General features: G+C 42.2%; 107 protein-coding genes and 1 pseudogene (1 of these 108 running past the window's edge). 72 read left to right on the top strand and 36 right to left on the bottom strand.

Going from position 1 to position 115,343, the window contains the following annotated elements; genetic code table 11:
* From V7L31_RS27865 to V7L31_RS27850, 4 genes are all read left to right on the top strand, one after another.
* Positions 1–650, top strand: the 3' portion of a protein-coding gene (locus V7L31_RS27865; RefSeq protein WP_334699238.1) for a HetZ-related protein. It extends 571 nt beyond the left edge of the window; the window shows 650 of its 1,221 coding nt (coding positions 572–1,221); the start codon falls outside the window, past its left edge; its stop codon occupies positions 648–650.
* A gap of 30 nt (positions 651–680) precedes the next feature.
* Positions 681–902, top strand: coding sequence for an addiction module protein (locus V7L31_RS27860; protein ID WP_334699237.1), 222 nt, complete (start codon positions 681–683; stop codon positions 900–902).
* Positions 895–1,194 (top strand): type II toxin-antitoxin system RelE/ParE family toxin, encoded by a 300-nt coding sequence (locus V7L31_RS27855; RefSeq protein WP_334699236.1) that lies wholly within the window; start codon positions 895–897, stop codon positions 1,192–1,194. The genes V7L31_RS27860 and V7L31_RS27855 overlap by 8 nt, the downstream gene beginning before the upstream one ends.
* Before the next feature lie 246 nt (positions 1,195–1,440).
* Positions 1,441–1,917, top strand: coding sequence for a PD-(D/E)XK nuclease superfamily protein (locus tag V7L31_RS27850; RefSeq protein ID WP_334699386.1), 477 nt, complete (start codon positions 1,441–1,443; stop codon positions 1,915–1,917).
* Here the strand turns inward: V7L31_RS27850 and V7L31_RS27845 are convergent.
* Positions 1,914–2,828, bottom strand: coding sequence for a DNA adenine methylase (locus V7L31_RS27845; RefSeq protein WP_334699235.1), 915 nt, complete (start codon positions 2,826–2,828; stop codon positions 1,914–1,916). The two genes, V7L31_RS27850 and V7L31_RS27845, sit on opposite strands and share 4 nt — an antisense overlap.
* A 156-nt stretch (positions 2,829–2,984) precedes the next feature.
* Here V7L31_RS27845 and V7L31_RS27840 point away from each other — a divergent pair, with 156 nt between their 5' ends.
* From V7L31_RS27840 to V7L31_RS27830, 3 genes are all read left to right on the top strand, one after another.
* Complete coding sequence (locus V7L31_RS27840; RefSeq protein ID WP_292843617.1) at positions 2,985–3,191, top strand: DUF751 family protein; 207 nt, start codon at positions 2,985–2,987, stop codon at positions 3,189–3,191.
* 122 nt (positions 3,192–3,313) lie between these two features.
* Positions 3,314–3,733: a 30S ribosome-binding factor RbfA gene (gene rbfA, locus V7L31_RS27835; RefSeq protein ID WP_179068594.1), complete on the top strand. Its 420-nt coding sequence runs from the start codon at positions 3,314–3,316 to the stop codon at positions 3,731–3,733.
* A gap of 796 nt (positions 3,734–4,529) precedes the next feature.
* A complete protein-coding gene (locus V7L31_RS27830) occupies positions 4,530–4,766 on the top strand; it encodes a DUF4327 family protein (protein ID WP_094347157.1) in 237 nt (78 codons plus the stop codon).
* Between the two features lie 644 nt (positions 4,767–5,410).
* Here V7L31_RS27830 and V7L31_RS27825 read toward each other — a convergent pair.
* Positions 5,411–5,764 carry a hypothetical protein gene (locus tag V7L31_RS27825; RefSeq protein WP_179068595.1) on the bottom strand — a complete coding sequence of 118 codons (354 nt, stop codon included), beginning with the start codon at positions 5,762–5,764 and terminating at the stop codon, positions 5,411–5,413.
* A gap of 108 nt (positions 5,765–5,872) precedes the next feature.
* On the opposite strand from V7L31_RS27825, the gene V7L31_RS27820 reads away from it, so the two are divergent.
* The 4 genes from V7L31_RS27820 to V7L31_RS27805 all read left to right on the top strand — a co-directional run bounded on the left by V7L31_RS27820 (position 5,873) and on the right by V7L31_RS27805 (position 12,017).
* Entirely contained in the window at positions 5,873–8,155 is a 2,283-nt protein-coding gene (locus V7L31_RS27820; protein WP_334699234.1) for a GAF domain-containing protein, read from the top strand.
* Positions 8,149–8,598, top strand: a complete 450-nt coding sequence (locus V7L31_RS27815; protein ID WP_334699233.1) for a response regulator — start codon at positions 8,149–8,151, stop codon at positions 8,596–8,598. The genes V7L31_RS27820 and V7L31_RS27815 overlap by 7 nt, the downstream gene beginning before the upstream one ends.
* A gap of 5 nt (positions 8,599–8,603) precedes the next feature.
* Positions 8,604–10,904, top strand: coding sequence for a hybrid sensor histidine kinase/response regulator (locus V7L31_RS27810; protein WP_334699385.1), 2,301 nt, complete (start codon positions 8,604–8,606; stop codon positions 10,902–10,904).
* Positions 10,905–11,105: 201 nt separating this feature from the next.
* Positions 11,106–12,017: a hypothetical protein gene (locus tag V7L31_RS27805; RefSeq protein ID WP_334699232.1), complete on the top strand. Its 912-nt coding sequence runs from the start codon at positions 11,106–11,108 to the stop codon at positions 12,015–12,017.
* A gap of 169 nt (positions 12,018–12,186) precedes the next feature.
* On the opposite strand, the gene ychF is transcribed toward V7L31_RS27805, so the two are convergent.
* From ychF to yidD, 3 genes are all read right to left on the bottom strand, one after another.
* The gene (gene ychF, locus V7L31_RS27800; protein ID WP_334699231.1) at positions 12,187–13,278 is read right to left on the bottom strand and encodes a redox-regulated ATPase YchF; all 1,092 of its coding nucleotides are present in this window, start codon (positions 13,276–13,278) and stop codon (positions 12,187–12,189) included.
* Positions 13,279–13,323: 45 nt separating this feature from the next.
* The gene (locus V7L31_RS27795; protein ID WP_334699230.1) at positions 13,324–13,521 is read right to left on the bottom strand and encodes a hypothetical protein; all 198 of its coding nucleotides are present in this window, start codon (positions 13,519–13,521) and stop codon (positions 13,324–13,326) included.
* A 180-nt stretch (positions 13,522–13,701) separates the two neighbouring features.
* On the bottom strand, positions 13,702–13,938 hold the full coding sequence (yidD, locus tag V7L31_RS27790; RefSeq protein WP_334699229.1) for a membrane protein insertion efficiency factor YidD: 237 nt from the start codon (positions 13,936–13,938) through the stop codon (positions 13,702–13,704).
* A gap of 61 nt (positions 13,939–13,999) precedes the next feature.
* Between yidD and V7L31_RS27785 the strand changes: the two genes are divergently transcribed.
* The 4 genes from V7L31_RS27785 to V7L31_RS27770 all read left to right on the top strand — a co-directional run bounded on the left by V7L31_RS27785 (position 14,000) and on the right by V7L31_RS27770 (position 19,339).
* Complete coding sequence (locus tag V7L31_RS27785) at positions 14,000–14,701, top strand: diacylglycerol/polyprenol kinase family protein (protein ID WP_334699228.1); 702 nt, start codon at positions 14,000–14,002, stop codon at positions 14,699–14,701.
* 170 nt (positions 14,702–14,871) lie between these two features.
* Positions 14,872–14,994 carry a hypothetical protein gene (locus V7L31_RS27780; RefSeq protein WP_334699227.1) on the top strand — a complete coding sequence of 41 codons (123 nt, stop codon included), beginning with the start codon at positions 14,872–14,874 and terminating at the stop codon, positions 14,992–14,994.
* A 660-nt stretch (positions 14,995–15,654) separates the two neighbouring features.
* On the top strand, positions 15,655–17,556 hold the full coding sequence (locus V7L31_RS27775; protein WP_334699226.1) for an alkaline phosphatase family protein: 1,902 nt from the start codon (positions 15,655–15,657) through the stop codon (positions 17,554–17,556).
* Positions 17,557–17,716: 160 nt separating this feature from the next.
* The gene (locus V7L31_RS27770; RefSeq protein WP_334699225.1) at positions 17,717–19,339 is read left to right on the top strand and encodes a hypothetical protein; all 1,623 of its coding nucleotides are present in this window, start codon (positions 17,717–17,719) and stop codon (positions 19,337–19,339) included.
* Between the two features lie 153 nt (positions 19,340–19,492).
* Here V7L31_RS27770 and V7L31_RS27765 read toward each other — a convergent pair whose 3' ends face one another.
* Complete coding sequence (locus V7L31_RS27765; RefSeq protein ID WP_334699224.1) at positions 19,493–20,392, bottom strand: alpha/beta fold hydrolase; 900 nt, start codon at positions 20,390–20,392, stop codon at positions 19,493–19,495.
* Between the two features lie 686 nt (positions 20,393–21,078).
* Between V7L31_RS27765 and V7L31_RS27760 the strand changes: the two genes are divergently transcribed.
* The 5 genes from V7L31_RS27760 (at position 21,079) to V7L31_RS27740 (ending at position 24,726) form a co-directional block, all read left to right on the top strand.
* Positions 21,079–21,633: a thioredoxin family protein gene (locus V7L31_RS27760; protein WP_334699223.1), complete on the top strand. Its 555-nt coding sequence runs from the start codon at positions 21,079–21,081 to the stop codon at positions 21,631–21,633.
* A gap of 71 nt (positions 21,634–21,704) precedes the next feature.
* The gene (pyrH, locus tag V7L31_RS27755) at positions 21,705–22,433 is read left to right on the top strand and encodes a UMP kinase (RefSeq protein ID WP_069074277.1); all 729 of its coding nucleotides are present in this window, start codon (positions 21,705–21,707) and stop codon (positions 22,431–22,433) included.
* The gene (frr, locus tag V7L31_RS27750) at positions 22,420–22,968 is read left to right on the top strand and encodes a ribosome recycling factor (protein ID WP_179068605.1); all 549 of its coding nucleotides are present in this window, start codon (positions 22,420–22,422) and stop codon (positions 22,966–22,968) included. Before pyrH ends, frr begins: the two co-directional genes overlap by 14 nt.
* A gap of 134 nt (positions 22,969–23,102) precedes the next feature.
* Positions 23,103–24,224 (top strand): geranylgeranyl reductase family protein, encoded by a 1,122-nt coding sequence (locus tag V7L31_RS27745; protein WP_334699222.1) that lies wholly within the window; start codon positions 23,103–23,105, stop codon positions 24,222–24,224.
* A 76-nt stretch (positions 24,225–24,300) separates the two neighbouring features.
* The gene (locus tag V7L31_RS27740; protein ID WP_334699221.1) at positions 24,301–24,726 is read left to right on the top strand and encodes a hypothetical protein; all 426 of its coding nucleotides are present in this window, start codon (positions 24,301–24,303) and stop codon (positions 24,724–24,726) included.
* A gap of 162 nt (positions 24,727–24,888) precedes the next feature.
* On the opposite strand, the gene V7L31_RS27735 is transcribed toward V7L31_RS27740, so the two are convergent.
* Positions 24,889–25,122 carry an EF-hand domain-containing protein gene (locus V7L31_RS27735; protein WP_094348581.1) on the bottom strand — a complete coding sequence of 78 codons (234 nt, stop codon included), beginning with the start codon at positions 25,120–25,122 and terminating at the stop codon, positions 24,889–24,891.
* A 65-nt stretch (positions 25,123–25,187) separates the two neighbouring features.
* Complete coding sequence (locus V7L31_RS27730; protein ID WP_334699220.1) at positions 25,188–25,349, bottom strand: hypothetical protein; 162 nt, start codon at positions 25,347–25,349, stop codon at positions 25,188–25,190.
* 126 nt (positions 25,350–25,475) lie between these two features.
* Between V7L31_RS27730 and lysS the strand changes: the two genes are divergently transcribed.
* Entirely contained in the window at positions 25,476–26,993 is a 1,518-nt protein-coding gene (gene lysS, locus V7L31_RS27725) for a lysine--tRNA ligase (RefSeq protein ID WP_334699219.1), read from the top strand.
* Positions 26,994–27,060: 67 nt separating this feature from the next.
* Here the strand turns inward: lysS and purF are convergent, their stop codons facing one another.
* Positions 27,061–28,560 (bottom strand): amidophosphoribosyltransferase, encoded by a 1,500-nt coding sequence (purF, locus tag V7L31_RS27720; protein ID WP_334699218.1) that lies wholly within the window; start codon positions 28,558–28,560, stop codon positions 27,061–27,063.
* A gap of 378 nt (positions 28,561–28,938) precedes the next feature.
* Positions 28,939–31,317, bottom strand: coding sequence for a phosphoribosylformylglycinamidine synthase subunit PurL (purL, locus tag V7L31_RS27715; RefSeq protein ID WP_334699217.1), 2,379 nt, complete (start codon positions 31,315–31,317; stop codon positions 28,939–28,941).
* A gap of 171 nt (positions 31,318–31,488) precedes the next feature.
* Here purL and V7L31_RS27710 point away from each other — a divergent pair, with 171 nt between their 5' ends.
* Together V7L31_RS27710 and V7L31_RS27705 are read left to right on the top strand one after the other, a co-directional pair.
* Entirely contained in the window at positions 31,489–31,686 is a 198-nt protein-coding gene (locus V7L31_RS27710; protein WP_334699216.1) for a DNA-binding protein, read from the top strand.
* Complete coding sequence (locus V7L31_RS27705; RefSeq protein ID WP_334699215.1) at positions 31,683–32,081, top strand: type II toxin-antitoxin system death-on-curing family toxin; 399 nt, start codon at positions 31,683–31,685, stop codon at positions 32,079–32,081. Before V7L31_RS27710 ends, V7L31_RS27705 begins: the two co-directional genes overlap by 4 nt.
* A 708-nt stretch (positions 32,082–32,789) precedes the next feature.
* Here the strand turns inward: V7L31_RS27705 and V7L31_RS27700 are convergent.
* Positions 32,790–33,275 (bottom strand): allophycocyanin subunit alpha-B, encoded by a 486-nt coding sequence (locus V7L31_RS27700; RefSeq protein WP_179068617.1) that lies wholly within the window; start codon positions 33,273–33,275, stop codon positions 32,790–32,792.
* Between the two features lie 232 nt (positions 33,276–33,507).
* On the opposite strand from V7L31_RS27700, the gene rlmD reads away from it, so the two are divergent.
* Positions 33,508–34,914: a 23S rRNA (uracil(1939)-C(5))-methyltransferase RlmD gene (gene rlmD, locus V7L31_RS27695; protein WP_334699214.1), complete on the top strand. Its 1,407-nt coding sequence runs from the start codon at positions 33,508–33,510 to the stop codon at positions 34,912–34,914.
* A gap of 391 nt (positions 34,915–35,305) precedes the next feature.
* A complete protein-coding gene (locus V7L31_RS27690) occupies positions 35,306–35,755 on the top strand; it encodes an ATP-binding protein (protein ID WP_179068619.1) in 450 nt (149 codons plus the stop codon).
* A gap of 70 nt (positions 35,756–35,825) precedes the next feature.
* Here V7L31_RS27690 and V7L31_RS27685 read toward each other — a convergent pair whose 3' ends face one another.
* Positions 35,826–36,101: a DUF6439 family protein gene (locus V7L31_RS27685; protein ID WP_041565907.1), complete on the bottom strand. Its 276-nt coding sequence runs from the start codon at positions 36,099–36,101 to the stop codon at positions 35,826–35,828.
* A gap of 44 nt (positions 36,102–36,145) precedes the next feature.
* Between V7L31_RS27685 and V7L31_RS27680 the strand changes: the two genes are divergently transcribed.
* Positions 36,146–36,508 carry a hypothetical protein gene (locus V7L31_RS27680; RefSeq protein ID WP_334699213.1) on the top strand — a complete coding sequence of 121 codons (363 nt, stop codon included), beginning with the start codon at positions 36,146–36,148 and terminating at the stop codon, positions 36,506–36,508.
* A 2-nt stretch (positions 36,509–36,510) separates the two neighbouring features.
* The gene (gene asnS / locus V7L31_RS27675; RefSeq protein WP_334699212.1) at positions 36,511–37,902 is read left to right on the top strand and encodes an asparagine--tRNA ligase; all 1,392 of its coding nucleotides are present in this window, start codon (positions 36,511–36,513) and stop codon (positions 37,900–37,902) included.
* A gap of 141 nt (positions 37,903–38,043) precedes the next feature.
* On the opposite strand, the gene V7L31_RS27670 is transcribed toward asnS, so the two are convergent.
* Positions 38,044–38,829, bottom strand: a complete 786-nt coding sequence (locus tag V7L31_RS27670; protein ID WP_334699211.1) for an Rpn family recombination-promoting nuclease/putative transposase — start codon at positions 38,827–38,829, stop codon at positions 38,044–38,046.
* Between the two features lie 115 nt (positions 38,830–38,944).
* Between V7L31_RS27670 and V7L31_RS27665 the strand changes: the two genes are divergently transcribed.
* The 8 genes from V7L31_RS27665 to V7L31_RS27630 all read left to right on the top strand — a co-directional run bounded on the left by V7L31_RS27665 (position 38,945) and on the right by V7L31_RS27630 (position 49,568).
* Positions 38,945–39,427, top strand: a complete 483-nt coding sequence (locus tag V7L31_RS27665; protein WP_334699210.1) for a chemotaxis protein CheW — start codon at positions 38,945–38,947, stop codon at positions 39,425–39,427.
* Between the two features lie 21 nt (positions 39,428–39,448).
* Entirely contained in the window at positions 39,449–40,720 is a 1,272-nt protein-coding gene (locus tag V7L31_RS27660; protein WP_334699209.1) for a CheR family methyltransferase, read from the top strand.
* A 526-nt stretch (positions 40,721–41,246) separates the two neighbouring features.
* The gene (locus tag V7L31_RS27655) at positions 41,247–43,031 is read left to right on the top strand and encodes a methyl-accepting chemotaxis protein (protein ID WP_334699208.1); all 1,785 of its coding nucleotides are present in this window, start codon (positions 41,247–41,249) and stop codon (positions 43,029–43,031) included.
* A 9-nt stretch (positions 43,032–43,040) separates the two neighbouring features.
* Positions 43,041–43,757 carry a chemotaxis protein CheW gene (locus tag V7L31_RS27650; protein ID WP_334699207.1) on the top strand — a complete coding sequence of 239 codons (717 nt, stop codon included), beginning with the start codon at positions 43,041–43,043 and terminating at the stop codon, positions 43,755–43,757.
* Positions 43,757–46,015 (top strand): hybrid sensor histidine kinase/response regulator, encoded by a 2,259-nt coding sequence (locus V7L31_RS27645; RefSeq protein ID WP_334699206.1) that lies wholly within the window; start codon positions 43,757–43,759, stop codon positions 46,013–46,015. Before V7L31_RS27650 ends, V7L31_RS27645 begins: the two co-directional genes overlap by 1 nt.
* 274 nt (positions 46,016–46,289) lie before the next feature.
* Complete coding sequence (locus V7L31_RS27640) at positions 46,290–47,321, top strand: chemotaxis response regulator protein-glutamate methylesterase (protein ID WP_334699205.1); 1,032 nt, start codon at positions 46,290–46,292, stop codon at positions 47,319–47,321.
* Positions 47,322–47,492: 171 nt separating this feature from the next.
* Entirely contained in the window at positions 47,493–48,887 is a 1,395-nt protein-coding gene (locus V7L31_RS27635) for an ATP-binding protein (RefSeq protein WP_334699204.1), read from the top strand.
* Positions 48,888–49,259: 372 nt separating this feature from the next.
* Complete coding sequence (locus V7L31_RS27630; RefSeq protein WP_334699203.1) at positions 49,260–49,568, top strand: NIL domain-containing protein; 309 nt, start codon at positions 49,260–49,262, stop codon at positions 49,566–49,568.
* A 76-nt stretch (positions 49,569–49,644) separates the two neighbouring features.
* Here V7L31_RS27630 and V7L31_RS27625 read toward each other — a convergent pair whose 3' ends face one another.
* Both V7L31_RS27625 and V7L31_RS27620 read right to left on the bottom strand, forming a co-directional pair.
* Complete coding sequence (locus V7L31_RS27625; RefSeq protein ID WP_012407592.1) at positions 49,645–50,322, bottom strand: response regulator transcription factor; 678 nt, start codon at positions 50,320–50,322, stop codon at positions 49,645–49,647.
* Between the two features lie 611 nt (positions 50,323–50,933).
* Positions 50,934–51,119, bottom strand: a complete 186-nt coding sequence (locus V7L31_RS27620) for a hypothetical protein (protein WP_334699202.1) — start codon at positions 51,117–51,119, stop codon at positions 50,934–50,936.
* Between the two features lie 304 nt (positions 51,120–51,423).
* Between V7L31_RS27620 and groES the strand changes: the two genes are divergently transcribed.
* The 10 genes from groES (at position 51,424) to V7L31_RS27570 (ending at position 61,728) form a co-directional block, all read left to right on the top strand.
* Complete coding sequence (groES, locus tag V7L31_RS27615) at positions 51,424–51,735, top strand: co-chaperone GroES (RefSeq protein WP_012407590.1); 312 nt, start codon at positions 51,424–51,426, stop codon at positions 51,733–51,735.
* A gap of 143 nt (positions 51,736–51,878) precedes the next feature.
* Entirely contained in the window at positions 51,879–53,516 is a 1,638-nt protein-coding gene (gene groL, locus V7L31_RS27610) for a chaperonin GroEL (protein ID WP_334699201.1), read from the top strand.
* Positions 53,517–54,242: 726 nt separating this feature from the next.
* On the top strand, positions 54,243–54,737 hold the full coding sequence (gene sixA / locus V7L31_RS27605; RefSeq protein ID WP_334699200.1) for a phosphohistidine phosphatase SixA: 495 nt from the start codon (positions 54,243–54,245) through the stop codon (positions 54,735–54,737).
* A 108-nt stretch (positions 54,738–54,845) separates the two neighbouring features.
* Positions 54,846–55,982 (top strand): citrate synthase, encoded by a 1,137-nt coding sequence (locus tag V7L31_RS27600; protein ID WP_334699199.1) that lies wholly within the window; start codon positions 54,846–54,848, stop codon positions 55,980–55,982.
* Positions 55,983–56,329: 347 nt separating this feature from the next.
* Positions 56,330–57,448, top strand: a complete 1,119-nt coding sequence (gene nuoH, locus V7L31_RS27595; RefSeq protein ID WP_334699198.1) for an NADH-quinone oxidoreductase subunit NuoH — start codon at positions 56,330–56,332, stop codon at positions 57,446–57,448.
* A gap of 94 nt (positions 57,449–57,542) precedes the next feature.
* Positions 57,543–58,127, top strand: a complete 585-nt coding sequence (gene ndhI / locus V7L31_RS27590) for an NAD(P)H-quinone oxidoreductase subunit I (protein WP_094349399.1) — start codon at positions 57,543–57,545, stop codon at positions 58,125–58,127.
* 125 nt (positions 58,128–58,252) lie between these two features.
* Entirely contained in the window at positions 58,253–58,867 is a 615-nt protein-coding gene (locus tag V7L31_RS27585; protein ID WP_334699197.1) for an NADH-quinone oxidoreductase subunit J, read from the top strand.
* 59 nt (positions 58,868–58,926) lie between these two features.
* A complete protein-coding gene (gene nuoK / locus V7L31_RS27580; protein ID WP_006199065.1) occupies positions 58,927–59,232 on the top strand; it encodes an NADH-quinone oxidoreductase subunit NuoK in 306 nt (101 codons plus the stop codon).
* A gap of 6 nt (positions 59,233–59,238) precedes the next feature.
* On the top strand, positions 59,239–60,159 hold the full coding sequence (locus tag V7L31_RS27575; protein ID WP_334699196.1) for an NAD(+) kinase: 921 nt from the start codon (positions 59,239–59,241) through the stop codon (positions 60,157–60,159).
* A gap of 774 nt (positions 60,160–60,933) precedes the next feature.
* The gene (locus tag V7L31_RS27570; protein WP_334699195.1) at positions 60,934–61,728 is read left to right on the top strand and encodes a GNAT family N-acetyltransferase; all 795 of its coding nucleotides are present in this window, start codon (positions 60,934–60,936) and stop codon (positions 61,726–61,728) included.
* Positions 61,729–61,779: 51 nt separating this feature from the next.
* Here the strand turns inward: V7L31_RS27570 and V7L31_RS27565 are convergent, their stop codons facing one another.
* A complete protein-coding gene (locus V7L31_RS27565; protein WP_334699194.1) occupies positions 61,780–61,917 on the bottom strand; it encodes a hypothetical protein in 138 nt (45 codons plus the stop codon).
* A gap of 2 nt (positions 61,918–61,919) precedes the next feature.
* Between V7L31_RS27565 and V7L31_RS27560 the strand changes: the two genes are divergently transcribed.
* Both V7L31_RS27560 and V7L31_RS27555 read left to right on the top strand, forming a co-directional pair.
* Positions 61,920–63,596 (top strand): glycosyltransferase family 39 protein, encoded by a 1,677-nt coding sequence (locus V7L31_RS27560; RefSeq protein WP_334699193.1) that lies wholly within the window; start codon positions 61,920–61,922, stop codon positions 63,594–63,596.
* An 88-nt stretch (positions 63,597–63,684) separates the two neighbouring features.
* Positions 63,685–65,304, top strand: coding sequence for a glycosyltransferase family 39 protein (locus V7L31_RS27555; RefSeq protein WP_334699192.1), 1,620 nt, complete (start codon positions 63,685–63,687; stop codon positions 65,302–65,304).
* Between the two features lie 52 nt (positions 65,305–65,356).
* Here V7L31_RS27555 and V7L31_RS27550 read toward each other — a convergent pair whose 3' ends face one another.
* Complete coding sequence (locus V7L31_RS27550; RefSeq protein WP_334699191.1) at positions 65,357–67,597, bottom strand: glycosyltransferase family 2 protein; 2,241 nt, start codon at positions 67,595–67,597, stop codon at positions 65,357–65,359.
* A 324-nt stretch (positions 67,598–67,921) separates the two neighbouring features.
* Here V7L31_RS27550 and V7L31_RS27545 point away from each other — a divergent pair, with 324 nt between their 5' ends.
* Positions 67,922–68,641, top strand: a complete 720-nt coding sequence (locus V7L31_RS27545; RefSeq protein ID WP_334699190.1) for a DUF4079 domain-containing protein — start codon at positions 67,922–67,924, stop codon at positions 68,639–68,641.
* A gap of 166 nt (positions 68,642–68,807) precedes the next feature.
* Here the strand turns inward: V7L31_RS27545 and V7L31_RS27540 are convergent, their stop codons facing one another.
* The 4 genes from V7L31_RS27540 to V7L31_RS27525 form a co-directional block, all read right to left on the bottom strand.
* A complete protein-coding gene (locus V7L31_RS27540; protein WP_334699189.1) occupies positions 68,808–69,986 on the bottom strand; it encodes a hybrid sensor histidine kinase/response regulator in 1,179 nt (392 codons plus the stop codon).
* A gap of 105 nt (positions 69,987–70,091) precedes the next feature.
* The gene (locus V7L31_RS27535; protein WP_334699188.1) at positions 70,092–70,538 is read right to left on the bottom strand and encodes a response regulator; all 447 of its coding nucleotides are present in this window, start codon (positions 70,536–70,538) and stop codon (positions 70,092–70,094) included.
* Between the two features lie 53 nt (positions 70,539–70,591).
* The gene (locus V7L31_RS27530) at positions 70,592–72,826 is read right to left on the bottom strand and encodes a sensor histidine kinase (protein WP_334699187.1); all 2,235 of its coding nucleotides are present in this window, start codon (positions 72,824–72,826) and stop codon (positions 70,592–70,594) included.
* Between the two features lie 370 nt (positions 72,827–73,196).
* Entirely contained in the window at positions 73,197–73,394 is a 198-nt protein-coding gene (locus V7L31_RS27525) for a hypothetical protein (RefSeq protein ID WP_292842639.1), read from the bottom strand.
* Positions 73,395–73,665: 271 nt separating this feature from the next.
* Here V7L31_RS27525 and V7L31_RS27520 point away from each other — a divergent pair, with 271 nt between their 5' ends.
* Complete coding sequence (locus V7L31_RS27520) at positions 73,666–74,163, top strand: GNAT family N-acetyltransferase (RefSeq protein WP_334699186.1); 498 nt, start codon at positions 73,666–73,668, stop codon at positions 74,161–74,163.
* A 234-nt stretch (positions 74,164–74,397) separates the two neighbouring features.
* On the opposite strand, the gene V7L31_RS27515 is transcribed toward V7L31_RS27520, so the two are convergent.
* Positions 74,398–75,015, bottom strand: coding sequence for a class I SAM-dependent methyltransferase (locus V7L31_RS27515; RefSeq protein WP_334699185.1), 618 nt, complete (start codon positions 75,013–75,015; stop codon positions 74,398–74,400).
* Between the two features lie 242 nt (positions 75,016–75,257).
* On the opposite strand from V7L31_RS27515, the gene V7L31_RS27510 reads away from it, so the two are divergent.
* The 5 genes from V7L31_RS27510 to V7L31_RS27490 all read left to right on the top strand — a co-directional run bounded on the left by V7L31_RS27510 (position 75,258) and on the right by V7L31_RS27490 (position 79,942).
* Positions 75,258–75,545 (top strand): Mo-dependent nitrogenase C-terminal domain-containing protein, encoded by a 288-nt coding sequence (locus V7L31_RS27510; RefSeq protein ID WP_334699184.1) that lies wholly within the window; start codon positions 75,258–75,260, stop codon positions 75,543–75,545.
* A 287-nt stretch (positions 75,546–75,832) separates the two neighbouring features.
* Positions 75,833–76,507, top strand: a complete 675-nt coding sequence (locus tag V7L31_RS27505) for a response regulator transcription factor (RefSeq protein ID WP_334699183.1) — start codon at positions 75,833–75,835, stop codon at positions 76,505–76,507.
* Between the two features lie 438 nt (positions 76,508–76,945).
* Positions 76,946–79,165: an FUSC family protein gene (locus V7L31_RS27500; protein ID WP_334699182.1), complete on the top strand. Its 2,220-nt coding sequence runs from the start codon at positions 76,946–76,948 to the stop codon at positions 79,163–79,165.
* Between the two features lie 131 nt (positions 79,166–79,296).
* The gene (locus tag V7L31_RS27495) at positions 79,297–79,587 is read left to right on the top strand and encodes a BrnT family toxin (protein ID WP_334699181.1); all 291 of its coding nucleotides are present in this window, start codon (positions 79,297–79,299) and stop codon (positions 79,585–79,587) included.
* Positions 79,553–79,942, top strand: a complete 390-nt coding sequence (locus V7L31_RS27490; protein WP_334699180.1) for a helix-turn-helix domain-containing protein — start codon at positions 79,553–79,555, stop codon at positions 79,940–79,942. Before V7L31_RS27495 ends, V7L31_RS27490 begins: the two co-directional genes overlap by 35 nt.
* A 189-nt stretch (positions 79,943–80,131) precedes the next feature.
* Here the strand turns inward: V7L31_RS27490 and V7L31_RS27485 are convergent, their stop codons facing one another.
* Positions 80,132–80,416 (bottom strand): hypothetical protein, encoded by a 285-nt coding sequence (locus tag V7L31_RS27485; RefSeq protein ID WP_334699179.1) that lies wholly within the window; start codon positions 80,414–80,416, stop codon positions 80,132–80,134.
* Between the two features lie 14 nt (positions 80,417–80,430).
* On the opposite strand from V7L31_RS27485, the gene V7L31_RS27480 reads away from it, so the two are divergent.
* Positions 80,431–80,580, top strand: a complete 150-nt coding sequence (locus tag V7L31_RS27480) for a hypothetical protein (RefSeq protein ID WP_334699178.1) — start codon at positions 80,431–80,433, stop codon at positions 80,578–80,580.
* Between the two features lie 290 nt (positions 80,581–80,870).
* On the top strand, positions 80,871–82,310 hold the full coding sequence (locus V7L31_RS27475) for a hypothetical protein (RefSeq protein WP_334699177.1): 1,440 nt from the start codon (positions 80,871–80,873) through the stop codon (positions 82,308–82,310).
* A gap of 68 nt (positions 82,311–82,378) precedes the next feature.
* Here V7L31_RS27475 and V7L31_RS27470 read toward each other — a convergent pair whose 3' ends face one another.
* The 4 genes from V7L31_RS27470 to V7L31_RS27455 form a co-directional block, all read right to left on the bottom strand.
* Positions 82,379–82,543, bottom strand: a complete 165-nt coding sequence (locus V7L31_RS27470) for a hypothetical protein (RefSeq protein WP_334699176.1) — start codon at positions 82,541–82,543, stop codon at positions 82,379–82,381.
* A 139-nt stretch (positions 82,544–82,682) separates the two neighbouring features.
* The gene (locus V7L31_RS27465) at positions 82,683–82,844 is read right to left on the bottom strand and encodes a hypothetical protein (RefSeq protein WP_334699175.1); all 162 of its coding nucleotides are present in this window, start codon (positions 82,842–82,844) and stop codon (positions 82,683–82,685) included.
* Positions 82,841–83,095, bottom strand: a complete 255-nt coding sequence (locus V7L31_RS27460; RefSeq protein ID WP_334699174.1) for a hypothetical protein — start codon at positions 83,093–83,095, stop codon at positions 82,841–82,843. The genes V7L31_RS27465 and V7L31_RS27460 overlap by 4 nt, the downstream gene beginning before the upstream one ends.
* 90 nt (positions 83,096–83,185) lie before the next feature.
* Positions 83,186–83,410, bottom strand: coding sequence for a DUF433 domain-containing protein (locus tag V7L31_RS27455; RefSeq protein ID WP_334699173.1), 225 nt, complete (start codon positions 83,408–83,410; stop codon positions 83,186–83,188).
* Here V7L31_RS27455 and V7L31_RS27450 point away from each other — a divergent pair.
* The 9 genes and pseudogenes from V7L31_RS27450 (at position 83,409) to rpmB (ending at position 94,587) form a co-directional block, all read left to right on the top strand.
* Positions 83,409–83,657, top strand: a complete 249-nt coding sequence (locus V7L31_RS27450) for a hypothetical protein (RefSeq protein ID WP_334699172.1) — start codon at positions 83,409–83,411, stop codon at positions 83,655–83,657. The two genes, V7L31_RS27455 and V7L31_RS27450, sit on opposite strands and share 2 nt — an antisense overlap.
* 139 nt (positions 83,658–83,796) lie before the next feature.
* Entirely contained in the window at positions 83,797–84,801 is a 1,005-nt protein-coding gene (locus V7L31_RS27445) for an LLM class flavin-dependent oxidoreductase (protein WP_334699171.1), read from the top strand.
* 182 nt (positions 84,802–84,983) lie between these two features.
* Entirely contained in the window at positions 84,984–86,450 is a 1,467-nt protein-coding gene (locus tag V7L31_RS27440) for a DHA2 family efflux MFS transporter permease subunit (protein WP_334699170.1), read from the top strand.
* A gap of 51 nt (positions 86,451–86,501) precedes the next feature.
* Positions 86,502–87,251, top strand: a complete 750-nt coding sequence (locus V7L31_RS27435; protein ID WP_334699169.1) for an SDR family NAD(P)-dependent oxidoreductase — start codon at positions 86,502–86,504, stop codon at positions 87,249–87,251.
* A 334-nt stretch (positions 87,252–87,585) separates the two neighbouring features.
* Entirely contained in the window at positions 87,586–87,789 is a 204-nt protein-coding gene (locus V7L31_RS27430; protein WP_334699168.1) for a hypothetical protein, read from the top strand.
* Positions 87,743–88,123 (top strand): annotated as a pseudogene (locus V7L31_RS27425) (type II toxin-antitoxin system PemK/MazF family toxin). Before V7L31_RS27430 ends, V7L31_RS27425 begins: the two are co-directional and overlap by 47 nt.
* 229 nt (positions 88,124–88,352) lie before the next feature.
* Complete coding sequence (gene metH / locus V7L31_RS27420) at positions 88,353–91,880, top strand: methionine synthase (RefSeq protein ID WP_334699167.1); 3,528 nt, start codon at positions 88,353–88,355, stop codon at positions 91,878–91,880.
* Between the two features lie 315 nt (positions 91,881–92,195).
* Entirely contained in the window at positions 92,196–94,181 is a 1,986-nt protein-coding gene (gene htpG, locus V7L31_RS27415; RefSeq protein ID WP_334699166.1) for a molecular chaperone HtpG, read from the top strand.
* A 169-nt stretch (positions 94,182–94,350) separates the two neighbouring features.
* Positions 94,351–94,587 carry a 50S ribosomal protein L28 gene (rpmB, locus tag V7L31_RS27410; RefSeq protein WP_292718775.1) on the top strand — a complete coding sequence of 79 codons (237 nt, stop codon included), beginning with the start codon at positions 94,351–94,353 and terminating at the stop codon, positions 94,585–94,587.
* Between the two features lie 242 nt (positions 94,588–94,829).
* On the opposite strand, the gene V7L31_RS27405 is transcribed toward rpmB, so the two are convergent.
* Positions 94,830–95,480 carry a DsbA family protein gene (locus tag V7L31_RS27405; RefSeq protein WP_334699165.1) on the bottom strand — a complete coding sequence of 217 codons (651 nt, stop codon included), beginning with the start codon at positions 95,478–95,480 and terminating at the stop codon, positions 94,830–94,832.
* A 550-nt stretch (positions 95,481–96,030) separates the two neighbouring features.
* Between V7L31_RS27405 and V7L31_RS27400 the strand changes: the two genes are divergently transcribed.
* Genes V7L31_RS27400 through V7L31_RS27390 form a run of 3 tightly spaced genes read left to right on the top strand, consistent with a single transcriptional unit; the run spans position 96,031 to position 97,127 of the window.
* Positions 96,031–96,240 carry a DUF2997 domain-containing protein gene (locus V7L31_RS27400; RefSeq protein WP_179067273.1) on the top strand — a complete coding sequence of 70 codons (210 nt, stop codon included), beginning with the start codon at positions 96,031–96,033 and terminating at the stop codon, positions 96,238–96,240.
* 39 nt (positions 96,241–96,279) lie between these two features.
* Positions 96,280–96,666: a DUF1257 domain-containing protein gene (locus V7L31_RS27395; RefSeq protein WP_012406942.1), complete on the top strand. Its 387-nt coding sequence runs from the start codon at positions 96,280–96,282 to the stop codon at positions 96,664–96,666.
* Positions 96,666–97,127 (top strand): ferredoxin, encoded by a 462-nt coding sequence (locus V7L31_RS27390; RefSeq protein ID WP_179067272.1) that lies wholly within the window; start codon positions 96,666–96,668, stop codon positions 97,125–97,127. The genes V7L31_RS27395 and V7L31_RS27390 overlap by 1 nt, the downstream gene beginning before the upstream one ends.
* Before the next feature lie 166 nt (positions 97,128–97,293).
* On the opposite strand, the gene V7L31_RS27385 is transcribed toward V7L31_RS27390, so the two are convergent.
* From V7L31_RS27385 to V7L31_RS27360, 6 genes are all read right to left on the bottom strand, one after another.
* A complete protein-coding gene (locus V7L31_RS27385; protein WP_292854330.1) occupies positions 97,294–97,578 on the bottom strand; it encodes a YiaA/YiaB family inner membrane protein in 285 nt (94 codons plus the stop codon).
* 267 nt (positions 97,579–97,845) lie between these two features.
* On the bottom strand, positions 97,846–99,486 hold the full coding sequence (locus tag V7L31_RS27380; RefSeq protein ID WP_334699164.1) for a DUF4335 domain-containing protein: 1,641 nt from the start codon (positions 99,484–99,486) through the stop codon (positions 97,846–97,848).
* A 230-nt stretch (positions 99,487–99,716) separates the two neighbouring features.
* Positions 99,717–100,322, bottom strand: a complete 606-nt coding sequence (locus tag V7L31_RS27375) for a DUF3038 domain-containing protein (RefSeq protein ID WP_334699163.1) — start codon at positions 100,320–100,322, stop codon at positions 99,717–99,719.
* Positions 100,323–101,418: 1,096 nt separating this feature from the next.
* The gene (locus V7L31_RS27370) at positions 101,419–102,069 is read right to left on the bottom strand and encodes a Uma2 family endonuclease (protein ID WP_334699162.1); all 651 of its coding nucleotides are present in this window, start codon (positions 102,067–102,069) and stop codon (positions 101,419–101,421) included.
* Positions 102,070–102,086: 17 nt separating this feature from the next.
* Positions 102,087–104,525: an endonuclease MutS2 gene (locus V7L31_RS27365; RefSeq protein ID WP_334699161.1), complete on the bottom strand. Its 2,439-nt coding sequence runs from the start codon at positions 104,523–104,525 to the stop codon at positions 102,087–102,089.
* Positions 104,526–104,798: 273 nt separating this feature from the next.
* The gene (locus V7L31_RS27360) at positions 104,799–105,095 is read right to left on the bottom strand and encodes a DUF2288 domain-containing protein (RefSeq protein ID WP_334699160.1); all 297 of its coding nucleotides are present in this window, start codon (positions 105,093–105,095) and stop codon (positions 104,799–104,801) included.
* An 823-nt stretch (positions 105,096–105,918) separates the two neighbouring features.
* On the opposite strand from V7L31_RS27360, the gene V7L31_RS27355 reads away from it, so the two are divergent.
* The 3 genes from V7L31_RS27355 (at position 105,919) to V7L31_RS27345 (ending at position 108,977) form a co-directional block, all read left to right on the top strand.
* The gene (locus tag V7L31_RS27355; RefSeq protein WP_010998076.1) at positions 105,919–106,203 is read left to right on the top strand and encodes an HU family DNA-binding protein; all 285 of its coding nucleotides are present in this window, start codon (positions 105,919–105,921) and stop codon (positions 106,201–106,203) included.
* Positions 106,204–106,229: 26 nt separating this feature from the next.
* Entirely contained in the window at positions 106,230–107,357 is a 1,128-nt protein-coding gene (gene cobD / locus V7L31_RS27350) for a threonine-phosphate decarboxylase CobD (protein WP_334699159.1), read from the top strand.
* 165 nt (positions 107,358–107,522) lie between these two features.
* Positions 107,523–108,977, top strand: a complete 1,455-nt coding sequence (locus V7L31_RS27345; RefSeq protein WP_334699158.1) for a dihydrolipoyl dehydrogenase family protein — start codon at positions 107,523–107,525, stop codon at positions 108,975–108,977.
* A gap of 430 nt (positions 108,978–109,407) precedes the next feature.
* On the opposite strand, the gene V7L31_RS27340 is transcribed toward V7L31_RS27345, so the two are convergent.
* Positions 109,408–110,115: a diacylglycerol/polyprenol kinase family protein gene (locus tag V7L31_RS27340; RefSeq protein WP_334699157.1), complete on the bottom strand. Its 708-nt coding sequence runs from the start codon at positions 110,113–110,115 to the stop codon at positions 109,408–109,410.
* A gap of 28 nt (positions 110,116–110,143) precedes the next feature.
* Positions 110,144–111,916, bottom strand: coding sequence for a DUF3685 domain-containing protein (locus V7L31_RS27335; RefSeq protein WP_334699156.1), 1,773 nt, complete (start codon positions 111,914–111,916; stop codon positions 110,144–110,146).
* A 141-nt stretch (positions 111,917–112,057) separates the two neighbouring features.
* Between V7L31_RS27335 and V7L31_RS27330 the strand changes: the two genes are divergently transcribed.
* A complete protein-coding gene (locus V7L31_RS27330) occupies positions 112,058–115,060 on the top strand; it encodes a pentapeptide repeat-containing protein (protein ID WP_334699155.1) in 3,003 nt (1,000 codons plus the stop codon).
* Positions 115,061–115,343 lie beyond the last annotated feature (283 nt).

Genomic DNA, 115,343 nt, shown 5'->3' with positions numbered 1-115,343 from the left:
ATCAGCAATTGATTATCTTGCGCGCCCAAGGTTTTGCCCGTCGTCAGCCCCAAGAAACGACTGTAGATATTGAACTGGCGGTAGAATCTGCTAAGGGTGAAGAAGCAGAATCTTACCAGCGTAACTCGGCGGTGCAACAGCTGCGATCGCAAATGGTTGCTCAAACTAATTTCGATCCATCTGAAGAATCAGAACGCGATCGCGTCATCACAGAATTGATGAAATACCTGGAGTCTCAAGGTCAATCTGATTGTATGAACTACCTCAGCTTGAAACTTCAAGACCTTTCAGCCCCAGAAATTGACCAAATTCTCGGTTTAACCAGCCGTCAGCGTGATTATCTCCAACAACGCTTTAAATACCACGTCGAAAAGTTTGCCAAGCAACACCACTGGCAATTAGTACATCAATGGTTAGGTGCAGGTTTAGAGCAAAAATTGGGTTTATCTTCCCAACAGTGGGAAATCTTTGTGAATCAACTTACAGAACAGCAACAGCAAATATTACAGTTAAAAACTGCACGGGAAAACGACGTTGCGATCGCCAAAGCCATCAAATGCACCCCCAAACAGCTGCAAAAACGCTGGACTCAACTTTTAGAAATCGCATGGTCTATCCGCAACGGTCATACTGAAGCCCAGACAGGCTAAAATAAAGGTGAATAAAATATAGAGAAGACCATGAACCCAGTATTTCCCGAACTCTCTAGTCTTTCGAGAGCGGAAAAACTCCAACTGGTAGAAGACTTATGGGATGAAATTGCCGCTACACCAGCAGCACTCCCAGTTTTAGATTGGCAGAAACAAGAACTAGCCCGTCGCAAAGCCGAATATCTGCAAAATCCAGCCATTGGCAACTGTTGGGAAGATGTAAAAGCCAGAATCTATCAACGGCATGGCTAGAAACTTAACTATCCTTACAGCCGCAGAACTGGACATTATTGAAGCTTATGACTGGTACGAGGGGCGCGAATTAGGGTTAGGCGCTGAGTTCCTACGCTGTATTGATGCCTGCCTGAATTTAATTCAGCGTCACCCCAGCACATACCAGATTGTTCATGAAACCTATCGCCGCGCTACAATTAGGCGTTTTCCCTACGTCGTCTTTTACGAGTTTAATGAACAGGAGATTATTATCTACGCAGTTTTCCACTGTTCCCAAGACCCAGAAAAATGGCGTAGTCGCTTGCAATAGTTGGTCTTTGAGACTAAAGAGAAATCCATTATTTTAACTATTACCTGAATTAGTAACTCGTTCATAATCGAAATTATTAATACATTTGTATTTGTTTAGTACAAAAATACCAATAAAATCGGATTTTTTACTTGTCAATCCAACCTTGTTTAGTCAAAATCAAAAATTCATATTAAGCAACTGACCTTTTTTTACTACTTCTGTGAAATCCTATAATAAGCAGGACTTTTGGCAGAGGGATTGAAGATGGCTCTGACTCAAGGCGGACGGGCAAACAAGTCTGGGAATATTTTAGAAGCAAATGTAGAAGCAATCTTGCATGGGCATAATTATTTCCAAGTAGGAAACTATGTCCAAAAAGAATTTATATTAAATGCTACTTTATTACCAAAACGTTATGGCAAAGAAGTTTATATTGGAACTGGAATTTATCATACCTATTTGAAGGTTGATTTTTATGTTGTTGGCTCATCTGCAATGCCATCTGGTTTGATTTTCGAGTGCAAATGGCAAGAAAGCCCCGGTTCTGTTGATGAAAAGTTTCCTTACTTGAATATGAACATCGAGAATTATTACCCTGCACCGACTATTGTAATTTTAGGCGGTGAAGGTATGCGAGAGGGCGCAAGCAAATGGCTGAAAGCAAGAGTTAATGATAACCATAATTTATTAGCAGTTTATAGTTTGGATAGATTTATTGCATGGTCAAACAACCATCTCTAATAAGACGTAATTAAAAATTCTGAAATTGTCCCTCGATTTTCTATATTAGAGTTAATTGTTCGTGCTGCTTGTATTGTGTGTATTTTAAAACCAATTTCTCTATAAATGTCTTCGATCTCCTTACAATAAGAGTTGGATACCATAACTCTGACACCTCGGCTTGCTAACGCCGCACAAATATTTCTCAAATCTTTTTGATCATCCTCACTAAAACAGTGGCGACTGTAAGCTGTAAAATAGCTAGTTTTACTAATAGGATAGTACGGTGGATCAAAATAAACAAAATCATCACTGCTGTTTGCATAATCTAGTACTTCCTTAAAATCTGCTGTTTTGACCTCAGCCCTAGAAAGTGCTTGGGATGCTGAACCCAGTAAATCTATTTGACAAATTTTGGGATTTTCATATCTACCTAATGGTACATTGAATGTACCTCGTGAATTTACTCTATAAAGTCCATTGAAACAGGTTCTATTAAGATAAATTAAACGAGCGGCTCTTTCAATATCTCTATTGTAACTTTCATCTCTTACCTTGTAGTAGTACTGATTTTTATCTTTACTATTTTTGCTTTTACCACCATTTTCTTTATAGAAATTAGCATATTCAATATGTTGTTTTTCATGCTCTTGTAGTATTAATATTAAATCGCTTAAGTTCTTTTGAATACATTGATATGTATTAATTAATTCTTCATTAATATCAGTTAGATATGAAGATTCGATTGTTGAGTATCGATTTACTAAATAGAAAAACAAAGCGCCGCTGCCTAAAAATGGTTCATAGTAACGCTTAACGTTCTCAATATTTGGGGGCAAATATTTAATATATTTGTGAATTAATTTACTTTTACCGCCAGCCCATTTGAGGAACGGACGATAACAACTTTTATCATTGAGTTGAGTTAGCATTACTATTAATTTAATAAAATGGAAAACAACATGGTGTTAATGAGAGATTATATTTTATATTAGTATGGTGCGACAAAAGCAACACGTATTAGAATAAAGTCATGAAAAAAAGGTAAAATAGACCACCTGAATTATAATAGAGGAGTATAAATTCAGATGTTTGACGGATTTTGGGATAATGTCTTTCGCTACCCTCGGTACTTAATTACTATCGTCTTAGGCTTGTTTTTAAACACCTTTGCGCCATTAGTGCCACTGTTGAAACGCCCTGTCACCTCGATCGCTATCTTGGGTTTATTGGTGAGCAGTCTAGTCTTTCTGACTTTCACTCTACGGGCAATGCTGGGCTTGAGTGCAATCTAGACTAGCGTTGATCGGGGCTATGCCCCACAGACGGTTGCTCTTGGCGTTGCTCGCGCTAAGTACTGTCTACCCAACCTGCATCTATTTTTGTCGTACAACCTCTGTGATGAGGCGAAATTTTTATGGCTACAAATCGTCGGGTTTCCCGCGTTGCTGAACTGATCAAACGGGAAGTTAGCCAAATGCTACTCAACGGCATTAAGGATGACCGTGTGGGTACTGGAATGGTTAGTGTTACTGATGTTGATGTTTCTGGCGATCTCCAACACGCCAAAATCTACGTCAGTATCTATGGAACAGATGAAGCGAAAGTAGAAACAATGGCAGGCTTAAAGTCGGCCACCGGTTACGTCCGCAGCGAACTTGGGGCGCGGGTACGGCTACGTCGGACACCAGAAGTGATATTTCTCGAAGATCGCTCCATAGAACGCGGTAATAAAGTATTGGCACTGCTAAATCAACTTAATCACGATCGCCCGCCAGAAAATCTCGTAGCAGTAGAAGACAGCACTGTTCAAAATGATGATGAATTCTCCGAATAAGTAACTAAAACAACAATGTAACTTTAGAACAATTAACCTCAGCAAATCCGCCAAACACTTTACAGACGTGACGAGATCGCGTCTGTTTTAATGTAACCATAGCTTAATTCAGGGATTCAGTACTTATCTTGGCTTTCGTCTCTACTCTAGTGTTTTCCCTTCTCCTACTCCCACAGCGATTAGATATTGTTTGATTTGGAATTGCCTGACTCCAGCCCCTTGCAGATGTTTATCTAAGGAAAACTGTTGAATGTAAGTGCTGAAAATAACCTAAAATAATTACGATTTTACTTAAGAAATTGTTAACAGATACTATGGTTAAAGCCTTCGTAGTATACTTTAGCCGTTATGTTTTGCAACAGTTTATACCCTAGTAACTGACAAATATTATTGTGTTGTTTACCCTTAGATGAATACCCGCAGTTATAGATCAAGCTTTAAGGTGATTATTTGATATGTAAGTGAATCGCGATATAAACTCTTTCCACCCACCAAACTTGCCTAAATACAGTAATGGCAAGACTTTCAGACTTGTGGCATCAAAGTCATACAGCTACATAAGCAGGTTTAGTTAACTACTCGGAATTTTTTTTTGTAAAGCGGATTTGAGGGAAATGTCAGGATTCGTTGACTTTCTTAACATTTCTTGAGATAATTTCAGGAGATGTAGCGTCAAAATAAAAATAGTTCCGTATAGCAAACTACAAAATCCTAGCCACAAGTCTAATTTCTGTAATGTTTGTTCCTAATTATTAACGGGAACACTATCGTAAGTGTTAATTTGTGAGTAAAAAACATGAGTGTGAATACGGTGCCTTCTATCAATTACTACTCTCTAGATGTGATTCAAGACGAAGCACGCCGACTGGTGCAAAAGGGAATGGTTAGCCGGCAACAGCCAATATATAGCCTCTGCCAATACATTCCAGCTAGAGAGTGGGTTTGCGTTGAATGTGAATTAGAGAAATGTGACTTTTTGTTACGCGATCGCATTGGCGACCTAATTGGTCGTGAACAGTGGGACAACGACTAATCAATTTTTGATTTCGGATTTCGGATTGGGAGCTTATTTTCGATGTGTGAATGTCACCATTAACGATTCGACAACCAATCTGGGGGATAATCTCTGGTTTTTGATGAGCATTGCCCTATACAGAATCTTGAGTTTTTGATTAACACAGAAGCATTTGAGTCTGAATTTATACAGCTTTTCAAGTTAAAGAAGGCAATCTGGTGTCTTTGCTTGAATTTAGTATGTAGATTCTGCGAAGTTCCTACATTGCTCCGATAGAAGTGTAGGAACTCCAATTTTGACTCGCAATTTGCATCCCTTACTTGAGGGAAGCGATAGTCTGCTTGCTGTTAAAAGCCAAAATCAGCCCTGAAAAGTTTGCTAAGTCAGGCGCTAACCATCACCAGTTGCCAGAAAACAGGGAACCTCCGCAAGCAACTGGCTCAACTTTGGCAAAATTCAAAATTTGTTTGTATAGTATTTTTCTAAAAAAATCTCGGCAAGCATAAAAAAATCACCTTGACATTTATTGGGGGAAGGTTCAAGTCCCATCTCTCATAGGTAGCTCCCCCTCATGCCTTCTGCCGATGCTCTCTAAGAGATGCTAAAAGCGTAGCTTGCTTCCCTGTGAGGGTATCCTGCCTTCTGCTTCCTTTACTTGACTATTATCCTACTTGCTCTAAATATTGATTAATGTCTTCAATGATGCGAGTAAGTTCAGCTTCAGTAGTCAAGCGGATATTAATGTTGCGGACAGTTAGCAAAACTTTGGCTGCGAAGGGTGTTGGCCAGATATTAGGATTACAAAAAACTTCTAAAAATACTTCACCCGTGTAACGATACTCTAGGGGAGGCTGGGGAGTGACTCTACCACCGCCAGGAGTGGGTTTAGCGGCGACAGCTTTCAAGCGCTCCATTAGTTGATCTGTTGCTGTCTTTAACTCTCGTGCTGCTTGGGGTGAAAAACTAAAGGAGACTGAACCTTCAATTAGGTTTAATGTTAGAGGAGTTGAAGACATATCTTTTTTATTAAAACTTCTTGATAAGTACTAATATTACCGGAAGAAGGGATCTGAATCCCATTCTCATTAGTTTTCCGTATTTTCTAGATTTATTAAAAAAAGTTAATGAAAGCTAGACATTTTGATACAGAAACGGTGAGGTTAGAAGCTCTCCGCCAGTATCAAATTCTTGACACTGAACCTGAAGAAGCCTACGACAATCTTGCTCAGTTAGCAGCATTTATTTGCGATACTCCTATATCCTTAGTAAATTTCATTGATGAAAACCGTCAATGGTTTAAGGCAAAAGTAGGTTTAGATGTATCAGAAATGCCCCGGAATGTTGGGTTGTCTTATCTTTGTCAAGAGCAGCATAATGTTGTGGTGGTTCCTGATACCCTAGCTGATGAAAAATTGGCAAGTAATCCAGTAGTAACTGGCTATCCTTATATACGGTTTTATGCAGGTGTACCCTTAATTACTCCAATGGGAGATATGCTAGGAACCCTGTGCGTAATTGACCAAGTTCCTCGACAAATAAGCCAAAAACAAATAGAGGCGCTTGTAGCTCTAAGTCGCCTGGTAATCGACCAACTAGAACTCAGGCGTCATGAAGGACTACGAGAAAGTGAAGAACGTTGGCAATTAGCATTACATGGTAATAATGATGGTATTTGGGATTGGAATCTCAAGACTAATGAAGTGTTCTTCTCAACTCAATGGAAGGAAATGCTCGGCTATAAAGACCACGAAGTTTCCAACTGTTGGGATGAATGGACAAAACGAATCCATCCCGATGAGCGAGATTCGGTACTCCAAGCCTTCCAAGACCACTTTGCCAAGAAAACACCGTTTTACATCTGTGAATATCGAGTCCAGTGCCAAGACGGCAGCTATAAATGGATTCTAGATCGAGGACAGGCACTTTGGGACGCATTGGGTGATGTGGTGCGGATGGTGGGTTCTTATACTGATATCACAGATCGCAAGCTGGCAGATGAAGAATTAAAACGGCAAAATATGCGATCGCAATTATTTGCCGAAATCACCCTGAAAATTCGAGAATCTTTACAAATAGATGAAATTCTTCAAACCTCGGTGACGGAGGTACAAAAATTACTACAAGCTGACCGGGTGTTAATTTTTCGACTGGACACTGACGGCTCAGGAACAGTGGTACAAGAAGCTGTGTTGCCTGGTTGGCCGGTAATTCTAGGAGAAAATATTTTTGATCCCTGCTTTAAAGAACAATATCTAGAAAGATATCGTCAGGGAAGAGTCAGTGCGATTGAAGACATTGAAGCCGCTCATATCCAACCATGCCATCGAAAATTTCTTCAGCAATTTGCTGTCAGAGCGAATTTGGTAGTGCCGATTCTGATCAGAGATGGCATTTGGGGCTTGTTGCTAGCTCATCAGTGTGCCGCACCTCGACAGTGGAATAACTTTGAGACGGAGTTGTTACAGCAACTAGGAAACCAAATTGGCATTGCTTTATCTCAAGCGCAACTATTAGAAAAAGAAACCCAGCAAACTCAGGAACTTGCTCGTTCTAATGCTGAATTGGAACAATTTGCATATATTGCTTCCCATGACTTGCAAGAGCCGTTGCGGATGGTAACTAGTTATTTACAACTACTAGAGCGAAGATACAAAAACCAACTAGATACCAATGCCGACCAGTTTATCACCTACGCAGTTGATGGGGCGCGGCGGATGCAGACCTTGATCAACGATTTGTTGAACTATTCCCGCGTCAGCACTCGTGGACAACCCTTTATGCTGGTTGATTGTAATGTAATCTTAGAGCAGGCGATCGCTAATCTCCAACTGGCGATCGCAGATAGTAGAGCAGTTGTCACCTATGATACCCTACCTCAAGTGATGGCTGATGCTACTCAATTGACACAAGTACTTCAAAATCTCATTGCCAACGCGATTAAATTTTGCCAAAATCAGCAGCCACGAATTCATATTGGAGTGGGGAGTGGGGACTGGGTACTGGCGGAGGCAGGGGATGCAGGCGAGGCAGGGGAGGCAGGGGGAGAAATAAACAATGCCCAATCCCCAATCCCCAATCCCCAGTCCCCAATCCCCAATCCCCAGTCCCCAATCCCCAATCCCCAGTCCCCAATCCCCAATCCCCAATCCCCAATCCCCACTCAAAACCAATTTTTATTCTGGGTGCGTGATAATGGAATTGGTTTAGAATCCCAGTATGCTGAACGTATTTTTATAATTTTTCAGCGTTTGCACGGTAGAGACAAGTATCCTGGTACTGGAATTGGTCTGGCAATTTGTAAGAAAATTATCGAACGCCACAGCGGCCGAATCTGGGTTGAGTCGAAACCGGGCCAAGGCTCGACTTTCTACTTCACAATTCCAGATAGAGCAGGTAAGCAATGGTAAGCACCATAATAGCAATTATGCCTATTGAGGTTTTGTTAGTAGAGGATAATCCTGGCGATGTCCAACTTACACGCATCGCCCTAGAAGATAGCAAAATCTCGATTCACTTGAATGTGGTCGAAGATGGTGTCGAGGCAATGGCTTTCTTGCGAAAACAAGAAAAATATGCTAAAGTAACCCATCCAGATATTATACTGCTCGATTTAAACCTGCCGAGAAAAGATGGACGGGAAGTATTAGCAGAAATTAAAGGAGATGAAAACCTCAAACGAATTCCTGTAGTAGTTTTGACAACTTCTCAAGCTGAAGAAGATATTCTCAAAGCCTATAACCTTTCTGCCAACTGTTATATAACTAAGCCTGTAGATTTCGATCAATTCGTTAAAATTGTCCAATCAATAGAAAATTTTTGGTTTGCGATCGTAAAACTGCCACCGGAGTAGTGGAAATGGCAGGTGAAAATATAAAAGTTTTGTTAGTAGAAGACAACCCTGGTGATGTCTTATTGTTACAAGAGTTATTCAAGGAAGTTACCACAGTTGTAGTTGAGTTGATGCCCGTTGAGCGGCTTTATGAAGCAGTCAACTACCTAACAAATGAAATTTTTGATGTAATTTTGTTAGACCTCTCGCTGCCAGATAGCCAGGGATTGCAAACCTTTGTCATCGCTCACAATCAAGCAAAAGCAACTCCAATCATTGTACTGACGGGTATAAATGATGAAACCCTGGCAACGAGAGCAATGCAACAAGGAGCGCAAGATTATTTAGTGAAAGGGCAAGTAACTGGCGACTTGCTGGTGCGGTCTATGCGTTATGCTATCGAACGTCAACAGGCAGATAACGCACTGCGGCAGAGTGAGGAGCGATTTCGGGTGGCTCTCAAAAACTCTCCAATCTTTGTCTACAACCAGGATAGAGATTTACGGTATACCTGGGTTTACAATCCTCCATCTGGATTGACAGTTGAGAAAATATTGGGCAAACAAGACTTAGACATCATTCCAGTAGAAGATGCTCAACATCTCATCACCATTAAACGTGGGGTTTTGACTACAGGCATAGGAACGCGAGAGGAAGTATCAATTACCATCCAAGATACAACTCGATATTACGATTTAACTGTCGAGCCATTGCGGAATGAAACCCAAGAAATTGTCGGGGTGACATGCGCCAGTATAGATATTAGCGAACGACAAGCTGCGCTACGCGACCAGCAAGCTGCGCTACGCGATCGCAAATTAGCAGAAGAAAAAATCCGCGAACAAGCAGCATTGCTAGATGTCACCACAGATGCCATTTGCGTCCGAGATTTAAACAATCAAATTATCTTCTGGAACAAAGGCGCAGAAACACTTTATGGCTGGCAAGCTACAGAAGCCTGGGGCAAAAATGCTAGTGAGCTTTTGTATGACGAACCTTCACCAGAAGTTGAAGCAGCTCTATTGCAAGTTATTAGTCAAGGTAAATGGCAGGGTGAGTTAACAAAACTTACCAAAACTGACAAAGAAATCCTCGTTGCTAGCCGCTGGAGTCTGATATGCGATGAACAAGGAAAACCCAAATCAATTCTCACCGTTGACACAGATATTACCGAGAAAAAACACTTAGAAGCCCAATTATTTCGCGCCCAACGCCTGGAAAGTATTGGTACTTTAGCTAGCGGCATTGCTCACGACCTCAACAATATCCTGACACCGATTTTGGCCGGAGCGCAACTGCTACCGCTGAAATTTCCCGATGCAGATGAACGGACTCGCCATCTACTGGAAATTTTGGAAATAAACGCTAGACGCGGCGCTGATTTAGTCAAACAAGTGCTGTCCTTTGCGCGGGGTGTAGAAGGGAAGCGGATCACTTTGCAGATCAGACATATAATTGTGGAACTTGGCAAGATTCTAAAAGAGACATTCCCAAAATCCATAGAAATCAGTACTGATGTACCACAAAATTTAGGGATGGTTTCTGGAGATAGCACCCAACTGCATCAAGTGCTGATGAACCTCTGCGTTAACGCCCGCGATGCTATGACTAATGGTGGTACTTTGAGTATCTCTGCCGAGAATCTGTTAATTGATGAAAATTATGCCCGCATGAACTTGGAAGCCAAGGTGGGATTTTACATAGTTATTTCTGTCTCCGATACAGGAATTGGTATTCCTGGGGAAATATTAGATCGAATTTTTGAGCCATTCTTCACCACAAAAGATGTGGGAAAAGGCACAGGATTGGGACTTTCCACTGTACTTGGAATCATTAAAAGTCACGGCGGTTTTGTGAACGTGTATAGCGAACCGGGAACTGGTACTAGTTTTCACGTTTACTTACCAGTCGTCAAGGGAATGGAAGCACTCAGCCCGGAAGATTTGCCACCACAGATAGGACACGAAGAATTGATTTTGGTTGTGGATGATGAAATTGCCATTCAAGAGATTACCAGAACATCACTAGAAGCTCACAACTACAAAATCTTAATTGCCAATGATGGTATTGAAGGGATCGCACTATACGCTCAAAATAGAGACAAAGTTAGTGCCGTACTCATGGATATTATGCTGCCCTCGCTAGATGGTTTAACTGCCATCCGTACCCTGCAAAAAATCAACCCCCAAGTCAAAATTATCGCCAGCAGTGGACTTATGTCTGACAATAAGCTCAGTGCAGCAGCGGCCATTGGTATCAATACATTTTTGTCGAAGCCCTATACAATCAACGAATTATTGCTTTCTTTACAGAAAGTACTATCTTGAGTCAATTAATTACAGCAGTTTTCATGTATTTGAACCACATCTGTCGTAAGGGCACAGCATTGCTCATTGGTGTCAACTTAACAGGAAACGGGCGGTTAGAAACCGCGTTTATACAAACAAAACCCACGGAGGTAGGTTTCATATATCGAGCATCAGTTAACACACTTTTATTACTGATACTCACAGCTTGACTAAATCAATATGCCTCTATTTTTCAAGGTAATTATAAACATAGTAATCTTGGGTGCATTCCTACTCATATCCCATAAAGTTTCGGCACAAGATTGGCGTCCGATTCGCGGTGGCATCCCTTTCGGTATCAGTGGTATGGCTTTGATAGAGCAGCAAAGCAATTCACTAGATTTTTTGATTGTCCATGACAACAAAAAACCAAATCAAGGACGTATGGCAATTGTTAGTATCAAGGGTAAAAATCAACCTGAATATTTTCCATTGAACTGGCCAAGTAACAAACAATTACCCATCGACTTAGAATCTTTAACATCGGTTCCCAACAAATCAAATTCTGATTTTATCGCTTTAAGTAGTTCTGGGAAAGCTTATTATCTAAAATTAGATATATCAACCAAAAATATCTCTATCCTCAAAGAATTTGAGTTACCAGCAATTACCCCAAAAAGTAACTTTGAAGCATTTGGCTTGCAATATATAGATGGTAAATTAGTGGCTATTTGGGGTAATCGTGGAGAGGGAGAAGAAACAGGAACTATTTATTTTGGGGAATTCAACTCAAATACTTTTGAAATTAGCTTTTCCGGTTATGCTAACTTTCAAGTACCATTTCCCAAGGGGAATGTAAGACATATTTCTGATTTAAAAGTAGACCCAGTAGGAATTGTTTACATCACCTCAGCAAGTGATGCAGGGGATGATGGGCCATTTCAGTCAGCGGTATATGTTGCTGGTTACTTGGGATTATGCGATCGCAAAATTACATGGCGACCAAATCCTCAACTTGTTCCTTTCTACCGCTCTGATTACCACAAAATTGAAGGTATAGAACTTGTTCCTGGTGCAGAAGGCGGTGTGGTTGTTGGTACAGATAATGAAAATTTAGGTTCTTATGTATACATTGTGGGTGGAAGTAGCTGAACAATAATTTTGAGAATTGTTGGTTAATTTGCGATCGCATCGTACATACACATATTAAACATTTTGTCAAGTTATTAGTTAGTGGCGATGCCTACGGCGGGCAAAGCCTACGCAACTTAATGTAGGTAGACCATTATCCAATCGATAACGGCCACCGAATTAATTACCCCTACACATTAAATCGGAACAGCATTACATCCCCTTCCTGTACAACATACTCTTTCCCTTCACTGCGAACCAACCCTTTTTCCTTCGCAGCATTCATCGAACCAGTTGTTACCAAATCTTTATAAGCAACAGTTTCAGCGCGAATAAATCCCCGCTCAAAATCACTGTGGATTACACCAGCAGCTTGAGGTGCAGACATTCCCGCATTAATTGTCCAAGCGCGGGTTTCTTTGGGGCCACTAGTAAAATATGTCCGCAAACCTAAAAGTGTGTAAGTTGCCCGAATCAATGATTTCAAACCACCTTCTTCCACACCTAAAGATTCGAGGAAATCAGCTTTATCTGATTCTGGCAATTCCACTAATTCTGCTTCAACTTGAGCCGAAACTATCACAACCTGAGCATTTTCTGTAGCTGCAATTTGCCGTACTTTTTCCACAAAATCATTACCCGTTGCCAACTCATCCTCAGAGACATTGGCAGCATAGATAATCGGTTTATAAGTGAGCAAATCCAGTCCTTTAATAATTACTGCTTCTTCTTCATTTAAGCTCACCTGACGCACCGATTTCCCTTCATTTAAAGCCGCAGCTAATTTTTCTAAGACTGAGACTTCAAACTGTGCATCTTTGCTGGTACGAGCTTGTTTGCGAGTACGGTCAATTCGCCGCTCAATTTGTGATAAATCTGATAAACCCAGTTCTATATTAATGATTTCAATATCTCGCGCTGGATCAACAGAACCAGCAACGTGGATAATATCATCATTCTCAAAACAACGTACCACATGGATGATCGCATCAACTTCCCGGATGTGGGACAGGAATTGATTCCCTAGTCCCTCACCCTGACTTGCACCTTTAACTAAACCGGCAATATCCACAAATTCAACCCGCGCCGGGATAGTTTGTGCCGAACTGGCAATCTTAGCAAGAACATTTAACCGTTCATCCGGTACTGCGACAACGCCGACATTCGGTTCAATCGTGCAAAAAGGGAAGTTAGCTGCTTCTGCCTTGGCATTAGCAACTACAGCATTAAATAAAGTAGATTTTCCGACGTTGGGAAGTCCGACAATTCCGGCTCTTAGCATTTTGGATTTTAGATTTGAGATTTTGGATTACATTACCAAGGTAATCTAAACAGGTTCCGGTATGGTTTGGGGAATTGTCCCTGGAACTGTTTGAGGAATAGGACTAGGTACTGTTTCTGGTACAGGCCCCGGTAACGGTTGAGGAATCGCTGGCCCCGGCACAGGTTCGGGACTAGGTAGCGGACTCGGCCCAGGAGTAGGAATTTGTGGTTCTGGTATAGAAATCGCAGTAGGATTAATCATCGTAAGTCCAAATTAAATTATTCAACCTTCCCACGCTAGATGACAACCTCATCTGTTGGCATCTCCCCAAATAGCTATACCCACGAACACTTCTTTTAACTTGGGAATTGGGAATTGATTATTTCTCCCTGCCCCTTGCCCCTGCTCCCAATCCGCGAATCCAATATTTATTGTACTAAACTACTTATCTATCACCTTTTCCACCACCTCCGGCACTGGATCGTAACCACCTGGATGAAACGGATGACAACGCAAAATCCGCCGAGTTGCCATCCAGCTACCACGCAAGACTCCAAATCGTTCAATTGCTTCAATAGCATACATCGAACAAGTTGGTTGAAAGCGACAAGTTGGGAGAAACAACGGCGAGATAAACATTCGGTAACCTCGAATCAGCCAAATAAATAATAATTTCATTGCAGCTACCCAAATCTTATAAATTAGTAACAGGGGTAAAACTTTTCATTTTGTCGCATCTTTGTTAATTACATTTTCTGACTTCACCTCAATTCCGGTTTTCTGGCTGCAAATTGCGTCGTCTGCAATTTGGGTGTTACTCATCCTCCTGATTGCATGGGTGGTAAACCGCTTTGCCGACAAGCCAGAAATCGTGCGGAAGATAGTCCATATTGGCACTGGTAATGTGATTCTAATCGCTTGGTGGCTAGATATTCCCGCTAGCGTAGGGATTACAGCTTCTATTTTAGCGAGTGCAATCACCTTATTATCCTACCGATTGCCCATTCTTCCTGGTATTAATAGCGTTGGACGGCAAAGCTTAGGGACGTTTTTTTACTCTGTCAGTTTCGGTATTTTAGTCGCCTGGTTCTGGTATTTACAACAACCCCAGTACGCAGCACTAGGAATTTTGGTGATGACTTGGGGAGATGGACTAGCAGCCTTAATTGGGCAACGCTTTGGTAAACATAAGTATAAAGTTTTTGGGACAGAAAAAAGTTGGGAAGGCTCCCTAACTATGATGCTCGTTAGCTATGTTGTCAGTAGTTTGATTTTAGTTGGAACTCAAGGAAACAGTTGGCGAACTTGGGCAGTATCATTGTTAGTAGCAGTTATCGCTACTGGTTTAGAAGCTGTTTCATTTTTGGGTATTGATAATTTGACAGTTCCCTTGGGTAGTGCAGCCCTTGCCTTCTTTTTAAGTCAGTTAATTTTGAATTAGTAACTGCCTTAAGTACTATTTATAATTGAGCAAACACGGTCAAAGTTAAAGGTTTTAAACCATTAACGAGATGGTAAGGGTTTCATACCTCAATTCACATCAGACGTAATTCAGTAATCAGATAGAAGCAAAGGTAAGCTCAGTAGTGGTGGAAAAAATCAAAGCTAACTGTGCTGGTGGTACTGGGGGATGCCTACTTAACAGACGAATCACTAATCATCGGTTGTGTTTTTTTACGTCCCTACAACGATGGTAGCGTTGGGTTAATTCTGCGTAATTCACGTGAGGAATGATTCTAATCCGAGTACGAGGCATAGCTATACACTGATTTTGCTTCTACTAAATAATACTATCTATTGCAACTTGGTATCAGTACAAATTAGTATCAGGCTGAAATTTTTCACCTTCCTATTCGTACAACAACGCCATTTTTGATTGCATTATCAGATTAATGAAACATTAACAAATCCTTAACTTGGCTAATACTTCAAAAAAACTAGGCAAAAAATTATTACGGAATTTGAAATTCCCTAACTCTGAAACCTTGTGAAAATGGGAATTAACAATTACTGCTCATCTGGGTGATTGCTAGAACGGCGTTAAATCGTTCTGAATATATTTTTGCTACATCAGAAGTGATTATAAAGATTTGGTAAAGCAAGATTCAGCCTACTTGCATTGCTTACGTTGTTATTGATTTAATCAAATTTGTGCTTCCCAATAACCAGCAAAATCACGTAAAACCCACTGCAAGCATTTAATACCCGCGCATATTTGTAATCAATATCTGTGAATATATTTCGCTCTATCTCTTCAATGCTCTCAATGGGTTGATTCTTGGAGTCTTTGATAAATGCTAGGCGAGAGCCATTGCCAAAAGAAGTAGCCCTTGAATTCAGAATTTTTGCAGATTTTTGAAATTACAAGCCATTTTTCTAATTTAGTTACACACAATGAAGAAAACGCTTTTTGGGGTGTTGACAACGGCCATTGTTAGCAACACTCTGATTCCTGGTGTCCAAGCAATCAGTCTCGGAAATACAACTGCCCGCTTTAGTCATGTTTTGATTATTTCGATTGATGGATTGCACAACTCCGATCTATCAGTTGCTAATCTGCAATCTTCTTTGAAAAATATCAAGCGGTTGCAGAGAGAAGGTGTGACATACACTAATGCTTTCGCTTCTGCACCATCAGATTCCTTTCCTGGGGAGCTAAACTATATCACTGGTGCTAACCCCGGCACGACAGGTGTATTTTATGATCTATCCTACAGTCGCGCTTTATATGCCCCAGGCACTACTGCTGCCCAAATCGCCGCAGGAACCGCCAAACCAGGAACAGTAGTAGAATTTGATGAAACTAGTGATGCATCTTGGAATAATGGTAAGGGTGGTACATTAGATGGCGGTCAGGGATTTGATAAAACCCAATTGCCAGTCGATCGCAATGGCAACCCTGTTTACCCCAACCAGTACCTAAAGGTAAACACCATTTTTGACATAGCTAGCGCGGCAGGACTCCGTACTGCTTGGTCTGACAAGCATCCCGCAGCTTACACCATCCTTGCTGGAAATACACAAGACCCAACGAAGTTTAATTTGGCAACGGGTCGGGTTGGTAGCATTAGCGATTACTCTTCACTAGAAATTAACGCGGCAGTGGCGATTGATCCAACGAAGCCAGGACTTCTCCCAAGCACCTTTGGGGCTTTAGTCGATCAATCTACAGGTACTCCTTACTCCAATACCAACTCTAAAATCACATCCACTTTCTTTAACGACGGGACAAAGGGTAATCCGGCTCTGTTTAAAGCTCCACCTGCTGGTTTTAGCGCCAACCAATTCACAAGTGTAGCAACAACCTCAGCCTACGACGATCTCAAGGTTAAGCAAATATTAAACGAGATTGATGGGTTGAACGATTCCGGTACGAGCAAAGTAGGCACTCCGGCAATTTTTGGCTTGAATTTCCAAGCTGTGAGTGTCGGCGAGAAAGAGACTGCCTCTCAATTTAATGGTGGTGGAATTGACTCTAATGGAAATGCCCGTCCTGACCTCGTAAGTGCAGTAGCCCATACTGATGCCAGCATCGGTCTGATTTTGGATGAACTGAAAAAGAAAGGATTAGACAGTTCAACTTTGGTGATTTTGACCGCCAAGCACGGGCAAAATCCCGTCAAAGATCCAACTGTTGGTTTGAGCAGTACATTTGATAGTGTTACTGGTGTTGCTGGTGGCGATGGAAACCTGACTGCTGTTGCGGCTCTCTTAGTAAAAAACGGCATCCAGATTGCTTCTGAGCGAGGTCAGGATACTTCATCACTAATCTTCTTGAAAAATCCATCTGATGTCCGAAAAGCAGTAGCCCTGCTGAAATCCAAAAATTACTCATTTGATAATACGATTGATCCAAATACTGGGGTGGCGTTTTCAACTGAGGATGCTGCTGCTCAGGGGAAGGTATTGTATGGTCAGAGCATCATCAATGCTGGATTGGGAGATCCAAGGACAAGCGATCGCACCCCTGATATTATTGTTCCACTCAAAACTGGCTACTTCTTTGGTAAAGCTACCAAAAAGCGTGCAGAGCATGGTGGATTTACTGATGCTGATACTCACGTAGCACTAATTGTTGGTAGCACTGGATTTTCCCGAAATCTGCAAGGTAAAACTATCAATCGAACCGTTTCTACCACCCAAATTGCTCCAACGACATTACAGGTTCTAGGTTTAAATTCTCAACGACTGCAAGGTGTTCAGATTGATAGAACTCAGACATTACCACTGGACTGTAGGGACTTGCAAATCGAAAAATACCGAATAGATCAAGAGCGCAGGGAGTACGAGGAATAAAAAAACACCAAATGAAGAAATTGATGTGTTAAATACCACATCAATTTCTAGTAATTCCTGCACTTAGAGCCAATCGGTGTACCGCAAAGATCGCAAAACTTGTATCTCCTCAAGACTTCGGGATAAGCAATTATTCTGGTTGCCACGATCTACCGAAGGAATGAAGAGAAGATTTGTTGCGGATACATCGCTGCAAAAAAAGATGATTCAAGTCTCAGAAAATCTGTTTACACAGCATATACAAGTATCAATGATAGCAATTCAATACTTACAGCCTCCAGCAATTACATCTGACTACTCCTCGCCCATAGTCAAAATAGCTGATGATTGGAACAAGGATGATAAATGTTCTAATGCAGATCACCTGATTATTTCTGGCAGTACTTATGCGGGTACAGCTAGTACCGTAACTGTTGGTCAGACACTTCCGGGTGGGGGTACAGCGATCGCAAACGGCACTTATCCAGATGTTTTCAACAACGATAAAGTTGATAGCAGTTTTGGCATCACTTCGCCAATCTTCCTCCAGGAAATTACTACTTGTGGCACAGATATCCGTACAATGTACGTTGATCCTAGTGTCATTACTACCAGTTTTCCGTCTAAATCGGAATTAGCCTTAAATCTGACACCCGACGGCAAAGGGGTGACTTTCATGGGTTATGTTAGCCCAATCAATCAGCTCGACGTGTCAAACTCTAATACACCAGGAATTACCGAACCGGGCAACCCTGTAGTAACGACTGCCACCTATAGAGCAGTAGCGCAAATCAACTTTGATGATCCACACTTTATCTCTCACGGTTTTCTCACCCCCAAGGTAACTACAACCAACGCATATCCGGGCAACAATGGTCGTGCAGGGATACTAGGTTCAAACGGCTTGTACTACACTGTGGGTAATGCTGGTAATGGCAACGGATCGGCAGCAGTTACAGCGGCGGCTGGTGTGCAGATTGTGATTCCTGGTCAGAACGCGACTTCATCAACTCCTGGCACTAATCAGGTAGGATCGTTCAACATTACTCAATATGGCTACACCACACCCGACAAGACTGCTAAAGACAACAATTTCCGAGGCGAGACTATTTTCAATAACACCTTGTATGTAACCAAAGGTAGTGGTAGCAACGGAATTAATACTGTATACCAGGTCGGTAACACAGGTAGTTTACCAACCCTCGCCAATGCAGCTACTGCACCAATCACCATTTTGCCTGGCTTCCCCACGAACCTCGCTAAGACCGGCAAGAACGTGAATGGAATTGTCCAACCCATCTACTATCCCTTTGGTATTTGGTTTGCTAACGCAACCACGCTGTATGTTGCCGATGAGGGCGATGGTGTTGCTGCTGATGCTGCAACCAGCACTACCGCAGGTCTTCAAAAGTGGAGTTTGGTAAACGGCACCTGGCAATTGGACTACGTTTTGCAAAAAGGCTTGAATCTTGGTCAGCAATACCCCGTAGCTGGTTTACCTGCTGCTGACAATCCCGCAACAGATGGTCTTCGCAATCTTACAGGTCATGTCAATTCTGATGGCACTGTCACATTGTATGCAGTAACTTCAACCATTAGCGGTAGCGGTGATCAAGGAGCAGATCCAAACAAAGTGGTTGCCATCACTGATAGACTTTCCTACACAACAGCCGGACAATCCGCGTCTGAGCAGTTCCGCCTCATCCGTACCCCCATCTCCGGTCAAGTGCTACGAGGTATATCTTTTGCCCCAACTAACAAGGAGAAAGAGGGATCTGGGGAGGACTTTAAACCAGGACATTAACCTAATAGTTCACCAACTCAAAATTGATGGGTGGATACTGGCAGAGGTGAAAAAACTTAATTAGAACTGCTAAAGCTAGTAGCAGTTCTAATTAATCGGGGAGAATTATTGAAAATTCAATAGCACCCATTAGGTAAAATTGAACCGAGTCTATTACCGCGATCGCTCCAAAATCCAATCGAGTAAAATCGGATTGACTAATTCCGGCGCTTCATCCTGCGGACAATGCCCCACTCCCTCTAAAGGAATAAACTTTTCTACTTGCGGGAAGTTAGCTAATTCTCTCCCTAATTTAATTGGTTCCCACGGATCGGCTGTTCCCCACAAGATAATCGCCGGACACTGTAAAAGTGGTAAAAGGTCTTCTGGTAATGGCCCTGTAGAATAAGAAGTAAAAGCAAGAAACACAGCAGCAGCCCCCGGATCGCTTGCTGGTGAAGTGAGAATATCTACCAACTCATCTGTCACCATCTCAGCATTTGAGTATGCTTGCAGCAGAATTTTCCGCACTGTTTTCGGTTTGGCGAGTTGATTGAAAAAGAAATCGCCAACTGGTTTGATAGATAACAGGCGTTGCAGTAGAGGCGCTCCGTAACGACGAGATAAAGGTAAAGTTACCCGTTTGCGATCGTGCAACAGTCGTAAAGAACAGTTGAGCAAAGCAACTCCTAAGGCAATATCTGGGTTGCTTACTGCTGCCTGCATAGCTACAATACAGCCAATGGAATTTCCCACTAAAAAAGCTGGCTCACCCACTACTTCACAGCAAAAATCTGCTACTTGCTGTCCCCAGGTTTCTAATGTGTAGTTAATTTTTTCACCAGGTTGAGGTTTTGCGGAACCGCCAAAACCAATCAAATCGATCGCATAAACACGGCAATTTTGTGCTAATACAGGAATATTTTTCCGCCAGTGCCCCCAAGAAGCGCCAAATCCATGTACCAGGACAACAGCTGGCCCAGTAGTTCCTTGGGTTTGATAGCAGATCGGAAAATCTTGCCAAATCCAGGTTTTTGTAGAGGGAAGTGCTGTTTTTGAACTTGAGGTTGTCATGGAAAGTTTGATGATAACAAGGGTAAAAAGCTGCTCGAACAGAATTCAGGGGTCAGAATGGCTAAACGCCCTGCTACCACTAACAGAATGAATTCTGTACGACACCTGTTCGCGTTCGCCAACGCTTAGAGCGAGTCCGCGTCCCTACGGGATCTTACTACGCGCAGCGTCTCGTAGAGAGTGTCTTGATTCTGATTCCTGTTAGCAATAGCGGGGCGTTTAGCCCATTTTGAATTCGGAATTCTTCTTCAACAGCAGTCCGACGTAAGTAGAATTGTTTTGAATTTGAATAAAATTTACCAGATTTTCAAAATAAATCTTTTGCTATGGTGATAGCCTATACATATACCATGAAAACTTCTCGGCTGATAACATTAGCATCAAGCTGATACTTTTATCCAGTATAGAGATTTTTAATTTGGTTGATAGAGGTGATTTACTCACAGATGAAGATTATGTAAGTATCATGAATCATAAGTTTTGTCATGTGAGTAATATTTTGGCTATTTTTCGATGTAAGTGAATTAGCATCAATGCTATATTCAGTAGTTTCACAATTTACGATCGCAAATTTGATCTATAAGATTGGCGAATATGAGGCATCGGCTAAGGGGTGGTTTGCAACTGGAAACTGACGCTGAATTTAACAATATTTTTCTTGTTCCTAGTTCTGCGAGCCAGAAATCATGAATCTACTAGAAACAATCGATACTCCCGTTGGGAGCTACGCACCAGATTTTGAACTGCCCGGAATTGATGGTCAAGTACACCATCTCAGGCGTTATCTTGAAAAGTTCCGAGCAGTCGGCGTTATTTCTATGTGTAACCACTGCCCTTATGTAGAGCGGTATCTAGGCAGGCTAAAAAACATTCAAGCCGAATTTGCCCCCAAAGGCTTCACACTAATTGGATTGAATGGTAGTAATGTTGACTACGATACTAGGTCAAGCTTTGAAAATATGAAAGCTTTCGCCCGGCGTCACCAGTTGAACTTTCCCTACCTGTGGGACTCAACCCAAGATGTAACCGGTAGTTTCGGTGCAAGAAAAACACCAACAGCCTTTCTCATAGATGCCAATGGTATAGTCCGCTACAAAGGTAAAATTGATAATCATCCCCAAAATGAATCATCAGTGGGAGAAGATTATTTGAGAACAGCGATCGCTTCTCTGTTTGATGGTCGAGAAATAGACATACCACAGACAGAAGCAATAGGTACTACATTGATTTGGCGTAACTAGACATAGATAGTCCCTGTAACTGTTATCTTAAATTGGAGGCAATTGCAACTTTTTTGATAAAGCGGAACTTCATGGGAACGAATTACCGACGGGTTTTACTCAAACTGAGCGGTGAAGCCTTAATGGGCAACATGGGCTATGGCATTGACCCAGAGGTGGTCAAAGGAATAGCACAAGAATTAGCAGAGGTGATAGCCACTGGTACTCAAATCGCCATAGTTGTTGGCGGCGGCAATATTTTTCGTGGCGTCAAAGCAGCGTCGGCGGGAATGGACAGGGCAACAGCTGACTATATTGGGATGATTGCCACGGTAATGAATGCCATGACGCTGCAAGATTCGCTAGAACGCATAGGAGTACAGACGCGGGTGCAAACTGCGATCGCTATGCAAGAATTAGCAGAACCGTATATTCGTCGTCGTGCCATCCGTCATCTTGAAAAAGGGCGGGTGGTAATTTTTGGCGCTGGTTCTGGAAATCCCTTCTTTACTACAGATACGACTGCGGCATTAAGAGCAGCAGAAATTGATGCCGAGGTGATTTTTAAAGCCACCAAGGTAGATGGAGTATATGATGCCGATCCTCATATTTATCCTGACGCCAAGCGTTACAATAGCTTAACCTACGCACACGTTTTAGCCAAAGATTTGCGGGTGATGGATAGTACTGCAATCGCCTTGTGTAAAGAAAATAATATCCCAATTTTGGTCTTTGACCTAACGGTGAGAGGTAACATCCACCGAGCAGTCTTGGGAGAATCCATCGGCACCCTTGTGGGAGGTTCTTGTGAAATTAGCTGAAGCTGAAAGTACGATGCAAAAAACCGTTGAGGCGACTCAACGATCTTTTAACTCGATTCGCACTGGTCGCGCCAATGCGAGTCTATTAGATAAGGTATTAGTGGATTATTACGGTTCGCCCACTTCCTTGAAATCACTGGCAAACATTAGCACGCCAGATGCTACCACGATCTTAATTCAACCCTACGATCGCAGCAGTTTAAATATAGTCGAAAAAGCGATTTCTTTGTCAGATGTCGGTTTAACCCCCAGTAATGACGGTTCCGTGATTCGGCTGAATATTCCACCCTTGACAAGCGATCGCCGTAAAGAACTCGTCAAATTAGCATCTAAATATGCTGAAGAGGGTCGTGTTAGTATTCGCAACATCCGCCGCGATGCCATAGACGCTATTCGCAAACAGGAAAAAAATGCTGAAATTCCTGAAGATGAAGCACGAGATCAGCAAGATAAATTGCAAAAACTGACAAACAAGTACACTGCCCGAATCGACGAATTACTGGCAGAAAAAGAAAAGGACATTACGACTGTTTAAAGTCTAAAGTCTGAAGCATAAAGGTTGAAGGATGATGGATAAATTCTTCAACCTTTATCATTTCTGAGATATTTAACAAAAATTGATCAATTATTTCAATAGAAAATAAACTAATTCTGGAGCAAAAATTCAATATGTACGACTGCATCATCGTCGGCGCGGGGCCAGCTGGTGGAACAGCTGCATATCATTTAGCCAAACAAGGCCGCTCAGTATTAGTGTTAGAAAAAGAATCCCTGCCAAGATATAAACCTTGTGGTGGTGGCGTATCTCCAGTGATCGCTCAATGGTTTGACTTTGATTTTAGCCCAGTAATTTCTGTAAAAGCCGACTCCTTTCGCTTTACCTGGAAATTGGGCGATCCCGTGGAAGCAAAAATCCCCACAAAAGAACCAGTCTGGATGGTGCGACGAGATATTTTTGACCATTTCTTAGTGCAGCAAGGACAGAAGCAAGGGGCTGAACTACGAGATAATACGGAAGTAACGGGTATTGAATTTCAAAGCGACTATTGGCAAGTTAACACAGCCAATGGCCCAGTTACAGGCCGCTACTTAATCGCAGCTGATGGTGTCAAAGGGCCAATGGCAAAATGGCTAGGCTTCAAAGAACGTAAACGCAGTTTAGCAGGAGCTTTAGAGGCAGAAGTTCCCGCAACTGTCAAGGATAAATCCACAATGCACATCGAGTTAGGCTTGGTGAAAAATGGCTACATTTGGAATTTCCCAAAGGCGGACGGTTATTCCATTGGTATCGGTACATTTGTCGGTGGCGAACGCCAAGACTTTAAGAAGATTTTAGATGAGTACGCGCGATCGTTTAATCTAGATATCAAAACTAGCAAGCAGTATGGTTATCCCATATCTATTTGGGATGGTAATCAAAAACTGCACACCCAAAATGCGGTTTTGGTTGGGGAAGCTGCTTGTGTAGTTGATCCTATGACAGCAGAAGGCATTCGTCCGTCAATTTTTAGCGGTTTAATTGCAGCAGGAGCCATTAATGAGGCACTTTCTGGTAATACCAACGCTTTAGAAAAATATAGCGAAGCCATGAATGAACAATGGGGTACTGAGATGGCTTGGGCGAAAAAGTTAGCTGGAGCGTTTTACCGGTTTTCCAACATTGCTTACCAAGTTGGTGTTAAGCACCCCTCTGCTCCCCAAGTCATGGGTAAGATTATGTGTGGAGAACTGGGCTATGGCGACATTGCCGGTCGTGCCCTCAAGCGTTTAATTTCTGGTTTTGGAGGTTAATTAACTAGACAAATTGCTCAAGCAACTTGTTAAAAGTAGGCAAACTTCCGCCACTGTGTACTAGGCATTTCTCAATATGGCAATTTACTTGACAAAACGGCTATCTGTGTTCGCTAATATTCTTGCTCTTGTCCTCTTCATGCCGGGAATTGCCTTCGCTGCACCCGTTCAAATCAATACGACTTCTGGTATTATTTTCGCCCAAACTACTAAAACTGCGAGCTATTCCACCTCGTCGGAGATTAACCTGACTCCTTTACAACGGCAAGAACTTCAGGCTGTGCGTCAGAGAAGAAACAGAGAAATTGCAGCAGTATTAAAGTCATCTCAGCGTGATCAACTTAATCACAATCTCCGAGCTGGTAATAATATCAAGCAAGCGCTAGAAAAAATAAATTTGCAACCAGATCAGCAAGATTTAGTAAAAGCGATCGTGCAATTTACTAACTTGAAAATGAAGGCTATTTCATCTAGACATCTGCTAAAACTAGGAAAGGATTAAAGGCTTAAAATAAGCGATCGCAAGCAGTTTTTATTTTACCTGTCTCATCCCAATTTTATCAAGAGGATAGCAAAGTGTCACTAAGGGGCAAATAAAGGCAAATCCCTCAATAGTTGCCTAGAGAGGGATTTTGGGGTGAGTGTGGCGTTGATTTTTTGACTGTTAGTTTAAATTATTTGCTTTCTCAACTGCTTCCTTTAACTCTTCAAAGGTAATACTACCGTCTTTGTCCGAATCATACTGTACTAATAACTCTTGGGGACTAGTGGTATTTGTTTCTGATGAGATGATTGCACTTAAGCCAGGACTTAAAAAAAGATCGTTAATGGAGATTTTGCCGTCTCGATCGCCATCTAAGGAATTAAAAAGAGATTGAAGCTCTTGCTCGGTTGTCATAAGTTTCTATCTGAATTGATTTTTCAATTTAATATCTCAAAATCTTGACAAATACGCAAGGAAAGTTAATAAAAAGATTTTATTGGGTGCGGGATGGCGATCGCAATATACTTTCGCAAATCGATGCAGACAACAGCGATATCTGGCTCAGGTTCGGAGTATTGGCTCAACTGAATGGGATTTTGCACCCGAACTAAGGCTAGTTTGTGTCGGCTAGTTTGTGTCATTGTATATTCTCCTGTAGCGATGCTTCCGGCAGGCTACGCCTACGCACGCGCCCTCAAAGACAAATATCTTTTACTGCCAACTTTTGCAGCATCTATAATTAATCTTGCCCTATTTAGTTCGTTACCATGTCGGAAGAAGATATCCGAGCCGCGAGGCTGGAGAAAGTAGAACAGCTAAAGCAGCTAGGGACTAACCCTTATGCATATCGTTGGGAATCTACCCATCATGCAGCACAGTTGCAAGAACAATTTGCCGATTTAGCCAATGGTGAAGAAGTTGATTTAGAAGTTTCCATAGCTGGACGCATTATGGCGCGTCGCGTTTTTGGTAAATTGGCTTTCTTCACTTTGCAAGACGAAACCGGCACAATTCAGCTTTATCTAGATAAAAATCGCATCCAAGAAGGTATGGCAGATATTGATGCCGATGCCTTCAATCACTTAAAACAACTTACAGATGCAGGCGACATCCTGGGAGCCAAAGGTACTATTAAACGGACTGAAAAGGGCGAGTTATCTGTCTACGTTAAACAATATACTATCCTCACTAAATCTCTGCTGCCCCTACCCGACAAGTGGCATGGATTAACGGATGTTGCCAAGCGCTACCGTCAGCGTTACGTTGACTTGATTGTAAACCCAGAAGTGCGACAAACTTTCCGCCGTCGCGCTCAAATTACTGCTGGTATTCGCCGTTATTTGGAACAGCGAGATTTTCTAGAAATTGAAACGCCAGTTTTGCAAAGTGAGACTGGAGGTGCAGATGCGCGTCCATTTATCACTTACCACAACACTTTAGAAATGGAATTGTATCTGCGAATTGCCACAGAACTCCATCTCAAACGGTTGATTGTGGGTGGTTTTGAAAAGGTGTTTGAATTGGGGCGAGTTTTCCGCAATGAGGGAATTTCAACTCGACACAATCCCGAATTTACGACGATTGAAGTTTACCAAGCCTACGCCGACTACAACGATATGATGGCGCTGACTGAAGGGATTGTTACCACTGTCGCCCAAGAGGTACTCGGCACATTAGAAATCACCTACCAAGGGGAACCTATAAATTTAACACCACCTTGGCGGCGGGTGACAATGCACGATTTAGTTAAAGAATTTACAGGTTTGGATTTTAATTCGTTCCAAACTTTGGAAGATGCCAAAACAGCAAGTAAAAATGCTGGTATTCCTGGTATCGATGAAGCCCAATCAATTGGTAAGTTACTAAATTTAGCCTTTGAAGAGAAGGTAGAAACTAATTTAATTCAACCTACCTTTGTAATTGATTACCCTGTAGAAATTTCGCCCCTAGCAAAACCCCACCGTTCTCAACCTGGTTTGGTAGAACGATTTGAGTTATTTATAGTCGGGCGAGAAACTGGGAATAGCTTCTCAGAACTTACCGATCCGATCGATCAAAGAGAACGCTTTGAAGCACAAGCGGCACGGAAAGCTGCCGGTGACTTAGAAGCCCAAGGTGTAGATGAAGACTTTCTGACAGCTTTGGAATATGGGATGCCGCCTACAGGTGGTTTAGGGATTGGGATTGATCGCTTGGTGATGTTATTAACTGATTGTGCCAGTATTCGGGATGCGATCGCCTTCCCCTTACTCAAGCCAGAAAAATTAGAATCATCCCCAGATTAAGTCTGGGGATTAGGAACTGGGGACTGGGGACTGGGTATTGCTTCTCATGTCTCTAATCCCCCAATCCCTACACCACTACCTTTTCTAAAATCAGCTTAGAACGCTTCACTTGATCGGGAATCGCCACGGGGTAATCTCCAGTGAAACAAGCAGAACAGAAACTATTAGTGTCTTCTCGTGTCGCTTCTAACATTCCCTCCCAACTCAGATAGGCGAGGCTATCTACTTCCAGTTGCTTGGCAATTTCCGCTACTGATTTGGTAGCAGCAATTAGCTGATCCTGAGAATCGGTATCGATGCCATAGAAGCAGGGATGAGTTACAGGTGGAGAAGAAATTCGCATGTGTACTTCGATTGCACCCGCGTCACGCAAGGTTTTGACTAGTTTACGGCTAGTAGTACCCCGCACAATCGAGTCATCTACGATGATTACTCGTTTACCTGCTAGCACATCTTTGAGGGGGTTGAGTTTCATCCGCAGACCCGATTCCCGCATGGTTTGGGTTGGTTGAATGAAGGTTCGCCCAACATAGCGATTTTTAATCAGTCCTTCGCCGTAAGCGACACCAGACGCTTGGGAAAATCCGATCGCAGCAGGTATACCAGAATCAGGAACACCAAAGACAATATCGGCATCTACAAAAGATTCTTTAGCTAGCTGGTGTCCTAATCGCATTCGATAGCTGTACAAACTCTCGTTGTGCATGACGCTATCAGGGCGGGCAAAGTAAATCATCTCGAAGATACACAATTTCCGCTCAGATTTTTGACTCCAATGATAAGAAGCCAAACCTTCTTCAGTAATCCAAACTAATTCTCCTGGTTCTACATCTCGCAGGTATTCGGCTCCAATAATGTCTAAACCACAAGTCTCGGAAGCCAAAACGTAACGAACTGGATTACCAGCCAAAGTCCCGATTACCAGGGGGCGAATGCCATTAGGATCGCGGACACCCATAACGCCGACGGGAGTGCCAATAACTAAACTAAAGGCTCCCTGGCAACGATTAAATGCCTGAATAGCACCTTCTAGCCAATCTGCGCCCGCATTAATGGCTTCGGCGATCGCAAAAGCGATCATTTCTGAGTCTGTTGTGGTGACTAAGTTACATTTATTCTCAAGCAACTCTTGACGTAGTTGCACAGTATTGACTAAATTACCGTTATGTGCAAGGGCTAATGAACCTAAACGGGTTTCTAGCACTGCCGGCTGGGCATTGACTCTGCGACTAGAACCTGTAGTCGAATAACGAGTGTGACCAACAGCAAGGCTACCGAGCAATTGATCCAAGACAGATTCATTGAAAACTTGAGACACCAAGCCCATATCCTTGTGGAGATGTACTTGTGTACCCTCAAAGGTAGCAATACCAGCTGATTCTTGACCCCGATGCTGAAGGGCATACAATCCAAAGTAGGTCAGTTTAGCAACGTTTTCTCCTGGGGCGTAGATGCCAAAAACACCACAAGCTTCTTCGGGCTTGTCAGGCTGATTTTCATGACTATTGATTGGGTTGTTGGTTGGGTCGGGGTATTCATCCGAAGTGACAGAATGAATAGAAATCATGCTAGCTTTGCTCCTGGTGGGGGTCAATCAATTTGGGATTTGAGATTGGCGATGGCGGAGTATTAGCGAGTCCGCGTTCGCGCAGCGTCTCGTAGAGAGCGTCTTTTGAATTGATCGCACCGTAGTAAGGATGCGGCTTGGGATTTGAGAATGGCTATTTTAGATTTGTTTCGCCTAGTAAGAGCAAGACAGGAACTAGAAACAACGCCCCTAATCCAAAATCTAAAATTCAAAATCGGTAGTCGGTCACTGGGATTATATCGATGGTGGTAGAGTTCTTAATAAATCTTTAACCATCCATTAAAACAGTACCGTAATTATGTTCAAGAGTTAACAAAAGAGTCAGGAGTTATGTTTTTTATTCCTAACTCCTCACTTTCAACTCCTAACTTCTTCGGGGGTAGTGGTGTGGACGGCGATACGTCTGGCGATCGCATGGGAATAGCGATCACTCATATCTTCGATACTAACTTTGATTAAGGTTTGGTTATCAGTGGTGAAAACCCCCAAACCCGTTTCCAAATTGCCAACAGTACCTAGTGTTTGCCAATTTTGACCTAGATGTTCCTGTAAATATGATTCCCAAATTTCTTGCTGTGCTGATGCAACAGAAACTAAAATCCTGGCACCACCTTCGGCAAACAGCACTTCATCCCAGCGATTTAATTGCGTTGATGCTATTTCTAAATTGATTTCAGCCCCAAGGTTCCCAGCAAGACAACTTTCGGCTATAGCGATCGCCACTCCTCCCTCAGCAGAATCGTGGGCTGAACGTACCCAACCATTACGAATTCCTTCACGACAAACTTTCTGGACGCGGCGTTCTAAGTCAAAATCTACCCTTGGTGGTTTTCCAGCAACAGTATTGTAGATAGTGGCTAAATATTCAGATGCTCCCAAACTGAGTTTAGATGTGAGAGGCAATCCGAGCAGATAAATCACATCGCCGGCTGCTTGCCAACCTTGTCCACAAATTTTGGTTATATCAGGAATCAAGCCCACCATACCGACAACAGGAGTGGGATAAATGGGTTGTGGAATGCCTTGAGAATCAAAGGTTTCGTTGTACAAAGAGACATTTCCACCTGTGACTGGTGTGGCCAATTCTCGGCAACCTTCCGCCAAACCGCGACAAGCTTCTGCTAATTGCCAGTAACCAATGGGTTTTTCTGGAGAGCCAAAATTCAGATTATCCGTCACCGCTAGAGGTTCAGCACCCACACAGCTAAGATTGCGGGCTGCTTCTGCCACCACTGCCTTAGCTCCTTCGTAAGGGTCAAGATAAACATAACGAGGATTACAATCTACTGTGGCCGCCACTCCTGATTTTAGATTTTGGGATTTTAGATTGGGGATTTCTTCAAGAGGGCGTAAACGGATAACAGCCGCATCTGCACCACCTGGCAGTGTTACCGTATTATTTTGTACTTGATGGTCATACTGACGATATACCCAATTTTTAGAAGCGATCGTGGGTGTATCGAGCAAAGTTAAGAGAATATCATTCCAGCTTTGCAGGTATCCTTGGAGTTCTATTCCAGCAGTTGTGGAAGCAGGTAGGGAATCAGCAGTCCATTCCCAAGCTTTGCGTGCATATTCTGGTGGTTCTGTCAATAACTCTCGGTGATATAGTGGGGTATTCTCTGCCAAAGCCTCTGCGGGAATTTCTGCTGCTACTTCACCCTGAAAGAGAATCCGCACAATCGGTTCAGCGATGACTGTCCCAGCCACAACGGCTTGAAGTCCCCAACGGTGGAAAATGTCGATTAATTCTTGCTCACGCCCTTTATGAGCAACAAACAACATTCGTTCTTGAGATTCCGAAAGTAGATATTCATAAGGAACCATCCCACTTTCTCTGACGGGAATCTTATCTAAATCTAGTTCAATTCCCACACCGCCTTTTGCTGCCATCTCTGAGGTAGAACAGGTGATTCCCGCTGCTCCCATATCTTGGGCGGCGACAACTGCACCTGTCTTAAACGCCTCCAGACAAGCTTCAATTAAAGACTTTTCCAAAAAGGGATCGCCCACTTGCACCGCAGGGCGATCGTCTATGGATTGATCGCTCAATTCTGCACTAGCAAAACTTGCGCCTCCCATACCATCGCGCCCAGTGGTAGAACCAACATATAGCACGGGGTTGCCTAATCCAGATGCTCCAGATTTGACGATTTCTGCTGTTTCCATCAACCCTAGTGCCATAACGTTCACTAGAGGATTACCAGAGTAAGCAGAGTCAAAGTAAACTTCACCGCCAACGGTGGGTACTCCCACACAATTACCATAATGAGAAATTCCTGCCACTACGCCTTGGAAGAGCCTTTGAGTTTTGGCATCTTCTAGAGAGCCAAAGCGCAGCGAATTTAATAGAGCAATGGGACGCGCACCCATTGTAAAGATATCTCTGAGAATGCCTCCTACACCCGTTGCTGCACCTTGAAATGGTTCTACTGCTGAGGGGTGGTTGTGAGATTCAATCTTAAAAGCTAGTTGGAGTCCATCACCCAAGTCTACAACACCAGCATTTTCACCAGGCCCCACGAGGATGCGGGGGCCATCGGTGGGAAATTGTTTGAGTAGAGGTCGAGAATTTTTGTAACAGCAATGCTCTGACCACATCACACCAAACATTCCTAATTCAGCTTTGTTGGGATGACGGCCTAGCCGACGGACAATTTCTGCGTATTCTTCTGGTTTAAGACCTTCAGCAGCAATTTCTTGGGGGGAAAAGGCTGGTTTTGAGGTTGCAGTCATGGAAGTAATGCACTTTGGGGGGACAGAGCATTATTCTATCGATTTACTTGCCCTGTAGGTGCAGTTCTAGAAATACAGATAATTCTTCTTAAGAGTTTGGACGCGATCGCTCTTTTCTGAATATAAGTTCCAATGCTAAAGTAATGCTATCTTCAAGCGGTTTATTTTACCATGAACAGCATTACCATTCAAGTTCCTGATGAGCGTTTGTTGAAGCTGCAAGAAACCGCCAATAACCTTGGTATATCAATAGAAGAATTAGTGCTAATGGGTATTGAAGAAATACTAGATAAACCAAACGCATCTTTCAAAGGTGCGATGAATTACGTACTCAAGAAAAACACTGAACTTTACAAGCGGTTGGCGTGATCCGCTATCTCACCTTAGAAAAGGTCTTGGAACTCTATCATCGCATAGTTGAGCAGTCAGGTGGATCGGCTGGCGTTTCCAATATGGGTGGATTGGAATCAGCGATCGCTCAACCACAAATGACTTTTGCTGGTGAGGAACTTTACCCTAAAATAGCTGAGAAGGCTTCTACCCTTGGTTTTTCCCTGATTAAAAATCATCCTTTCATCGATGGTAATAAACGTGTTGGTCACGCTGCGATGGAAGTATTTCTAGTGTTGAATAGTTTTGAGATTAACGCAACGGTGGACAAACAAGAGCAGGTAATTTTACAAGTTGCATCTGGTGAGTTGGGACGAGACGAATTTACCGAATGGCTTCGTAATCAGATAATAGCGCAGCCAGATTTTCCATAATTCATCTGAAAAATAGGTTTGTGTTGAGGCGATCGTTTTTTATTAAACCTAACGAAATTCTTGTATCTCCATCCTGGTAAGTATTGGCAGAATTTAGTTAAGTAGCTTTTTTTATAAGTAAATTTGTTTCTTGGATGGAGGAGTAGGACAACTTCAGAATACGCTCAACAGAATTATACCGATAATGAGATACACAAGACGAATGGTAATTGTACACCAAATGCTTTAGTTTTTAAAGATAACTTGATTTTTTCATCTCAGTGAAATTTCTAGCCCCAAAACTTGCATAAATCTAGTGTCACTCAGAGATTATTCGGGTATATGCAGTTTAGATGTAACAATCAAGTGACGAGAATCACACATATCGATGATTAGGATCGTCTCTCTGCGCTCGCTAACTAGGCATAATTAATGACAACTGAACTCTAGCCGAGTCATTAATAGGGAACACACTTAATTACCGACAGCCTTACTCAAGGACTGTCGGTTTTTTGTATTTGTCATTGGTCATTGGTCATTTGTCATTTGTCATCAGTGAAATGCCCCGTGCCCAATGCCCATATCTATAAAATTTCCCCACAACTGGTTCGTAACTTGACAAAGGTTTTGCCACAGCCACTAACAAATGTGGGGAAGGTATGATCAAATTGGGTATCTTATGCCTAAGTAGACCGAAAGTATACTCCTACAATTCCCACACACTTTGTATTACGACAAAGCTTGAATGATGTAATCAAAGTAAGGTGCTGCTTCGGCAGCGTCTTCCGTACTCAGTAAGCTAAGAGAAGCTGTTTTGAGGGAAGCGATCGCTTCTACCATTCCAGGCACGGGAACGCCCAATGAATTGTACATTTCCCGCACACCAATCAAACCGATTTTTTCAATTGGCTCTTTGTCACCGGCAAGCACGCCATAGGTAATTAGGCGTAAGTACCAGCCAAAGTCACGGATACATAGAGAACGTTGGCGTTCTCCGTAAGCATTACCTCCGGGGGAGATAAAGTCAGGGCGCTTCTGCCAAAGTTGTTTGGTTGCTTCCTGAACTATCTTCTTTTCGTTTTCACCCAAAGTAGCTGCAATCCGTGTCCGTTGTACGCCGGTTTGCAAAAAGTCTTTGATATTTTTAAGTTCACCACTGCTGGGATAACGCAGTTCGTCGTCGGCTTTGAGAATAACTTGGCTAATTACAGTCATGATTATTGAAATCACCTGAAATATTATCTGTTAGTTTACCGAGTTGGAGGTACACAAGTGAAGGGATCGGAGTTACTTATGTATTGAATTTATCTGTTTGGGGAGAGTGGGGACTGGGGATTGGGGATTGGGGACTGGGGATTGGGGACTGGGGGAAATGAAGAAGACAATGCCCAATGCTCCAAGCCCCATAACAAATGACTAATGACTAATGACCAATGACTAATGACTAATGACTAAAATAATTTGGCAACAGGGTGAATTAATTGAAGTGACGATCGCTAATCTGAGTGATACAGGCGATGGTGTGGGACGCGCTGATGAGCGTGTAGTGTTTGTCCCAGATACCGTCCCAGGCGATCGCGCTATCGTCCGTCTAGTACATGTTAAACCTAAATACGCCCACGGTAAGCTCCAAAAGCTATTGTCACCATCACCCCACCGGATTCGACCCAGTTGTATTGTGGCGGACAAGTGCGGTGGTTGCCAGTGGCAGCATATTAGTTATGATTACCAGCTAGTAGCCAAGCAAAATCAAGTTACCCAAGCTTTGGAGCGCATTGGCGGCTTTATCCAACCACCAGTAGATCCGGTACTCGCTGCCCCTTCTGCTTTCGGCTACCGTAACAAATCTACATATCCTCTCTCGCTATCGGCAACAGGACAGGTACAGGCTGGTTACTATCAAAAAGGTAGTCACCAATTAATTAACTTAAATCAATGTCCAGTCCAAGACACGCGATTAAATCCCTTACTTGCCGAAGTTAAGCAGGATATTCAACAGCAAGGCTGGCAAATTTACGATGAACAGCGCCACCAAGGAAAAATTCGCCATCTCGGTTTACGCATTGGCCGACACACTGGAGAAATGTTGCTGACTTTGGTAGTAAAGGACTGGAATTTATCAGGAATTGAAACCCAAGCCCAGGAATGGTTAAAGCGCTATCCGCAGTTAGTGGGAGTGTCGCTAAATCGCAATGGCGATCGCACAAATGCTATCTTTGGATCAGAAACCCGTTGTATTGCTGGAGTCCCCCACCTGCATGAAAATTTTGCTGGACTGGAATTTCAAGTACGCCCAGATACATTTTTCCAAGTGTATACAGAAACAGCAGAGGCACTATTGCAGGTAATTCAATCAGAACTCAATCTTCAAGGGCATGAGTTGCTAATTGATGCCTACTGTGGTATTGGGACTTTAACTTTACCCCTCGCCAAAAAAGTACGTGTTGCTACAGGATTAGAAGTGCAAGCAGCAGCAGTAGAACAAGCTATTTTGAACGCCCACCGCAACGGAATTGATAATGTGACATTCCAAGTTGGGGCAGTAGAGAAATTGCTGCCAAAGATGGGCACAATACCAGAAGTAGTAATACTCGATCCGCCACGTAAGGGGTGCGATCGCGCAGTCATCGACACTTTACGGCAATTGAAACCATCTCGGATCGTTTACGTCAGCTGTAAAGTAGCTACCCTCGCCCGCGACCTGAAATTGCTTTGCCAAGATGGGCTATATACCATCACACGGGTACAACCTGCTGATTTTTTCCCTCAAACTACTCATGTTGAAGCTGCTGCCTTTCTTGTGCTGTCACATTTGAACAAGGATGGTAATTCCTTTACAAAAACTGAAATTTGAAATTTTTAGTCTAGTGCATACTAAAGATGCTAAAATTGAATTAAGGCAAAAATAAAAAATCATTTTGTTTAAATAAATTCAAGTTGCATAGGTTATTAAAAATATGAAGTGGATTGTATGAATCATAAATCGGCAAATAACTAGAGTATCCCAATACTCTCTCAAATTAGCAGCATCTTCTTAATATGCTGACATCATTATCAAAGTGATTCTGGCCGATATATATCTAAACAATCCCAACTCATAGTTATAAAGCCAATGCTCCCTAGCATTTTCAAAATTTAGTTTTAAAGACGCAAGTTTGAAGGCAGCATGACCACCTCAAGTTTTATCAGGGTGACTGTAATAGCAAACTGATGTCTAGCTAACTGAAAGCTATGGGGTTTCTCTTGTGATTACTATTTCACTCCGTCCAGTTGGACGTTATTGGGGCACTATTAGTTTTGCCTCAACCCTCTATCTTTGTCCCATATTAGATTTATTGTTGGCAGAAATTCCAGCAAAATTACAAGCAGAACTGCGGCTAGGACTTCAAGAAGCCCTAGTCAATGCAGCTAAACATGGCAATAATCTCGATCCAAGTAAAACAGTTGTAGTTCGTTTTTCCGTAATAGATAATCAATATTGGTGGATAATCTCAGACCAGGGCAGTGGTTTTACTCCTTCATCTACTACTAATGAAGAACCAACAGACTATCTTCCACCAGATGAGTCAGAAAATGGTCGTGGTTTATGTCTTCTGCATCAAATTTTTGATCAGGTGCAGTGGAACCGCAAAGGCACAGAATTGAGGCTTTGTAAACAAATGGAAAATCGCCGGGGACTATCTCTGCGGCGATAAGAGGGGAGTGGGGAAAGTTATTGATTAGTTGTTTCTTACTAACTATTCCCTATTCCCCATTCCCCATTCCCTACTTACCGTGAGTTGGACAGGGAGGGGCAGAAATGGAGCGATCTAACCAACCAATTGCCTGTTCTAATCTCGCTTGAGCTTCTTGTGGCTGATTCTTTAAAAGATACACAATAGCTGCTGCCACTTGTTCATTAGCGCGAGAATTGCGGTTAGACTTGAGGCGATGCCAATCGTTAGGGGAAATGCTCAGTCTTTCCATGAGGGCTTGAGCTAGTTCCAGAGTACTAAGTTCATTCAGTTGACTGGTTTTCGGCAGCTGGGTAGATTGGGACATAACTATTGGCACATTTGCATTTACTTCTACTTTACTACTTGTAAATGAAGCCGCCAAAACAATCACAGCCATCAGCAGAAAATCCAGAACCAGATTTTGAACAAGAATTAGAGGAAGTAGAGCGATCGCTCCTATCCTTAAGAGAACGTTACGATCAAGTGCAACGCGATCGCCAACAACAGGCACAATGGCAACAGCGACGAGATCAACTAAAGCACAATAAATCTCAGACACCAGAAATCAAAGCAGAGTTACGGCACATTCAACAGCAGTTGGAAAAGCTAGAACTAAACTTAGAAAGCCAGTTATTTTCTTGGCGTAGCCTCAAAAAACCTTTCTGGCAAGTCGTCCGCTTTGGTGGAATGGGCGTTATCATAGGCTGGATATTAAAGTCTTATGCTGGATAAATATGGTAAATCGACGGATTGCAGAAATATTGCGAAGTGGCCAACCTGATGAATCCCTCCAAGTGCAAGGCTGGGTGCGGACGAAGCGCGAGTCCAAAGGATTTGCTTTTATTGAAGTCAATGACGGCTCATCACTAGCGAATTTGCAAGTCGTCATCAATCAGGATTTGCCGGATTACGAAGCTATTTTGAAAAAATTGAATACGGGTGCTGCTGTAGAAGCGACAGGGGTACTAGTGGCTTCCCTTGGGAAAGGACAGCGAATTGAATTGAAAGCCGACACAGTGAAAGTTTACGGCGAAGCTGATCCCGATACATATCCCCTGCAAAAGAAACGCCATTCCTTTGAGTTTCTGCGAACCATTGGACATTTGCGATCGCGTACCAATTCGTTTGGTGCAGTTTTCCGCGTCAGGAATGCTTGTTCGGCAGCAATTCATCAATTTTTCCAAGAAAGAGGCTTTTTGTGGGTACACACACCCATCATCACCGCTAGTGATTGCGAAGGCGCGGGTGAACTGTTTAGCGTTACCAGTTTAGATTTAAAGAATATTCCCCGCACAGAAAACCAAGCAGTAGATTACAGCCAAGATTTTTTTGCTAAACCCACATATTTAACAGTTAGCGGCCAGTTGGAAGCGGAAGTGATGGCGATGGCGTTTAGTAACGTCTACACCTTTGGCCCTACCTTTCGTGCAGAAAACTCCAACACCTCGCGCCACTTAGCAGAATTTTGGATGGTTGAGCCAGAAATGGCTTTTTGTGACTTAGAAGGCGATATGGATTTAGCTGAGGCATTTCTCAAACACATTTTTAAATATGTGTTGGAAACTTGCCCAGAAGATATGGAATTTTTCAATGAACGCATTGATAAATCTGTGTTGGCAACAGCCGAGAATATTATTAATAATCAGTTTGAACGCTTAACTTATACAGAAGCGATCGCACTCTTAGAAAAAGCTGATGTTAAATTTGAATATTCAGTGAGTTGGGGTTTAGATTTACAATCAGAACACGAACGCTACCTAGCTGAACAACAGTTTAAAAAGCCAGTAATTGTTACAGATTATCCAGCGCAAATCAAAGCATTTTATATGCGCTTGAATGACGATGAAAAAACCGTCCGCGCAATGGATATTCTCGCACCGAAAATTGGCGAAATTGTCGGCGGTTCCCAGCGCGAAGAACGTTTAGAAGTATTAGAACGCCGTGTATTAGCGCAAGGATTAAACCCAGAAGACTTGTGGTGGTATCTAGATTTGCGTCGTTACGGTACTGTTCCACACGCGGGTTTTGGGTTAGGTTTTGAAAGACTCGTGCAATTTATAACTGGTATGGGAAATATTCGTGATGTGATTCCCTTTCCGCGTACACCACAAAGTGCTGAGTTTTAGTTTGAGAATTTGAAATCCAGGCGATTAGAAATCGTGTCTATACAAAACAAGCCCGTTTGAATGTACTAATAAAAACTTTGAAACCCGCGAATGCGGGTTTTGCTTGTATAGCCACGTATTTTCTAAAGCGATTAATTAAAATTAAGGATTTTGAATCTCCTCTTGTAAAACTTGAACTTGCTCAAGAGATAATTCAGTAACTTGAGCAATTCGCTCTAAACTCATGCCAATTCGCAACAAATTTAAAGCCAACTTTCTTGTTGTTTCTGCTTTACCTTTGGCTTCGCCTTTGGCTTCACCTTCTTCTAGGATTTCTTGATAAATGACTGATTCGCGCATAATCTCACTCCTGAAAATCTTCTTAATTACATCCTTCTTTAATACCAGACCTGCTAAAATGCCACTGGCAGCAGCTATATTTCTTTGTAGCTGGTGATCGCTAATCGCTTCAACCGCTTTGGCTACTTGGGTTAATACCATTGTAGGATCGTTTGTCTGACTTAGCACGGCAAAGGGTAATAACCCTGGAATGCTCATAAACCTCTCTGTTGGTTGTTCCCACAGGCGTATTACCTCAAACTGATGGTAAGTGTTGTTTAATCTAAAAGTGTTTTCACTGACTAATTCTGAACTGGTTTTTCTCAAATAGATTACTATTTGACGCATTTCTTTGTTAGGAAAGCGGCGATAAACCCTAACTCGATAATCTAACATCCGAAAGGGAATATCTTCATCAGGGTCGGTTTGAAATTCGGTATGTAGAACTAAATCATCAGATTGCAATAATATTAACGAATCGGCGCGAATTGGTTCGCTTGATAATTCAGTCGGGCTAAGTTCTGTTAATTTAATCGGTGAACCTAGTAACCAAGTTGCCAAGTCATCTTTGAAGTTTTCGGCAATGAATTTACAGATGTTGTCATACATGGCAGCTTTAAAGGATGGGTATCATGTATTGCTGATGAAAATTAAATTTGTTAGTCTTGGGTTTCCTTGCATAGCCTACAAGGAATACCAAAGCTAGCACTGGAGATGTAAGTTAATGCTAATGTTACTTCTCAACATCGGGAATGAGCGATATGCCATAGAAAGCCGACAGGTTATAGAAGTAATATCACTTGTTGTACTCAAAACTTTGCCTCACCAGCCTGAGCATATCGCTGGTGTTTTTAATTATCGGGGACGCATTGTACCAGTAATCGATTTATGTCAGTTGATGCGTGGTAAACCTTCCAGTGAGTACCTTAGTACTAGGATTGTATTAGTCAATTATTGGGGGAGTAATAATGCAGAACTTCAGGCTCCCTATATTTTGGGTTTGATGACAGAACAAGTTGTAGAAACATTACATCAGTCTGAGTCTGAATTTGTTAATCCCAATATCCAGATAGATACAGCGCCATATTTGGGCAAAATGATTGTTGATGACCAAGGGATGATTCAGTGTCTTCGCATTGAGTACTTGTTGTCAGAAGCGCAGCAAGTCAATCTCTTGCCACAAAGTCATCACAATACTAGATTTTAGATTGGTCTGAAGATTCTATAAATGGCACAATCTGTTATTGAAGCTTTACTAAAAAGCAAGATTGGTTTGGATGCAAATTCTATTGGTGCTGATGCGATCGCAAGTGCAATTTATCAACGCATGGCAGATTGCGGTATAACGGATATTGCTCACTATCTGGGGAAGTTACAGGTATCTACCCAAGAATGGGAAGCACTGATTGACACTGTAATTGTTCCAGAAACTTGGTTTTTTCGAGAACCAGAATCTTTTGCATTTCTGAAGCATTACGTATTATCTGAATGGTTGCCAAAAAATCCCCAAGGTGTGTTGCGGGTTTTGAGTGTACCCTGTGCAACAGGTGAGGAACCATATTCCATTGCGATCGCTCTTTTGGAAGCAGGATTAAATCCGACAAACATTCACATCGATGCTGTTGATGTTAGCAACAAGTGCCTGTCAAAAGCCCAACGAGCAATCTACAGTCAATACTCGTTTCGCGGCAATAGCCAATCGTTTCAAGAGCGCTATTTTCAGGCAACAGAGGTAGGATATCACCTGTGCGAACAGGTGAAAAGTATGGTGAATTTTATTAATGGCAACTTGGCAGATCCGGCTTTTCTTGCTGACACGCCGCTTTATGATGTAGTCTTTTGCCGTAACCTGTTGATTTACTTCGATGTGACAACAAAAGAGCGCACGATTCAAGTCCTAGAAAGGTTACTAAGGCCAGAAGGCTTGCTATTTGTGGGACACGCTGAAGCTTGGTTATTGTTTAAAACTCAATTGATCTCAGTTCGTCAAGATTCAGTAGTTGCTCATCGAAAGTCCACAGGGGGCGAAAATGTTCGCAAAAATCATCATCCAAATCCTCAGAGACAAGGTTTCATAGGCAAAAATATAGATGTTCTCAACAAGCGACAGCTACCGAAAAAAAACCGTTCCAAGTTTGTCGCCCAAGAGAGGTTAAATGTTGCTTCTCAGAATCCGATATTGCCAATAGAACTAAAAGTAAATTTGTTAGAAACAGCTAGAGCTTTAGCCGATGAAGGTCGATTGGATGAGGCGGTTAAATTATGCAACGATTATCTCAACCAAAATCAGGTGAGTACTGAAGCATATCTTTTACTAGGTCAGGTGCAGCAAGCGATGGCACAAAATGAACGGGCGGCACAATCTTTTCAAAAAGCAATTTATTTACAACCGACTCACCAAGAGGCGCTGACTCATCTGGCATTACTCAAAGAACATCAAGGAAATGCGGATAGTGCTAATCTTCTCTGGCAACGAATTCACCGATTAAATAAGCATTAAAGTTGCATAATCAGGGCGGGCAAGATGCCCATCCACAAGACACTGAGAAAATTTTAATATGCAAATTAAATGTGTTTTAGCTTATCTAACTCTTGTGGGATGGGCGTCTCGCCCGTCCGGGGTGGACATCTTGTCCACCCCACAAGAAAATTTATTGCAACATTTTAAGCTTGCCGATGCAACAAAGGTGTAGGGAGATGAATCAAAGGTGCAGATCAAGAGACTTGTATGTACACCGTAGCCTTGTAGGGAAGGAGCTGGGGGTTAGGTCTGTATTAGGACTCAACTAAGAACCGCTATATTCAAAACCTACGCAGTATTGGGATTCATCCACCTCAGATACTCAAACTTCTTACTCAGCACTTAACACTTTCACATCAGAAGAAAAAGCTAGTCTCTGAACTAAGGCTAGCTACTTAATAATTTGTTTAAAAATAAAAATACAGACTGTTCATCTTGTTTGTGATTTGGGAATTTTAAGAACTGAACGCATTTTCCAACAGCATAGGAACAATAGGATATCCAAATGTTCAAGAACATGACCTTGCAAACACGGTTAATCAGTTCATTTTTATTCATGGGACTGATTGTACTCATAATGGCCTTGCTGGGATGGTTCACCACCAACGAGTTAAATCAGTACATTAACATACTAGTGAAGGATAACATCCCCAGTTTATCCGGGATATGGAAGATTAACGAAGGTCAGACACAAATCCAATCGGCAGAACGGTTACTATTTGATCCTGAAGTCACTGTGACTGAAAGACAGGGTGCGATAGCTCAAATTCAGGATGCTTGGAAACAGATTAACGAAGGGATTAAACAGTACGAAGCAACGCCATTAACCGAACAAGAAAAAAAAGAGTATGACTTACTTAAAGATCAACTGGATGTCTGGAAGCAAGCCCATGAGAAATTGTTAGATATTGAGCAACAGTTCAATCAACTTAATGCTCGCAATCCTTGGAAAAAACAAATTATATTAATGCGTCAAGGAAAAGAGAAATCATCGGATTTCGCCACAATTCAAATGGCAATTGAATTACGTAATCGCATGGATTCTGAAGGCGCAAATAAGGAGGAGCCGTTATTTAAAATAACTGACGAGCAAGCAGGCAAACTTTTAAAACTTAATGAAGGTTACATATCAGATTTACAAAAAGAAGTCGAACAAAATGTAGCTCGCAGCATTTTCTGGATTTGTGTAGGAATTTTCATTGGCCCCACAACTGCAATTATTTTGGGGATTGTAATCGCAAGGCAAGTTGCATCGCAGATTATTAGTCAGATTATGGGTGTGGTTGGGCTTGCAGAGCAAATTTCCACGGGGAACTTAACAACTCAGGTCAAGGCTGATCCCAACAGCAAAGATGAAATGAATAGACTTTTAACTGCTTTCCAAACTATGACTCAGAGTCTCAATACTTTGATTCGTCAAGTACAGCATTCAGGGATTCAAGTAACTACCTCAGCTACTCAAATAGCAGCTTCGGGTAAACAATTGGAAGCAACGCTCACCGAGCAGATAGCTTCTACTAATGAGGTAACTGCTGCTAGCAAGGAAATTTCCGCCACCTCTAGGGAATTGGTAAGTGCAATGGAACAAGTTGCAACCATTTCCCAAATCACGACGACAGCAGCAAATGATAGTCAAAAAGACATAGTGCGGATGGAAACCACTATGCGGCAGTTAGCAGAAGCCACTAATGCGATCGCAGCTCGATTGGGAGTAATTAGCGAAAAAGCAAATAGCATTAATAGTATCGTCGTCACAATTACCAAGGTGGCAGATCAAACGAATCTGCTATCTTTAAATGCGGCGATCGAAGCCGAAAAAGCTGGCGAGTATGGCTTGGGCTTTGCTGTCGTTGCTAGAGAAATTCGCCGATTAGCAGATCAAACCGCCGTTGCTACCCTCGACATTGAGCAGATGGTGAAGCAGATGCAATCTTCAGTCTCTACAGGTGTGATGGAGATGGACAAGTTTGCCGCAGAAGTAGGGCGGAGTATAGAAGATGTTGGCAGCATCAATACACAGGTTGGGCAAATTATCCAGCAAGTGCAAGACCTGAATCCGCGATTTGAGTTTGTCAACCAGGGTATGGAAACCCAATCTGTGGGAGCGCAACAAATTAGTGAGGCGATGGTGCAGTTAAGCAGTACCTCTGTGCAAAGTGCGGATTCCTTGCGGGAAATTAATCATGCCATAGCCCAACTTAACCAAGTGGCGCAGGGATTGCGTCAAGAGATTGCCCGCTTTCAGGTGAAAACAGAAGACGTTATACCCCTAATTCACCAACTCTCTTGAGCAGCCCTTATGAACCCCGCTACTCCCTTAAATATTGAACGTTGTTGGAATTTTATCGGCATTGAGGGCGATCGCTCCTGTCCCCAATTAGCCACCTATACCCATTGCCGCAATTGTCCCGTTTACTCTACTGCTGGACGCTATTTGCTAGAGCGCTCCATACCTGAAGATTATCGCCATCAGTGGACTGAGTTACTGGCTAAATCTAGAACTAATGAAAATTCCCAGATATCCCATGCTTTACGCACAACTCAAATGACGGTTGTGATTTTTCGTCTGCAACGGGAATGGCTGGCACTTTCTGCCCAAATCTTCAAAGAAATTTCTCCTGCGAGTGTGGTTCATACCATACCGCATCGCAGCAACCAAATCTTACGGGGATTGGTAAGTATCCGAGGCGAATTGCGATTGTGTATCTCTTTGAGCGATTTGTTGAATCTCGAAGCTGCCGATACAGCAGTACAAACGCTCAATCCAGTGGTGTATTCGCGCATGGTGGTGCTGGAAAAAGCAGATAAAACTTGGGTGTTTGGTGTAGATGAACTTTATGGAGTACACCGATTTCACCGGGATGAGTTACAAGATCCGCCTAAGAGTCTGACTCAAACTTATACAAAAGGATTATTTCACTGGCAACCTGGCGGATTGCAAATGGAGTGTTCGCACAGTGTCAGTTATTTGGATGATGAATTGTTATTCACCACCTTAGCTAGGAAGGTGCTGTGATGTTAGAAGAATTTGATGTCAGCAATCTTTCCTTGCTTGATTTATTCAACATGGAAGTAAAAGCCCAAGTTGTGGTATTGAATGATTGCCTGTTGGCACTGGAAACTAAGCCCGATCCCCAACCAGAACTGGCAGCTTTAATGCGGGCAGCCCATTGCATCAAAGGCGCTGCGCGAATTGTCCAAATCGATCCGGTTGTCAACCTTGCCCACGTCATGGAAGACTGCTTTGTGGCGGCTCAAGAGGGAAAAGTTACCTTAACTGCCGATCGCATTGATGTATTGTTGCAAGGGGTAGATATGCTCCTGCGTATAGCTGAAACGTTTACAGCTAACCCAAATTTGCAGATGTTAGAAAATATCGGCATCCAATCGTTAGTGAGTGCGATCGCTAATATCCTAACTCCAGAGGCAACCTCTACAGAAATTCATCCCTTAATAACAACAGCGCAGTTAGAAGACAACCAACAGACAAACCTTATTTCCCCATCCCCATTAGAAGAACTGGGCATCACCCAAAATCGGGCGGTGCGAATGAGTACTGAAAATCTCAATCGCTTGATGGGTTTAGCAGGAGAGTCTTTAGTTGAAGCGAATTTATTAGAACCATTTGCTAACTCTTTGCTGAAGCTGAGAAAGAATCAGGGGGAATTGTCTAACCTGCTAGAGAAGTTACAGGATTTATTGGGCAACTATCATCTGGATCGGCAAATTAAGGAAACCTTGAGTGCAACTCATCAAAAAGCTAACGAATGTTACCAGATGATGAGCGATCGCCAAAACGAACTAGAACAATTTTCTCAGCGTTCTGCTAACCTTTCCCAGCGCCTATATCAAGAAGTTATTGCTACTCGAATGTGTTCCTTTGCGGATGGGGGACAGGGATTTCCCCGGATGGTACGTGACTTAGCAAGACAATTGAGTAAACGGGTGAAAATGGAAATCGTCGGGAAATCTACTTTGGTAGATCGAGATATTCTAGAACGCCTAGAAGCTCCATTAACTCATATCCTGCGGAATGCGATCGATCATGGCATTGAACTACCCCACGAACGTTTAGCAGCAGGAAAGCCAGAAGAAGGAATTATTCGTATTGAAGTTACCCATCGCGCCGGAATGCTGTTTATCACCGTTGCAGATGATGGACGGGGAATCGATATCGAGTTTTTGCGCCAAGCAGTCATCAGCAAACAATTGACAAACCCGGAAATGGCAGCCCAACTTACCGAAGTTGAGTTGATGGAATTCCTGTTTTTACCTGGTTTCTCCACAACCCAAACTGTCACCGAAATTTCGGGTAGAGGTGTGGGGCTGGATATCGCCCATAGCGCAGTGCGGGAAGTTGGCGGCACGCTGCGGGCGGTTTCTGTGTTGGGAAGAGGCATGACCTTTCACTTGCAGTTACCATTGACGCTATCTGTGATTCGCACCTTGTTGGTGGAAATTGCTGGCGAACCCTATGCCTTTGGACTCACACGCATTGAACAGGTGTTGATATTATCGAAGTCTAAGATTGCTGTATCGGAAAATCGCCCATTTTTCGTGATAAATAATCAACCTGTGGAGTTGATTTTGGCAAGTCAAGTTTTAGAGTTAGCCTCGCCTGCGGTGAATATGGAATCGCTGTCAGTTATTGTAATTAGCGATCGCCTCAATCGTTACGGATTAGTTGTAGATCGGTTTCTCGGTGAGTGCAATTTGGTTGTCCGCCCCCTAGATCCTCGCCTTGGTAAAGTCCCCAACATTAGCGCCGCCGCCCTGATGGATGATGGTTCACCAGTGTTGATTATCGATGTCGAAGATTTAGTCCGTTCCATTGCGAAGGTATTTTCCAGCGGACAACTTTCTCAGGTAAATCAGTCTGCTCATCAGGTAGTTACCAAAACCTACAAGCGAGTGTTAGTAGTGGATGATTCAATAACTGTGCGCGAAATGGAGCGCAAACTTTTGGAAAACAACGGTTATAAAGCTGAAGTGGCAGTTAATGGCATTGATGGTTGGAATGCAATCCGCAGCGGCGATTATGACTTGGTGGTGACAGATATTGATATGCCTCGGATGAACGGCTTTGAACTCACTAGCCAGATAAAAACTCATGCCAAGTTGAAGCAAATACCTGTGATTATCGTTTCTTACAAAGACCGGGAAGAAGACCGACTGCAAGGGTTAGAAGCAGGTGCAGACTACTACCTCACGAAGAGCAGCTTTCATGATGACACTCTGTTAAAGGCGGTGATTGATTTAATTGGAGAAGCATAAGCAAATTTTAGATTTTAGATTTTGGATTTTGGATTAAAAATCTTTATTCTCAGACAATACTATTCAATAGTTCTCGATTAAGCATTTTTAATTCCGAATCAGATTTTAGGAAAAAGTTAAAGGGTAAGGGTCAAAGGTTTTTTTGATTAAAATTATAGAGCAAAAATATACAATACAAACTTTTGTAGAGACGGCGATTTATCGCGTCTCTCGATTTATCGCGTTTATTGCCTTAACTATTTATTGTGTCAACTTTAAATTGAGAAATAAACCTTTGACAATCCAAAATCCAAAATCCAAAATGGTATGGCCTGTGAGAATTGCGATCGCTAACGATATGTTCATGGCTGTAGAGGTACTACGGCGTATTGTGGTAAAAGTACCAGGTTACAAGCTGGCGTGGGTTGCTTACGATGGTGCGGAAGCTGTGAGCAAATGTGCGGCTGATACTCCCGACCTGATTTTGATGGATGTACTAATGCCTAGCATGGATGGAGTAGAAGCGACACGGCGCATCATGAGCCAATCTCCCTGCGCCATTGTGATGGTGACAGCTAGCGTTAATCGCTATGCAGCCAAGGTTTTTGAAGCAATGGGTTATGGAGCCTTAGATGCCATCAATACGCCAGCTTTGGGTGATGATGGGCTACTAAATAAAATTGCCGCGATCGCCCGTTTAATTGGCAAATCTTCACATCGGCGATCGCTTCCTATCCATCGCCCAGAATCACGTCCACCGCTAATTGTTATCGGGGCTTCCACTGGTGGCCCCCAAGCATTGAAAACTATTCTCTCCCAATTTCCCCAAAATTTTCCGGCGGCTGTAATTGTTGTTCAGCATGTAGATGCTGAATTTGTTCAAGGTTTTGCCGCCTGGTTGAATGAGCAAATTCCTCTACCTGTGCAATTAGCGATCGCAGGTTCTACACCACAGCCCGGTAAAGTTCTGATTGCCGGCACAAATCTTCATTTGGTAATGCATCCCGACCTTACCCTTGGCTATGACAAAGAACCACTAAATTATTTCTACCATCCATCCATTGACGTTTTCTTCAACAGTGTGGCTAAAAATTGGACTGGAAAGGGGGTTGGGGCATTGCTGACGGGGATGGGTCGAGATGGCGCTCAAGGCTTAAAACGATTGCGCGAAGCAGGTTGGCACACTATTGCCCAAGACCGCAAAACTTGCGTTGTTTATGGTATGCCGAAAGTGGCAGTGGAATTAAAAGCTGCGGTGGAGGTTTTGCCAGTTGAGGCGATCGCATCAACCTGTATCAAATTTACGGCAAAATACTTAAACAAATAGTATTTTATTATACTTTTACAAAATATATGCTTTAAAGCAAATGCTTAAAACACCTTTACGAAGTATTTCAAAATCCTGAATTACTGAGATATAATTGCGACAATTGCAAATTAGTACATTTAACTTATTAGTTTGTAGTCGTGAAAACAAAGACCTATTTAGAGGTGCTAAATGAACCCGCAAGAAACAGCACTCTTACAAATATCTCAAAAGACAGAAAAATTATCACCGAAGTGGAGTGAACCAGAAACCCCGCAAGCTGTGCCATTTATTTTGGATGCCAAAATATTGACAGTCAGACTTCTACTAATTGACGATCAGGTAATTATCAGCGAAGCCTTCCGTCGGATGGTTACGACAGAAACAGATATTTTCCTTCATTACACAAGTAATCCAGCTAAAGCTATTCAAGATGCGATCGCCATAGAACCAACGGTAATCTTTTTGGATATGATCATGCCAGATATCGATGGATTAATGTTACTGCGTTGGTTTCGCTCTCATCCAGTAACTCGTGATATTCCGATCGTCATGCTATCCAGTAAAGAAGAAGCAAAGTTAAAAGCAGAAGCTTTTGCTGAAGGTGCAAATGACTACCTAATCAAATTACCCGATCCAGTTGAGTTAATTGCCCGCATTCGTTATCATTCCAAAGCCTACAATAACCTCAAAGCACTCACTACTGCAACTGCTACTGCCCAACTTCAAGCACAACAGTTAGAAAATACCTTACGAGAATTACAAACTACCCAAGTTCAATTGATCCAGACAGAGAAAATGTCTAGCTTGGGTCGGATGGTTGCAGGTTTAGCGCACGAAATTAATAATCCTGTTAATTTTATTCACGGGAATTTTAATCATCTTAATAACCATGTCAACTGTCTTTTAAATTTAATCCAACTATATCAACAAGAACATCCAGATTCGTATTCTTTATTTGAAGAGAAATTTGGCGACTTTAATATTGATTTCATCAGTGATGATTTACCAAAAATTCTTTCATCCATGAGGATAGGAACCGATCGGATTCGTGACATCGTGATGTCCCTAAAAAACTTTTCTCGACTCGATCAGTCAGAGAAAAAAGCTGTTAATATTCATGAAGGTATTGAAAGTACTTTATTACTTTTAAATCATCGAATACAACCAAAAATTGAGATTATTAAAAAATACGGAAATCTCCCACCAGTTCAATGTTATCCAGCACAACTAAACCAAGTATTTATGAATATCCTTAGTAATAGCATTGATGCTTTACTAGAGCTAGATAATCAGATCCAAAAGCAAATAGTGATTAAAACTGAAGTAACTGAATTACAAACAGTGATAATTACATTTAGAGATAACGGTGATGGAATAGATTCCGAGATTCAAAGCAAGATATTTGATCCTTTCTTTACAACTAAACCTATCAACAAAGGAACGGGATTAGGTTTAGCAATTAGCCATCAAATTATTGAGAAACATCAGGGAAATATCCAGCTAAAGTCTGAACTTGCTTATGGAACTGAATTTGCGATTGAAATTCCAATAGCATTAGCTATTAATCATAAAAGCGACACTTAAATTAAGACTTCATCGGAGAATTATTTTTTATAAGTTTTTAAAGAAGAATGCTGAATTCTGTTTTAATAAATACATAATCCATTAGATGCTAATACTATTTGATTAAGATAAGAGACGCGATGAATCGCCGTCTCTGTAATAATTTATCGCATCTTTGCGCTTTATAATTTTTATCAAAAAACCTTAACAGAACCGTATTGCATTAGATGCGATCGCACTTGTTTATGAGAATCTATAATTCATCTCATCTAAGCTTCATGATGAATTATGAATCATTTGCTACCGCTTGCGTGCATGGGATGAGTGACGCTAGTGTTAAAAGAAATCGTGCAAAGCTAAACCCTTATCCAAGAAGTCGAATAGGAAGCTAGAATGGCAATTCCAAATAAACAAGTAAAATCTAATACTGATATTTTAGATAATAGACGCACCCAAACTCGCATCCAGGTTCGCATTCCTAAAGACTTACATGAGGAACCAGTCATTTCACGACTGGTTTCTCACTATGGAGTAACAGTCATTATTGCTGATGCTCAGGTAAGCGCAAACGTGCCACAATATAGCTGCTTCGATCTGGAACTGCGAGGTACTGTTTCTCAGATTGAAAGCGCCCTAACTTACCTAGATGAACTGGATTTAGAAGTTTTGCACCAATCCAGCCCTGAAGAAGATGGTTGGTAAATTGAGTTAGGAGTTAGGAGTTAGAAGTTAAAAAATTCATAATTCATAACTCCTAACTTTTAACTCTTAACTTTGTTTAAGCCATTTGATTTTCAATCGCCCACCGCGCTAATTCAGTGCGGTTGTGGAGATTGGTTTTGCCCAACATATTGGACACATGGCTTTCAACCGTGCGCTGACTAACATTTAGTTCTTCAGCAATTTCACGGTTAGCTAAACCCCTAGCAACAAACTGAACTACTTTCAGTTCGGTTGGGGTTAATTGCACATCGAAGGGAACCTGGATACGGGAACCGTTTTCGCCTCCTTTTGCTTGGTGTTCTTTCCAACGGATAGTTTGTTTCAGCGAGGATTCAACTTGCGCTACGAGTTCTTCTGGTTCAAAGGGTTTGACCATATAAACATCAGCACCTTTATTCAGACCCTTAACTCGGTCTGCACTTTGTCCCTTAGCTGAAAGGAAAAGAACCGGAATCCAGCTGGTGCGTTCGTTTTGCCGGACTTGTTCCACAAAAGTATATCCGTCCATTTCCGGCATCATCACATCGCAGATGATCATGTCTGGAACATCTTGCTCTAAAATTTCCAGAGCTTCACGTCCATTTTCGGCGGTGATGACTTCGTATCCCCGGAATTCTAAGTAATCCTTCACCAGCAAGATGAGGTTAGGGTCATCATCAATCAATAGAAGTCGTTTGTGATCTTTCATGCTGGGCTCTTTCATAGCAGTGGCACTTGTCGCGCTTCGGTCCATCAAAGTCTTGAATATTTATCCTCTATGGTGGGTTATTCGAGATGTTGTCCTTTTTCCTACTTAACTTGCCTTTGCTGTCTCGAAGTCTCAAAAATGCCGAACACTTTCAATAGACTAGTAGCTCGATAGCAAAAGTCCAGCAAGGATACGTATAGCAGTAGTATCTATAATGCGCTATTATATATCGCATTGAAAGGGGCGGGGTAAAAAACACTGATAAAATAATAATCCTTCTGACTTACAAGTTAAGTATTGGCTTAAAGATGACCCTACCTCAAAACCAACCCGCACTTTCTTTAAGCTTACTGCCATAACATATCCTTCGGTTGTTAAGCCTCTATAAGGAGTTCACAAGAAACTAGGGAAGTTTTTGGCAAAGGATGGGTTAAAAACGCATATTTTTTTACCACCTTATTGCCTATTCAGTGTTCTTGGATCATCCGCAAGGTAACTTCCGGGTTTACTTGGCGACACCATCAGTGTAAACCACCATTATGAGTCTAGAACAAGAAACACGCAAGCAGTTGGCTTTTGTTCTAGAGATGCAAATGGCATAACTCTAGTATGCGGCTCATTGAGTTTGAACTCTTTAAGTCGCTTTTTAAGCATTCTCAGGATTCCACACTAGCTTGTTTTGAGTAGAAATTAACAATTGTCTGGTCAGCACAAATAAAAATGTGTTGCTGATTTTTTGCAATTTCTAAACTTTCTACATAATTACTCAGGGTCTTATGTTCTAGAGGCTTAGTGGTTTTGGGAATTTGATGCCTGGACTGGATCGCTGTGTTGTTACTCATCGAGCAGATCCCTCTTCCAAGCTTTGAAAATTGGGGATTGGGGGGATAAGGAAATAATAAGGTAATATTTTCTCTCCCTGCTCCCTGCTCCCTGCTCTTCTGCTTCCCCTTGCCTACTCTCTACTCTCTTCGTAGCTTACAGAACAAAACCTGAAAGGTAGAAATAATTAAGCATTTATACTTAAGTACATTTATGACCCACTAGTTCGGGAACCCGTACTCAAGGGATTCTTGCTATTGGACTCCACTTTTAGGTAGATTAGCACTCAGGAGTTGAGAGTGCTAAACTCTGGAGAAAATAATTATGGCAGCTTTATCTCTAAGCGTTTCTACAGTTAAACCTCTAAGCGATCGCGTTTTCGTAAAAGTGAACGCTTCTGAGGAAAAGACCGCAGGCGGTCTGTATTTGCCCGACACAGCCAAGGAAAAGCCCCAGGTTGGGGAAGTAGTCGCCCTTGGCCCTGGCAAGCGTAATGAAGACGGTAGCCGTCAGGAATTGGAAATTAAAGTCGGCGATAAGGTGTTGTACTCCAAGTACGCCGGCACTGACATCAAGCTCGGCACCGAAGAATATGTACTGCTTTCTGAAAAAGATATTTTAGCAGTTGTTATCTAGTGGGTTATGAGGGCTATGGGTTATCGGGTATGGGTTATGGCAGATGGGAACAATCCCCAATCCCCAATCCCCAATCCCTAATCCCTAATCCCTAATACCCAAATTCAAGAAAAAATTGAACTAATCCCTGGATTTAGACACCTATGGCAAAGCGCATTATCTATAACGAAAACGCCCGTCGCGCTCTAGAGCGAGGCATTGACATTCTGGCTGAGGCTGTAGCTGTTACCCTTGGCCCCAAAGGTCGTAACGTAGTTCTAGAAAAGAAATTTGGCGCACCACAAATTGTCAATGACGGTGTAACGATCGCCAAAGAAATCGAATTAGAAGATCATATTGAAAACACTGGTGTAGCTTTGATTCGTCAAGCTGCTTCTAAGACTAATGATGCTGCGGGCGATGGTACCACAACTGCTACCGTTTTAGCTCATGCGATCGTCAAAGAAGGCTTGCGGAACGTTGCAGCTGGTGCGAACGCAATTTCACTCAAACGCGGTATTGACAAAGCTACTGCCTTCCTAGTAGAAAAAATCAAAGAACACGCCCGTCCAGTGGAAGATTCCAAAGCTATTGCCCAAGTTGGTGCGATCTCGGCTGGTAATGACGAAGAAGTTGGTCAGATGATTGCCCAAGCAATGGACAAGGTGGGTAAGGAAGGCGTAATTTCCCTAGAAGAAGGGAAATCTATGTTCACCGAGTTGGAAATCACTGAAGGGATGCGCTTTGACAAAGGCTACATCTCTCCTTATTTCGCTACTGACCCTGAACGGATGGAAGCGGTTTTTGATGAGCCTTTCATACTGCTGACCGATAAGAAAATCGCTTTGGTACAAGACCTTGTACCAGTGTTAGAGCAAGTAGCTCGTGCTGGTCGTCCTTTGGTGATTATCGCTGAAGATATTGAAAAAGAAGCTTTGGCAACCTTGGTAGTAAACCGTTTGCGTGGTGTACTCAACGTGGCTGCTGTTAAGGCTCCTGGCTTTGGCGATCGCCGCAAAGCACTACTAGAAGACATCGCTGTTTTAACTGGTGGTCAACTAATTACCGAAGATGCTGGTTTGAAGCTAGATAACACCAAGCTAGATAGCCTGGGTAAAGCTCGCCGGATCACCATTACCAAGGACAGCACTACAATTGTTGCCGAAGGTAACGAAGCTGCTGTTAAGGCTCGTGTCGAACAGATTCGTCGTCAAATCGATGAAACCGAATCTTCTTACGACAAAGAGAAATTACAAGAGCGTCTTGCTAAACTCTCTGGTGGTGTTGCTGTAGTGAAAGTTGGTGCAGCAACCGAAACCGAAATGAAAGACAAGAAGTTGCGCCTAGAAGACGCTATCAACGCCACCAAAGCTGCTGTGGAAGAAGGTATCGTTCCTGGTGGTGGTACAACTCTGGCTCACCTTGCTCCTGAATTGGAAGTTTGGGCAAAGAGCAATCTTAAGGATGAAGAGTTGATTGGTGCGTTGATTGTCGTTCGCGCCTTACCTGCCCCTCTGAAGCGGATTGCTGAAAACGCCGGTCAGAATGGTGCTGTGATCGCTGAACGCGTGAAAGAGAAAGAATTCAATGTTGGCTACAATGCTGCGACAAACGAATTCGTCGATTTGTTAGCTGCTGGTATTGTTGATCCTGCGAAAGTGACTCGTTCTGCTCTGCAAAACGCTGCTTCCATCGCTGGTATGGTGTTGACAACCGAATGTATTATAGTTGACAAACCTGAGCCTAAGGATGGCGCTCCTGCTGGCGCTGGTGCTGGCGGCGGCGGCGATTTTGATTACTAATACTTTGTAATCCCCTGTTTGTAAAAATAGCTGCTTCCCTTGTGGAGGCGGCTATTTTTTTATAGTTCTTGCTGGGAAAGGGGAGCAGAGGGGAGCATTGGTGTCAACTTAACGCGAAACCGCTTGTCCGCCGGGAATTTAAATTCCCGTCTAATAGCTAAAGTCATCTGAAGATGACTAAATATTGCCAAAAATCTCCAGTCTACTTCAGTAGACTTAAGCTAAAAGCCAAAAAAATTTATTTCCGGGCGGGCATGGAAGCCAACAGATAAGCTATTTCCATCTGAAGTTGACACCTATGAGGGGGGAGAACCCCATACATAAATGTAAGGGCTTGAAACAAGGACGTATTATTTCTCTTTACGAGACGCCAAAGGCGAACGTGCTATGCCTCTCGAAACAAATGTTTAAATCAAAGGGCATAAATAAATTTATTGGCTCTGAAAACCTTTGAGCAGAAGAATTCCAGAATCTTTCTCCCCTGCCCCCTGCCTCTTTGGTCAAGATTCAGGTGTTTCAAACGAGAAAATAACGAAATGGAAGATTACCAAGCCGCTTTCGGGATTACAGATTTATTCAAGGTTTAAACCTATTGCCATATCCATTCACTGTGCTGGACAGATGGCACATCAACGAATAAGTAATAATGATTAAGATTAGGATAGGTTAAGTCACACCACACGTAACTGCTAACTCATCACGGGCTACGCTAACAAAACTCAAAGTATGGAACTATACTTAATTCGTCATGGCATCGCCGAAGACAAGGGATTAGGCATCAAAGATGAGGAGCGCAGCCTTACCAAAGAAGGAAGGCAAAAAACTGAGAAAGTTGCCCAAAAACTTGTTAAATTAGGTTTAAACTTTGATTTAATTCTCACTAGTCCCTTAGTGCGGGCCCGCCAAACGGCTGAAATCCTCATAGCAGAAAAACTAAGCTCCCAATTCGAGGAATCCAGCCACCTCGCGCCCGATGGTCAAATTTCTAGTTGGCTCAAAGACTGGTTAGAGCCAAAAAATTATTCCCAAAATACCCAACTGGCGCTGGTTGGACACGAGCCTAATTTGAGTAATTGGGCAGAAATTTTACTGTGGGGAGAAGCCAAAGCAAGCTTAGTCTTGAAAAAAGCAGGTATGATTGGGATAAAACTACCAGAAACAGGTTCTCCTCTGGGTCGTAGTCAGATGTTTTGGTTGACACCGCCCAAGTACCTGCTATAACAGTTTTTCAACATTTTCGATTGTTGTTAGAACGGCTACTGTTATGGCGACAATAAATTTCTGGTAAGTTAGCTCAATCAGATATTTCACAAAGCGAATGGTGTTGCCATGATGGTGTGCGAATACAAGCCTGGTCTAGAAGGCATTCCCGCCGCCCAATCAAGTATCAGCTATGTTGATGGGCAAAAGGGAATACTAGAATATCGTGGCATTAGGATTGAAGAATTAGCAGAAAAAAGTACATTCTTGGAAACTGCTTATCTCTTAATCTGGGGTAAACTGCCAAGCAAGGAAGAACTGGAAACATTTGAGCATGAAGTTCGTTACCACCGGCGGATAAAATACCGCATTCGGGACATGATGAAATGCTTTCCAGAAAGCGGCCACCCAATGGATGCCCTACAAGCCTCTGCTGCGGCTTTAGGTTTGTTTTATTCGCTCCGGGATTTACATAATCCTGTCTACATTCGAGATTCGGTGGTGCGCCTGATAGCAACCATTCCCACGATGGTGGCAGCCTTCCAACTAATGCGGAAAGGCAATGATCCGGTGCGTCCCCGTGATGACTTAGACTATTCTAGTAATTTTTTATACATGCTCGATGAGCGAGAACCCGATCCTTTGATGGCGCGGATTTTTGATATCTGCTTGATACTTCAAGTCGAGCATACAATGAATGCTTCCACTTTCAGTGCCAGGGTGACAGCTTCCACCTTGACCGATCCTTATGCTGTGGTTGCAAGTGCCGTGGGAACTTTGGGTGGGCCTCTGCATGGTGGAGCCAATGAAGAAGTAATTCAGATGTTGGAAAAAATTGGCTCTGTAGAAAATGTCCGTCCCTACATAGAGGACTGTCTGCAAAGTAAATCTAAGATTATGGGCTTTGGACATCGTGTGTATAAAGTAAAAGACCCACGAGCCATAATTTTACAAAATCTTGCAGAGCAATTGTTTGAGAAGTTTGGCCATGACAAGTTCTATGACATTGCTCAAGAAATGGAACTAGTGGTAGAGGAAAAACTCGGTAGCAAAGGGATTTATCCAAATATTGACTTTTATTCCGGTTTGGTGTATAGGAAGATGGGGATTCCTACCGACTTGTTTACACCAATATTTGCGATCGCACGTGTTGCCGGTTGGCTAGCCCACTGGAAAGAACAACTAGCAGAAAACCGGATTTTCCGTCCTACCCAGGTTTATAACGGTTTGCACGAAGTTACTTATACTCCCATTGACAAACGGTAAATGGGAATTGGGCATGGGGCATTGGGCATTGGGTACAAGAAGCAGAGGTGCGGAGGGGCAGAGGGGAAAGACTTACTACAACTTCTCTTCTGCTCCCCTGCTCCCCTGCCCCCTTGCTCCTCTGCTCCCCCATCCCTCAATAGCCAATCTCAATGCCAACCATAAGTAGAAGTTCTTATCTCGCTTCAGGGTGGTCAAACCATCCAACGATATACTAGGCATGGGAATTGGCAACAAATCTTCAATCGGGCCTCATCTGGACAAAAATTAAAAATGGGTGAATTTACAGGTATTAATTTAACTAATAGTTGTAATTCACCATGACTCATGTCTTAAAGAGCGGAAACATGAATTCAGGAATTGACCTCCAAGGAACTTTTATTGAATCCCTCCGGGATTTAGGTATACCAGCAGGAACAGCCAAAGCGATTTGGATGCCGCTGCCAATGATACTGATGCTGATTGGGGCAACAGTGGGGGTATTAGTTGCTACTTGGCTAGAACGGAAAATTTCTGCCTCCGCACAGCAGCGAATTGGGCCAGAATACCAGGGGCCTTTTGGGTTGCTGGTGCCTGTAGCGGATGGTCTGAAGCTGGTATTTAAAGAAGATATAGTACCAGCCAAGTCTGACCCCTGGCTGTTTACTCTTGGCCCAATTATTGTTGTAATTCCGGTGTTTCTGTCGTTCCTGATTGTGCCCTTTGGACAGAATATCGTAATTAGCAATGTGGGCATGGGCGTATTCTTGTGGATTGCCTTGTCAAGCATTCAACCCATTGGCTTGCTGATGGCTGGCTACGCATCTAATAACAAATACTCCCTCTTAGGGGGGTTGCGGGCAGCAGCGCAATCTATTAGTTATGAAATTCCTTTGGCGTTGGCGGTGTTAGCGATCGCTATGATGTCTAATAGCCTCAGCACCGTTGATATCGTCAATCAGCAATCTGGCTACGGCATCCTGGGCTGGAACATTTGGCGACAACCAATTGGTTTTCTGATTTTTTGGATCGCCGCCCTAGCTGAATGCGAACGATTACCCTTTGACTTACCCGAAGCGGAAGAAGAAATCGTCGCCGGCTATCAGACTGAATACTCAGGGATGAAATTCGGTCTGTTCTACCTGGGTTCATACGTTAACTTGATCCTTTCTTCCTTACTAGTAGCAATTCTCTACCTGGGCGGTTGGGACTTTCCGATTCCCCTCAACCTCATCGCTGGTTGGCTGGGAGTCAGTGAATTAAATCCTGTGTTCCAGATCGTAACTGCGGCTTTGGGTATCACCATGACCGTGTTCAAAGCCTATTTACTAGTGTTTGTCGCCATCCTGTTGCGCTGGACAGTGCCACGGGTACGGATTGACCAACTGTTAGATTTAGGATGGAAGTTTTTGTTACCAGTCGGCTTGGTTAATCTCCTATTAACCGCCGCCCTAAAACTAGCCTTTCCCTTCGCCTTCGGCGGGTAAGCCAATTTTAGATTTTAGATTTTAGATTTTAGATTAAGTCTGAAATCTAAAATCCAAAATCCAAAATCCAAAATTGAAAAGAGAGAGACACAAAATGCTAAAGTTCCTGAAACAAGTTGGTGATTACGCCAAAGAAACAGTACAAGCTGCGCGTTATATTGGTCAGGGACTTTCTGTCACCTTCGACCACATGCGACGGCGTCCAATTACCGTACAGTACCCTTACGAGAAACTGATTCCTGGCGAACGGTTTCGCGGTAGGATTCACTTTGAATTTGATAAGTGCATCGCCTGCGAAGTTTGCGTCCGCGTTTGTCCAATTAACCTGCCTGTAGTAGATTGGGAATACGACAAAGCCAGCAAAAAGAAAAAACTCAACCACTACAGCATTGACTTTGGAGTTTGTATCTTTTGCGGTAATTGTGTGGAATTTTGCCCCACTAACTGTCTATCTATGACAGAAGAGTATGAGCTTGCCACTTACGATCGCCATGAATTGAACTACGACAACGTAGCACTAGGTCGTCTGCCCTATAAGGTAACAGATGATCCAATGGTTACACCACTACGCGAACTAGTTTACCTACCCAAAGGCGTCCTCGAACCACATGGATTGCCCGCAGATGCGCCACGTGCAGGTGCGCGTCCAGAAGATTTGGTAGAACAAACAGAAAAATAAATGTCATTTGTCCATTGTCATTTGTCCTTTGTCCTTTGTTATTTGACCAATGACTAATGACTAATGACCAATGACTAATGACCAATGACCAATGACCAATGACAATTGACTAAGGACAAAAAACAGTGAATCTAGCAGAAGGAGTACAGTTAGTATCACTTGGCATACTAGGCGTGATGATGATTGGGGCGGCCATTGGTGTGGTGCTGTTCTCTAGCATCGTCTATTCTGCCTTTTTGCTGGGGGGTGTGTTTATCAGCATAGCGGGAATCTACCTGTTGCTAAATGCTGATTTTGTTGCAGCTGCACAAATATTGATTTACGTTGGGGCAGTTAACGTGCTGATTTTGTTTGCCATTATGTTGGTGAACAAACGACAGAATTTTGTGGCATTTCCTAACTCTTGGGTGCGGAAAGTACTAACAGGTGTAGTAAGTGTAGGATTGTTTGGTCTTTTAAGTACGATGGTGCTGGCTACTCCTTGGGCGTACTCAACTCCTGCTGTAGTCGGTGGTGAAAGTTCTATTGTTTTAATTGGAGAACATTTCTTCACTGACTTTTTGCTGCCTTTTGAATTGGCTTCCATTTTGCTGCTGATAGCGATGGTAGGAGCAATTATTTTGGCACGTCGCGAGTATTTGCCAGATCAACTGACACGATCCAATGTGGGGCAAACTGTTTTGACTTTACAAGAACGCCCCAGAGAACTAGTATCAACAACTAGCGAAACAAAAGAGTAATATTTGCGACCTGAGTCGCAGATAAACAGCCAGCTTTTTCAGGAGGGATACCCAGATTCATGCAACTCCAGTACTTTTTATTACTAGCAGCAGCTTTATTCTGCATCGGCATCTACGGTTTAATTACCAGCCGCAACGCTGTGCGGGTGCTGATGTCAATTGAGTTACTGCTCAATGCTGTTAATCTGAATTTAATGGCATTTTCCAACTTCCTCGACTCAACATTAATTAAGGGTCAGGTTTTCACAGTATTTGTGATTACCGTGGCCGCAGCCGAGGCGGCGGTGGGTTTAGCGATCGTGCTAGCCATTTATCGCAACCGCGATACCGTCGATATGGAGCAGTTTAATCTCCTGAAATGGTAATTGCGCGTGCAACTAAAGCAGGTAATCATTGCTTATAAAGCGCGGGATGCCCGGAGTAAAGAATGGGCAGAACTCTGTGCGAAACAACTAGAAAGTCGCGATTGCCAAGTGTTGATGGGGCCTAGCGGGCCGAAAGACAATCCCTATCCAGTCTTTTTGGCTTCGGCGAGTCAACCAATCGATCTCGCTTTGGTACTCGGTGGCGATGGTACTGTTTTAACCAGTGCCAGGCATTTAGCCCCAGCTGGCATCCCAATTCTGGGAGTGAATGTGGGAGGTCATCTGGGGTTTTTAACTGAATCGGTGGAAGAGTTTCAGGATACGGAGAAAGTTTGGGATCGGCTGTTTGAGGATCGCTATGCTATCCAACGACGGATGATGTTACAAGCTGCGGTGTATGAGGGTCATGGGTCTAATTTAGAACCTGTGAGCGAACGTTACCTCTCTTTGAATGAATTTTGTGTCAAACCCGCCTCAGCTGACCGAATGATTACCTCAATTCTGGAAATGGAAATCGATGGTGAGGTGGTCGATCAATATGTCGGGGATGGGTTGATTATTTCCACTCCCACAGGTTCTACTGGTTACACTGTTTCTGCTAATGGGCCAATTATGCACGATGGTATGGAGGCGATTACCGTCACTCCTATTTGTGCAATGAGCCTTTCTAGTCGCCCTCTCGTTTTACCCCCTGGTTCTGTGGTGAGTATTTGGCCTTTGGGGGATTACGACTTGAGTACCAAGCTGTGGACAGATGGGGTTTTGGGGACTTCAATTTGGCCGGGACACCGTGTTGATGTGCGGATGGCAGAGTGTCGGGCTAAATTTATTATTTTGCGCGAGAACAATTCCTACTATCAGACGTTACGGGAGAAGTTGCTGTGGGCAGGTACGAGGGTTCACTACAGTAATAATCACCGTAATTAATTAAGTATTTTAGAGTGCATTTACCGCAGATGGCGATCGCATTGGCGATGGCAACCAAAATTATCTAAGCCCCTGGATTCATTCGGGGGCTTTCTGCCTGATTTTGATTGTAGATAATTGATCTTTCAAGACGCGATAAATCACGTCTCTATATGAGGGTTTTGTTGCTCATTCTGAACTGTATTGCTTTATAACTGATACCAATTTTAAAAATAATTGCAACAGATAGAGTGAGAAAATCCAGATGCACCAAGCAGTTTACAATCCAAAATCTAAAATCCAAAATCCAAAATGGTATGACTTGCATTCATAGCCTATATCAAAGAAAAATTTTGTATCTTATTGCCAGATTTTTTAGGAATTAATGCCCATAATAAAAGCACTCTACCTCTAATCCCAGAAAGTAAAAAAGCTTTCTCAAGGATCTTTTATCGAAAACCGTCTCAATTATCCTTCGACACATTAATGCATAATGTGAGCTATTTTTATGAGAAGAATTCAGAACTCAGGAGTCAGAATGGGCTAAACCTTAGCTATCCGCTAACAGCATGAATTCTGTACGAGTGGGTAATAGCGTAGCGTTAGCGAGTCCGTGAGCGTCTGAATATTGGTTAAAACCACGTAAGAGGTGGGCGAAACTAAAATAAATATTTTTCGTAATCAAAACTCTATCCCGCAAGTGGCGTAGAGTATTCTGAATTCTGAATTCTGACTCCTGTTTTATAGTACCTAAATCCTAGTAGGATATTTTCGCAAATCTAAGTAGGAAGATAGATGGAAGTTTCTGGACGCCACATCAATTACCCACTGAATCCTCTTCCCCCTCTTGAAGATTTTCCCGTCCTTCAAACTGAAAAATATACCCTACGGCTGGCGTCAACTGAAGAAGAATTAGAATCAATTTTTCGGTTGCGCTTTGAAGTTTTTAATCTTGAACTAGGCTTAGGATTATCTACTTCTAACTTTACCCAGATGGATATAGATAAGTTTGATGCGGTTTGCCATCATTTAATCTTGTTCTCGAAACAAACGGGTAAAACCATTGGAACTTATCGGATGCAAACCTATACAATGGCTTCTCAAAGACTAGGCTTTGATGCTGCTGATATATTTAATCTTAATGGAATTCCTGATTCTGTACTGCGAGTATCTGTAGAAGTGGGACGCGCATGTATAGCTAAAGAATATCGCAATAGTCAGGCACTTTTATTACTTTGGGAAGGTCTGGCAAATTATCTGATCTGGAGTAAAAACCAATATTTATTTGGGTGTGCATCGTTACTAACACAATGTCCTTGGCAAGCTACTTGCGCTTATGATTATTTTCGGCAGAATGGCTTGATGCATCCGAGTATTTTGGTCTATCCAAATTCACAATCTTCTCTACAACTCCCTCAAGATTGTCTAGATTCATCTAATTTTGAGATTCCGAAAATTTTGCAGGCATATTTGAATATTGGAGCTAAAATATGCAGTGTTCCAGCTATTGATTCGCAGTTTAAGACTATTGATTTTTTAACTATATCTAATAGTAAAGACTTTGCTAGATGGCGTTACCAAATTTTGTAAAAATGGTCTTTTTCACTAATATAGATGGCTAGAGGAACGAACCTTTGATGTTCATTCATTACTCGGAATCGGGTGCGATCGCTCTAAGTATCTTCGATGAATAAACTCAGATATAATTATTAGCGATCGCACTTCATTTAGTCTTACTGGCTCGATTATTGTAGATAAATTATTTATTGGGAAAATCACTTATGCGCCATCTCAAATTTGCTCCGAGTTGGTTGCGATTTTTAGTTATTTTCTTATTGGCGATGGGTATCTTGTTTCGCTTCTTTAACCTTGATGGCAAAGTTTACTGGCATGATGAAACTTATGCCTCATTGCGGATTTCTGGTTACACAAAAACTGAAGCAAAACAGCAACTTTTTAATAATCGTGTCATTGGTGGAGAAAGTTTTAGCCAGTTTCAAGGTGCAAATCCAGAAAAAAGCTTAAATGACACAATTATGTCTTTGGCAAAACAAGATCCACAGCATCCACCGTTGTATTACATCATAGCCAGATTGTGGATGGAGGTGTTTGGTAATTCGGTGACGGCGATCAGAAGTTTATCTGCCTGTATTAGTTTGCTGGTTTTCCCTTGTGTATATTGGCTATGCCGAGAATTATTTAATGTGCCATTATCGGTTTCTGGTGTTGCGATGCCTGCGGCGGGCGTAGCGATCGCACTCATGGCTATCTCGCCCATTCACTTAGTATACGCCCAAGAAGCACAAGAATATATTCTTTGGTTAGTCACGATCTTACTATCCAGTGCGTCTTTACTGCGAGCGATGCAGGTAGAAGATGAGCTAGCAAAAGAACGACAACGACCAGATTTATTTGCTACCTGGAGCATTTATGCAGTAACTTTAGCCATTAGTCTTTATACATTTCTTTGGAGTGTATTTGTAGCACTTGCTCACGGCATTTATGTGATGATCGTCGCCAAATTTCAGTTTACTGAAACTGTCAGAACTTATCTGATAGCATCAATGATAGGTTTTTTAGCTTTCATGCCTTGGATAACAGTTGTAATCGGTGACTTTTTTCAATTTTTGATTTCAGCAGATAAAACAACTTCGCAGTCATCTTTATTGACTGTATTTCCATTTTTAATAATGCAGTTAAGCCGGATTTTTTTTGATATCAACCTTACTTCAGAAAATTCTTTAAACTATTTAATTACACCAATATTTTTAACTTTGGTAGGATATGCAATTTATTTTCTTTGTCAAACAACTAACTATAAAGTTTGGTCTTTTATCATCACATTAATTGTAATACCAGCACTACCCCTAATAATGCCAGATTTAATTGCTGGGGTTATACGATCATCTATCGAACCATATTTAATACCAGCTTATTTAGGAATCCAATTAGCTGTTGCTTATCTGCTAGCTACACAAATATATAATGGGAGCGTGTCACGCCGGAGCATTTGGCACACAATCATGGCATTAGTGATTATTTGTGGTCTAATTTCTTTTAAGGCGAGTTCCCAGGCAGAAACTTGGTGGAATAAAGGTATGAACTATGGCAATCCACAAGTTGCCCAAATCATTAATCAGGCAACTCGTCCACTTTTGATTAGTGATGCTTTGGGCAATAATTATGGGAATGTTTTTTCTCTCAGCTATCTTTTGGAACCAAAAGTGCGATTTCTGTTGGTGAATAATCAAAAAACACCTAAAATCCCTAATGGGTTTACTGATGTGTTTTTACTTAATCCTTCAGACATTTGGCGCGAAACAATAGAAAAGAAATATAAGCTAAAGACAGATATCGTTTATAGTGATGACTATTATTCGATCTGGAAACTTACTAAAAATCGTAATTTACGCCGACGTAATATGTCGCCAAATAATCAATTATCTACTAGTTTATAGTGCAATATAGATTTCAGATAATGCATATTTAATTTTCATCAGATGTTTAAAGTACATAATTGTCTACAAGTTATTGTAAAATTTAATTATGCAGCGTCTCAAACTTACACCAAATAGGTTGCGGTTTCTCATTGTCGTTTTGTTAATGGTGGGTATATTTTTTCGCTTTTTTAACATTGACGGCAAAGTTTATTGGCATGATGAAACTTTTACTTCATTACGGATTTCTGGTTATACGGCAAATGAAGTAAGGCAGCAAATATTTAATGGTCGCATAATTACTAAAGAAAGTTTTGCCAAATTCCAAAGTCCTAATATGGAAAAGGGCTTAATTGACACAATTATGTCTTTGGAAACAGAAGATCCACAGCATCCACCACTGTATTATATAATCGCTCGGTTTTGGGTGGGAATCTTTGGTAATTCGGTGACGGCAATCAGAAGTTTATCAGCTTTTATCAGCTTGTTGATTTTTCCGAGTATTTATTGGCTATGTCGAGAATTATTTAAAGCATCGGTGTGGGTATCGGAGGTTGCGATGCCTGCGGCGGGCGTAGCCATCGCACTTATGGCAATCTCCCCTATTCACCTAGTATACGCCCAAGAAGCACGAGAATACATTCTCTGGATAGTGACTATATTACTATCCAGTGCCTCACTACTACGAGCATTACGGCTGGAATCAAAAGATAAAGCACCACGCATATTAAATTGGGGAATTTATGCAGTCACTTTAGCACTCAGCCTCTACACATTTTTATTGAGTGGATTGGTAGCATTTGCTCATGCAATTTATGTAATTGCCATTGCCAGATTTAGGTTAAATCGGACAGTGAAAGCGTATTTATTCGCATCTTTAACAGGGTTTTTCGCTTTCACACCTTGGATATTGGTTGTAATAGATAATTTTTTGCAATTTGACAGTTCAACAGCCTGGACAAAGATGCAGTTTCCCCTAGAGATTTTAATTAAATCTTGGCTTTTACAGTTAAACCGGATTTTTCTTGATTTAAACTTTGGTTTTGAAAATCCCATTAGCTATATAATTACACCATTTTTTTTAACACTTATTGGATATTCTATTTATTTTATTTGTCGAACAACCAACTATAAAATATGGTTATTTGTCTTAACTTTGATTATAATTCCTGCACTACCTTTAGTGCTACCAGATTTAATCTTTGGGGGTATACGCTCACTTTCCGAGCGTTATTTATTGCCTTCTTATTTAGGCATTCAATTAGCTGTTGCTTATCTCCTGACTACGCAGCTATATAATGAGAGTCTTGTACAGCGAAAATTTTGGCAGATAATTATAGTATTAGTGATTATTTGTGGGTTAGTTTCTTATGGAGTGAGTTCCCAAGCTGAAACTTGGTGGAGTAAGGTGATTAGCTATGGTAATCCACAAGCTGCAAAAATCATCAATCAGGCTGCTCGTCCACTTTTGATTAGTAATGATTCTGGTATTAATTATGGAAATATCTTTTCTCTCAGCTACCTTTTACAACCAAAGGTACAGTTTCAATTAGTAAAAGACCAAAGCATCCCCAATATTCCTGATGAGTTCACTGATATTTTTTTTCTAAATCCTTCAGATAGCTGGCGCAAGCAAATAGAAGCAAATTACAAGTATAAATCAAATGTTGTATATGGTGACAATCATTACTTGCTCTGGAAAGTAGAAAATCTTAACTCATTGCACTAGCATGATATACTACATTTGGGAAAATTATTCAGTACTTGAGAAAACTAAAATTTCAGATTTGAGAAACTGTCATCGCTCTTACATCTACTTTTTTATCAAATAGAATTCGTGGTTTCAGGAAAATTTTAAATATTAATAATAACGAATGTAATTCTCCTGGTGCATTCTGGCGCTTCCACTGTCCAGGACGACAAAAGAGCATTTCTACAAGGCGGCGATGTTGATTTAAACTTACTGATTTAAACCTAAGCCGCACTGTGAAGGATTCATCTTTAAACCCAGTACTCACAAGCTCACCAGTTAGCCATAAATTTTCTTCTATAACTTCTATATTTATTAGCTGATGGGCAAATAAATTGATGGGTAACTTCTGAGTCAGAGCAATTTCAACACCTGCTTCCGAAATCATTGTGGTTACACCCCACAAATTCTGATTGCCAACTCTTAACTGCACTATTCGCCGCAAATTAAACCATTCATACATATCTGCTTTTGGTGCATCTATTAAAATTAAAATGGTGATACCAATCATAATTAAATTATAAATACTCCATAGCCAACCTAAATTAATACCTGTAGTTTTTTGCGTAGTTTCTGGTGCAATATTTAGATTTAGCCACAAACTAATAGCAGTAGCAATAAACAAAATGATGAGAGGTATGGCTAAATTCCAATTAAAAGTATAACGATTTTTTACTATACCTTTTGGTGTAACTTGAAATCCTTTTGCAAAAGGATAAATCATCACTTGTAGGGTATTTATTGCCAAAGGAAAACAGATTATTAGTGAATAAATATCTGAGAGCAAAGCTGAACAAGAACGATAAGTTAGCCAAGCAAATGTTGCTAAATTCACTAAATAGTAAGGCAAGAAAAAAAATAATAATTCTCCTGCTGTTGAACGGATAGGAATCACATGGAAAAATGAATATGCTAATGGGATAAGCAGAAAATAAATACGCGAAATATTGCCAAACCAATATAGCAATGCTGCTAAAGAAGCTAATCTCTGCATAAGAGTTAGCCCAGGAATTTTTAAAGGATTAGATTTAATAAATAGTGCCTGGAGTGTACCTTGTCCCCACCTTAATCGTTGAATTGCATAGCCGACGATATTTTCTGCTGCTAAACCAGCGCTTAACTTTTCGTTTAAATAAACTAAACGATAGCCTTGAGCAGATAAGCGAATTCCTGTGAAATAATCTTCACTTAAAGATTCAATTACAAAACCCCCAACTTCCTCTAAAGCACTTCTGCGAACAACAAAGGATGTACCAGCACAGATTGCACTACCTGAAGAATCACGACTTGTCTGAATTTGCCGATGAAATACTTCTGCTTCATGGGTGAGAACATTTTCTAAACCTAGATTACGGGCTATGGGATCAGCATTATAAAAGCTTTGAGGTGTTTGTACAATGGCAATTTTTGCATCTTGAAAAAATCCAACAGTGCGAGTGAGAAAGTTATTAGTAGGGATAAAATCAGCATCAAAAACTACGATTAATTCTCCATTAGTTTTAGCGATCGCATGATTCAAATTACCTGCTTTTGCATAACTATTATCAGGTCGCGTTAGATAATAACAACCTAATTCTTCTGCTAAATCTCTCATTTCTAAACGATTAGTATCATCCAAAAGATAGACTTTTTTACTTGCATAATTTAGGGCTTGACAACCAATAATTGTCCGCCGTAGTATAAGAACTGGTTCGTTATAAGTTGGTATAAAAATATCAACAGTTGGTACAAAGCTACCACTGAGTACAGCTAATGATTTCATGTCTGCTTCTCGGTGACGTTCTTTGATATTCAACATAAAAAATAGCTGTATAGTGCTATTGACAATCACTAACATCTCTGCAAAAAATAACCCTAGACTAAATACCCCATTTAACGGATCTACCAAATTTAAGCTAGAGAGCGATCGCCACACAACATACCGCAAAGTTAAAATGATTAACATTCCCACTATTAACCGTTGCGACCAAATCCGTGGTATTGGAGATATTTTCATCACAACAAACACAGTTAACAAGCATCCAACAGTGGGTAGCAGTAAATATTTACCTTCTATTCTTGGAATTTTTAACCACATTGGTGGGTGCATTTGCCAGTAATTGATTTGAGCAAAAATTCCACTAATTCTATCTTCACCAGCAAACCATCCTGCTATAATGATGCCAGAAAATAAAACAATGACTAATAAAATCAGCGTTGCTGTGTGGAATTGAATAACTCTCTTAGAAACAGTATTTGGAGCTGGTTGATAGCGAAGTTTTGATCCTGACATTTTATTTACCCTTTATCACCTAAAACTATTTTGGAAAAAAGTATTTCACCAGATTTTTTTAACGGATTTTTTTGAAAAAATGTTACAAAACATTTCTAATAATACTTTATCATTAAAACTTACTATGTGCTTCTTAATACATAACTTATGTCTTTTAGAGTCATAATCTTTTATAAGATATTCAAATATTGGCTTGATTAAAATCAGCTAAAAATAATAGAAATGAATATTAAACAAATTCTCATCTCAAATTAATTTAAATGATGGTACGATGACCTAGATTATCCTTTGAGATGAATTCAATGATTCATTTAAAGGTGTTGTATGCAAATAACAGATTTTCTTAGTCTTGTACATCCAGCGATCGCAATCATATTCGTGTTTCCACTCATCGGTACAGTAGTGAATTTTGCTTGGCAAACACGGCAACGCCGATTGCAAATTTTAGCTGGGAGTAAGAGCAAAATTCCTCCCGTAGTGGGTGGAGAACATAAGCAGTTAGGTGAAAAACTAACAAGTGCAATTGTCGGATTAACTTTAATCGGATTAAGCTATCCTATTGGCAAAAATATTATCAAAAATCAATTGTGGAATAAAACACCTTTTCAAGTTGTTTTTATCCTATTAATTTTTGCTGCCACCATCGCCTCTTTAGTATTTCTTTATCGGGCAAAGCAACGGGTATGGCGGGGAGTTTTTGCAACTTTAACTAGTGCAGGTTTAGTCATTTTAGGCTGTCAGGATGGAGTCTATCGCCGTACTAATGAGTGGTATTGGTCACATTATTATATTGGAATTACCGCAGCACTGCTGATGATTTTTTCATTAGCAATTGTTCAAGATATTTATCAAGATAAATCCAATCGCTGGCGTGTCATTCATACGATTTTAAACTGCATTGCTTTATTACTGTTTATTGGACAAGGCATGACAGGCACACGAGACTTATTAGAAATTCCTCTGAGTTGGCAAGAACCCTATGTTTATCAGTGCGATTTTGCTAATAAAACTTGTCCAACGCCAAATCCCCAAGTAGGAAAATAGGGTGAGGAATGGGAGAGAAATCAATTCAAAATTCAAAATTAAAGACTTCTGCCCAATACCCCTCAGGAGTGCTGAATGGGGAAGAAGCAAGGGAGCAGGGGGAAGAATTTTCCCCTCCGCCCCCCGCACCCTGCCCCTCTGCTTCTTTTCAATGCCCCATGCCCAATCATTCCAGTGGTAAAGTCACAATTACTGTTGTGCCAATACCCTGCTCACTTTCTAATTGAATATGACCACCATGTAACTCCACACATTTTTTAACTATAGTGAGTCCTAATCCTGTTCCTTGAATTACACCTACATTACTGGCACGATAAAAGGTTTGAAACAGACGGGCTTGGTCTTTGAGGGGAATGCCCATTCCCCTATCTCTTACCTGGAAAATTGCAAAGCGATCTTTGCAAATCAAATCAAACCAAATAGTGTTATGTTGAGGGGAATATTTGATGGCATTAGAAATTAAATTAGTTAAGATACAATTTAGTAGGTCTTCATCCATTTGGGCTTGAGTAGATTCACCTTCACAAGTAAAGATAATAGTGTGCTGACTACCTGCATTAATTTGAAGAATATCTGTGAGTTCGCTGCAAAAATTTTCTAAATTTAAAAGTGTAGGTTTATATTCGAGTTTTGCTGCTTCTGTTTTACTCAAAAACAATATCTCATCTAAGAGATGAAGCATTTGGTTTATAGCATTTTGTATACGATCAAAATATTTAGTTCTCCGGTCATCAGTTAGTTTATCACTGTTATATTCCAGGATATCTACAGCTGTCCGAATTGTAGTCATAGGGGTGCGAAACTCATGAGAAACCATTGCAACAAAGTTTGACTTTAACTCGTTGAGTTCCTGTTCTTTTGCTAGGGCTTGACGGGTACGTTCTTCACTTTCCCGTAGTTGGTTAAGAATTTCGCTCCTTTCAATGGCATAGCGAATAGCACGCACTAGCCTTTGTATAGTGATTTGATCTTTAACGAGATAGTCTTGTGCGCCTTCTGCTAATGCTTGCATTGCTAAGTCTTCATCATCAAGACCTGTTAGCACCACTACTGGAATATCGGGTACTGCTGCCCGATATTCTTTCAACGTATCCAATCCAATAGAGTCTGGGAGGCTGAGGTCTAACAAAACTAGGTCGAATCTGCGTTGTCTTCGACTCACTAGCTGAGAATTATCAAGGGTGAATGCGGAGTTTTCTCTACTAGCATCTATTGCCTCAGATAGCCGTTCAACATGTAACATCTGCCATTGTTCTTGATATGCATGTAAAAATATCCGGTGTAGTAGATGGGCATCAGTAGCACTATCTTCTACTAATAGAATGTGAATTGTGAGCTTTTCCATAGTACAGGGTTATATCAATTTGTTAGATAATCACCTGATTTTCTATTTGTTAGACAGGAGTTAATTGTCTAGTTTTATAAGTAACAGTTGAAATTTCCAACCCAGTTATTTTTGTGGTAATGTTGCCGCTATCAGCCAGAAATCTTTGATCAGCTGCACAACTTGAATAAACTGGTAGATATCAATGGGTTTTGTGACATAGCAATTAGCACTGAGGTTATAGGATTCTAGGATATCCTGCTCATCAGTTGAGGTAGTGATTATAACAACAGGAATAGACTTGAGATTTGGGTCTGATTTGATTTCTGTTAACACTTCACGCCCATCCATTCCTGGAAGATTTAGATCGAGTAAGATTAAATCTGGACGGGGAACATTAGTAAACTCTTCTTGCTCCCGTAAGTAGTTAATAGCACTTTCACCATCTTCAACCCAATGCAAGTTGTTGGCGATTTGAGCATTTGAAAAGCCTTTGATGGTTAGGTTTGCATCACTAGGAGAGTCTTCAACTAGCAAAACTTCAATAGGTCGAAATGCTGGACGATGAATCATGCAGTTATTAGAGAGTTATTAGGCGGATGTGCAGTATATATACTAAAGATACCTTAATTTGCGTTGAGAGTAAGATAGAAAACTGTTCCTACGCCTGGTTCCGACTCAGCCCAGATGCGACCACCATGCCGCTCGACGATTTTTTTGCAGATAGCTAGACCAATGCCTGTACCAGGAAATTCTCGGCGAGTATGAAGACGGCGGAAAACCTCAAAAATCCGCTCAAGATACTGAGACTTAATACCGATGCCATTATCCTGTACCCAGATGAGCCATTCGGAATGGGGAGTGGGGAATGGGGAGTGAGGAGTGAGGAGTGGGGAGTTAGGTTTTTCTTCTGCCTCCCCTGCCTCCCCTGCTTTTCTAAGGATGGTGCCAATATGAATCTGGGGTGGCTCTTTTCGGCAAAACTTGATAGCATTGCCGATCAGATTTTGGAATAACTGCACCATTTGGGTTTTGTCTGCGTACAACTTTGGCAAAGGTTCATGAGTGATGATGGCTTTGCTTTGAGCGATCGCTACATGTAAATTATTAAGAGCTAGATTGAGTGCAGTATTACAGTCAACAAGGACAAATTCTTGACCGCGAGTCCCCACGCGAGAATAAACTAGCAAGTCTTGAATCAACTGCTGCATCCGCTTTGCGCCGTCGATAATATAACCAAAGTATTCTTGAGCAGACTCATCTAGACGGTCTTGATATTCATTTTCTAATAATTGGGTATAGCCTGCCACGGCTCGTAATGGTTCTTGTAAATCGTGGGAAGCCACATAAGCAAATTGTTCTAACTCTTGGTTAGAGCGTTTTAATTCCTCATTTAGCTTTTGTAATTCCGCTGTCCGTACCTGTACCTTGATTTCTAATTCCTTATTAGCCTTTTGTAGTGCAAGTTGTGCAAAGTTGCGATCGCGCAGGGCAATTTGTTGTTCTGTAATATCGGTGTGAGTACCTACCCACTCTTGAATCTTGTCATTGGCATCCAGAACGGGAACTGCGCGCGCGGCAAAAAATCGATAGCTACCATCTGCAACCCGTAGCCGATGCTCATTAAAATAAAGATTTTTGGTTTTTAGTGCCTGAGTCCACAACAACTCTGACAACTCCCGATCTTCAGGATGAATTGCATTCAGCCATCCCCACCCCTCGATTTGAGCATCACTTTGCCCAGTCAAGGCTATCCAAGACGAAAAGTCTTTTGGCATCCCTTTCGTATCAGCTATCCAGACAGCTTGAGAAGTTGCAACCACCAGTGAACGATAGCGTCTTTCATTCTCTTCTAGGGCAATTTCTGCAAATTTTTGGCGAGTTATATCTTGAAAAAATACTGATACTCCTGACGGTGAGGGGTACATACAATATTCAAACCAGCGCTCAAACGGTGGATAAAATTCCTGCATCTGAATGACTTGCTGTTCTGCCAAAGCCTGGAAATAGGCATGATAAAACTGATATTCCACAGCTTCGGGAAATACTTCCCAAATGTTTTTGCCAATTAAGTCTGCGGGGTGATAGTTGAATATTTGTCCTGCCCTCTGATTGATGTAGGTGCAGCATGAGTTGCGATCGAGGGCAACAAAGGCATCTGTAATAGTCTCTAAAATATCTGCCAGTTTTGCTTTTGCAGCTTGTTGTTCCAGACGAATAGCTTCTTGGGATAAAGCCTGGTTAAGACGAATTTGCTTTTGCAGTAGTAAGTAAACCACAATTAGCAAAAGGAAACTTAAAACATACCCTAGACTTAATACAATTAATACCTGGCGAAAAAGATCATCTGTAGTCGCTATCCGCCGTTGCAATAAAGTTTTTTCTTCATTGTGCATTGCCTCAAGTTGTTCGCGGATCTCTATACTCCGATCTGCGATCGCTATTTGAGTTGACTGATCTAAACTTGCTTGCCCAACCAAATCAATAGATTGTTCAAGCAAGGAAAATTTCTGTGCAATCAGAGATTCCAGTGTATCAAGCCGCCTTTGTTGGCTAGGATTATCACTACTTAGCTGTCGAATGACTTTAAGCACCTCATAAACCTTCTGCTTCTCGCCTTGATAAATTTCTCGGTAAACTGTGTTTTTCGTAAGAATATAACTACTTCGCGCGCTCTCAGCATTACTGAGACTGATATGCGTATGATCTATGGCTTCTATCACTTGATGAGTATGAAATACCCATCGCTTTTCTTCCGTCAACCTTTGAATACTTAAGTAAGAAGCTGTTCCGACGCCACACAATAGCAGTAATGCCAAGCTAAAACCGCCTGGAACCAATTTTTCTAACAGTTTTTTCATGGAATACTCGCAAAAGTGTAGCTAATAAATCACATCAGTTTTAACTCTAATAGCAAGCTTATGACGATGCTATAATCAAGCAATACAGTATTATTACGTAGATATAGTTATATATTTAAAACTATATTTATGTTGCTATATTAAAGCTTCTGATTGCGATACCTGCGGTTAAAGACTTCCAAAAAATATCCTATCGTTTTGACGGCAGGGGGCAGGGAGAAAGAAAATCGGATGTTGTTGAGTTTGGTGACACAAAAAAATGAGTGGATAATTGTGGTTGTTAGACCATATATCCACCCAAAATTTACTGTATTAGGATTACAACAAAAGACCCCACGAAATGATTAAAACTTAGGAGAATTCAAATCAATTAACGTGACTCAGTTCCTTGATTGGGACTACCTGCTACAGAATCTTCTCCTGGTGCTTCTGGAGTAGCAGTAGGTTTAGCATCACTCTTTTCAGCATCGCCAGTTTTGCGGATACTTTCGTCGATAGGGGTTTGGTAGCCACCAGAAGCGGTAGGTGTACTTTCTTGATTGTTAGATTTTTCTTGTTGTTCAGCCATGATTACATTCCTGATTATTTATCGTTGGGACTATCCTAAAAAATTAGGCGTGTGAGTGCATCTATCCAAAATCTAGTTATGGCTGATTCTTTTCTCTATCGTAAGTATTGTTTTTTTTATTTGGTGCTGGGTAAGAGCAAGCACCATAATTTTTCGATTCTACACCCAGTCCCCAATCCCTAATCCCCAGCCCCCTTTACAACATTCTCTAAGTAAATAAAGTTAATAATATGATGTGATGATTGCGATCCCAACTATCAAAGTATAATTAATGAACCAGAGCAATCTGTCGTTACCATCTGGATGTGTCCTTCGTAAGGCAACCTCTGCCGATCAGTGGTCAATTCGATTGCTGGTATTCTCAGCAAAACTCGACCCAACTCAATTAAATTGGCAACAATTTTGGATAATTGAATGCCATGAGAATCTTATAGCTTGTGGACAGCTACGTAACTTTTCAGGGGCGCAAGAACTTGGTAGTTTGGTTGTTGCATCAGCTTGGAGAGGTCAGGGTTTAGGTACTTTCTTAACGCAGCATTTGATTAATACAGCAACGCAACCACTTTATCTGGAATGTTTAGGTCAGCGACTAGCAGAGTTTTACAGTCGCTTTGACTTTGTGCCAATATCTTTTGAAGACTTGCCACAATTTCCCAAGACAAGAGGATTATCTACGCTCCAGGGAAAATTTAGATTCTCGCAACTAGCTAAAAAGCTGCTCAGAGTTCCTGTGGTGTTTATGAAGTATCAAGGTCAGGCTAATTCGTAATTCGTAATTCGTAATTTGTAATTCGTAATTTTAAGATATGTAGAATAAGGCTTGATACAAGATGTTCCCGACCCTCTAAGTAAGTCGGTCTAATAAAACCAAACTGTGTGAATAAAAGTAAACAAGGCTCAAACCCTTTCTTCCCCTGCCCCCTGCCCCCTGCCCCCTGCTCCCTGCCTTATCCCAACGATAATTATTTACGCCGACCTACTTACTCTCCCTCATTCCCCATTTTCAAATCGGGGGTTTCGCAAAAATTGTTAGCAAGACAGGCCCTAGTAAATAATGGTGATTCAAACACAATAGCCCAGCAGAGGAGCCAAGAAGTTGACGTTGATTAGGGCTGTAGAGTCTAATTCCACGGGGAGAAACTGGCAATAATTGAGGTTCTGTTTCTTTTTTAGAAGTAATGTCAACTAAATAAAAGCGTCCACCAGGAGAAAGTACCCGTGCTATCTCACTAAGCACCTGTTTTGGTTCCAAATAGTGCAAGAAGCTGATAGTGCTAAAAACAGCATCAAACTGACTATCACCAAAGGGAAGAGACTCAGCTTTTCCCTCAATATAAATTAAACGTGGACGGTGGCGGTTACTCTGTCTTGCTACCCGCAACATATTAGCAGACAAATCCAATCCAGTAGCTTGCAAGTCGGGAAACTGAGTAGCAAGCCGCTCAAGTAAGCGGCCAGTACCACAGCCGATATCAAGTACATTTGCTGGCTCTGGTAATTCGATGTACTCCAGTAAGCGTTTGTGAACGGCTCGATAAAACACTGAAGGAAAGAGCCAATCGTAACTTGGTGCCCATCGGTCAAAAAGTAGCTTTTTATTACTGAAAAAGTCATTAGTCATTAGTTTTCGCAGCTTCCCTAAAGCTGGATGCTTTTTTAGGGTGAGTTTAGCTGCGCCTCCAAGAATTTGTTTAACAGTACAAGTTAACTATAGCGGTTCTGAATTGTTTGTAATACTGGGCTTTTGTAGTAGCGTGGCAAGCAAAAAATAGTGCATAAAACTACAGAACCTAAGCGTATATATTTATAGAGGTTCAAATATAACAAACTCAATCTAGTTTGAAATTATCAAGGTGAAAAATTATGACAAACTTTATTCAAATCCAGTTACACAATGATCTACTGCACCCAGTCCGCGAGTGGTTGGAAACTATAGAAATTCATCACTCCCAAGTGGCTCATTTTCTGTGCAAAGCTATTCCTGCCCAGTGTCCTTTTGAGCGAGATATCACGCTGTTTGGTCGGAAGCTATTGCATATTCCACCGATGTGTAAATTAAATCCTCTATACGAAGAAGTGGTTGGTTTGCGTTTTAAAGCGCTCTGTTATCTTGCCGATGAATGCGGTGAAGATGTCACAGCCTATTGTTAATCGGTTGTTGTATCGTTCTTTGATCGAGCAGCGATCGCTAATTGCAGACTTACGGTTGTTACTTACTCAGGTTTATACTAAGCTAACGTACACCTAATTAGATGTTTGGCTATTACAGCAGTTTTCATGTATTTGAACTACATCTGTCGTAAGGGCACAGCAATGCTGTGCCCTTACCGCGTGGTCTATTTACCTTGAAAATAGCTGTAAGTAGCTGACACCTCGAAGACAGTGTTTCCAGACCGTATTATTGCTTACCGTACCCTGCTGAAATCATTAACATTATCATGACGCACATCTTACTGGTTGAAGATGAGGTCAAACTGGCACGATTTGTCGAATTGGAATTGAATTATGAAGGCTATCAAGTCAGTATTGCCTACGATGGATTAACTGCACTCACCGCAGCGCGTGAGTTACATCTGGATTTAGTAATTTTAGATTGGATGTTGCCTGGTTTGTCGGGGTTGGAAATTTATCGCCCCTTGCGAAATATTATTGATAAAGTGCCAATAATTTTATTAACCGTCAAAGATGAAGTGAGCGATCGCATTGCAGGCTTAGATGCTGGTGCTGATGATTACCTCGTTAAACCCTTCAGCGTTGATGAATTATTAGCTAGAGTGGGCACTCACCTCCGAAGAAGCTACCAAGCAGATGCCACAGATGTTTTAGAATTTGAAGACCTGAGTTTAAATCGTCGCACGCGAGAAGTATACCGAAATCAGCGGTTAATTGAGTTAACTGCTAAGGAATTTGATTTACTAGAATATTTATTAGCCCATCCGCGACAGGTAATTACCTGCGATCGCATTTTAGAGCAAGTCTGGGGTTATGACTTCATCGGCGATGCCAATATTATAGAAGCTTACATTCGCTACCTGCGCCTGAAACTTGAAGCCAATAACGAAAAATCCCTCATTCAAACTGTGAGTGGTGTTGGCTATGTATTGCGTGATTGAATTGGGCATTGGGCATTGAAAAGAGGCAGAGGGGCGGAGTGCGGAGGGGAAAACTCTTCTCCTCCTGAAATCTAATTAACGAATAATTAAGGATGAATTATAAAGCGGCAAAATATGCATCCTAATATTCAGTTTTTGGAAAAGCTTTTACTGCACACGATGAATTAGAATAAACCTGAATATATCAGAATATTAAGAAAATTGAGATAAAACAGGAGTCAGAATTCAGAATTCAGAATACTCTACCCATAAAGGGATAGAGTTTTCAGGCGAGAATATTTTAATTTTTTTCGCCCACCTATTACGTGGTTTTAACCAATATTCATTACCCACTCGTACAGAATTCAGTATGAATTCTGACCGGAGGCGGAGCGTCTCCGGCTCCGCTCTTGAGTTCTGAATTCTTCTTATAAAAATTTTGTTTTATTAACAAAAACAATGCTGTTGAATCGAAGTAATTTCCTCAAGTTTCTGATCCAGTCAGAGCCGGGAAAACCAGCAATATCCAATGGCTTGCGAGCAGTGTTAGGGTTGGGGGTTCCCATGCTAATTGGGCAACTGATCGACCAAAGAGAAAGCGGATTATTGGTTGGTTTAATGGCTTATTTTGTTAACTTAGCAAATGTTGGTGGCCCTTATCAAATTAAAGCTAAGGCGATGGCACAGGCGACTATGGGAATAGCTGTTTCAGTATTTGTGGGGACTCTAGTCGCTAAAGTTCCATTACTAGCTGTGGTGCTGACGTTTATTTGGGGACTTGCTTCAGGTTTTGCGTCGCTCTATGGTAATGCTGGTGCAAATGTCGGTCTGGTGGTAGGGATATCATTTATTACCACGATCGCACAACCAGGGGACTTAGAAACTGCACTGATGCGATCGCTATTATGTCTAATTGCAGGTGGATGGGCGATGCTACTTTCCTTAGTAATGTGGCCCTTTAGACCTTACGATCCACTAAGGGTAGCTTTAGCTGATTGCTTAAATGCGATCGCTAACTACATTCAAAAATTTGTAGATAAAGTGGCAACACCTGAAAGTATTCTCGAAATTAGAAAGGCATTAGAGACAGCACGCACTACTTTAGGGACATTACGGATTGGACAGCCGGCTCGATGTTGGATAAATGAGCAGTTTTTGGTGCTAATTCAAGATGGCGATCGCTTGCTTGGTTCAGTGATTGCCTTAACAGAGTTACTAGAAACTCACTTCCAAAATCAGCAATATCACGCAGTCCAGCAGTTAGTAGACGATGCCCTCCCAGAAATATCAGTCATTCTTCAAGCTATAGCGAAAGTTATATCTCGCAAGTCTGCTAGCGTCGATCTCGGAAATCTTCAGCGCCTCATGGATGCACTGAAGGAACAAGAAAGTCTGCAAAGAAAAGCAATTGCTGGGAGTGAGACAGACTACACAACTCTCGTTGCTCTCAGTAACCTGGTGCTAACGATTGAAAAGCTGATCAAGCAATTGCAATACACGGCTCAGACAGCTAAATCTCTGGAAGATCGTAGTAAAATTAGTAGTCGCAGAGATGTAGATCGACTTCTTGTAGTTGAAGACGAACAGCGATCGCTCTTAAGCTTACTCAAAGAAAACCTCACCTTAGACTCAGCAATCTTTCGTCATGCTCTTCGCATTGGTGTAAGTCTGGCTGTAGGCGTAATATTATACAGCGTTACCAATTTACCAATGGGGTATTGGGTAACACTGACAATCATGCTAGTCCTTAAACCGAACTTGGGTGCAACTTTCCAGAGGTTTTTTCAGCGAGTTGGCGGGACTATCTTGGGAGCTATCTTAGCTGCTGTCATACTTGCAACCGTTACGAGTAAGGTTGTATTAGACATAATCATTTTGCTGACAGTATTTTTTGGCATTTCCCTGATCCGTTTCAACTATGGGTATTCAGTAGTTTTCTTATCAATATTTGTCTTACTGATTATCGATATTGGGCATCCCATTGGTTGGCAATTTGCAAGCTTTCGGGTATTAAATACATTAATTGGCGCGGGACTGGCTTTTGCAAGTCATTATTTTATCTGGCCCAATTGGGAACGCGATCGCTTACCCAGTCAACTTGCCACAGCGCTACGAGAATGTCACAAATACTTTAGCGATGTGATGGCTGTTTACCAGGGTACAAAGGAGCGTGACTCTACCATTATCAGTCAACGGCGACAAACTGGACTGGCAATTGGCAATGCCCAAGCTTCCTTTCAAGGATTGCTACGCGAACCGAAAATGCACAAAGAATTAGTAGAACCAGTGATGACGCTGCTGCTGTACATAGGACGTTTTACTAACGCTGTCACAGTTTTGGCAGTACATCTCGAACATTTTCGAGGAACAGTACCACTCCCAGAATTAGAAACCTTTGTTCGCCAAGTTTCGATAATGTTAGAGCAGTTAGCTGATGCAATACAGCAAGAAATTTCCCCACCGCCCTTACCTGACTTGGAAGAAACGCTGCAAAAAATCCAACCGCACCTGCAAGCACTGCGTACAGCCCGGATAGAAGAGTTAGCTGTGAATCAAGGACATACACCGATTCGTCAGGCAGTCATTGATTACAGCATATTAGATTTGGAGATCGATCAGATTGTGCGGCGATTGACTGCAATGCACTCGGCGATGATACGGTTGATATCAAGTAAATAAAGCATATTTTTATCTCCCACCGTCCTTTGAGGTGTGTGGCTTGTCAACTCAGTCTTCCTGGGTGATTTCGTCATACATTAGTCAAACTCTAGTTACAGTAGACAGTTGACAGAACTACTGGTATTCCGTACATGATGCAGAATGCAGATAATTTTGAATGGGACAAGGACAAGGCGGTTGTCAATTGGCAAAAGCATGGTGTTTCATTTGAAGAGGCGATTGGAGCGTTTCGTGACCCTTTCGCCGTTGAGAGAGTGGATGACCGCATGGATTACGGCGAAGAACGGATAAACCTTATCGGCATATATAATGGGATAATCCTCCACGTAACCTACACTGAACGTAGTGACCTTATCCGGTTAATATCGGCGCGCAGAGCAACAAAACATGAGAGAGAAAACTACTATCGCCAGAATGCATAAGGACGGGACGGTGGTTGAAATATTACCGGATGGTAGTGAACGCTCCATTTCCCGACAGCCTATGCGTCCCATGACGGAAGAAGAAGTTGTAGCTGCTGCATTCAGCGACCCTGATGCTATTCCTATGACGGAAGCACAGATACAAAAGGCTCGCCGTGTTCCTCGTGTCAAGACAATGCGCCGCGCCTTGCAACTGACGCAGGAGGAATTTGCAGCGCGTTACCATATCCCCCTTAGCACTCTACGGGATTGGGAACAGGGACGCAGTGAACCTGACCAGACAGCACAAGCCTATCTTAAGGCGATCGCTGGGAATCCTGAAGCAGTTTACCAAGCATTACACTCCCGCACTTAGAAACCTTTGTCCGCCAAATTTTGCTCCTGTTAGAGCAGTTAGCTGATTCAGTATTAAGTTTTAATTTGAATCTTCCAGAGACTCACAACACTCTCAACCCAACTTCCAAGATCAGCGTAGGCGCAGTCCCCGCAGGCATCGCAAAAGCTATTTCGGGAGTCGCCAAAATAGATATTGAGACAGCAATTGCTATTTTGGCGATTGCACTACAATGTTTGATGAGATTCCATTGTCTTGAAAGACACCAACAAATTGTAGCCAGGTAGGTGGTGAAACAGAAAGTGGCACATTCCAGGAAATAGCTTCGATGTGGCTGAGTCGTTCTAAAAAGGTGGCTTGCAGTTGGGCGATCGCTTCTTCCCGTGTTTGTGCAACGACAATAAAGTTGGGGAACTCAAAAATAGATGCGGCAAACTGACCATTTTTGAGGGTTTCTATTAGGAGTGTTACCTTCTGGTTGAGATTGCGATACATTCAGATTGATAACCATGTTTGAAACACTTAAAGTGTCTTTCTCATTCTACCGTCAGAATGAAGCATCCGAGTGCGATCGCACTATTTCGGCGATCGCTTTCAAGACAGTAGCTAGGAGAGTGGCGATCGCCACTCAAATTGGAGCAATTTTGTTATTTCGTTAACCCACCCTACGAAAGCTGCTATGCACTCAGCAATGATATGGTTAATGTCAGGTAAAAAAAGCACATCTAATTAAGATATGTAAAATCACTGGATTAAATCTAAAGGAGCATTGTATTGTCACTTTGGATATTATTCAGTCTATTAAAGCTTCAATATGCGATCGCTCCGTTTGATTTTTATTGGTATCATTACTTTTCTATTTGTTACAAATGTTGTTTTTCTGCGAAGGATTGTCTCTGTTTTGCTCTGTGGCGTTCTTAGCTTTAACTCAAACAGTTGTTATAGCTTTTTGAACAAAGACGAAATCGTTAATGCCGCCGTACCGCCGAGTACTACTGTCCTAGCTTCGGATGATTCTAGCACTTCTCAGAAGGACGAACAGAAAATTGCGGGTTGGTTCGATCTGCCCAAAATTCCTATTTCAATTCCTGGTATACCTGGTGGAAATCCTTTAGAGATAGCTAAAAATGCCGTTATTAAAGAGATTGGGGAATCAGTTGGTGTTGGTTCACCGTTACTACTAGACCAAAATACTGCCTATCCAGATGTTTCTGATCAAGTCAAAGATTTCCACCCACAGAAATTAACGATTACTTCTGCTGAAGACCTAAAAACGCCTTTACCACCGGGGGATTACAATCTTGATGTCATAGCTTATTGCACCCAATTTTCTATTCATGCGCCAGGGCGAGGGCTATCCTATAAACTTGCTCCCTTGAAAGGAAAACAAGCACCTGCAATCGGTGCTTTGCTATCCCGTGGTACTCTGCAAAACATTGCCCCTACTACACTGAATGCAAATGCTTGGCGGATTCAGGCAGGCCTACCATTGAAACAATGGCCGTCACAAGATCAAGCTTTAATTCACAAGCTGATTCCTGAGTATGAAAAAGGACTAGAAGGGGACTACCTGCAACAGATTGAGAATACCTACAACCAATACCGCTTAGTTCCTGGTATCCCTTCCTTCAATGACCTGCTCACACAATCTGGAGCGCCTGGACAACTTGTACTGCAACTACGACAAGCACGCCAAACCCTTGCTGATCAAACAATTTCTGCCGAACGCCTACCCGATCTGCTTTATGACCCAACAGGTGATGGGCTACCGCGTGTGCTTCCAGCAGCCAAAGATTCATCACCATCGCCTTGGGCAGAAGTGCAATCTGGTGTCTTTGCTCGGTTTACTGTTATTGAAGGAAACCTTGGACGAAACCTGTTAGAATTTCGAGTCACTCCCAAAGCAATTGCAGCAGTTAATGATTCTGGTACAATTGCTATAAAAAGCTTGAATAAAAGTCCAAAATCCAGCAATGTGTTTGATACTATGATTTCTCAGGCACGTTTCGTTGCTCCAACCTTGCCTTGGCAAGAGCATGATCCACTGCGTTCGTGTGAATTGAGGCTTCTTTTTCCAGCTCCTGGGTTAACTGATGGACCACTCTCAAATGTTCCTACAGTCATTCTTAGCAATTGGATTAGAACCCAAATTAATCCAGAGAAATACTCAATAACTAACTACACTCTTCCAGGACATATTTTCTATCCGGGTGAAATTAGGAGAACTGTTATCGACACTGGAAGTGCAATTCAGATTCAGACAATTGGTGAAGGAGTTGGTGAGTATAAAGAAATGGACGTTATCATTAGCAAGGAATTTTTATGGGATGAAATTGATAGGCATCTTCGTGATGACGTTCAATCTGTCTTAAGCCTGAAGAAAAATTAACTACTGAACCACTATGATCGCCTACCTCGTAGATTAAGTTGATGTAAGGAAACCCAATATTCATTAGCTCAAACAAAGTACGATCGCCCTGATTCTATATATCTGTAAAATCCAGCAAGAGCGATCGCGTAAAAGCACAAAACAATGACACGGATTCCATTAATAGAAGCCCAAGATTCATTAGCTGAAACAAAGTGCGATCGCTTCCTATTTAATTTTTTCACTATCATCATTTAATGATTTTTCATTGAAATACACTGGAGATGTCTATTAGCTGAAACAAAGTGCGATGCCTGCGGCTGGCGTAGCCATCGCTCTACAAAATAGTTTGCTCAAAGGAGCGACCGCTCTGATTCTCGATACCTGTGAAATCTATTGCCAGCGCCGAGGCATTTCTTGCAGAGAGGCGATTGCTTTAATTAGCCCTTGATACCAGGGTTGGGCACGCTCGGCTGTAGTAAACTGAGTAAAACTTAAGAATGCGGCATCCGCTTCGGCTTTCGCAATGCTGGAGAAATCAATGCGGTACGTCATGCTTCAAGAGACAAACCATATTTCTGGTTTTGTTCAGCAATGAAGTCCTCTAAACTCGAAAATTGTCCTTGCTTAAAATCATCAAGCCCACGTTGGATTCCCTTTAAAGCTTCAAAAAAATCTTGATCGTCCAAACTCAGCCCTAAAGTCAGAACCGCTAAGGCCATTTGCGAAATATCTTGTCCAGTACTTTCAGTACGCTGTCGCAGCAGCGCCTCAACTTTCGGTGGCAGATCAAGCGTAATGGACATTGTTAGTTTTACCTTAGTAATACTGGTTTTATTATAGCCATGTCTACAAAATGGTTTGCTTACAGGAGCGATGTCTACGACGGGCTACGCCTACGCACTGTCGCCAGACTTTGCGATCGCTTCCAAAACTTGCAATGCTGGTGTTTTCAGATGGGGAAAGTCTTCCAGAAACTCAGCTAAACCTGATTCACCTTCTAGGTAATCAAAAAAGGTTTGTAAGGGAACGCGTGTGCCAACAAAGACAGGAACTCCACCCATAATTTCTGGATCGGTATGAACAATCTCTTGACGATCGAGAATTTGTTGGATTTTCATGACGAGTCCACTGAATCGAGTTAATGAAATCCTAGCACTCGATCAGCCGCGATCGCCTAATCTCATAGCAACTATCTTCAAAGTCAAGCGATCGCCAGAATCAGGCAGAATTGGCTCAGGCGATCGTTATCGAATTATCATCGTTACTCAAACAAAATACCGCAGCTACGCCCGTCGTAGACATCGCTCTGCAACGTGGTTTTTCTCTAGAGCTTGCTTCTTAGAGTTGTCTATGATAGTTTGCTAACTAGCATAAAGTACAGTATCTCTATCAAGTTATCGGATTATGGGGAACATTATCGTTGATATAGCTGAAGGAATGCGCTCAGGACTCAGCACTCAATACTGAATAGGGTAAACCCAACTATTTGCAGAGGGTAATCATAATGCAGATTGGACTGTTCCACCAAATGTGGGCTACTCCTAATATTGAAGACCGGGAATTTTTTGCTCAGACGATCGCTGATGTGCAATTAGCTGAAACACTGGGTTTTGAATCCTGCTCTTTTGGAGAGCATCATTTTATCAGAGAACGGCCTTTTTATGGTCGATTACCAGTTCCAGAAGTCTTCATTGCTAGGCTAGCAGGGGAAACGACCCGAATTAAACTTGGCACAGCAATTAAAATTCTCACCTTAGAAAGTCCACTACGTTTTGCAGAATCCGTATCTTTGCTGGATTTATTAACTAATGGCAGAGTAATGTTTGGACTAGGCCACGGAAGTCCTGCTGATATGGAACATACTGGCTTCAGCCAAGAGGAAAAACATCGAATCTTTCGTGAGCAACTTCTGGAAGTTCTAGACTACCTTTCACCCCAGCGACAAGGCTCTCAAATTACACCACTACCCCGCCAAGGGTTAGGAAAATTGTTTTGGTTAGGAGTACGCGATCGCGAAACCATAGTCTTAGCTGCTAAACTTGGTCTCAATCTATTAGTCGGACAAGGGGAAGGAGCATCTGCTCAAAACATCTATAGCGATATCTATCGACAAGCCGGTGGGACTGGAGCATTGCGAGGATTTCGGCTAGTATACGTTGCCCAAACAGATGCCGAAGCTCAAAAGACAGTTGCCTCATCAGCCGAAGTATTCTTCAGCCTCAGAGAAAAGTTACCAGCATACACAGAAGCACAACGTCAAGGACGCATCCCCCCAGGGCCGCCAAAAGACTTAGCAGATATGTTGAAGCGCATTAATTACATCGTCGGTTCTCCCGAAACTGTTGCCGCACAACTTAATGAGTATGTTGCAGCCACTCACATAGACCGCTTGGGAATCAAGATTCATCTGCCAGGACTGGCGAATGAACATATCAGGCGAACAATGAAACTATTTGCCCAAGAGGTTGCCCCCAAGGTGCAGTTATTAAAACAACCACAGGCAGTCTAAGCAATTCAAAATTCCCAATAAATCAAACTATAGTAGTCATCCTGGCTCTTGAATCCATACTTTCTTCAGCAAGGACAAACTGATCTTTAGTTTTCTGAACTTGGTAGCAAGGACATCACTTTACAATGAATATACGTATGCAAACTATTCATAAACGTAAAATCAAAGGCGGAGGCTAAACATTGGCACAATTCCAAGCAGAACCTCTGGCTTTATCTGGCTCTCAAAAAAATTGGGTCTTACTCGGTGTCGGACTTGGGGTGTTCATGTCTACCCTAGATGTGGGCATCATTAATGTTGCTTTACCCACATTAGTACAAGCCTTTGGCACGAGTTTCCCTACGACCCAATGGGCTGTATTAAGTTACCAGTTGGTCAGTTCCGGTTTAGTTTTGGGAGCAACGCGTTTGGGGGATATGTGGGGCAAGAAATCCTTATACCAAGGGGGACTTGTTCTGTTTACTTTCAGTTCGCTGTTGTGTGGTTTTGCACCTAGTATTGAGTGGTTGATTGGCTTTCGGGCACTTCAAGGACTAGGTGCTGTGTTTATATCTGGGCTTGGTTTAGCAATCATCACAGAAGTTTTTCCCTCTTCCGAACGAGGTCGGGCTGTTGGTGTCATCGGTAGTGTAGTGTCACTAGGAATTGCTTTTGGCCCTTCTGCTGGTGGACTGCTCTTGAGCTTGTCAGGCTGGCATAGTATATTCTTCATCAATATACCGCTAGGAATCATCGCTAGTTTCTTAATAGTTCGCGTAGTGCCACCTTCTGAACGCGTTGAGGGCAAACAGAAATTTGACTTTTTTGGAGCTATATTGGCTTTATTGACCCTCGGTAGTTTTGGGTTGGGTATGACGCAAGGGCAAAGCCAGGGCTTTACCAGTACTAATGCTCTGGTATTATTAGCGATCGCAACTCTAAGTTTCATTACTTTTTTAGTAGTTGAAGCGATCGTAGAGCAGCCACTACTAGAACTGCATTTGTTTCGCAATCTTCAGTTGAGTATGGGTTTGCTGAGTGGCTGGCTAGCCTTTACTGTCATTGGTGGTTCGTTACTCATCGTCCCTTTCTTTCTAGAGGGAGTCAAGCAATATCCGACGATAAAAGTGGGGCTACTATTAGCCGTATCGCCTGTACTGAGTGGATTAATTGCCCCCCTGGCTGGAACACTTTCAGACCGCTTTGGTGCTAGATTGATCAGTTCAATTGGGCTGGGGCTGATGATTGGCGGCTGTCTGGGGATCAGCACCTTTGATGCTCAAATTACTGAGCTAGGCTATATATCGCGCTATTTTATTTACGGTATTGGACTGGGTTTATTCCAATCGCCTAACAATAGCACTGTTATGGGATCAGTACCAAGGGAACGACTAGGGATTGCTTCTGGGTTGCTGTCTTTGTCACGCACCTCAGGAAACACCGTAGGAGTTTCTCTGATCGGAGCAGTATTTGGAGCCTTGATCGCTAGCATGTCTGCGGGTGCAGATGTCTCTGTTGCCCCTCCTGATGCGATCGTTGCAGGGTTCCAAGGGACTTTTCGCTTCGCAGCCATAATACTGAGTGTGGCAGCAGTTGCATCTGTTTTGAGGATCGGGCAGGGGGGCAGAGGAGCAGGGGGGCAGGGGGGCAGAGGAGCGAGGAAAGAATAATTAATGCCCAATGCTCAATGCTTGATTATCAATTATTAAGGAGTTAAATAAATGACAGGTAAATTAGAAGGAAAAGTAGCAATTATCACTGGTGCATCGGCAGGAATTGGAGAAGCAACGGCGATCGCTTTGGCTTCAGTTGGCGCAGCAGTAGTACTCGCGGCTAGACGTGGCGATCGCATTCAGGCGTTAGCAGAACGGATCGAAGCTAGTGGCGGCAAGGCATTGCCCATTGTCACAGATGTGACTGATGAAACCCAGGTAAATAACTTGGTGGCCAAGGCAAATGCCGAATTGGGAAGGGTTGATATCCTTGTTAACAATGCAGGGATTGCCTTACTCGGCACTATTGAAGCTGGAAATAGCTCAGACTGGCGGCGATCCTTTGACCTGAACATATTAGGATTGCTATATGCTACTCATGCGGTTTTGCCTCTGTTGAAGGCGCAAAAATCGGGGCATATAGTCAATATCTCCTCAGTGGCCGGGCGGACAGCGCGGGCGGGAATTGGTGTTTACAATGCTACCAAATGGGGTGTTAATGCCCTGTCTGAAGCATTGCGTCAAGAAGTCCACAAAGACAACATTCGCGTCACCATCATCGAACCTGGTTTGGTGGATACGGAAATTGACAACCAAATTACCGATCCTGTTGCCAAACAACAGATTCAAGAACGACGCAAGTCAATTCAACCTCTGCAAAGCGAAGATATTGCAGCTGCGATCGTTTATGCACTGACCCAACCACCGCACGTTAATGTCAACGAAATTCTCATCCGACCAACGGGACAAGAACACTAAAGCTAAAGGTTTTGTTGAAGAGCTATAGCATTTCCCTTATATCGCAAGGTATAGGGGACTTCTAAATAAAAAAATATTCCATTAACTCTTGTGGGGTGGGCGTCTCGCCCGCCATATTATAGACTGGGCGCTCATGTTGCCCACCCCACAATATTGGATAATTTATTTCTTGGAGTTCCCTAATATTGTAACTCCCAACCTACAATTTTTTTGCAACATTTTAGCCTTGCCACGCCACTACGAGTGCGATCGCTTTATAATTGAGATATCTACGAAGGGCATAGCTGCGGCACTTTATGTCATACATTGAATATAGTTAGCAGTTGGCAATTCCATGAATATTCGTCAAGAACTTCTAAGTTTGATTGAACAACTGAGTGATGAGCAGTTATCACCATTACTTGATTTAGCTCTTTCTTTCAAGAATGGCGAAAAATCTGTTAATCCTGCTGTTGAATCTCAGGCTTATCAGGATTGGGTAAGCTCTGAAAATGATATTTACGACAAAGTATTTGCTGATGAGCTTACAGCGCGGTGATGTTGTGTTGTGTCGAGTCCTCATGCCTTCAACCGGATTGGCACAGTTTAAAGTTCGCCCTGCTGTTGTAATTTCGGCAAATCAATTGAATCAAATTCTTGATGATTTGATGGTTGTGCCTTGTACTTCCAACACTAATCGCCCTTTAACTGTGACGCAATACTTAATAACGGGCGATTAAATTGCCAGTGCAGGTATTAGAGTTGAGTCTGTAGTTCGCTGTGAGTCAATTTTTACATTAAACAAATCTATGATTCTCAGAAAGCTGGGTTCTCTTTCCTCTGAGACAATTAATCAGGTGAATTTTTGTCTAATAGCGGCTTTGGAATTATAAACAAAACCAGACTTTTGTCTCACTAAAAAACGCATTTAGCCCAGGTCGGTGTGGGCTTTGTTTGTGTAGCCGCGTACTCCTGCAAAGAAGCAAGCTACACGCAGTGTGCCGCAGGCAATTCCATTCGCTAAGGCGCTCTTTATGAAGTGCTGCAAAAAATATCACAATTTGGGAAAATAATAAAGTAAGTCGAATATTATACGACTAACCCAAATTCTTCTAGGAAAATATGACTCATTCTTTCCTTGAACGCCTGCGTAGTCCAGATAGCCCAGTCCTCGTCTTCGACGGGGCGATGGGAACCAACTTACAAACCCAAAACCTGACTGCTGAAGATTTCGGCGGCGCACAGTATGAAGGTTGTAACGAATACTTAGTCCACACGAAACCCGAAGCTGTCGCTAAGGTTCACCGCGACTTTCTCGCTGCTGGTGCAGATGTCATTGAAACCGATACCTTTGGCAGTACGTCCCTGGTGCTGGCAGAATATGACTTGGCAGACCAAGCGTATTACCTCAGCAAGACAGCCGCAGAATTGGCGAAGCGTGTGGCTGCGGAATTTTCCACGCCAGAAAAACCCCGGTTTGTGGCTGGTTCTATCGGCCCCACAACGAAACTCCCCACCTTGGGACATATTGACTTTGACACCATGAAAGCTACTTTTGCGGAACAAGCAGAGGCGCTGTGGGATGGTGGTGTCGATTTATTTTTGGTGGAAACTTGCCAAGATGTACTGCAAATTAAGGCGGCGCTGAATGGTATTGAAGAGGTATTTGCTAAGAAGGGCGATCGCAGACCGTTGATGGTGTCTGTGACAATGGAAAGCATGGGCACAATGTTGGTTGGTTCCGAAATCAGTGCGGTGCTGACAATTTTGGCACCTTACCCAATTGACATTCTCGGTCTAAACTGCGCCACAGGCCCAGACTTGATGAAACCACATATCAAGTATCTATCAGAACATTCACCTTTCATCGTTTCCTGTATTCCCAACGCGGGTTTACCTGAAAACGTCAGCGGTCAAGCGCACTACCGCCTGACACCGTTAGAATTACGGATGTCATTGATGCATTTTGTTGAAGATTTGGGTGTCCAAGTGATTGGGGGTTGCTGTGGGACGCGTCCAGAACACATTCAACAATTGGCAGAACTTGCTAAAGACCTGAAGCCAAAAGTTAGACACCCAAGTTTAGAACCAGCAGCAGCATCAATTTACACCACTCAGCCTTACGACCAAGATAATTCCTTCTTGATTGTTGGCGAACGTCTCAACGCCAGTGGTTCCAAGAAGTGCCGCGATTTGCTAAATGCCGAAGATTGGGATGGACTCGTTTCAATGGCGAGGGCGCAAGTCAAAGAAGGCGCACACATCCTCGATGTCAACGTCGATTATGTGGGACGTGACGGCGTGCGGGATATGCACGAATTAGTTTCGCGCATTGTTAATAATGTGACACTGCCTTTAATGCTTGACTCCACCGAATGGGAAAAAATGGAGGCAGGTTTAAAGGTTGCCGGTGGTAAGTGTTTGCTGAACTCCACCAACTACGAAGATGGGGAACCGCGCTTTTTGAAAGTGCTGGAGTTAGCGAAAAAATACGGTGCTGGTGTAGTCATTGGTACTATCGATGAAGATGGGATGGCGCGGACAGCAGACAAAAAGTTTGCGATCGCACAGCGCGCATACCGTCAAGCTGTAGAATTTGGCATACCTCCTACAGAAATATTCTTTGATACCCTGGCGTTACCAATTTCCACCGGGATTGAAGAAGACCGAGAAAACGGTAAAGCCACCATTGAATCCATCGGGCGCATTCGTGAAGGATTGCCTGGATGTCATGTAATTTTGGGTGTTTCCAATATTTCCTTTGGTTTAAATCCAGCCTCGCGGATGGTGCTGAACTCAGTGTTTTTGCACGAAGCGACGACGGCGGGAATGGATGCAGCCATTGTTAGCGCTAACAAAATTTTACCGTTATCGAAGATTGATGCCCGCCATCAAGAAATTTGTCGGCAGTTGATTTATGATGAGCGGAAGTTTGAGGGTAATGTTTGCGTTTACGATCCCTTGGGAGAGCTTACCACAGCCTTTGCTGGGGTGACAACTAAGCGCGATCGCTCCTTAGATGAAAGTCTCCCCATCCCAGAACGTCTCAAACGCCATATCATCGACGGCGAACGCATTGGCTTAGAAGAACATCTGAAAAAAGCCTTAGAAGAACATCCCCCGTTGGAAATTATCAACACCTTCTTGCTAGATGGCATGAAAGTTGTCGGGGAATTATTCGGTTCTGGACAAATGCAGCTACCCTTCGTCTTACAATCTGCGGAAACCATGAAAGCGGCGGTGGCGTTTCTAGAACCGTTCATGGAAAAATCGGAATCAGGTAACAATGCCAAGGGAACCTTTATCATTGCCACAGTTAAAGGCGATGTCCATGACATTGGTAAAAACTTAGTGGATATCATCTTGTCTAACAACGGTTACAAGGTGATTAACCTGGGAATTAAGCAGCCAGTAGAAAACATCATCAATGCTTATGAACAGTACAAACCTGATTGTATTGCCATGAGTGGTTTGCTGGTAAAATCTACCGCCTTCATGAAAGAGAACTTGGAGGTATTCAACGAAAAGGGCATTAGTGTCCCTGTGATATTAGGTGGTGCGGCGCTGACTCCCAAATTTGTCTATGAAGATTGCCAAAATACCTACAAAGGTAAAGTCGTTTATGGCAAAGATGCCTTTTCTGACTTGCACTTCATGGATAAATTAATGCCAGCAAAGGCAACTAATAACTGGCAAGATTTGCAGGGATTTTTGAACGAAATCGAAACGGCTGAAGTTTCGACGAATGGTAACAAAGAACCAAAAGCGACAACTGCTGAAGAAACATCTACTGAACCAAAAGTAGTAGATACGAGACGTTCTGATGCGGTGGCGATAGATATTGAACGTCCCACACCGCCTTTCTGGGGAACGAAGTTATTGCAGCCTAGTGATATTCCCATCGAGGAAATATTCTGGCACTTAGATTTACAAGCTTTAGTTGCTGGACAGTGGCAATTCCGTAAACCAAAGGAACAATCTAAGGAAGAATATCAGGCTTTCTTAGCGGAGAAAGTGTACCCAGTTTTAGAAACTTGGAAACAGCGAATTATTGAAGAGAATTTGTTGCATCCCCAAGTGATTTATGGATATTTCCCTTGTCAAGCCGAGGGGAATTCTCTACATATATATGACTCAGAGAACCAATCACAACAGGTTACAACTTTCGAGTTTCCCAGACAGAAGTCTTTAAGGCGGCTGTGCATAGCAGATTTCTTTGCACCGAAGGAGTCGGGAATTATTGATGTCTTCCCGATGCAGGCGGTAACTGTAGGGGAGATTGCCACAGAGTTCGCCCAAAAGCTGTTTGCTGCTAATCAATACACCGATTATCTGTATTTCCACGGCATGGCGGTACAGGTAGCGGAAGCTGTAGCTGAATGGACACACGCCAGAATTCGCCGGGAGTTAGGTTTTGTTGCTGAAGAACCGGATAATATTCGGGATATATTGGCACAACGCTATCGAGGTTCGCGGTATAGTTTTGGGTATCCAGCTTGTCCGAACATTCAGGATCAGTATAAGCAACTGGAGTTATTGCAGACTGACAGGATTAACTTGTATATGGATGAAAGTGAACAACTTTATCCAGAACAGTCTACCACTGCGATTATTGCTTACCACCCATTAGCAAAATACTTTAGCGCGTAGAATCTGACCCTAATACCCAACCCCCCGATAAATTGGGGGGTTTAATTCAATTTTTAAACGCAGAGGGGCGCAGGGGAAAGCGCAGAGGGACACAGAGGTTTGCTTTGAAAATCGGGTGTCGGGAGTAGGGAAATCCGAATCAGAAAATGGGGGCAAACAATGCTCAAAAAAGGTGCGATCGCCTAAGTTATGCTTTTAAAATCCTAATTGGTATCATGTCCTTCTGTGTTCTCCGGGTTTATCCTGGAAAACAGATGGCTAGGTTGTATTACCTACTATCATCGTTTCAGATACTAACATCGAAAACTACCAATTATGCTAGAACAAGGCACTATCAGTATTCATACTGAGAATATTTTCCCGATCATCAAGAAGTCGCTTTACTCAGATCACCAAATCTTCTTGCGGGAACTGGTATCCAACGCTGTAGACGCCATCCAAAAGCTGAAAATGGTATCCCGCGCCGGCGATTATGCTGGAGATATCGGCGAACCAGAAATTGAAATTGCCATTGACAAAGATAAGAAAACTCTATCCATCTCCGATAACGGTATCGGGATGACCGCAGATGAAGTTAAGAAATATATCAATCAGGTTGCCTTCTCTAGTGCTGAAGAATTTATTAATAAGTATGAAGGCAAATCAGATCAACCGATAATCGGCCACTTCGGTCTTGGTTTCTACTCTTCCTTTATGGTGGCGCAAAAGGTAGAAATTGATACCCTATCCTATCAAGAAGGGGCGCAAGCGGTTCACTGGTCTTGTGATGGTTCTCCAGCTTTCACTCTTGAAGAATCTTCTCGGACAACTCGCGGTACTACTATTATTCTCAGCCTGCAAGGAGAGGAAGAGGAATTTCTCGAATCAGCACGAATTAAGAATCTTGTCAAGACTTATTGCGACTTTTTACCAGTCCCAATTAAACTCGATGGCGAAGTAATAAATAAGCAAAAAGCACCGTGGCGAGAGTCTCCGAGTAATCTGACTCAAGAAGATTATTTAGAGTTTTACCGCTACCTCTATCCTTTTCAGGAAGAACCTTTGTTATGGGTACATCTAAATACTGACTATCCCTTTATCATCAACGGGATTTTGTATTTTCCCAAAATGCGACCAGATGTAGATGTTACCAAAGGGCAGATCAAGCTATTTTGCAATCAAGTTTTCGTTAGTGACAACTGCGAAGAAATTATCCCACAATTTCTGATGCCGATGCGGGGTGTGATTGATAGTACCGATATTCCCCTGAATGTATCGCGGAGTGCCTTGCAGGGCGATCGCACCGTGCGGAGAATTGGTGATTATATTGCCAAAAAAGTAGGCGATCGCCTCAAAGAACTTTTCCGCGATAATCGTGAACAATACATTAGTGCGTGGAAAGACCTCGGCACTTTCGTAAAATTTGGCGTTCTCAACGACGAGAAATTCAAAAAACAAATCGAAGATATCATCGTCTTCCGCACCACTGCCAAGCTGACAGAAAAAGTTGCTGCTGAAACGCCAGTGGTTGAAGTCCAATCTTCAGACGGGGATGCTTGGCAAGATGTCACTCCTTCACCCAGTTCTGACTCAGCACCCATAGCTCCCTATACTACGCTGAAAGAGTATCTAGAACGCAACAAAGAACGCAACGAAAACCGAGTTTTCTACAGCACCGATGAAACAACCCAATCTACATACATAGAACTGCACAAAAATCAAGGTTTGGAAGTCCTGTTTATGGACTCCTTCATCGACACCCACTTTATCAACTTCCTAGAGCGGGAATATCAGGATGTCAAGTTTACACGGGTAGACTCAGATTTAGATAATACTCTGCTCGAACAAGATAAAGATAAGGAAATTGTCGATCCCAAGACGAATAAAACTCGGAGTGAGACGATCAAAGAGTTATTTGAGAAATCCCTCAACAAACCCAAACTCAACATCCGCACCGAAGCTTTGAAATCAGACGATCCTCAAGGTACACCACCTGCGATCGTGCTTTTACCAGAGATTCTTCGCCGCCTGCGCGAAATGAACGCCATGATGCAGCAAGGAACAGCAGAGTTTCCCGAAGATCACGTTTTGCTAGTGAATACTGCTCACCCGCTGATTCAAAATCTGGCAAATCTGAACCAAGGTAGTATTATTCAAGGTGACGGTGAATCGTCTACAAATCAGTTAGTCAACTTGATTTGCCAACACGTCTACGATTTAGCGCTGATGTCTCAGAAAGGATTTGACGCTGAGGGAATGAAATCCTTCGTCGAGCGATCGAATGACGTACTCACCAAGCTGACGGAACAAGCTAGTAAGTAGTGCTGTTAGCGGTAGCGGGGCGTTTAGCCCGTGCTGAGTGGGAAGTTAGGAGTTAGGAGTTATTTCTCCCCTGCTTCCCCTGCTTCCTCATCTCCCCATTCACCACTTCTGTTGCCTTAGACCTAAAATGGAAAGGCTGTATTAAAATAACAATCTGGAGATATTTGCTATGTCCCGTCGCTGTGAACTAACTGGTAAGAAGGCAAATAACGCTTTTGCTGTTTCCCACTCCCACCGCCGTACTAAACGCCTTCAGCACGCTAATCTGCAAAACAAGCGTGTTTGGTGGGAAGGCGGAAATCGCTGGGTGAAGTTAAAGCTGTCTACTAAAGCAATCAAAACCCTACAAATTAATGGGTTAGAAGCAATGGCAAAAGAAGCTGGCATTAATCTAAATCATTACTAAGTAATGTGGATTTCATAACCCGTACTTTTGTAGGGTGTAATATTAGGTGATTCGTCGGGGCGCACAGCTAGCTGTGCGCCCCTAATGTTTATTAGCAGGCTTTATTTTGAATTATGTTAACAGCAAGAGAGAAATATAGGAATCCGTTTTGATTTGGAGAACTTACTTGCGTAGCAAGGAAACTCTTAACGGGGAATAGAAGCGACTAGATGTGTACTGGTAAAAATTCTGGGTGAGATGTGTTAAATTACACATAATTCTTTTACCTTTTCTGCTACCCAATCAACACGATCCTTTCCCCAAAATCTCTCGCCTTCGACTACCCAAGTCGGGACTCCGGGACAACCAAACTGTTCGTATTCTGCTAAAGCTGCTACTGCTGCCTGTTTGGCTGCCTCACCGTATGCTAATTCTAGAATGCGATCGCCATTCAACCCAACATCATTTGCAACTTTCCGAATCACAGACTCATCGTTGACATCAAGTTGGTCGATGTACGTCGCTCGAAAAAAAGCGGCATCAAGCAAATGCTCTTTCCCTGTTCCACAAGCAGCGTAATAGGATCTGGCCGGAAGTTCTTCACGACCAAGCTGCATTTTCTCCCAACGCTTCACCCATCTCGCAAATTCTTCAAACCCTTTGAGCCGAATTTCAATACCGTACTTTTTCGCCCACCGCAGACAATCTTCTTTGTGATACGAAGATAATAGGGCGTTTTCAGTTCGTCCTTGCAGGTCAACTACCTTTATACCCCGCTCCTTCGGAATATATATTGGTCGTCGTTCAATATCAACAGGTAAACCCTGCAATGCTTTTTCGGCAAGAGTAATACCAATATAAGAATTTGACGAGTGGTATATCGAGTAGGAGTACACTTTGATTCGCGGCGACATCTTAGCTACCTGACTTATAATATTAACCCAAGTTGCTAGTTAATATACTAAATGCGATCGCATTAATCGACAGACACAAAAAATCTACAATTTAATAACCCGTAACTTTGATTAATACAATGCCTACTTACGTATACACTAGTATCTTGCTGTAGACTAACACTGCGCTGTATCTAACCTACTAAAAGACAATAAGGTAAATCGAATGGTAATAATTAAAGTTTTTCAAGAAATTTTATATTTTTGTGAATTTACTTGCTGCCTATACTACCTCTAATGCTTATTTATAGGACATTTGCAGCTTACTTAGCTAGCTTCAGTAGTTGCCTTGACTAATCAATGAGGTTAAGAGAAACTAACTAAATACTGATGTATGTGCTTATAATACTAATAAGTTTTGCAAAGATTCTGAGACATATATGTTGAAAGATGGAACATTAGTTAACAAATATCAACTTTGTATCTAAGTAAAAATGTTCCTACGGCTATATTTGTAGCCTTCTGCTAAGACAGTACAATTTAAGCGTACTTATCCTGGTTGGCCAAAAGCATGGAGACATTAGAGTTCATAATCTATCCAGACGGTCGGGTACAAGAGAAAGTCACTGGCATTGTGGGTGCTTCTTGTGCTGAGGTTACAGCAGCAATAGAGGCACAGTTGGGGCAAGTACTTAATCATGAGCCAACCTCAGAATATTTCGCCGCCAAGGTGCAGCAATCTAATCTGGCGAATACACACACCACTTACAGCGATTGGTAAGTTTTCACAGTAGTTTAGTGTTATTAATTCAGAACCACCATGTCACACTTTAGCCAAATTAAGACTCAAATCCGTAACCTTGATTCTTTGAAAGATGCTTTGACTGAATTGGGCGTAGACTGGAAACCCGGCCCACGCGAAGTCCGTGGCTATCGCGGTCAAACCCATCCTGCGGAAGTTAGTATTGAGCAGGAAAATGGCTACGACATCGGTTTTAGATGGAACGGCAAAGAATATGAATTGGTGGCTGACTTGCAATATTGGCAGCAAGATTTGTCTGTAGACGGATTTTTGCGCCAGGTAACACAGCGTTATGCTTATCAAACAGTTGTGAAAGAAACTGCTCGTGTTGGTTTTCAAGTCTCTGAACAACAAAAAAATGAAGATGGTTCAATTCGCCTGGTAGTACAGCGCTGGAGTGCGTAATGGCTGATTTTCTGCCGTCACCGGAAGAACAAGAAGATAACCGTTCCGGTTTGGAACCAGAACTAGGGGGTTTTTTACGAGATGCTCCAGAACGTTCTGGTTTAGAACCGGAATTGGGCGGTTTGCTGCGACAAAATGGTGTTTATGTTGATGAAATTACCTGTATTGGTTGCAAGCATTGCGCTCATGTTGCGCGTAACACCTTTTATATTGAACCAGATTACGGGCGATCGCGCGTAGTTAGGCAAGATGGGGACGCTGAAGAAATTATCCAAGAAGCAATTGACACTTGTCCGGTTGATTGCATTCATTGGGTTGATTACACTGAACTGAAAAATTTAGAAGAAGAGCGCAAATATCAGGTAATTCCTGTAGTAGGTTATCCGGTGGAACATGCAGTTGCAGCTAGCGAGCGCCGGCGTAAAAAACAAAAGTTAAAAACCAAAAAATCTCGTTATTAAGATAAAAACGTTAAATCAATATAATAAAGGACTGGTATATCCAGTCCTTTTGTTTTTCGTCATATACAGCACAATACAACAAAAAGATTTGTAGAAACGGCGATTTATCGCGTCTTCAAAAACTAATTATCTACAGCCTTTTAATCCAAAATTACGATAATTGCCTTCATTTGAAACTTAGAGGATCGTGCTGTGAAAGCAATTTTTCTACCTTCGCCTCGTCTAACCTAGCAGTTAATCTTCTAGTTTCATGCAAGTCTCTAGTAGTTTTCGCCAAAGTAAAAGTTGAGCCAACAGAGAAAGCTAAACCCATACCCATAAAGCCTTTCACCCAGCTATCTACAGGTAAGTTTACAATACCGAAGGTGGTCATAGAAATTGACAACATAAAAGCTGCCCAGGTTTGAATAATCCAAGCTGCACTATCTTTTTGATTACCAACTGTTTGCATATTTCCTACCTTTGACATTAACTATTTATACCAATTACTAATTAAAAAATTTAAGATTTAATCTGGGTTTCCAGACTTTTATCTGTAGTTGAATTTGGGATAATTGGTATTAACAGTAATTGTATTGACTGGTAGGTTTACTGGTATCAATATTAAGACCAGTTTGATAACTGGACTTCAAAAGCAAGCTCAAGAGCAATTTGATTAATAGAAACTGGCACAAGATTTGTACCAGTTCTACAAGTGTCATTAAACGGATTAGTTTACTTACTCATCTGGAAAAGTCTGTACCTTACCATCAGGACTGAGAACAACTCGAATTCTGACATTTTGTCCGCGTTTATTGGCGGAAACAAAAGGTTTACCAACTTCGGGCATCCCAGCGCTATCAACAAATTCTCTTGCTGCCCTATTCAGGGGAAAAATTCGTTCAACAGTGCCATCAACACCAACTATCAAACTGTACTCTAATGTTTGTGCTAGTCCAGTGGGTGGTTGCCAACGCTTTATTAGATATTCTCTAGCTTCTGCTACTTGAGGTGTATCAAATAATGTGCCAGTCGCTACTTCTCTGGATGTGGGAGATTTGCGTGTGTCCCCTAATTGATCGATAAAAGGATTATTCTCGGCAGTTCTAGATGAGGGAACTTGGGAAGTAGGTTTCTCTACAGAAGAAGGTTGCTGTAGAGAATTGATTCTTTCATTTAGCTGTTGTTGTGAGTTGAGTTGGGAGGGTTGGGTAGGAGCATTGACACGATTATTATTGGGTATGGTGTCAAGAGATGGGGGAAGAACTGGTGAGATATTAGTCGGTAAGCTGCTGGCGTTAGAAGATAGTCTCGGTGGCAAGTTTCGCAGTCGAGGGATAGTACCGGGTTGGGAACTTGACCTTGTAGGATTTTGCCCCAGATTTGGTAATATGGCAATTTCCTGACCTGGGAGTTTTTTGCTAGATGGTGCGTTAGAAAAGCTCGCCGGAGGCATCGCACTATTTTTGGGAAGGGTTGCAGTCGTACCCTGAGGTATTGTCAATACATTTAGAGGTGGGGGCGTAGAGAAACTAGAAGAACTAGGGGCTGTTAGAGGTGCTTGGGGTAAAGTGGATGTGGCAAGTGGAGGGGTAGAACCTAGCAAGTTATCTGATGGATTGATTGGAGTGGTTAGTCCAGGATCGGGCGTAGGAAAGTTTAGTGAGGATGAAGGTTCTAAAGCAGTCTTTACCGCTGCTGAATCTGATGTTTTGGCTGTTTGCTGTTGCTTTTCTCTCAGATTGTTAGCATATTGCCAAGTAACTGGTAAAAAACCTATACCTATTACTAATACTGCGGCAATAGGTGCCCAAGTCGGGAATCTCAGAGTCGAACTAGTGTTGTTGAGAGTTGGGAGTGCCATCACATCAGTCGAGTATTCATCTAAAGCGCTTGCCAAATCGAATAGTTGCAGCAGACTGAGTTGAATTACAGGGCCAGATGAGTAGTTGGCAAGAGAACCGAGAAATAGATTGTGAGTTAAATAGCTGCTTGGTTCTAAATAAATATTTGCCCCTGGAATCTGGGTATTAAAGGCATTTAATGTTTTTGTTGAAGACTTTAATTCCGGCTCATCCAATACTGTGCTTGACTGCTGAGTACCAGAGAAACTGACCCAAAAGCTTTCTGGAGACTGTTGGAGAAATTGCTGTACGTAGCTAGTGACAGCATCACATAAAACTTCGAGTTGCTCGCGATCGCCCCGAATTGGAATTCTGTTTTCTTCTGGTAATCGGGGATCGTCAAAACGTAACTCAAAGCTTAGGTGTTTGAGGACAGTTTTACCCATCCAACGGGACAGAGGTGAACTTTGCGCGAATACTTCTAGCGTGCAAGTCGGTGGTGTGTAGCGACGAATGACAGAATTTGATAGAGGCATAGCAGGAACAACTTGGAAGACTATTTGGGATTTTGCAAAAAATTGAGCGAAAAGTTGGAACGCCGGACTCCTCCACTCAGAACTTTGTCAGGTTCCTTCAGTTATGCAAACTGGCGTGGAAGGAGGAAACAGTGTTGACAGTGCATCGCCCAAAAAGCTAACGACCATCAAAAGGGTTTTTCGATCTAGCAAACAAATCGCAAGTAAATTTTGGTTGAGAAATTTCAAATCTAAAATTTTGTTGAACGGTCTATAAGTGCTAGCCAGAGACGGCGATGCCCACCAGCAGCACTGTAAAAAAGTAAATCTACAAGCAGTTTTAAAGCCAGGTTGGTTAGTAAATCCGTTGAGATTTTCTCGTCCTCTTCCATCCGCTCTTGGTAGGTGTTGCAAAAAGCATCAATATAGTCTCCAAGTAAAGCAGCCTGGTGAGGTTCCCGGTTATTTTCTGCCATTTGTTCTAACAGACCGACAGCGCGGCGAATCAATTCTTGGTGCTGTTTGGCTAGATAGCAGATGATCAAAACAAGCGATCGCGCTTCTTCGACATCTAGCTTTTTCCGCCCTCCTTGACCTTTGCGTAGGGGATTTGACTGGCGTAGTCGCCATAAAGCTACGCGGTCTGGCACTCTTGACTCTAAATTCAGATCGGTTGCCGCCGAAAGCATTGCCTCTGAACCAATCCCAGTTAAGGTTTCTAGCGCCAACAGTATCAAGTCTAATTGGGTTTTGATATTGTCCCATTGGACTGTGTTTGGGGCTGGAAGCTTGATTAAATCCTCCCACTGGGAATTTGGATTGGCTGAGTTGGTGGCCGAGTGCATAACTTTTAGCATAGGTGATCAAGCTGATAGGGGATGTTGCTGTTACCCATTTTGAAACCAGACTCTTCAGAATCAAGGTTGGTTTCCCATAGCTAAGAGCCAAAGGCTTCAGCTAGTTTTTTATGTGGTAAACAGCAGGTATCTTTGTCCTACTCTAGATGAAAATTTATTTTGGACAAAGTAGAAAATTATCAATTCTAGTTAAGGTTTACTTGACTTTTGCTGCTAGCTCCGTACAAGAGTATTAATAAACTATTGTTTTAAATGCTAACTGCTAATTATCACTAAGTAATTATTTAGAATACCTCATAATTTATTTGCAACTGGAAATTTTGAAATTTCTTGATATTTATTACTTGGTCTTCATGTATACATAATTACTATACAAATCTTTTGCCTATTTGCTAAAGGCGTTTCTTACTACTAGACATAATCCACCCCATTTTGCTTGTGTGTAGCCTGTTATTTCAAGACAGGCTGGGTAACATCAGGATGATTGATGTCTCCATGAAACTGATGACCAATATTAATAATTCATAATTCATAATTAAACCAAGGGTATTGCTCTATACCCTTGGTTTAAGGGCTACTGGCAAAAATTTTGGGTTTTCGAGACGCGATAAATCGCCGTCTCTACAAATCTTTTTGTCTTATCTGAATTTTTAATTCAGTGATCTTAAATCTAGGGTATGAGCATATTGTCAATAATTCAGATGTCAATCTCAATAAAGCCTCGGATAATCACATTCATGCCTACTTATTGAGGTATTCTAGGCGATCGCTTTGACCCACAAAAAATCAATCAAGTGAGAAATATTATTGTTTCAGCAATACATTAATTAAGGTTTTTTGTCAATATGTCACAAGTTTGAATTATAAATTACATTGGCAAACTTAAAAATTTGATCGAGTCAGCATTTAGAAAATGTTGGATAATTGTTTTTCAACTTAATTTATATTACGGAGCTAATCGCAAACTACGCGCAGATTCATAACTAATTTATCAAGTTGATGGGTGAAGATAATAGTTGAGATATTCACCAAAATCTATGGTTCAATACGGATATTAGGCACAAACTTTTTGAGGAGTAATTTTTGACAATTTAAACTAAATTAGGTTACTCATTTGCTGTCTTATCCAAGCACGAAATGCTTTCATTGTCGCATTTCTGCCATTGATTTTACTCAGCATCAAATATTCGGGAATCACTTGGCAAATGGGGAGATTAGGGAAAATAGAACTGATATCTGATTCTACATATTGACCATTGAACAGCACGTTTATTTGCAATTTATTTCCATTCCATCGCCACAGTTCCGGTACTTTTAAAGCTTGATAATTATTGAAACGAGTCCGGGAGGTAATATCAATTTCAAGAGCCAAATCTGGAGGTGGGTCGATTTCTAAATTGATTCTATCTTTGCCCCTAATTCTAGCTTCATTTTGGATATAGAAACAATCATCGGGTTCTATCCCAGCGTCCATACTTTCTTTATCAAAAGTTGTAGAACCCAAACTCCAAAATTCCAGATTGAGTTCTTCTAATAAAACTTTTACCAAGTCTCCAATAATAACTTTAGCTCCTTCATGCTCTGGCAATGGAGCCATTATTTCCAGCACCCCTTGACTGTAAGCTATGCGCGAACTGCGATTGTCTCCCAATTCTGCTAAAATGCATTTGTATGCCGACCAGGAGACATCTTTAATCAACAACTGATGACCGGCTTTAACGATTAGTTGATTGAGTTCAAGTAACATCGCAAATTTCCTGCTCTTTATTTGATGTGAGCAACAGTAACACCGGTGCCGCCATCTGCTTGTTCTGCTGGTTCGTAGTTGTTCACTCTGGAATGCTGTTGCAAAAAGGCGTGGACACCTTGCCGTAGTTTACCAGTGCCGTACCCGTGAATAATCCAGACTGGGCCTGTAGCTTCCGAGATGGCTTTATCTAAAATGTATTCGGCATCAGCTACCCGTTTACCACGCAAATCGATGGTATTTTGAGAAGTCCGAATTTCTGGGACACTTTGCGGTGGCGGGGTTACTGCTGCTGGGGCTGGTTTGGGTTTGACGACTGGTTCGGCTTTTTGGCCATCTAAAGATTCTATATCTTCCAACTTCACAGCCATTTTCATTAGCCCAAAGCGAACGCTTAACTGGCCATCTTCATCAGGGGCGGTGATTACATCGGCTACCTGTCCCAATTTGGGAACACGGATGCGATCGCCTACTTTCGGCATAAACCCAAGTTTTGGTTTTGCTGGCGTTGCTGGCTGATATTGCTGGCCAATTTGATTCAAAGCGTTGGTGGCTTGCTGCGCCTCTTGGGCTGTGGGCGTACCTTTCTGCAAACGGCGAATCACTTGGGCAATTTCACCTTTTGCTTGAGCGATCGCTTGTTGCACTGCTACTTCTTGTGAAGCCCGCAAACTGCTTTCCCTCTCCTCCAAACTTGCGGCTTTTGCGGATACTTCTTTGTATAAACGTTCCGCTTGCTGCAACAACACTTGGGCTTCGGCAGCTTTGGTTTCCTGGCGGCGGCGTTGCGCTTCTAAGCCAGCAATCACCTGGTTAACTTCATCTGTGGCCTCTCCTACTTGGGTTTTTGCCTGTTGTACTACTTCCGGTTTTAATCCCAAGCGTAGGGCAATAGTTAAGGCATTAGAACGTCCGGGGATGCCCCACAGCAGACGATAAGTCGGCGAGAGAGTACTTTCGTCAAATTCTACAGAGGCATTTTCAAAGCGATCGTCTTCGTATTTTAGGGCTTTCAGTTCGCCGAAGTGAGTGGTGGCAATAGTTAGCTGGGCATGGTTAGCGAGATATTGCAACAAGGCGATCGCTAAGGCACTACCTTCTACTGGATCGGTTCCTGCACCGACTTCATCAAGTAATACTAGGGATTGGGGATTGGGGATTAGGGATTGGGGATTAGGAATTTCTTTTTCCCCAGTCCCCAGTCCCAAGTCCCCATTCCCCAATGCTTCTAAAATCCGACTAATTCGGCGGATGTGTCCAGAGAATGTGGATAAACTTTGCTGTAAGGATTGTTCATCACCAATATCTGCCAGCACTTGATCAAACCAAGGGATTTCTACTGGTTCGCGGGCGGGGACAAATAAACCCACTTTCGCCATCAATGCTGCTAATCCCAAGGTTTTTAAGCTTACAGTTTTACCGCCAGTATTTGGCCCGGTAATTGTCACTACCCGAATTTGCGGACTAATTAACAAATCTACAGGAACTACTGGTTGCCCTTGTTCGTGCTGTTGTTGCCACACTAACAGAGGATGTCGTAAGTTCCGCAAGGTAATGATTTCCTTGTCTTCCCGCTGGATAAATCGCGGGGGATTCGCCCCTAGCCAGAAACTATATCGCGATCTCGCGGTTGCCAAATCTAAGGTGGTGGCGATCGCTAACAATCTCTCTAAATCTGATTTGACTGCGGCGACTTGTTCTGTCAAAATGCGGCGAATGGTTTCTTCTTCGGCTTGTTCTCTTCTGATGATTTGCCGTAATTGGTTGCCTAGAGGTACTACTGAATTCGGTTCTACGTACAGCGTTGCACCACTAGTAGAGGTATCGTGAACAATACCGGGGATGGCATCTTTTTGGGGTGCTTTTACAGGGATGACAAAGCGATCGCTGCGTTGCGTAATTAGCTGTTCTTGAACGGCGCCAGATTTTGCCTGTAAGATATTTTGCAGTTTTTGAGTAATTTGGCTGCGTAATCGCCGTAAGTCTGTGCGAATTTCTCCCAGTTTTTGACTCGCGCGATCAGTTACCTGGGCCCGTTCATCAATACAGCGATGAATTTCCTGTTCTAGTTCGGGATAAGTCCGCAAATCGGCAACTAAATCAGTCAGTATCGGTAAATCTTCCTGATTGTCAATGACACGGCGTAAATTTCTCGCACCAGCGAGGGTAGTGGCGATCGCTAACAGTTCATCCCCTATCAACGTTCCACTGCGTTCTGCACGTTCTAAGGAATCGCCAATATCTTGAATTCCTTCAAATGACAGCCCCGCAGCCAGGCGATTTTCCAGTCGGTAGACTTCTTTGGTTTGCTCTAACAACTGTTCGCTTTGGATCTGAGAATCGGGTATTTTCAGATTACGCGCAGCTGTCGCCCCTAGCTTAGTTGCCGCAAAGGTGGCAAGGTGCTGGCAGAGGCGATGCCATTCTAATAGTTCTAAGGTTTCAGATTGGATCAAGGTTTCAATATCTAATCTGAAATTATCGTAACAATTATAGTTCCTAGATGGATAAATTTTAAAGAAGAAAATTTTGCTTTAGTCTGATGCCTGATTTGGGCTGCGGCAACGCCTTAAGCTAATCCACACTGCAAAACCTTACCATAGACTTTCCACAAAATTCAGTTATTTTGCTCTCTGCTTACCTGGATTTTCATCTGCTAATGCAATTGAGTTTTGTAGCAGGTTCTAAAACCCTGCTACAAAATTTGCTGCCAAATCTACAGAAGTTATTTAAGCCGCAGCTATTTCTTGTGCCAAAACGTAAGGCTGGACGATGAGAGTATTAAATCGCTTACTACGCTCAAGATTCCATTCTCCCACCTGTACTGTCGTGGGTTTGGTAATCAATAGCTCATCAATCCACTGTTGCACTGATGGAATATTATCACTGGCGATCGCTACTCCAACATCCACCAAGTTTAACTCAGGTGCCACCAAAATTACTGCATCTCGTTGTACATGAGGAATTAGCCACTCCCACTCTGCCTCATCCAAAATTTCTGTTAATTCCGCTCTTAAATCCGACATTATTTCCCAATTTTTCTTTTCTAAGATATTATTCTACAAATGTTACAAATCGTAATCTGATTCTTACGGCTATATTTCCAGATTCTTTAAAACGTCTGCCACATAGAGCAATACAGAAATTTATCCGTTGAGGCAGGGAGGGCAGGGGATGTAGGGGGGAAAATAGAAACCTGACTTTTCTACGGCATCTGGAAAACCTCTCTCTAAATCTCTCTCCTAGAAGGAGAGAGACTTTGAATTTTCCCCCTTCCCGCATCGGGAAGGGGATTAGGGGGTTAGGTTTTTGGTGAACTTTTCTACATAACGTGAAAAGTCAGAAATACAAACTGGCGTTGAGTTTTGCCTCCCCTGCTTCCCCTGCCTCCCTTGCTTCCCCTGTCTCTTCTGCCTCCCCTGCCTCCCATGCTTATCCGAACAGTATTGGAGTTGGAGTTCCTTAATCTCAGCAATAACTCTTTAACATCGGTAATTAATCCCAACAAACGCTAACCATCTCCCACCTCGCTACTTCCCCGTTTTCTTGGAAATAGCGGTTTTTAATAGGTATTTTTTCCTACTTTTGGGGTAGTTTTTAGGGAAACAAGTACCCTAAAATTACAAAACATCCTGAAATCTATATAAATTAATGCTTTCATCTATCCACATCAGGCTACAACACCTTAGAATGATTCATTGAAAAGTCGAGCCGATGGGATGTACAGCCGTTTTGAGTAAAAATACTCCCAAAGGATGATTTTTGTATTTCTGCGAACAAGTTTTTCAGTACAAGATGTATTGATTTGCATCCGTACTGAAATCTCAAGTAAACCTTCAGGAGTTTGACATGAACAAAGGTGAATTAGTTGATGCCGTAGCTGAAAAAGCTAGTGTTACCAAGAAACAAGCGGATGCAGTCTTAACTGCCGCTTTGGAAACGATTATTGAAGCGGTTTCCTCTGGTGATAAGGTGACATTGGTGGGATTTGGCTCATTTGAATCACGGGAACGTAAAGCTCGTGAAGGTCGCAACCCGAAAACAAATGAAAAGATGGAAATTCCCGCTACGAGAGTTCCTGCTTTCTCCGCAGGAAAACTGTTTAGAGAAAAGGTAGCACCCCCAAAAGCATAGGTTCTGTCTTCGGGAACCCTTTTTTAATGCGGCAACCTGCACACGGGGGAAATTTAGCCTGGGCAGCAGCACTGGCTGGCTATTCCCCTGATGCTATTCTGGATTTTTCTGCTAGCATCAGCCCGTTGGGGCCTCCAAACAGCGCGATCGCTGCTATACTGTCCCAAATTGGTAATCTTAAGCACTATCCAGACCCAAATTATAGTGAACTGAGACTAGCTCTCAGTCACTTCCATCAATTGCCGCCTGAGTGGATTCTGCCGGGTAACGGCTCCGCAGAATTACTCACTTTAATCGGTAGGGAATTAGCTCAATTAGCCGCGACAATTTTAATAACTCCAGCCTTTGGCGACTACTACCGAACCCTAAAGGCATACGACGCGAAAGTGCTGGAGTGTCCCCTGATTAGTTCTGAGCAACGAGTGCTGAATGCTGAGTTACCAGTTTTACTCAGCACTCAGCACTGGCTTAATGCCCTGCTACCGCTAACAGCAGTAGTTCAACGCCCCACTGCCGCTAACAGCACTCTCTGTGGATTATTGCTGAATAATCCCCACAACCCAACCGGAAAGCTATTTTCGCGGGAGTCGATTTTGCCCTACCTGGAGCAATTTGCTTTGGTTGTGGTGGATGAAGCATTTATGGATTTTGTACCGCCCAATGAGGAACAAAGCCTGATTCCGATGGTACAGGAATATCCAAATTTAGTAATATTGCGATCGCTGACCAAATTTTACAGTCTCCCAGGATTGCGATTAGGATATGCGATCGCACACCCCGATTGTCTAGCAAAATGGCAGCTATGGCGCGATCCTTGGCCTGTAAACACACTAGCGGCAGCGGCGGCAATTGCGGCACTCCAAGATACAGAGTTTCAGCAGCAAACCTGGGCATGGCTACCACCTGCACGAAACCAACTCTTTCAGGGTTTAGCTGAAATCCCAGGATTGCAACCCCAAGCAAGTGCCGCTAACTTTTTACTAGTTGAGTCCCAACAGTCTACTTTGCAGTTGCAGCAAAAATTACTCAAACATCATCAGATTTTAATCCGCGATTGCCTCAGCTTTCAAGAACTAGGCGATCGCTTTTTCCGGGTTGCTGTACGTGAAGAGTCCGATAACCAACGCTTACTAACAGCGCTGAGTAATGAGTAATGAGTAATGAGTAATGAGTTGGGAATCTCACTTCTTTACTTAACACTGGCTCAATGCCCCGCTACCGCTAACAGAACTGTTTTGCCCAATAACTAATGACAAATGACAAATGACAAATGACTAATGACTAATGACTAATGACTAATGACAAATGACTAATGACTAATGACTAATGACTACGATATTGTAATTATTGGCGGCAGTCTTGCTGGATATTACGCTGCCCTTGCTGCAACCCAACTACGTGCTACAGTTGCCCTGGTGGAACCCAAAGTAGATTATGGGTTTACTCATCATTATGCTCTTACGGAAATTGCTAAACTGGCACAGAAGTTAAATAATGCAGCCGGTTTTGGTATTCACGCCACACACACTGATACCTCAGAAAAATGCCATATATCTATGGCATGGCAAGAAGCGATGTTGTATGCTCAATGCGTCGCCTCAAATCTTAAAGAACAGCATTCTCCAGCCATCCTAGCCGCGCAGGGAGTCGATGTCATAGTTGGCAGTGGTCAATTTCAATCTTCCCCGCAACTAGCTTTTGCAGTTAACAATCGCCTATTACGCGCCCGTACCTATTTGCTAGCCACTGGTTCACGTCCAGAAATTCCTGAGATTGAAGGATTGCAAGCCACTGGCTATCGAACCCTGTCTAATATTTGGCAATCCTTACAAGGAGAGACATTACCCAAAAATTGGGTAATTATCGGCGGAATTCCCCAAAGCATTGAAATCGCTCAAACTTTAGCGCGGTTTGGTTGTAGTGTGACGTTAGTAGTCAAGCATCCTTATGTTCTCCCCTATTTAGAGCCTGAGATAGCCATATTGCTTCAGGCACAATTGGAAGTCGAGGGTGTGCGCGTCCTCACCGAAAAACCAGTAACTCAGGTGAAGCTAATTGAGGATAAAAAGTGGATTCAAGCAGGAGATAAGGCCTTTGAAACTGATGAAATTTTAGTGGCGACTGGACAACAGCCAAATCTCGAATCTCTCAATTTGGCAACAGTAGGCGTGAAATGGCATCGGCGTAGCTTAGTGGTGAATGATAAATTACAAACCACTAACCACCGCATTTATGCTTGTGGTGATGTAATTGGTGGTTACGACTTTGCCAATATCGCTAATTATGAAGCCAAAATTGCCCTAAACAATGCCCTCTTTTTCCCCAGGCTACGAGTAAATTATTGCTCCACTCCTTGGGCGATATTTTCTGTGCCGATGTTGGCGCAAGTCGGTTTGACTGAAGCCCAAGCAAAACGCCAATTTGGTAGAGATGAAGTTTTAGTTTTGCGACAGTATTTTAAAACAGTGGTAGCAGCCCAACTTCGGGACGAAACCACTGGTATGTGTAAATTAATTGTGCTACGCAATGGGGAAATTTTGGGAGCTTCGATATTGGGGGAAGAAGCTGGTGAATTAATTAATTTGATTGCCTTGGTAATATCACAAAAAATTAAAGTTAAAGATTTAGCAAACTTATCTCCCGTGTATCCCAGTTTCTCAGTAATTCTGGAACAGACTGCAAAAGAGTGGAGTAAACAAAAGTTAAATAGCAACATTGCTTTGCAAGAGTTTTTAGAAGGCTTCTTCCATTTCCGCCGCAATTGGAATTTATGAATTATTGGGCATTGGGCATAACACTATATCGACTTTAAAATCTCGTTTCGCCTCGTTCCCAGCCTCCAGGCTGGGAATGTATTCTGAGAGGTTCTACCTCTCGTCAAGCCCCTGGAGGCGGAGCCTCGTGATAGCATTCCCAGTCTGAGACTATTGGTGACAACTTCAGCTCAAACTTACTACGTCAATAAGCATTTCTGCCGAAAAATTCGGTTTTCAAGGGACAAAAAACGAACTTTTTCAGTGACGATTAATGCTTTGTTTATCAGCATCACTCCCTAATTACGTATAACAATCAGAAAAAAGTTCACCTTTATACTTCGTTTCTCACAAAACCTCTCATTGACAAATGGATTTTAATCTTAAGTTGTCACTAATGGTCTCAGACTGGGAACGAGGTGAAGCCCCTGGAGGCGAATTACAAATTATTTTAAAATGCCTGCATTATCCACACTACTCCGGCTGCTACTAGAGGCACGCTGAGGTTATCTGTACCGTGTGGTGAGACTGCCTCTACTAGGGTGGCGAAAGTAGCAGTTACCACTGCCGTCAATAAGGCCCATCCTAAACCTAAAGGCGTTGCTAGGGGACTCAGAGATGAACCGGGTAGCAACAACAGCACCAAGAAAATCACCACTGTACTTGCTACAAACATTGCTGCCGAACCTTCCCAGGAACGCACAGAATTTCCCACTTGGTATTTATGCTGTCCGAAGCGTCTACCGATTAATGCTGCTAGCGCATCACCCCAGGTCATTGCCATTATCCCAGCAACAGCGATCGCAACGCTATCTACTGGCCCATCTGGCCGCCACAGTAACCCGAATAACAGCGTCACTGAGATAGCAAAGTAAACTGTACCAGGTGAGCTATCTTCAGTATCCATTGCGCCGATGATTCGGTAGCGGTAAAACAGGTAATTCAGTCCGATAAAGGTAGCAAAAGGTATAATTCCGATTTCCCAGCGATTAAACAGCAGCAGGACACCGAAAACCCACATCCCTGCACCAATATGAATCACTTTGCGAGTCAAATCTGGCTTTACATTAAATAGCCTACGCAGTACCTCGCCAATGACAAGCAAACTGGTGGCGTAAATATAAGAAATTGCTAGTCCGATAAAATCATTATTTGTCATTGGTCATTTGTCATTTGTCATTTGTGCTTCACTTGGGTCGATCGCTATTTCTTCTAAAGTTCTTTTCTACTGACGAAACGCTACCAATACCTTGAAGAATACCACGACCGATTAAACCTAAACCACGACCAACTATTTGAGTGAGAATGAAGACTATACCGCTACCTAAAAAAGATAATAGTGATTTTAGACGCGGTGCGATCGCATCACTAAATTCTAGCAGCAATGTTACTACTAAAGGAATATTAGAAAGTCTTACTAACTCCTGATTTCGAGGAGCATAAACTGAAGTGTTGGCAATACCACGAGGTACTATTACAAATAGATCATAACGGCTTTCAAATACTGCCTTTGGTTCATTTATATAATTTCTTAATCGATATTTCCACGACAAATCATTTCTAAATCTTTCAATTTCTCTTGTGGAAATCAATTGCTGCCCATAAAAATTTTGCTTAATCTCTTCTACATCTGCTAAAGAGTTTAGCAATGGTTGTACTACTCCATTCGCTACCTGAATCAACAAGTTCTCTAAAATCATTAGTGCCTGAGACTTAGACTCAGCACTCACTACTGAATATGAGGTGTTATCAATATTCAATTCTGTTTGAAATATCAGATAAGAATACAACTCACAAATTAGCGGAATTTTATTGAGAATATCTCTTTGCACAACCTCTGTACTCTGTAGCAGTAAGTTAACAATTTCTATATTTTGATTCTCTATTTGGATTCGAGAAAATTTCCCGAAAAAATCTGTAACTGCTATTTGCCATAAGTCGCGCATCAAGATATTTTTTACTTCATATAATTGATTTATCTCAATATGAGAAACACGCAGTTCATCCAACTGTTGAGCTAATTTTTGCAAAATTAGATAAAGTAATTCCCGCTTTTTATCTTCACGAAAGATGTCAATTTCTAAAGGTATATCTGTGACATTTTTTAAAGGAAATTGAAGTTTAGTAACGCAAGATGCAAACAAAACAGATTGTAATGTTCCCGGACTAAGCAAAGGTGAGACAGTTTGTCTTTGTTGAATGGCACTACTCAACGAAGGAGTCAAAGGCGGCTCATCAGCAATCGGAATTTCTTCTTGCTTTTCTTGTGATGAAACCAATAACCGATTTAGTAACCAACGCGCTGCTAACAGTTCTCGCCGCCGTCCAGCTAAAATTGCTCGATCTAGTACTGGTAATCCGGGAACTTGTAATTGTGCTGTTACTGCGGCCAGGGTGGATTCAATGTCAGTATTTCCTGACAAACGCAAATTATTTCGGAGTTTAGAAAATGGGAGTGGAGAGTGGGGAGAGATGCGATTAATCGCGTCTCTACTAGGGAGTGGGGAATTAGGAGTTATGATTGCTTCCGCATCGCCAAACCAGTAAGAACCCCCATTTGCAACCTCTTGGATGGCAGCGACTAACTCAGCAAGTGGTGTACCTTTGGAGCAGTAGCCATTTACACCAATAGATTTTGCCGCTAATAGCAGTCCTTGTTCTTGGACAGAACTGATGAGCAAAATTGGGAGGTTGGGATATAAGGCTTTGAGTTGGCGACAGAATTGTAAACCTAGCTGTTGACTGGTGGTAGAGCGACCATTACCGAATTCCAAAACTACCAAATTTAACTGGTTAGGGTCTTTTTGGGCAATTTCTGCTAAAATCTGCAAGGCAACGGTATCAGTTTCTACCGATGCGATCGCTACCAAGTTAGGAATTGCTTCTAGAGCTACCTGTAAACCCAGACGAAAAATTGGGTCTTGGTCGATTAACAATAATTTTATCGGGCGATCGCTCATAATCCACTCAATACATAAGCAGTGTTTTTACCAATCAAAAAACAACTTTGATACAAAACTTTGTCTTTATCATTGTTACCTGTTTTCGCAAAGGGATAAATCGATCATAATTGCCTCATGCAGCCTTGATTATGTAATTAAATGAACCTGAGTATTCGGCACTGGTTGGCAGAACGCCATATCGCAATCAATCAAATCAGAGGGTTTTCAGTGGGGCAACTGGCAGGTATTGCCTACCGTATTGTTCAGGATATGGAAGTCAAAAGCCTTGTACCTTTTGATATCTGTACCTTGGTAGAGGTTTTAGAACTGCCCTTAAATATTGTTTGGGAAGAAATCAGTGTCATTTCCCGGTTGACAGAAAACCTGTTGCGTAGCCTCAGCCAAAAAAAACCATTAAAACGTAACGAAGGGACGTGGCTAGCGTTTCAGATTGCCTATCTCCAGGCTTTGCAAGCAATTTTAGAGCAGGAGTCAAGGCTACAAAGACCGTGGCTAGACCGAGCAAGTATACCTATGCAGCCACACATCCTTATAGAAGATGTGGGTAGACTCATCCTTCAAGATCCGCAACTACAAGGATTGCTGAAAACTCTCACTCCAGGTAAATTGACTGATACTCAAGCTGAACAAGCACTATCTTTGGTTGCAGACTCATTGCTAGTGCAACAAATAAATAGCGCTGTCATCGCTTGGTTAGTTGCCAATGGTGCAGAGGAAACTGAAGCTAAACTTTTAACACAGCGTTTAGTCAACTCACTTCCTGGTGACATACTGGTAGTTGTCACCGAAAATGCTGCACCTTTAGCCCAACTACAAAAATTTTTCCGATTGGGGATTTCATTATCTCCCAGCTTCATCGCCCCAGAAGTTGGTTCTACAGTCGGTGAGAAAATTGATTTGCACCGAGAACATTACCGGGCAAGCTTGATTCAAAACCTCAGTCAGCCTTTGCTGATGGAATCCTTTGCTCTCCAGGATATCTATGTGCCACAAAAAGGCTTACCAATAGAGGAAAATATTTCTGATCAGGAGAAAAAAACTGTTAAACCAGTTGATTTAAAGACATGGGCAGAACAACAGCTAACAGATTTAGAAACGATCGCTGTGATTGAGTCGGAACCTGGTTATGGAAAAACTAGTTTTTGCCAACTTTGGGCGGCACAAGTCGCACAAGAATTATACCCGACTTGGATGCCGATAGTAATTCGGTTACGAGATGTAAAATACGGAAAAACTTTAATCGAAACCTTAAATTCTGCCTTTCCTGTCAATCTTTCAACTTGGTTAGAGCAAGAAAATCTCCCTTGTTTGTTGCTGCTGGATGGTTTGGATGAACTACCCCATTCTGCTCAGGGTATCAGGGCACAAGCGATTTTTCTTCAGCAATTATTGAACTTTCAATCTCAGCATCGACACAAAATTGTGTTGACGAGTCGTTCAACGACTTTACCTGAAATCGTCTCGGAACTACCGCTATTGTTGAAGCGAATTATTATCCAGCCATTGGATGTAGATGAACTCAAACAATGGTTTCAGCAGTGGGCAAAAGTGCAATCATTGTCCATTGCTCAAAATTTATTTACACTGCTAAAACAGTCAGGGGTATTTGCTAGCCAGTCCAAATTAAGAGAATTATCTGTCCTTGTTCGTCAACCTCTAATGCTGCATTTGTTAGGCATTTTGCACCGTGACGGATTGCTAGATGATGAACTATTACAGTTAGCTGCTAATACCCAAAAGTCTTTTCTGTTATGGGAGATTCATCATCGTCTGAGTCGATGGTTATTGGGATATCCGCTAATTGGTGGTATTAAGACGATGCTATTGCGTTCAGGATCGGCTCATATCCACCGCACTCCAGAAGCGATCGCTAATTTACTTGCTGGTCGTCATCCTCAAGATTTACTTGAGCAGATGCACGCGATCGCTCTTAAAATTTTACACTCACAACGTCATCAAATTAATCTAGCTGGTGAATTTAAGACTCTACCAGAGTTTTATTTTAAAATTCGGGATGTAGAAAGCGCAACCCAAAGTAGTTTAATTGAGTTTTCATACATCAAGTTAGGAGAATTTCTTTGTGCAGATGCTATTGCTGCCCAACTTAAATTTCTGACTCAGTACCAAGATGAGGCTTATGGTACGCCAACTTTTGTGCTTGATTCTCCCAGTAGCCTAGCCCAGCATATTTATAATTTACTAGGTTACGGCATACTTAGCCAAGAAATTGAAGAACTGGCGATCGCTGGATTACGTCGCCAGCAAAAACACAAGTTTTCATTTGAAGTTTTATTTCAACGTCTTTTATCTTTCTGGCGTGCTTACTGTCAAGGACGTTGGTTAGATGAAGGGATAGCCCACAACGCCTTAACTAATTTTCACGCACTACAAAACCCTGTGAATGTTGAACAGGTGAATGCTGCTGTAGGACTGAATGTCTTTTTATTGCTTTGTGCTTGCTACCGAGAAACAAAAATTCCTTTTTGGCTTTGTGGGAATCCAGTTAATTTGACAGAATTCAACCCAGAGGTGCTGAGTGTGCTAATTGCAAAGACAACAGTTTTGCATAAAAGTGCTTTCGCAACCCGAATCAAGTCTCTGGCTGGACTCAATTTATCGGGAGCCTCTTTATTACAAGTGACATTGACTGGGGTAAATCTTGAGCAAACAAACTTATCCAATGCCGAGTTAATGGGGGCGAATTTAGCTGGAGCAAATTTGCAACAGGCTAACCTCACAGGCGCGAACCTTACAGGCGCAAACCTTGCAGGCGCAAACTTGCAACAGGCAAATCTTACAGGCGCAAACCTCCAACAGGCGAACCTAAGGGGGACAAATCTTAATTCTGCCAATCTCACCAATGCCTGTTTATTTGATGCAATTCTCACTGATACTGAGAAAAAATTTGCTGCTGATAATGGTGCTTTATTCTCCAAAGAGTCGTTTCAAAAACTGAAACATTTGCGATCGCAGCAGCCTTTCTTAAACACCGTCCAAATCACCTCAAACATTGATGTTAATTGGAAAAATCCCCCTGCGATCGGACAAATTGAAAGCTGCGAAGGCGCAATTTTGCCAGTAGATTTATATGATGATGCCGACGATGAAACAGTTTTTGGCAATAATTCTATTGGGGAATAGGGCATTGAAAAGAGGCAGAGGGGTAGGGTGCAGGGGGCGGAGGGGAAAATTCATCAGAAAAATGGGTCTGAAACCCCGTGCTTCACGCAATGCTTTAAAGTAATAAGTAAGGAGTAATGAGTAATGAGTGGATGAAAAATGGGTATTTACTCATTACTTATTACTCATTACTCATTACTCCTTCTTAACCCTGTTTTGTCACTCTGGCAGTAGTATAATAACGTAAAAACGCTAGAACCAAGATACAGAGCATGGTACAGCCTCGTCCAGCCGCACCAACAGT

The organism is Nostoc sp. (genome assembly GCF_036916655.1).
Taxonomy (GTDB): Bacteria; Cyanobacteriota; Cyanobacteriia; order Cyanobacteriales; family Nostocaceae; genus Nostoc.
The sequence above is the reverse complement of the archived record's forward strand: the minus strand, read 5'-3'. Positions and strand labels throughout refer to the sequence as shown.

Excerpts from the sequence above, each read along its gene's own strand:
- V7L31_RS27860 (WP_334699237.1), top strand. The coding sequence starts at position 681 with ATGAACCCAGTATTTCCCGAACTCTCTAGTCTTTCGAGAGCGGAAAAA.
- V7L31_RS27330 (WP_334699155.1), top strand. The coding sequence starts at position 112,058 with ATGAACCTGAGTATTCGGCACTGGTTGGCAGAACGCCATATCGCAATC.
- V7L31_RS27850 (WP_334699386.1), top strand. The coding sequence starts at position 1,441 with ATGGCTCTGACTCAAGGCGGACGGGCAAACAAGTCTGGGAATATTTTA.
- V7L31_RS27515 (WP_334699185.1), bottom strand. The coding sequence starts at position 75,015 with ATGACTAATGACTTTTTCAGTAATAAAAAGCTACTTTTTGACCGATGG.
- V7L31_RS27375 (WP_334699163.1), bottom strand. The coding sequence starts at position 100,322 with ATGCTAAAAGTTATGCACTCGGCCACCAACTCAGCCAATCCAAATTCC.
- V7L31_RS27820 (WP_334699234.1), top strand. The coding sequence starts at position 5,873 with ATGAAAGCTAGACATTTTGATACAGAAACGGTGAGGTTAGAAGCTCTC.
- V7L31_RS27370 (WP_334699162.1), bottom strand. The coding sequence starts at position 102,069 with ATGTTACTTGAACTCAATCAACTAATCGTTAAAGCCGGTCATCAGTTG.
- V7L31_RS27520 (WP_334699186.1), top strand. The coding sequence starts at position 73,666 with ATGAACCAGAGCAATCTGTCGTTACCATCTGGATGTGTCCTTCGTAAG.
- V7L31_RS27455 (WP_334699173.1), bottom strand. The coding sequence starts at position 83,410 with ATGAAAATCCAACAAATTCTCGATCGTCAAGAGATTGTTCATACCGAT.
- V7L31_RS27495 (WP_334699181.1), top strand. The coding sequence starts at position 79,297 with ATGATGCAGAATGCAGATAATTTTGAATGGGACAAGGACAAGGCGGTT.
- V7L31_RS27460 (WP_334699174.1), bottom strand. The coding sequence starts at position 83,095 with ATGTCCATTACGCTTGATCTGCCACCGAAAGTTGAGGCGCTGCTGCGA.
- purL (WP_334699217.1), bottom strand. The coding sequence starts at position 31,317 with ATGACTGCAACCTCAAAACCAGCCTTTTCCCCCCAAGAAATTGCTGCT.
- V7L31_RS27600 (WP_334699199.1), top strand. The coding sequence starts at position 54,846 with ATGATGGTGTGCGAATACAAGCCTGGTCTAGAAGGCATTCCCGCCGCC.
- V7L31_RS27625 (WP_012407592.1), bottom strand. The coding sequence starts at position 50,322 with ATGGACCGAAGCGCGACAAGTGCCACTGCTATGAAAGAGCCCAGCATG.
- V7L31_RS27660 (WP_334699209.1), top strand. The coding sequence starts at position 39,449 with ATGGCACAATCTGTTATTGAAGCTTTACTAAAAAGCAAGATTGGTTTG.
- V7L31_RS27685 (WP_041565907.1), bottom strand. The coding sequence starts at position 36,101 with ATGTCCCAATCTACCCAGCTGCCGAAAACCAGTCAACTGAATGAACTT.
- V7L31_RS27775 (WP_334699226.1), top strand. The coding sequence starts at position 15,655 with ATGAAGAAAACGCTTTTTGGGGTGTTGACAACGGCCATTGTTAGCAAC.
- V7L31_RS27740 (WP_334699221.1), top strand. The coding sequence starts at position 24,301 with ATGGCAATTTACTTGACAAAACGGCTATCTGTGTTCGCTAATATTCTT.
- V7L31_RS27355 (WP_010998076.1), top strand. The coding sequence starts at position 105,919 with ATGAACAAAGGTGAATTAGTTGATGCCGTAGCTGAAAAAGCTAGTGTT.
- V7L31_RS27670 (WP_334699211.1), bottom strand. The coding sequence starts at position 38,829 with ATGTATGACAACATCTGTAAATTCATTGCCGAAAACTTCAAAGATGAC.
- V7L31_RS27555 (WP_334699192.1), top strand. The coding sequence starts at position 63,685 with ATGCAGCGTCTCAAACTTACACCAAATAGGTTGCGGTTTCTCATTGTC.
- V7L31_RS27450 (WP_334699172.1), top strand. The coding sequence starts at position 83,409 with ATGACGAGTCCACTGAATCGAGTTAATGAAATCCTAGCACTCGATCAG.
- V7L31_RS27710 (WP_334699216.1), top strand. The coding sequence starts at position 31,489 with ATGAACAGCATTACCATTCAAGTTCCTGATGAGCGTTTGTTGAAGCTG.
- sixA (WP_334699200.1), top strand. The coding sequence starts at position 54,243 with ATGGAACTATACTTAATTCGTCATGGCATCGCCGAAGACAAGGGATTA.
- V7L31_RS27645 (WP_334699206.1), top strand. The coding sequence starts at position 43,757 with ATGTTAGAAGAATTTGATGTCAGCAATCTTTCCTTGCTTGATTTATTC.
- rlmD (WP_334699214.1), top strand. The coding sequence starts at position 33,508 with ATGACTAAAATAATTTGGCAACAGGGTGAATTAATTGAAGTGACGATC.
- V7L31_RS27700 (WP_179068617.1), bottom strand. The coding sequence starts at position 33,275 with ATGACTGTAATTAGCCAAGTTATTCTCAAAGCCGACGACGAACTGCGT.
- V7L31_RS27855 (WP_334699236.1), top strand. The coding sequence starts at position 895 with ATGGCTAGAAACTTAACTATCCTTACAGCCGCAGAACTGGACATTATT.
- rbfA (WP_179068594.1), top strand. The coding sequence starts at position 3,314 with ATGGCTACAAATCGTCGGGTTTCCCGCGTTGCTGAACTGATCAAACGG.
- V7L31_RS27485 (WP_334699179.1), bottom strand. The coding sequence starts at position 80,416 with ATGTATCGCAATCTCAACCAGAAGGTAACACTCCTAATAGAAACCCTC.
- V7L31_RS27770 (WP_334699225.1), top strand. The coding sequence starts at position 17,717 with ATGAAGAGAAGATTTGTTGCGGATACATCGCTGCAAAAAAAGATGATT.
- V7L31_RS27570 (WP_334699195.1), top strand. The coding sequence starts at position 60,934 with ATGGAAGTTTCTGGACGCCACATCAATTACCCACTGAATCCTCTTCCC.
- V7L31_RS27760 (WP_334699223.1), top strand. The coding sequence starts at position 21,079 with ATGAATCTACTAGAAACAATCGATACTCCCGTTGGGAGCTACGCACCA.
- V7L31_RS27430 (WP_334699168.1), top strand. The coding sequence starts at position 87,586 with ATGAATATTCGTCAAGAACTTCTAAGTTTGATTGAACAACTGAGTGAT.
- groES (WP_012407590.1), top strand. The coding sequence starts at position 51,424 with ATGGCAGCTTTATCTCTAAGCGTTTCTACAGTTAAACCTCTAAGCGAT.
- V7L31_RS27500 (WP_334699182.1), top strand. The coding sequence starts at position 76,946 with ATGCTGTTGAATCGAAGTAATTTCCTCAAGTTTCTGATCCAGTCAGAG.
- V7L31_RS27435 (WP_334699169.1), top strand. The coding sequence starts at position 86,502 with ATGACAGGTAAATTAGAAGGAAAAGTAGCAATTATCACTGGTGCATCG.
- V7L31_RS27560 (WP_334699193.1), top strand. The coding sequence starts at position 61,920 with ATGCGCCATCTCAAATTTGCTCCGAGTTGGTTGCGATTTTTAGTTATT.
- V7L31_RS27815 (WP_334699233.1), top strand. The coding sequence starts at position 8,149 with ATGGTAAGCACCATAATAGCAATTATGCCTATTGAGGTTTTGTTAGTA.
- pyrH (WP_069074277.1), top strand. The coding sequence starts at position 21,705 with ATGGGAACGAATTACCGACGGGTTTTACTCAAACTGAGCGGTGAAGCC.
- V7L31_RS27340 (WP_334699157.1), bottom strand. The coding sequence starts at position 110,115 with ATGACAAATAATGATTTTATCGGACTAGCAATTTCTTATATTTACGCC.
- V7L31_RS27540 (WP_334699189.1), bottom strand. The coding sequence starts at position 69,986 with ATGGAAAAGCTCACAATTCACATTCTATTAGTAGAAGATAGTGCTACT.
- nuoH (WP_334699198.1), top strand. The coding sequence starts at position 56,330 with ATGAATTCAGGAATTGACCTCCAAGGAACTTTTATTGAATCCCTCCGG.
- metH (WP_334699167.1), top strand. The coding sequence starts at position 88,353 with ATGACTCATTCTTTCCTTGAACGCCTGCGTAGTCCAGATAGCCCAGTC.
- purF (WP_334699218.1), bottom strand. The coding sequence starts at position 28,560 with ATGATTTCTATTCATTCTGTCACTTCGGATGAATACCCCGACCCAACC.
- V7L31_RS27510 (WP_334699184.1), top strand. The coding sequence starts at position 75,258 with ATGACAAACTTTATTCAAATCCAGTTACACAATGATCTACTGCACCCA.
- V7L31_RS27795 (WP_334699230.1), bottom strand. The coding sequence starts at position 13,521 with ATGATTAATCCTACTGCGATTTCTATACCAGAACCACAAATTCCTACT.
- V7L31_RS27465 (WP_334699175.1), bottom strand. The coding sequence starts at position 82,844 with ATGACGTACCGCATTGATTTCTCCAGCATTGCGAAAGCCGAAGCGGAT.
- V7L31_RS27650 (WP_334699207.1), top strand. The coding sequence starts at position 43,041 with ATGAACCCCGCTACTCCCTTAAATATTGAACGTTGTTGGAATTTTATC.
- V7L31_RS27530 (WP_334699187.1), bottom strand. The coding sequence starts at position 72,826 with ATGAAAAAACTGTTAGAAAAATTGGTTCCAGGCGGTTTTAGCTTGGCA.
- V7L31_RS27805 (WP_334699232.1), top strand. The coding sequence starts at position 11,106 with ATGCCTCTATTTTTCAAGGTAATTATAAACATAGTAATCTTGGGTGCA.
- V7L31_RS27655 (WP_334699208.1), top strand. The coding sequence starts at position 41,247 with ATGTTCAAGAACATGACCTTGCAAACACGGTTAATCAGTTCATTTTTA.
- V7L31_RS27830 (WP_094347157.1), top strand. The coding sequence starts at position 4,530 with ATGAGTGTGAATACGGTGCCTTCTATCAATTACTACTCTCTAGATGTG.
- V7L31_RS27395 (WP_012406942.1), top strand. The coding sequence starts at position 96,280 with ATGTCACACTTTAGCCAAATTAAGACTCAAATCCGTAACCTTGATTCT.
- V7L31_RS27380 (WP_334699164.1), bottom strand. The coding sequence starts at position 99,486 with ATGCCTCTATCAAATTCTGTCATTCGTCGCTACACACCACCGACTTGC.
- lysS (WP_334699219.1), top strand. The coding sequence starts at position 25,476 with ATGTCGGAAGAAGATATCCGAGCCGCGAGGCTGGAGAAAGTAGAACAG.
- V7L31_RS27445 (WP_334699171.1), top strand. The coding sequence starts at position 83,797 with ATGCAGATTGGACTGTTCCACCAAATGTGGGCTACTCCTAATATTGAA.
- V7L31_RS27505 (WP_334699183.1), top strand. The coding sequence starts at position 75,833 with ATGACGCACATCTTACTGGTTGAAGATGAGGTCAAACTGGCACGATTT.
- V7L31_RS27385 (WP_292854330.1), bottom strand. The coding sequence starts at position 97,578 with ATGCAAACAGTTGGTAATCAAAAAGATAGTGCAGCTTGGATTATTCAA.
- nuoK (WP_006199065.1), top strand. The coding sequence starts at position 58,927 with ATGCAACTCCAGTACTTTTTATTACTAGCAGCAGCTTTATTCTGCATC.
- V7L31_RS27765 (WP_334699224.1), bottom strand. The coding sequence starts at position 20,392 with ATGACAACCTCAAGTTCAAAAACAGCACTTCCCTCTACAAAAACCTGG.
- V7L31_RS27490 (WP_334699180.1), top strand. The coding sequence starts at position 79,553 with ATGAGAGAGAAAACTACTATCGCCAGAATGCATAAGGACGGGACGGTG.
- V7L31_RS27400 (WP_179067273.1), top strand. The coding sequence starts at position 96,031 with ATGGAGACATTAGAGTTCATAATCTATCCAGACGGTCGGGTACAAGAG.
- V7L31_RS27635 (WP_334699204.1), top strand. The coding sequence starts at position 47,493 with ATGAACCCGCAAGAAACAGCACTCTTACAAATATCTCAAAAGACAGAA.
- V7L31_RS27680 (WP_334699213.1), top strand. The coding sequence starts at position 36,146 with ATGAAGCCGCCAAAACAATCACAGCCATCAGCAGAAAATCCAGAACCA.
- V7L31_RS27665 (WP_334699210.1), top strand. The coding sequence starts at position 38,945 with ATGCTAATGTTACTTCTCAACATCGGGAATGAGCGATATGCCATAGAA.
- V7L31_RS27525 (WP_292842639.1), bottom strand. The coding sequence starts at position 73,394 with ATGGCTGAACAACAAGAAAAATCTAACAATCAAGAAAGTACACCTACC.
- V7L31_RS27620 (WP_334699202.1), bottom strand. The coding sequence starts at position 51,119 with ATGAGTAACAACACAGCGATCCAGTCCAGGCATCAAATTCCCAAAACC.
- V7L31_RS27825 (WP_179068595.1), bottom strand. The coding sequence starts at position 5,764 with ATGTCTTCAACTCCTCTAACATTAAACCTAATTGAAGGTTCAGTCTCC.
- V7L31_RS27735 (WP_094348581.1), bottom strand. The coding sequence starts at position 25,122 with ATGACAACCGAGCAAGAGCTTCAATCTCTTTTTAATTCCTTAGATGGC.
- cobD (WP_334699159.1), top strand. The coding sequence starts at position 106,230 with ATGCGGCAACCTGCACACGGGGGAAATTTAGCCTGGGCAGCAGCACTG.
- asnS (WP_334699212.1), top strand. The coding sequence starts at position 36,511 with ATGGTAAATCGACGGATTGCAGAAATATTGCGAAGTGGCCAACCTGAT.
- rpmB (WP_292718775.1), top strand. The coding sequence starts at position 94,351 with ATGTCCCGTCGCTGTGAACTAACTGGTAAGAAGGCAAATAACGCTTTT.
- V7L31_RS27840 (WP_292843617.1), top strand. The coding sequence starts at position 2,985 with ATGTTTGACGGATTTTGGGATAATGTCTTTCGCTACCCTCGGTACTTA.
- V7L31_RS27470 (WP_334699176.1), bottom strand. The coding sequence starts at position 82,543 with ATGATGATAGTGAAAAAATTAAATAGGAAGCGATCGCACTTTGTTTCA.
- V7L31_RS27845 (WP_334699235.1), bottom strand. The coding sequence starts at position 2,828 with ATGCTAACTCAACTCAATGATAAAAGTTGTTATCGTCCGTTCCTCAAA.
- ychF (WP_334699231.1), bottom strand. The coding sequence starts at position 13,278 with ATGCTAAGAGCCGGAATTGTCGGACTTCCCAACGTCGGAAAATCTACT.
- V7L31_RS27730 (WP_334699220.1), bottom strand. The coding sequence starts at position 25,349 with ATGACACAAACTAGCCGACACAAACTAGCCTTAGTTCGGGTGCAAAAT.
- groL (WP_334699201.1), top strand. The coding sequence starts at position 51,879 with ATGGCAAAGCGCATTATCTATAACGAAAACGCCCGTCGCGCTCTAGAG.
- V7L31_RS27335 (WP_334699156.1), bottom strand. The coding sequence starts at position 111,916 with ATGAGCGATCGCCCGATAAAATTATTGTTAATCGACCAAGACCCAATT.
- V7L31_RS27810 (WP_334699385.1), top strand. The coding sequence starts at position 8,604 with ATGGCAGGTGAAAATATAAAAGTTTTGTTAGTAGAAGACAACCCTGGT.
- V7L31_RS27535 (WP_334699188.1), bottom strand. The coding sequence starts at position 70,538 with ATGATTCATCGTCCAGCATTTCGACCTATTGAAGTTTTGCTAGTTGAA.
- V7L31_RS27545 (WP_334699190.1), top strand. The coding sequence starts at position 67,922 with ATGCAAATAACAGATTTTCTTAGTCTTGTACATCCAGCGATCGCAATC.
- yidD (WP_334699229.1), bottom strand. The coding sequence starts at position 13,938 with ATGAAATTATTATTTATTTGGCTGATTCGAGGTTACCGAATGTTTATC.
- V7L31_RS27360 (WP_334699160.1), bottom strand. The coding sequence starts at position 105,095 with ATGTCGGATTTAAGAGCGGAATTAACAGAAATTTTGGATGAGGCAGAG.
- V7L31_RS27390 (WP_179067272.1), top strand. The coding sequence starts at position 96,666 with ATGGCTGATTTTCTGCCGTCACCGGAAGAACAAGAAGATAACCGTTCC.
- V7L31_RS27745 (WP_334699222.1), top strand. The coding sequence starts at position 23,103 with ATGTACGACTGCATCATCGTCGGCGCGGGGCCAGCTGGTGGAACAGCT.
- V7L31_RS27405 (WP_334699165.1), bottom strand. The coding sequence starts at position 95,480 with ATGTCGCCGCGAATCAAAGTGTACTCCTACTCGATATACCACTCGTCA.
- V7L31_RS27345 (WP_334699158.1), top strand. The coding sequence starts at position 107,523 with ATGACTAATGACTACGATATTGTAATTATTGGCGGCAGTCTTGCTGGA.
- V7L31_RS27550 (WP_334699191.1), bottom strand. The coding sequence starts at position 67,597 with ATGTCAGGATCAAAACTTCGCTATCAACCAGCTCCAAATACTGTTTCT.
- htpG (WP_334699166.1), top strand. The coding sequence starts at position 92,196 with ATGCTAGAACAAGGCACTATCAGTATTCATACTGAGAATATTTTCCCG.
- ndhI (WP_094349399.1), top strand. The coding sequence starts at position 57,543 with ATGCTAAAGTTCCTGAAACAAGTTGGTGATTACGCCAAAGAAACAGTA.
- V7L31_RS27480 (WP_334699178.1), top strand. The coding sequence starts at position 80,431 with ATGTTTGAAACACTTAAAGTGTCTTTCTCATTCTACCGTCAGAATGAA.
- V7L31_RS27630 (WP_334699203.1), top strand. The coding sequence starts at position 49,260 with ATGGCAATTCCAAATAAACAAGTAAAATCTAATACTGATATTTTAGAT.